The sequence below is a fragment of the Mumia sp. ZJ430 genome, from assembly GCF_011751845.1.
GTDB lineage: Bacteria > Actinomycetota > Actinomycetes > Propionibacteriales > Nocardioidaceae > Mumia.
The window spans coordinates 792,998-906,879 of record NZ_JAAHFK010000001.1 but is presented as its reverse complement, the minus strand read 5'-3'; the positions used below and the strand labels follow the sequence as shown (position 1 = coordinate 906,879).

Annotated in this window: 105 protein-coding genes and 1 tRNA gene (2 of these 106 running past the window's edge); 54 read left to right on the top strand and 52 right to left on the bottom strand. The window is 69.9% G+C overall.

Going from position 1 to position 113,882, the window contains the following annotated elements; translation table 11 throughout:
* The 3 genes from HCT63_RS04375 to HCT63_RS04365 form a co-directional block, all read right to left on the bottom strand.
* Positions 1–861, bottom strand: partial view of an MFS transporter gene (locus HCT63_RS04375; RefSeq protein ID WP_167001539.1) — the 5' portion only. 348 nt of this gene lie to the left of the window's left edge; only the first 861 of its 1,209 coding nucleotides appear in the window; it begins with the start codon at positions 859–861; its stop codon lies off the left edge, out of view.
* 115 nt (positions 862–976) lie between these two features.
* The gene (locus HCT63_RS04370) at positions 977–1,918 is read right to left on the bottom strand and encodes a hypothetical protein (RefSeq protein ID WP_167001538.1); all 942 of its coding nucleotides are present in this window, start codon (positions 1,916–1,918) and stop codon (positions 977–979) included.
* Positions 1,915–2,421, bottom strand: a complete 507-nt coding sequence (locus HCT63_RS04365) for a SigE family RNA polymerase sigma factor (RefSeq protein ID WP_167001537.1) — start codon at positions 2,419–2,421, stop codon at positions 1,915–1,917. Before HCT63_RS04365 ends, HCT63_RS04370 begins: the two co-directional genes overlap by 4 nt.
* A gap of 95 nt (positions 2,422–2,516) precedes the next feature.
* Here HCT63_RS04365 and HCT63_RS04360 point away from each other — a divergent pair, with 95 nt between their 5' ends.
* The 7 genes from HCT63_RS04360 to HCT63_RS04330 are packed head-to-tail and all read left to right on the top strand — an operon-like array spanning position 2,517 to position 7,800.
* The gene (locus HCT63_RS04360) at positions 2,517–2,834 is read left to right on the top strand and encodes a DUF202 domain-containing protein (RefSeq protein WP_167001536.1); all 318 of its coding nucleotides are present in this window, start codon (positions 2,517–2,519) and stop codon (positions 2,832–2,834) included.
* Positions 2,835–2,888: 54 nt separating this feature from the next.
* Positions 2,889–3,563, top strand: coding sequence for a uracil-DNA glycosylase (locus HCT63_RS04355; protein ID WP_208322264.1), 675 nt, complete (start codon positions 2,889–2,891; stop codon positions 3,561–3,563).
* Positions 3,564–3,594: 31 nt separating this feature from the next.
* Positions 3,595–4,761: an AI-2E family transporter gene (locus HCT63_RS04350; protein WP_243842875.1), complete on the top strand. Its 1,167-nt coding sequence runs from the start codon at positions 3,595–3,597 to the stop codon at positions 4,759–4,761.
* Positions 4,762–4,820: 59 nt separating this feature from the next.
* The gene (locus HCT63_RS04345; protein WP_167001535.1) at positions 4,821–5,858 is read left to right on the top strand and encodes an iron-containing redox enzyme family protein; all 1,038 of its coding nucleotides are present in this window, start codon (positions 4,821–4,823) and stop codon (positions 5,856–5,858) included.
* Positions 5,855–6,109: a CDGSH iron-sulfur domain-containing protein gene (locus HCT63_RS04340; protein ID WP_167001534.1), complete on the top strand. Its 255-nt coding sequence runs from the start codon at positions 5,855–5,857 to the stop codon at positions 6,107–6,109. Before HCT63_RS04345 ends, HCT63_RS04340 begins: the two co-directional genes overlap by 4 nt.
* Positions 6,106–7,284 (top strand): alcohol dehydrogenase catalytic domain-containing protein, encoded by a 1,179-nt coding sequence (locus tag HCT63_RS04335; protein WP_167001533.1) that lies wholly within the window; start codon positions 6,106–6,108, stop codon positions 7,282–7,284. The genes HCT63_RS04340 and HCT63_RS04335 overlap by 4 nt, the downstream gene beginning before the upstream one ends.
* Before the next feature lie 45 nt (positions 7,285–7,329).
* Positions 7,330–7,800, top strand: a complete 471-nt coding sequence (locus tag HCT63_RS04330) for a DUF6328 family protein (protein ID WP_167001532.1) — start codon at positions 7,330–7,332, stop codon at positions 7,798–7,800.
* Here HCT63_RS04330 and HCT63_RS04325 read toward each other — a convergent pair whose 3' ends face one another.
* The 9 genes from HCT63_RS04325 to HCT63_RS04285 all read right to left on the bottom strand — a co-directional run bounded on the left by HCT63_RS04325 (position 7,801) and on the right by HCT63_RS04285 (position 14,061).
* Positions 7,801–8,490 (bottom strand): GAF and ANTAR domain-containing protein, encoded by a 690-nt coding sequence (locus tag HCT63_RS04325; protein ID WP_167001531.1) that lies wholly within the window; start codon positions 8,488–8,490, stop codon positions 7,801–7,803.
* A gap of 125 nt (positions 8,491–8,615) precedes the next feature.
* On the bottom strand, positions 8,616–9,536 hold the full coding sequence (locus tag HCT63_RS04320) for a glycosyltransferase (protein ID WP_167001530.1): 921 nt from the start codon (positions 9,534–9,536) through the stop codon (positions 8,616–8,618).
* 85 nt (positions 9,537–9,621) lie between these two features.
* Entirely contained in the window at positions 9,622–9,894 is a 273-nt protein-coding gene (locus tag HCT63_RS04315) for a DUF4235 domain-containing protein (protein WP_167001529.1), read from the bottom strand.
* A 1-nt stretch (position 9,895) separates the two neighbouring features.
* Positions 9,896–10,090 carry a hypothetical protein gene (locus tag HCT63_RS04310; protein WP_167001528.1) on the bottom strand — a complete coding sequence of 65 codons (195 nt, stop codon included), beginning with the start codon at positions 10,088–10,090 and terminating at the stop codon, positions 9,896–9,898.
* A 35-nt stretch (positions 10,091–10,125) separates the two neighbouring features.
* Positions 10,126–11,139, bottom strand: a complete 1,014-nt coding sequence (locus HCT63_RS04305) for a DNA topoisomerase IB (protein WP_167001527.1) — start codon at positions 11,137–11,139, stop codon at positions 10,126–10,128.
* A 5-nt stretch (positions 11,140–11,144) separates the two neighbouring features.
* Entirely contained in the window at positions 11,145–11,969 is an 825-nt protein-coding gene (locus HCT63_RS04300) for a sigma-70 family RNA polymerase sigma factor (RefSeq protein ID WP_167002340.1), read from the bottom strand.
* Between the two features lie 120 nt (positions 11,970–12,089).
* Positions 12,090–12,848: an MBL fold metallo-hydrolase gene (locus tag HCT63_RS04295; protein WP_167001526.1), complete on the bottom strand. Its 759-nt coding sequence runs from the start codon at positions 12,846–12,848 to the stop codon at positions 12,090–12,092.
* Entirely contained in the window at positions 12,845–13,426 is a 582-nt protein-coding gene (locus HCT63_RS04290; RefSeq protein WP_167001525.1) for a hypothetical protein, read from the bottom strand. Before HCT63_RS04290 ends, HCT63_RS04295 begins: the two co-directional genes overlap by 4 nt.
* A gap of 92 nt (positions 13,427–13,518) precedes the next feature.
* Complete coding sequence (locus HCT63_RS04285) at positions 13,519–14,061, bottom strand: MarR family transcriptional regulator (RefSeq protein ID WP_167001524.1); 543 nt, start codon at positions 14,059–14,061, stop codon at positions 13,519–13,521.
* 57 nt (positions 14,062–14,118) lie between these two features.
* On the opposite strand from HCT63_RS04285, the gene icmF reads away from it, so the two are divergent.
* The 8 genes from icmF (at position 14,119) to HCT63_RS04245 (ending at position 23,811) form a co-directional block, all read left to right on the top strand.
* Positions 14,119–17,241: a fused isobutyryl-CoA mutase/GTPase IcmF gene (gene icmF, locus HCT63_RS04280; protein ID WP_167001523.1), complete on the top strand. Its 3,123-nt coding sequence runs from the start codon at positions 14,119–14,121 to the stop codon at positions 17,239–17,241.
* A gap of 95 nt (positions 17,242–17,336) precedes the next feature.
* Complete coding sequence (locus HCT63_RS04275; protein WP_167001522.1) at positions 17,337–17,816, top strand: hypothetical protein; 480 nt, start codon at positions 17,337–17,339, stop codon at positions 17,814–17,816.
* A gap of 16 nt (positions 17,817–17,832) precedes the next feature.
* Entirely contained in the window at positions 17,833–18,573 is a 741-nt protein-coding gene (locus tag HCT63_RS04270; protein ID WP_167002338.1) for a helical backbone metal receptor, read from the top strand.
* 25 nt (positions 18,574–18,598) lie between these two features.
* Positions 18,599–18,910, top strand: a complete 312-nt coding sequence (locus tag HCT63_RS04265) for a hypothetical protein (RefSeq protein ID WP_167001521.1) — start codon at positions 18,599–18,601, stop codon at positions 18,908–18,910.
* Between the two features lie 4 nt (positions 18,911–18,914).
* Positions 18,915–20,474 (top strand): WXG100 family type VII secretion target, encoded by a 1,560-nt coding sequence (locus HCT63_RS20200; RefSeq protein ID WP_208322263.1) that lies wholly within the window; start codon positions 18,915–18,917, stop codon positions 20,472–20,474.
* Positions 20,474–21,022, top strand: coding sequence for a hypothetical protein (locus tag HCT63_RS04255; protein WP_167001520.1), 549 nt, complete (start codon positions 20,474–20,476; stop codon positions 21,020–21,022). The genes HCT63_RS20200 and HCT63_RS04255 overlap by 1 nt, the downstream gene beginning before the upstream one ends.
* A 60-nt stretch (positions 21,023–21,082) precedes the next feature.
* Complete coding sequence (locus HCT63_RS04250; RefSeq protein ID WP_167001519.1) at positions 21,083–22,417, top strand: M20/M25/M40 family metallo-hydrolase; 1,335 nt, start codon at positions 21,083–21,085, stop codon at positions 22,415–22,417.
* Positions 22,418–22,467: 50 nt separating this feature from the next.
* Positions 22,468–23,811 carry an anaerobic C4-dicarboxylate transporter family protein gene (locus HCT63_RS04245; protein WP_167001518.1) on the top strand — a complete coding sequence of 448 codons (1,344 nt, stop codon included), beginning with the start codon at positions 22,468–22,470 and terminating at the stop codon, positions 23,809–23,811.
* Between the two features lie 41 nt (positions 23,812–23,852).
* Here the strand turns inward: HCT63_RS04245 and HCT63_RS04240 are convergent, their stop codons facing one another.
* Genes HCT63_RS04240 through HCT63_RS04225 form a run of 4 tightly spaced genes read right to left on the bottom strand, consistent with a single transcriptional unit; the run spans position 23,853 to position 25,363 of the window.
* The gene (locus HCT63_RS04240; protein WP_167001517.1) at positions 23,853–24,143 is read right to left on the bottom strand and encodes a hypothetical protein; all 291 of its coding nucleotides are present in this window, start codon (positions 24,141–24,143) and stop codon (positions 23,853–23,855) included.
* Complete coding sequence (locus HCT63_RS04235; RefSeq protein WP_167001516.1) at positions 24,118–24,276, bottom strand: hypothetical protein; 159 nt, start codon at positions 24,274–24,276, stop codon at positions 24,118–24,120. The genes HCT63_RS04240 and HCT63_RS04235 overlap by 26 nt, the downstream gene beginning before the upstream one ends.
* Positions 24,273–24,434: a hypothetical protein gene (locus tag HCT63_RS04230; RefSeq protein WP_182397137.1), complete on the bottom strand. Its 162-nt coding sequence runs from the start codon at positions 24,432–24,434 to the stop codon at positions 24,273–24,275. The genes HCT63_RS04235 and HCT63_RS04230 overlap by 4 nt, the downstream gene beginning before the upstream one ends.
* Positions 24,435–24,448: 14 nt before the next feature.
* Entirely contained in the window at positions 24,449–25,363 is a 915-nt protein-coding gene (locus HCT63_RS04225) for a hypothetical protein (protein ID WP_167001514.1), read from the bottom strand.
* 132 nt (positions 25,364–25,495) lie between these two features.
* Here HCT63_RS04225 and HCT63_RS04220 point away from each other — a divergent pair, with 132 nt between their 5' ends.
* From HCT63_RS04220 to HCT63_RS04205, 4 genes are all read left to right on the top strand, one after another.
* A complete protein-coding gene (locus HCT63_RS04220) occupies positions 25,496–25,963 on the top strand; it encodes a MarR family transcriptional regulator (protein ID WP_167001513.1) in 468 nt (155 codons plus the stop codon).
* Positions 25,960–26,313, top strand: coding sequence for a hypothetical protein (locus HCT63_RS04215; RefSeq protein ID WP_167001512.1), 354 nt, complete (start codon positions 25,960–25,962; stop codon positions 26,311–26,313). The genes HCT63_RS04220 and HCT63_RS04215 overlap by 4 nt, the downstream gene beginning before the upstream one ends.
* An 81-nt stretch (positions 26,314–26,394) precedes the next feature.
* Complete coding sequence (locus HCT63_RS04210) at positions 26,395–27,186, top strand: hypothetical protein (RefSeq protein WP_167001511.1); 792 nt, start codon at positions 26,395–26,397, stop codon at positions 27,184–27,186.
* A 39-nt stretch (positions 27,187–27,225) separates the two neighbouring features.
* Positions 27,226–28,131: an SDR family oxidoreductase gene (locus HCT63_RS04205; RefSeq protein ID WP_167001510.1), complete on the top strand. Its 906-nt coding sequence runs from the start codon at positions 27,226–27,228 to the stop codon at positions 28,129–28,131.
* Positions 28,132–28,150: 19 nt separating this feature from the next.
* Here the strand turns inward: HCT63_RS04205 and HCT63_RS04200 are convergent, their stop codons facing one another.
* Both HCT63_RS04200 and HCT63_RS04195 read right to left on the bottom strand, forming a co-directional pair.
* Positions 28,151–29,152: a P1 family peptidase gene (locus HCT63_RS04200; protein WP_167001509.1), complete on the bottom strand. Its 1,002-nt coding sequence runs from the start codon at positions 29,150–29,152 to the stop codon at positions 28,151–28,153.
* A 17-nt stretch (positions 29,153–29,169) separates the two neighbouring features.
* Positions 29,170–30,972 carry an acyl-CoA dehydrogenase gene (locus tag HCT63_RS04195; RefSeq protein ID WP_167001508.1) on the bottom strand — a complete coding sequence of 601 codons (1,803 nt, stop codon included), beginning with the start codon at positions 30,970–30,972 and terminating at the stop codon, positions 29,170–29,172.
* 159 nt (positions 30,973–31,131) lie between these two features.
* On the opposite strand from HCT63_RS04195, the gene HCT63_RS04190 reads away from it, so the two are divergent.
* Both HCT63_RS04190 and HCT63_RS04185 read left to right on the top strand, forming a co-directional pair.
* The gene (locus HCT63_RS04190; RefSeq protein WP_167001507.1) at positions 31,132–32,067 is read left to right on the top strand and encodes a CDP-glycerol glycerophosphotransferase family protein; all 936 of its coding nucleotides are present in this window, start codon (positions 31,132–31,134) and stop codon (positions 32,065–32,067) included.
* 144 nt (positions 32,068–32,211) lie between these two features.
* Positions 32,212–33,216, top strand: a complete 1,005-nt coding sequence (locus tag HCT63_RS04185; RefSeq protein ID WP_167001506.1) for a 3-oxoacyl-ACP synthase — start codon at positions 32,212–32,214, stop codon at positions 33,214–33,216.
* Between the two features lie 3 nt (positions 33,217–33,219).
* Here the strand turns inward: HCT63_RS04185 and HCT63_RS04180 are convergent, their stop codons facing one another.
* Complete coding sequence (locus tag HCT63_RS04180; RefSeq protein WP_167001505.1) at positions 33,220–33,360, bottom strand: hypothetical protein; 141 nt, start codon at positions 33,358–33,360, stop codon at positions 33,220–33,222.
* A 101-nt stretch (positions 33,361–33,461) separates the two neighbouring features.
* On the opposite strand from HCT63_RS04180, the gene HCT63_RS20195 reads away from it, so the two are divergent.
* Positions 33,462–33,947, top strand: a complete 486-nt coding sequence (locus tag HCT63_RS20195) for an alanine--tRNA ligase-related protein (RefSeq protein ID WP_208322262.1) — start codon at positions 33,462–33,464, stop codon at positions 33,945–33,947.
* Entirely contained in the window at positions 33,944–34,837 is an 894-nt protein-coding gene (gene ppk2 / locus HCT63_RS04170) for a polyphosphate kinase 2 (RefSeq protein ID WP_167001504.1), read from the top strand. The genes HCT63_RS20195 and ppk2 overlap by 4 nt, the downstream gene beginning before the upstream one ends.
* Positions 34,838–34,953: 116 nt before the next feature.
* On the opposite strand, the gene HCT63_RS04165 is transcribed toward ppk2, so the two are convergent.
* The 5 genes from HCT63_RS04165 to HCT63_RS04145 are packed head-to-tail and all read right to left on the bottom strand — an operon-like array spanning position 34,954 to position 41,658.
* The gene (locus HCT63_RS04165; protein ID WP_167001503.1) at positions 34,954–35,850 is read right to left on the bottom strand and encodes a hydroxymethylglutaryl-CoA lyase; all 897 of its coding nucleotides are present in this window, start codon (positions 35,848–35,850) and stop codon (positions 34,954–34,956) included.
* On the bottom strand, positions 35,847–36,470 hold the full coding sequence (locus tag HCT63_RS04160) for an isochorismatase family protein (protein ID WP_279587723.1): 624 nt from the start codon (positions 36,468–36,470) through the stop codon (positions 35,847–35,849). The genes HCT63_RS04165 and HCT63_RS04160 overlap by 4 nt, the downstream gene beginning before the upstream one ends.
* Positions 36,467–38,338, bottom strand: coding sequence for a hydantoinase B/oxoprolinase family protein (locus HCT63_RS04155; protein WP_167001502.1), 1,872 nt, complete (start codon positions 38,336–38,338; stop codon positions 36,467–36,469). The genes HCT63_RS04160 and HCT63_RS04155 overlap by 4 nt, the downstream gene beginning before the upstream one ends.
* A gap of 3 nt (positions 38,339–38,341) precedes the next feature.
* Positions 38,342–40,429 carry a hydantoinase/oxoprolinase family protein gene (locus tag HCT63_RS04150; protein ID WP_167001501.1) on the bottom strand — a complete coding sequence of 696 codons (2,088 nt, stop codon included), beginning with the start codon at positions 40,427–40,429 and terminating at the stop codon, positions 38,342–38,344.
* Between the two features lie 26 nt (positions 40,430–40,455).
* A complete protein-coding gene (locus HCT63_RS04145; RefSeq protein WP_208322261.1) occupies positions 40,456–41,658 on the bottom strand; it encodes a CoA transferase in 1,203 nt (400 codons plus the stop codon).
* Positions 41,659–41,826: 168 nt separating this feature from the next.
* Here HCT63_RS04145 and HCT63_RS04140 point away from each other — a divergent pair, with 168 nt between their 5' ends.
* From HCT63_RS04140 to HCT63_RS04125, 4 genes are all read left to right on the top strand, one after another.
* Complete coding sequence (locus tag HCT63_RS04140; RefSeq protein WP_167001500.1) at positions 41,827–42,495, top strand: GntR family transcriptional regulator; 669 nt, start codon at positions 41,827–41,829, stop codon at positions 42,493–42,495.
* A gap of 188 nt (positions 42,496–42,683) precedes the next feature.
* Positions 42,684–43,832, top strand: coding sequence for an acyl-CoA dehydrogenase family protein (locus tag HCT63_RS04135; protein ID WP_167001499.1), 1,149 nt, complete (start codon positions 42,684–42,686; stop codon positions 43,830–43,832).
* 48 nt (positions 43,833–43,880) lie between these two features.
* Positions 43,881–45,089 carry an acetyl-CoA C-acetyltransferase gene (locus HCT63_RS04130; protein ID WP_167001498.1) on the top strand — a complete coding sequence of 403 codons (1,209 nt, stop codon included), beginning with the start codon at positions 43,881–43,883 and terminating at the stop codon, positions 45,087–45,089.
* 2 nt (positions 45,090–45,091) lie between these two features.
* Positions 45,092–47,257 carry a 3-hydroxyacyl-CoA dehydrogenase NAD-binding domain-containing protein gene (locus HCT63_RS04125; RefSeq protein ID WP_167001497.1) on the top strand — a complete coding sequence of 722 codons (2,166 nt, stop codon included), beginning with the start codon at positions 45,092–45,094 and terminating at the stop codon, positions 47,255–47,257.
* A gap of 34 nt (positions 47,258–47,291) precedes the next feature.
* Here HCT63_RS04125 and HCT63_RS04120 read toward each other — a convergent pair whose 3' ends face one another.
* On the bottom strand, positions 47,292–47,927 hold the full coding sequence (locus HCT63_RS04120; RefSeq protein WP_167001496.1) for a TetR/AcrR family transcriptional regulator: 636 nt from the start codon (positions 47,925–47,927) through the stop codon (positions 47,292–47,294).
* A 21-nt stretch (positions 47,928–47,948) separates the two neighbouring features.
* Complete coding sequence (locus HCT63_RS04115; RefSeq protein ID WP_167001495.1) at positions 47,949–49,199, bottom strand: TetR/AcrR family transcriptional regulator; 1,251 nt, start codon at positions 49,197–49,199, stop codon at positions 47,949–47,951.
* 167 nt (positions 49,200–49,366) lie between these two features.
* Here HCT63_RS04115 and HCT63_RS04110 point away from each other — a divergent pair, with 167 nt between their 5' ends.
* From HCT63_RS04110 to HCT63_RS04085, 6 genes are all read left to right on the top strand, one after another.
* Positions 49,367–50,920, top strand: coding sequence for a long-chain-fatty-acid--CoA ligase (locus HCT63_RS04110; RefSeq protein ID WP_167001494.1), 1,554 nt, complete (start codon positions 49,367–49,369; stop codon positions 50,918–50,920).
* Complete coding sequence (locus HCT63_RS04105) at positions 50,920–52,866, top strand: GMC family oxidoreductase N-terminal domain-containing protein (RefSeq protein ID WP_167001493.1); 1,947 nt, start codon at positions 50,920–50,922, stop codon at positions 52,864–52,866. Before HCT63_RS04110 ends, HCT63_RS04105 begins: the two co-directional genes overlap by 1 nt.
* A 102-nt stretch (positions 52,867–52,968) precedes the next feature.
* On the top strand, positions 52,969–54,213 hold the full coding sequence (locus tag HCT63_RS04100; protein ID WP_167001492.1) for an ABC transporter substrate-binding protein: 1,245 nt from the start codon (positions 52,969–52,971) through the stop codon (positions 54,211–54,213).
* Between the two features lie 48 nt (positions 54,214–54,261).
* Entirely contained in the window at positions 54,262–56,211 is a 1,950-nt protein-coding gene (locus HCT63_RS04095) for an ABC transporter permease (RefSeq protein WP_167001491.1), read from the top strand.
* A complete protein-coding gene (locus HCT63_RS04090; protein WP_167001490.1) occupies positions 56,198–56,971 on the top strand; it encodes an ABC transporter ATP-binding protein in 774 nt (257 codons plus the stop codon). Before HCT63_RS04095 ends, HCT63_RS04090 begins: the two co-directional genes overlap by 14 nt.
* On the top strand, positions 56,968–57,693 hold the full coding sequence (locus HCT63_RS04085; RefSeq protein ID WP_167001489.1) for an ABC transporter ATP-binding protein: 726 nt from the start codon (positions 56,968–56,970) through the stop codon (positions 57,691–57,693). The genes HCT63_RS04090 and HCT63_RS04085 overlap by 4 nt, the downstream gene beginning before the upstream one ends.
* A gap of 371 nt (positions 57,694–58,064) precedes the next feature.
* Here HCT63_RS04085 and HCT63_RS04080 read toward each other — a convergent pair whose 3' ends face one another.
* Together HCT63_RS04080 and HCT63_RS04075 are read right to left on the bottom strand one after the other, a co-directional pair.
* Positions 58,065–58,352: a type II toxin-antitoxin system PemK/MazF family toxin gene (locus HCT63_RS04080; protein ID WP_279587722.1), complete on the bottom strand. Its 288-nt coding sequence runs from the start codon at positions 58,350–58,352 to the stop codon at positions 58,065–58,067.
* Positions 58,353–58,366: 14 nt separating this feature from the next.
* The gene (locus HCT63_RS04075; protein WP_167001487.1) at positions 58,367–58,603 is read right to left on the bottom strand and encodes a YlcI/YnfO family protein; all 237 of its coding nucleotides are present in this window, start codon (positions 58,601–58,603) and stop codon (positions 58,367–58,369) included.
* Between the two features lie 160 nt (positions 58,604–58,763).
* Between HCT63_RS04075 and ddaH the strand changes: the two genes are divergently transcribed.
* The 4 genes from ddaH to HCT63_RS04055 are packed head-to-tail and all read left to right on the top strand — an operon-like array spanning position 58,764 to position 64,825.
* Positions 58,764–59,630 carry a dimethylargininase gene (gene ddaH, locus HCT63_RS04070; RefSeq protein ID WP_243842874.1) on the top strand — a complete coding sequence of 289 codons (867 nt, stop codon included), beginning with the start codon at positions 58,764–58,766 and terminating at the stop codon, positions 59,628–59,630.
* Positions 59,627–60,673 (top strand): ornithine cyclodeaminase, encoded by a 1,047-nt coding sequence (locus HCT63_RS04065; RefSeq protein WP_167001486.1) that lies wholly within the window; start codon positions 59,627–59,629, stop codon positions 60,671–60,673. The genes ddaH and HCT63_RS04065 overlap by 4 nt, the downstream gene beginning before the upstream one ends.
* Positions 60,674–60,675: 2 nt before the next feature.
* Positions 60,676–64,113 (top strand): bifunctional proline dehydrogenase/L-glutamate gamma-semialdehyde dehydrogenase, encoded by a 3,438-nt coding sequence (locus HCT63_RS04060; RefSeq protein ID WP_243842873.1) that lies wholly within the window; start codon positions 60,676–60,678, stop codon positions 64,111–64,113.
* Between the two features lies 1 nt (position 64,114).
* Positions 64,115–64,825 carry a sortase gene (locus HCT63_RS04055; RefSeq protein WP_167001485.1) on the top strand — a complete coding sequence of 237 codons (711 nt, stop codon included), beginning with the start codon at positions 64,115–64,117 and terminating at the stop codon, positions 64,823–64,825.
* A 7-nt stretch (positions 64,826–64,832) separates the two neighbouring features.
* Here the strand turns inward: HCT63_RS04055 and HCT63_RS04050 are convergent, their stop codons facing one another.
* Positions 64,833–65,414 carry a hypothetical protein gene (locus HCT63_RS04050; RefSeq protein ID WP_167001484.1) on the bottom strand — a complete coding sequence of 194 codons (582 nt, stop codon included), beginning with the start codon at positions 65,412–65,414 and terminating at the stop codon, positions 64,833–64,835.
* A 97-nt stretch (positions 65,415–65,511) separates the two neighbouring features.
* Here HCT63_RS04050 and HCT63_RS04045 point away from each other — a divergent pair, with 97 nt between their 5' ends.
* Positions 65,512–66,516, top strand: coding sequence for a helix-turn-helix domain-containing protein (locus HCT63_RS04045; RefSeq protein ID WP_167001483.1), 1,005 nt, complete (start codon positions 65,512–65,514; stop codon positions 66,514–66,516).
* Positions 66,517–66,525: 9 nt separating this feature from the next.
* Positions 66,526–67,758 (top strand): MFS transporter, encoded by a 1,233-nt coding sequence (locus tag HCT63_RS04040; RefSeq protein WP_208322260.1) that lies wholly within the window; start codon positions 66,526–66,528, stop codon positions 67,756–67,758.
* 28 nt (positions 67,759–67,786) lie between these two features.
* On the opposite strand, the gene HCT63_RS04035 is transcribed toward HCT63_RS04040, so the two are convergent.
* Together HCT63_RS04035 and HCT63_RS04030 are read right to left on the bottom strand one after the other, a co-directional pair.
* Complete coding sequence (locus HCT63_RS04035) at positions 67,787–69,166, bottom strand: glutamate decarboxylase (RefSeq protein ID WP_167001482.1); 1,380 nt, start codon at positions 69,164–69,166, stop codon at positions 67,787–67,789.
* A 272-nt stretch (positions 69,167–69,438) separates the two neighbouring features.
* Entirely contained in the window at positions 69,439–70,764 is a 1,326-nt protein-coding gene (locus tag HCT63_RS04030) for an FAD-binding oxidoreductase (RefSeq protein WP_167001481.1), read from the bottom strand.
* Positions 70,765–70,847: 83 nt separating this feature from the next.
* Here HCT63_RS04030 and HCT63_RS04025 point away from each other — a divergent pair, with 83 nt between their 5' ends.
* Positions 70,848–71,498, top strand: coding sequence for an HD domain-containing protein (locus tag HCT63_RS04025; protein ID WP_167001480.1), 651 nt, complete (start codon positions 70,848–70,850; stop codon positions 71,496–71,498).
* Positions 71,499–71,793: 295 nt separating this feature from the next.
* Here HCT63_RS04025 and HCT63_RS20190 read toward each other — a convergent pair whose 3' ends face one another.
* The 6 genes from HCT63_RS20190 to HCT63_RS03995 form a co-directional block, all read right to left on the bottom strand.
* A complete protein-coding gene (locus HCT63_RS20190; RefSeq protein WP_208322259.1) occupies positions 71,794–72,165 on the bottom strand; it encodes an aldo/keto reductase in 372 nt (123 codons plus the stop codon).
* A gap of 89 nt (positions 72,166–72,254) precedes the next feature.
* Positions 72,255–73,238 (bottom strand): alkaline phosphatase family protein, encoded by a 984-nt coding sequence (locus tag HCT63_RS04015; protein WP_167001479.1) that lies wholly within the window; start codon positions 73,236–73,238, stop codon positions 72,255–72,257.
* 48 nt (positions 73,239–73,286) lie between these two features.
* Positions 73,287–75,164, bottom strand: a complete 1,878-nt coding sequence (locus tag HCT63_RS04010) for an ABC transporter permease (protein ID WP_167001478.1) — start codon at positions 75,162–75,164, stop codon at positions 73,287–73,289.
* Entirely contained in the window at positions 75,161–75,937 is a 777-nt protein-coding gene (locus HCT63_RS04005; RefSeq protein WP_167001477.1) for an ABC transporter ATP-binding protein, read from the bottom strand. The genes HCT63_RS04010 and HCT63_RS04005 overlap by 4 nt, the downstream gene beginning before the upstream one ends.
* 138 nt (positions 75,938–76,075) lie before the next feature.
* A complete protein-coding gene (locus tag HCT63_RS04000; protein ID WP_167001476.1) occupies positions 76,076–76,741 on the bottom strand; it encodes a response regulator transcription factor in 666 nt (221 codons plus the stop codon).
* Positions 76,738–78,018 carry a histidine kinase gene (locus HCT63_RS03995; protein ID WP_167001475.1) on the bottom strand — a complete coding sequence of 427 codons (1,281 nt, stop codon included), beginning with the start codon at positions 78,016–78,018 and terminating at the stop codon, positions 76,738–76,740. Before HCT63_RS03995 ends, HCT63_RS04000 begins: the two co-directional genes overlap by 4 nt.
* A gap of 108 nt (positions 78,019–78,126) precedes the next feature.
* Here HCT63_RS03995 and HCT63_RS03990 point away from each other — a divergent pair, with 108 nt between their 5' ends.
* Positions 78,127–78,306: a hypothetical protein gene (locus HCT63_RS03990; RefSeq protein WP_208322312.1), complete on the top strand. Its 180-nt coding sequence runs from the start codon at positions 78,127–78,129 to the stop codon at positions 78,304–78,306.
* 73 nt (positions 78,307–78,379) lie between these two features.
* Here the strand turns inward: HCT63_RS03990 and HCT63_RS03985 are convergent, their stop codons facing one another.
* Positions 78,380–79,474 carry a YbdK family carboxylate-amine ligase gene (locus tag HCT63_RS03985; protein WP_167001474.1) on the bottom strand — a complete coding sequence of 365 codons (1,095 nt, stop codon included), beginning with the start codon at positions 79,472–79,474 and terminating at the stop codon, positions 78,380–78,382.
* 382 nt (positions 79,475–79,856) lie between these two features.
* Here HCT63_RS03985 and mobF point away from each other — a divergent pair, with 382 nt between their 5' ends.
* Complete coding sequence (gene mobF, locus HCT63_RS03980) at positions 79,857–82,775, top strand: MobF family relaxase (RefSeq protein ID WP_167001473.1); 2,919 nt, start codon at positions 79,857–79,859, stop codon at positions 82,773–82,775.
* A gap of 744 nt (positions 82,776–83,519) precedes the next feature.
* On the opposite strand, the gene HCT63_RS03975 is transcribed toward mobF, so the two are convergent.
* The gene (locus HCT63_RS03975; protein WP_167001472.1) at positions 83,520–89,720 is read right to left on the bottom strand and encodes a DNRLRE domain-containing protein; all 6,201 of its coding nucleotides are present in this window, start codon (positions 89,718–89,720) and stop codon (positions 83,520–83,522) included.
* Positions 89,721–89,996: 276 nt separating this feature from the next.
* Positions 89,997–91,052 (bottom strand): hypothetical protein, encoded by a 1,056-nt coding sequence (locus HCT63_RS03970; RefSeq protein ID WP_182397135.1) that lies wholly within the window; start codon positions 91,050–91,052, stop codon positions 89,997–89,999.
* 328 nt (positions 91,053–91,380) lie between these two features.
* Between HCT63_RS03970 and HCT63_RS03965 the strand changes: the two genes are divergently transcribed.
* The 3 genes from HCT63_RS03965 to HCT63_RS03955 all read left to right on the top strand — a co-directional run bounded on the left by HCT63_RS03965 (position 91,381) and on the right by HCT63_RS03955 (position 92,959).
* Positions 91,381–91,599, top strand: coding sequence for a helix-turn-helix domain-containing protein (locus HCT63_RS03965; RefSeq protein ID WP_167001471.1), 219 nt, complete (start codon positions 91,381–91,383; stop codon positions 91,597–91,599).
* 341 nt (positions 91,600–91,940) lie between these two features.
* On the top strand, positions 91,941–92,243 hold the full coding sequence (locus HCT63_RS03960; protein ID WP_167001470.1) for an N-terminal phage integrase SAM-like domain-containing protein: 303 nt from the start codon (positions 91,941–91,943) through the stop codon (positions 92,241–92,243).
* Between the two features lie 23 nt (positions 92,244–92,266).
* Complete coding sequence (locus HCT63_RS03955; protein WP_167001469.1) at positions 92,267–92,959, top strand: site-specific integrase; 693 nt, start codon at positions 92,267–92,269, stop codon at positions 92,957–92,959.
* 98 nt (positions 92,960–93,057) lie between these two features.
* Here HCT63_RS03955 and HCT63_RS03950 read toward each other — a convergent pair.
* The 3 genes from HCT63_RS03950 to HCT63_RS03940 form a co-directional block, all read right to left on the bottom strand.
* A tRNA-Thr gene (locus HCT63_RS03950) sits at positions 93,058–93,133 on the bottom strand.
* Positions 93,134–93,165: 32 nt separating this feature from the next.
* Positions 93,166–93,795 (bottom strand): DUF4203 domain-containing protein, encoded by a 630-nt coding sequence (locus HCT63_RS03945; RefSeq protein WP_167001468.1) that lies wholly within the window; start codon positions 93,793–93,795, stop codon positions 93,166–93,168.
* A 20-nt stretch (positions 93,796–93,815) separates the two neighbouring features.
* A complete protein-coding gene (locus HCT63_RS03940; protein WP_243842872.1) occupies positions 93,816–95,324 on the bottom strand; it encodes a SulP family inorganic anion transporter in 1,509 nt (502 codons plus the stop codon).
* A gap of 353 nt (positions 95,325–95,677) precedes the next feature.
* Between HCT63_RS03940 and HCT63_RS03935 the strand changes: the two genes are divergently transcribed.
* A complete protein-coding gene (locus tag HCT63_RS03935; RefSeq protein ID WP_167001467.1) occupies positions 95,678–96,499 on the top strand; it encodes a histidine kinase in 822 nt (273 codons plus the stop codon).
* Positions 96,496–97,164 carry a response regulator transcription factor gene (locus tag HCT63_RS03930; protein ID WP_167001466.1) on the top strand — a complete coding sequence of 223 codons (669 nt, stop codon included), beginning with the start codon at positions 96,496–96,498 and terminating at the stop codon, positions 97,162–97,164. The genes HCT63_RS03935 and HCT63_RS03930 overlap by 4 nt, the downstream gene beginning before the upstream one ends.
* A gap of 19 nt (positions 97,165–97,183) precedes the next feature.
* Here HCT63_RS03930 and HCT63_RS03925 read toward each other — a convergent pair whose 3' ends face one another.
* On the bottom strand, positions 97,184–97,969 hold the full coding sequence (locus tag HCT63_RS03925; protein WP_167001465.1) for an ABC transporter permease subunit: 786 nt from the start codon (positions 97,967–97,969) through the stop codon (positions 97,184–97,186).
* Positions 97,966–98,691, bottom strand: coding sequence for an ATP-binding cassette domain-containing protein (locus HCT63_RS03920; protein WP_167001464.1), 726 nt, complete (start codon positions 98,689–98,691; stop codon positions 97,966–97,968). Before HCT63_RS03920 ends, HCT63_RS03925 begins: the two co-directional genes overlap by 4 nt.
* A gap of 147 nt (positions 98,692–98,838) precedes the next feature.
* On the opposite strand from HCT63_RS03920, the gene HCT63_RS03915 reads away from it, so the two are divergent.
* The 5 genes from HCT63_RS03915 to HCT63_RS03895 are packed head-to-tail and all read left to right on the top strand — an operon-like array spanning position 98,839 to position 103,307.
* Positions 98,839–99,249, top strand: coding sequence for a phage holin family protein (locus HCT63_RS03915; RefSeq protein ID WP_208322257.1), 411 nt, complete (start codon positions 98,839–98,841; stop codon positions 99,247–99,249).
* Positions 99,239–99,508, top strand: coding sequence for a DUF3618 domain-containing protein (locus HCT63_RS03910; RefSeq protein WP_167001462.1), 270 nt, complete (start codon positions 99,239–99,241; stop codon positions 99,506–99,508). The genes HCT63_RS03915 and HCT63_RS03910 overlap by 11 nt, the downstream gene beginning before the upstream one ends.
* A gap of 54 nt (positions 99,509–99,562) precedes the next feature.
* Positions 99,563–100,759: an amino acid deaminase/aldolase gene (locus HCT63_RS03905; RefSeq protein WP_243842871.1), complete on the top strand. Its 1,197-nt coding sequence runs from the start codon at positions 99,563–99,565 to the stop codon at positions 100,757–100,759.
* Positions 100,756–102,066 carry a D-arabinono-1,4-lactone oxidase gene (locus HCT63_RS03900; protein WP_167001461.1) on the top strand — a complete coding sequence of 437 codons (1,311 nt, stop codon included), beginning with the start codon at positions 100,756–100,758 and terminating at the stop codon, positions 102,064–102,066. The genes HCT63_RS03905 and HCT63_RS03900 overlap by 4 nt, the downstream gene beginning before the upstream one ends.
* A gap of 29 nt (positions 102,067–102,095) precedes the next feature.
* Positions 102,096–103,307 carry a DUF4032 domain-containing protein gene (locus HCT63_RS03895; protein WP_167001460.1) on the top strand — a complete coding sequence of 404 codons (1,212 nt, stop codon included), beginning with the start codon at positions 102,096–102,098 and terminating at the stop codon, positions 103,305–103,307.
* 140 nt (positions 103,308–103,447) lie between these two features.
* Here the strand turns inward: HCT63_RS03895 and HCT63_RS03890 are convergent, their stop codons facing one another.
* Positions 103,448–105,100: an FAD-binding dehydrogenase gene (locus tag HCT63_RS03890; RefSeq protein ID WP_167001459.1), complete on the bottom strand. Its 1,653-nt coding sequence runs from the start codon at positions 105,098–105,100 to the stop codon at positions 103,448–103,450.
* An 89-nt stretch (positions 105,101–105,189) separates the two neighbouring features.
* Between HCT63_RS03890 and HCT63_RS03885 the strand changes: the two genes are divergently transcribed.
* On the top strand, positions 105,190–106,374 hold the full coding sequence (locus tag HCT63_RS03885) for a helix-turn-helix domain-containing protein (RefSeq protein ID WP_167001458.1): 1,185 nt from the start codon (positions 105,190–105,192) through the stop codon (positions 106,372–106,374).
* A 28-nt stretch (positions 106,375–106,402) separates the two neighbouring features.
* Here HCT63_RS03885 and HCT63_RS03880 read toward each other — a convergent pair whose 3' ends face one another.
* From HCT63_RS03880 to HCT63_RS03870, 3 genes are all read right to left on the bottom strand, one after another.
* Positions 106,403–106,822 (bottom strand): tetratricopeptide repeat protein, encoded by a 420-nt coding sequence (locus HCT63_RS03880; protein WP_208322256.1) that lies wholly within the window; start codon positions 106,820–106,822, stop codon positions 106,403–106,405.
* Positions 106,823–106,924: 102 nt separating this feature from the next.
* Positions 106,925–107,722: an ABC transporter permease gene (locus tag HCT63_RS03875; protein WP_167001457.1), complete on the bottom strand. Its 798-nt coding sequence runs from the start codon at positions 107,720–107,722 to the stop codon at positions 106,925–106,927.
* Positions 107,719–108,642 carry an ABC transporter ATP-binding protein gene (locus HCT63_RS03870; RefSeq protein WP_167001456.1) on the bottom strand — a complete coding sequence of 308 codons (924 nt, stop codon included), beginning with the start codon at positions 108,640–108,642 and terminating at the stop codon, positions 107,719–107,721. The genes HCT63_RS03875 and HCT63_RS03870 overlap by 4 nt, the downstream gene beginning before the upstream one ends.
* 53 nt (positions 108,643–108,695) lie before the next feature.
* Between HCT63_RS03870 and HCT63_RS03865 the strand changes: the two genes are divergently transcribed.
* Complete coding sequence (locus HCT63_RS03865) at positions 108,696–109,241, top strand: hypothetical protein (protein ID WP_167001455.1); 546 nt, start codon at positions 108,696–108,698, stop codon at positions 109,239–109,241.
* A gap of 169 nt (positions 109,242–109,410) precedes the next feature.
* Here HCT63_RS03865 and HCT63_RS03860 read toward each other — a convergent pair whose 3' ends face one another.
* The 3 genes from HCT63_RS03860 to cysS all read right to left on the bottom strand — a co-directional run.
* Positions 109,411–111,951 carry a carboxylate--amine ligase/circularly permuted type 2 ATP-grasp protein gene (locus tag HCT63_RS03860; RefSeq protein ID WP_167001454.1) on the bottom strand — a complete coding sequence of 847 codons (2,541 nt, stop codon included), beginning with the start codon at positions 111,949–111,951 and terminating at the stop codon, positions 109,411–109,413.
* Between the two features lie 76 nt (positions 111,952–112,027).
* The gene (rlmB, locus tag HCT63_RS03855; RefSeq protein ID WP_167001453.1) at positions 112,028–112,972 is read right to left on the bottom strand and encodes a 23S rRNA (guanosine(2251)-2'-O)-methyltransferase RlmB; all 945 of its coding nucleotides are present in this window, start codon (positions 112,970–112,972) and stop codon (positions 112,028–112,030) included.
* Positions 112,972–113,882, bottom strand: partial view of a cysteine--tRNA ligase gene (cysS, locus tag HCT63_RS03850; RefSeq protein WP_167001452.1) — the 3' portion only. 535 nt of this gene lie beyond the right edge of the window; 911 of the gene's 1,446 nt are visible here — the last part of the coding sequence; its start codon lies beyond the right edge, outside the window; its stop codon occupies positions 112,972–112,974. Before cysS ends, rlmB begins: the two co-directional genes overlap by 1 nt.

Below are 113,882 nucleotides of genomic sequence, written 5' to 3'. Positions count from 1 at the left end.
GAGGATGCGTCGCTCGAAGCCGATCCGTGCAGGCACCCACGCCATCGACAGCCCGGCGACCACCGAGCCCACACCGAGCATCGCGTGCACGAGTCCGGAGAGCCCCGGCGTCCCCTCGGCGGTGGCGAGCGCTGTCGCGCCGGTCTGCACCGACCCGAACAGCACACCCACGAGAAGCTGGGCGACGACGATGAACGCGAAGGCCTTCGTGAAGATGCGTCCCTTGACGGCGTTCGCGACGTGGGTGAGACGGGTGAGCGTCGCCGTCGGGTGGAGCCCGAACCATCCGCCGAACACCACGAGCAGGGCGGCCGCGACTAGCAGCGACCCCGCCGGGTCGACGAGCACGGCGACCGCGCCGACGAGGGCGGGTCCGAGCACGAACGAGGCCTCGTCCGCGGCACCCTCGTACGAGAAGGCGGCGTCGACGAGCTGCGGCGACTCACGTCCCGCCCGCCCCGTGATCGGGCGCCAGCGCACCCGGGCCAACGGGCCGACCTGTGGCATCGCGGCACCGGTGAGCGCGGCGATGGCGATCAGCCACCCGTCAGCAGCACCGGCCTGGGCGAGCAGGACCAGCACCGCGAGTCCGGCGCCACCGGCGAAGGACTGGACGAGGACCACGGGCCGCTGTCCGGTCCGGTCGGCGATCGCACCTGCGATGGGAGAGACGACCGCGTTGGCGATCGCGAGCGCGCCGGCAGCCAGACCGCCCGTCGTGTAGGAACCGGTCGTGGACGAGACGAGCAGGAGCGTGCCCATCTGGCTCATGGCCAGCGGGAGTCGCCCGAGAAAGGCGACAACGACGTACGCAGGGCCGACCATCGCGAAGAGTCGGCGGTACGAGGCAAGGGGTGACACAGAGGTCCTCAGGGTAGGCGTCATTGGCGCGCCTACCCTCCACCAGAACGCGCCAGGAACCCTGTGCCCGTCCAGTGTATCCGGCGTCGCGGAACGGCCGGACGCCTTCGCGTCGCTAGCCTCCGACGCGCTCCACCCGCACGACGGTCCCGACATCGACGACAGCTCCCGGCGCCGGGGTCACCCGCAGCTTGCCGGAGCCCCTCGTACCGACGCTCGTCCGGATCTGCGCCCCGAGCCCGACGCGCTCGAGACGCGCCTCCATCTCGCGCACGCTCGGCAGCGCGGCGTACCCCTTCTTGCCTCCGCTCACGCCGAGCGTCAGCTGAGGCACGGTCACCTCGTCAGCCGGCAGCAGCCGCAACGTCCTTACCACGGCGTCGACCGCCTCGGGCGATCCCTTCACGATGAGGCGTACGTCCTCCGAGGGCACGACGATCACGTCCCGCGTCACCCCGTCGACGATGCTGCGTTCCTGCCCGTACGCGACCCCGTTGAGCGAGCTGTCTGTCAGCGTCGGATCGCCCTCGACCTGCCCGGTCGCGGCGAGCGAGTCGATGCGCAGGGTCGTGATGGTGGTCGAGCTCGGGGACGCGCACGCCTTGAAGACGCCGACCGTGAAGAAATAGGCGCTGTGGACCGGCTCGTCGCACTGAGGTGTCTCCCAGCGCCATGTCTCGGGCACCGACACCACGATCCGTCCGCGACCGACTTCGCGCAGCGCGGCCCCGGGAGCGCCGAGGATCTGCGACACGCTCGTGTCGTCACCGCGACCCGCCACGCGGGCGCTGTCTGACGGCGCCTCGGTGGTCGCGGAAGGCGCGGTGGCCTGCGGGGCGTCACGCGGCACGTCGTCGCCGAGGCCGGAAAGCCCGACCCCGGCGACGACCAGCACCGCTGCCGCGGCAAGTACCGCGGCGACGGGCGCCACCCGACGCGACACCACCCCCGTGTGTCGCGTGCGGGAAGCCGCCTCCCACCGTTCGCGGAGCTCGTCGCCCTCGGGCGCGTACGCCGCGAGGTCGTCGAGACGCCGCCGAATCTCGTCGTCATTCATGGCGTGCTCTCCTCGAACGGGTCGGTCAGGTCCTCACGCAGCCGTGCGATGCCCCGCGACAAAAGACTGCGTACGGTCGCGGGGCGACAGCCGAGCGCCTCGGCGATCGCCGCATCGTCGAGGTCGACCCAGAAGCGGAGCACGATCGCGCGCCGCTGGCGGTCGGACAGGGCGTCGAGCCCCTGCCGGAGCGCGTCGACCTCCTCGTAGGCGAGGCCGCTGGGCGCATCGGCGTGCACCGCCGGTTCGTACGGCACCTCTCGCAGCTTCTTGCGTCTCCAACGGCTGCGCTGGAGGTTGGCCATGATCGTCGCGACGTAGGCCTTCGGATCCTCGGCGGTGGAGACGCTCGGCCAGGACTTCCACACCCGGGTGCAGGTCTCCTGAGCGAGATCCAGGGCATCCTCGCGACTCCCGACGAGCAGGTAGGCCAGACGGGACAGCCACGTGGCGTGCTCGCGCACGAACGCGTCGGCGTCAGCCAGCTGCCCGGAGTCGGTCATGGTCACACATCATGGACGCAGGTGGGGGTCCTCGTGTTGCACGCGCGTTCGAGTGGCGCGTCACATCGAGCGCCCCGCCGTGCCACACTCACCGCATGAGCAACGTCCAGCTCGTCCTCGCCAACGAGCGCACCTACCTCGCGTACATCCGCACTGCTCTCGCGCTCATGGCCGCGGGCGTGGCGATCATCCAGTTCGGTGACAACCTGGGCGGAAAGGTCAGCACCCGCGCCGTCGGAGGCGTCATCCTCGGGAGCGGCATCGTGCTGGCGTACCTGGGCTACTCCCGGTGGCGCGACAACGACCGGCAGATCGCGGAGACCCAGCCGCTCCACGCGACACGAGCCCCTTTCCTGCTCGCGCTCAGTGTCGCCGCGTTCGGGATCGCGGTGCTGGCCCTCTCCCTCTTCTGACGCGGCAGGAGTGACTCGCGAGTGCGCGGAGAGCGACTCGCTACGCTGACGGGCGTGCCTGCCCCGCTGAGCCAGCTCGTCGCCCCCGACTGGGCCGAGGCCCTCGCGCCCGTCACCGACCACGTGACGGCGATGGGCGACTTCCTCCGCGCCGAGGTCGCCGCCGGCCGGACCTACCTCCCCGAGGGCGGCCACGTGCTCCGTGCGTTCACCGAGCCGTTGGACGCGGTCAAGGTGCTCGTCGTCGGCCAGGACCCCTACCCGACCCCGGGCCATGCCGTCGGCCTGTCCTTCTCGGTCGCCCCGCACGTCCGGCCCGTCCCGCGGAGCCTGAGGAACATCTTTGCCGAGATGTGCACCGACCTCGGCGTGACCGAGCCGACGTCGGGCGACCTCACACCGTGGGCGAAGCAGGGCGTCCTCCTGCTCAACCGCGTCCTCACCGTCCAGCCGGGCAAGCCCGCCAGCCATCGCGGCAAAGGCTGGGAGCCGGTCACCGAACAGGCGATCAAGGCGCTCGTCGCGCGGGACCGGCCGTTGGTCGCCCTGCTCTGGGGCCGTGACGCCCAGTCCTTGCAGCCGTGGCTCGGCGACACCCCGGTCATCGCCTCTCCTCATCCGAGCCCGCTGTCGGCATCTCGGGGGTTCTTCGGCTCCCGTCCGTTCACGCGGGTCAACGAGGCACTCGTCACCCAAGGAAGCACCCCTGTCGACTGGCGCCTCCCCTGAGAGCACTGACCGATGCCCTAGCCTCGGTCGCGTGACCCGAGAACGCTCCGCCGTCCTGGCCAGTGGCTTCAGCAAGCTCGCGCGCTGGTCCTGGCAGCTCATCGCCATCGCTGCCGGCCTGTTCGTCCTCGGCTGGATCATCGGCAAGTTCTGGATGATCGGCTACCCCGTGATGCTCGCCCTCGTGGTGACCACGCTGCTCGGTCCGCCGGCGGCATGGCTCCGCGCACGCGGCGTGCCGGCCGCGCTGGCGGCCACCATCACGGTCGTCGGGTTCCTCGCGACGCTCTCCGGCGTGGTCGCCGTCCTGGCTCCGCAGATCACCGGCCAGGCGGGCGAGATCGCGGCCGAGGCCGCACGAGGACTGCAGGTCCTCCAGGACTGGGTCCAGGACGGACCGCTCGGCGTCACCGACACCCAGCTCGAAAACGCAGTGAACGCCGTCGAGGACTGGCTCCGCAACAGCGCCGCGTCGATCAGCGCGGGCGCGATCTCGACGATCGGAGCCGCCACCGGCGTCCTCATCAACACCGTCCTCGTGCTCATGCTGACGTTCTTCTTCGTCAAGGACGGGCACAAGTTCCTCCCGTGGATTCGCCGTACCCTCGGCGGCAGCGCCGGTGTCCACGTCAGCGAGGCGAGCAGCCGTGCATGGGACACGCTCGGTGGCTTCATCCGTACGCAGGCCCTGGTGTCGTTCGTCGACGCGGTCTTCATCGGCATCGCCCTGGTGGTGCTCGACGTGCCGCTGGCGATCCCGCTGGCCGTGATCGTCTTCTTCGGTGGCTTCATCCCGATCGTCGGTGCTTTCGTCACCGGAGCGCTGGCCGTCCTGGTCACGCTCGTCACCAACGACTTCGGCGACGCGGTGATCATGCTCATCGTGATCGTCGCCGTCCAGCAGCTCGAGGGCAACGTGCTGTCGCCGTGGCTGCAGGGCAAGGCGATGAACATCCAGGCCGCCGTCGTGCTGCTCGCCATCACGGCCGGCAGCTCGATGTTCGGGATCACCGGCGCGTTCCTCGCGGTGCCCGTCGTCGCGACCGTCGCGGCGGTCTTCCGCTACGTCAACGAGCAGATCGCCATCGCGGCCGGCGATGCGCCGCCGGAGGGCGGGGTCGCTCCTCCCGGCCAACCCGTCCCCGAGCCGGACGAGGACGGCGCCACCGCAGGAAAGCAGCCGCCGGAGAAGGTGTGACGATGCGCCCAACGGGTACCTCACGCGAGGACTGACCTTCTCGTGCCCAGGAGCTGTCGATGCACCTTCCCGCCGCCCGCGGTCCCCTCAGCGAACGGCTCATCCACCTGCTGCGACGAGATCAGGACGGCGACTCGGGCCGGCTGGCGAGCGCCGCGGTGTCCGAGGTCACGGACGAGGATCCCTCGCCGCTGACGGACGCGGACCATCAGCTCAGCCTCTGGATGCTGTACGAGTTGAGCTTCCGTGGGTTCGACGACGTCGACGACCGGTGGGAGTGGGCGCCCGAGGTGGCCGGCCTGCGCGCGGTCCTCGAGGCGCCGTTCGAGCGGGCGCTGCGCGAGGCCGCCGCGGACTGGCTCACCCGAGCCGAGGCGTACGAGGGCGGAGTCGCGGAGCAGATCTTCACGCTCACCGAAGACTTCGACGAGGGGCCCGACCTCTCCCGGTTCATCCGCCGGGAAGCGACGCCCGAGCAGGTGCGTGACTTTCTGCGCGAGCGCAGCGTCTACCACCTCAAGGAGTCCGACCCCCACACGTTCGTCATCCCGCGCCTGAGCGGCCCCGCGAAGGCGCACCTCGTCGAGCTGCAGTACGACGAGTACGGCGGCGGCCGCGTCGGGCGCCTCCACCACGAGCTCTTCGCCGCGACCCTGCGCGCCTCCGGGCTGGACGACGCGTACGGCGCCTACGTCGACGACGCAGGCGCGTCGACCCTCGCCGGGTCGAACGCCATGTCGCTGTTCTGCCTGCACCGCCGGCTGCGTGGTGCTGCGATGGGACACCTCGCCGCCTTCGAGGCGACCAGCTCGATCCCCTGCCGTCGGATCGCCGCCGGGCTCCGGCGCGTCGGGTTCGGCGAGGAGGCGGCGCACTACTACGACGAGCACGTCGAGGCCGATGCCGTGCACGAGCAGCTCGCCGCTCGGGAGATCTGCGGCACGCTCGTGTCGTCCGGCGACGTCGACCCCGCGGAGGTCCTGTTCGGCGCCGTCACCTGCCTCACCCTCGACGCCCGTCAGTCGGAGGCGCTGACCGGCAGGTGGAGCGACGCTGAGGCGCGCGACGAGGCCGTACCGGCAGGAGCCGGCGCATGACGCGCCGTACCGACCGTGAAGCGCCGGTCGAGGTCGTCCTCTGTCCCGACGGGCCAGCCCTCGTACGCGGCACGGCGTCCCCTGTGGACGTCGTCGTCCCCGACGGCGCGGCGGCGAACGCCCGCCCCGTCAGCGCACTCTGTCGTTGTGGTCGTACCGGCCGCGACCCGTGGTGCGACGGCACACACAAACTCGCCGGCCGTCGCCGCCGCGCCTCGACCGATCGCGAGAACGGGAAGGACGAGACATGAGAGCAGTGACCTGGCAAGGCCGTCGCGACGTCCGCGTCGAGACCGTGCCCGACCCCCAGATCCACGAGCCGACCGACGCCGTCATCCGCGTCACCAGCTCCGGCCTGTGCGGGTCGGACCTGCACCTGTACGAGGTCCTCACCCCGTACATGACGCCGGGCGACGTACTCGGTCATGAACCGATCGGGATCGTCGAGGAGGTCGGCAGCGCGGTCGACCGCCTCGCCGTCGGCGACCGCGTGGTCGTCCCCTTCCAGATCAGCTGCGAGGCCTGCTGGATGTGCGAGCGCGGGCTGCAGAGCCAGTGCGAGACGACGCAGGTGCGCGCGACCGGCAAGGGTGCCGCCCTGTTCGGCTACAGCTCCCTCTACGGGCAGGTGCCAGGGGGCCAGGCCGAGCTGCTCCGGGTCCCGCTCGCGGACACCACCACCGTACGGGTCGAGCACGGACCGCCTGACGACCGGTACGTGTACCTCTCGGACGTGCTTCCCACCGCCTACCAGGGCCTGGAGTACGCCGCCGTCCCCGACGGAGGGACGCTGGTCGTCCTCGGCCTCGGCCCGATCGGGCAGATGGTGGCACGCCTCGCCGTGCATCGCCAGATCCGGACGGTCGGTGTCGATCTCGTCCCCGACCGACTCGCCCGCGCCGCCCAGCACGGTGCCGAGGTGCTCGACGCGACCGACGGCGGAGTGGCCGAGCGCATCCTCGAGCTGACGGCTGGTCGTGGGCCCGAGAGCGTCGTCGACGCCGTCGGGATGGAGGCGCACGGCTCGCCGGTCACCAAGGCCGCCCAGACCGTCGTGGGGCTCCTGCCCGACGTGCTGGCGAGACCGCTGATGGACCACGTCGGCATGGACCGCCTCTCCGCCCTCGTGACGGCGATCGAGATCGTCCAGCGCGGAGGGACGATCAGCCTGTCCGGCGTGTACGGCGGTGCCGCCGATCCCCTCCCCATGCTCGACCTCTTCGACAAGCAGGTGCGGCTGCACATGGGACAGGCGAACGTTCGCCGGTGGATCCCGGAGCTCCTCCCGCTCGTGGAGGACTCGGGCGACCCCCTCGGCGTCGAAAGCTTCGCAAGCCACCACCTGTCCTTGGACGAGGCTCCCGAGGCGTACGCGACGTTCCAGCGCAAGGACGACGGCATGCAGAAGGTCCTGTTCCGGCCATGAGCCGAACGGAGGGACCGCGCCCACTGCCCGCCGTACCGTTGACGCATGCCTGACCCGGCGCTGCATCCCGAAGAATCGCGGGACGCGCGGCTGACCCGCAACTGGAACGAGCTGCTCCAGGAGCTGCGCGTCGCACAGACCGGTGTCCAGATCCTGACGGCCTTCTTGCTCACGCTTCCGTTCACCTCCCGCTTCGAGGAGCTCAGCGACGCACAGGAAGGTGTCTATCTCGCCGTGCTGTCGGGCTCGGTGGCCGCGACCGCCCTGCTCGTGGCCCCGGTCGCGATGCACCGCGCCCTCTTCCGCAAGGGGCAGCGGCCCTGGCTCGTGACGGCCGCGCACCTGTGCGCGATTCTCGGGCTCGTGGCGCTGGCGCTGACGGTTTCTGGAGTGATGTGGCTCGTCTTCGACGTCGTCGTCGGCCCGCCGGGGACGTGGATCGCCTTCGTCATCACCCTCGCGCTGTTCGGAAGCCTCTGGATCGGGCTGCCGCAGCTCAATCGCCGCACACGGTGACTAGGTGATCGGCGGCAGAGTACGGGTAGAGACGAGCATCTCGGCGACGGTCCGTAGCTTGAGGTTGTGATGCTGCGAGTAGCGTCGAAGCACCTCGAAGGCCCGCGTGTCGTCCAGATCGAACCGCTCCATGAGGATCCCCTGCGCCTGGCCGATCAGCTTGCGGGCGTCGAGGGCATAGCCGAGGTTCGCCTGGTGCTCCGCCTTGGCGATCGCGAGTGCGGCGTGCCGGGCGAACATGTGCGCGAGCGCCGCGTCGTCCTCGTCGAAGAACCGGCGCTCCGTGGAGTAGAGGGACACCACGCCGATCCGCTTGTTGTCGGGAGCGAGACTCACCCCGAGAAGACTCGTGTGGCCGAGATCCGCGACCGCGCTCGCCCACCTCGGCCACCGCTTCTCCTCGCCCAGGTCACCCGAGCGCAGGGTCTGGTCCCAAGAGTCGGACAGGCACGGGCCCTCGCCGAGCTCGATCTGCAGCTCGTCCGCCTTGACGGCGACGTCACCGGTCGCCGCGACCGTCTCGAGCCTGCCACGGCCACGGATCATCGTCACGGCCGCATGGTCCATCTCGAGGATCTCGCACAAGTACTTGATGACCTGCTCGGCCGTCTCCTGCGGGGAGTCCGCCGTGTGGAGCTCTTCGACGATCTCCAGCAGCTGCTCGTGTTGTTCGAGGCGTTCGTCGTTCACGGGTTGTGCCCTCCTGATGCGCGTCGAGGGCTGTCCTCTTCTGAGACGAGCGTAGTCCCCCCTCGGGCGCGCGAATACCACGGAGTGGTAGTTCCTGCACGCCCGACGTTAAACCGTGTGCTGGCTCACGCCTGCCTTGCTCGGCGTTCGAGTCCCGGCAGTCCGCGTTCGGAGACGAGGTCGAGGATGCGGGCCTGGGTCTCGGTGTCGGAGCCGACGGTCCGGCGCCGCGCCATCGCCCGAGGCAGGCGGAGTACGGCGTCGAGGACGCCGAGGGCGCTCCCACTCCCCTGTCGCACGTGCCGCCATGCCCTCCGCAATGCCACCCGCACAGGACGACGCATCACCGCGGTCAGGACCTCGTTGCGCGCCAGCCGACGCGTCAAGGCACCGCCGGCGCACTCGCGGGATGCAGGGTCGTGGCGCGCCACGACGTCGTGCAGGTAGCAGAGCCGGCGACCGCTGTCCGCCATGTCGAGGGCCACCCGCTCCTCCTCTCCGCCGAGCTCCAGCACGGCATCGAAGCCGCCCACGTCGAGGAGAGCCGACCTACGGACGACCACGGCACCCGCCCTGAAGTCGAGGACGCTGGTCCCGGGGACGTCGGGAAAGCGCGGCAACGGCGACCGTCCCACCGCCTCGCAGAACGGGTCGAGGTGCGCGTCCACCCCGACCAGCACGCGTGCCGCGATCACCCCGATCTCAGGGTGGGTATCGAGGACGTCGGCCGCGAGGTCGAGCGAGCACGGCGCCCACCAGGAGTCGTCGGCAGCGAAGGCGACGTACGGCGTCTCTGCCGCTTGCGCTCCGATGTTGCGGGCGACCGCACCGACATCGTCGGCGAGCTCGATCACCTGCGCGTGCGGGGCGATCGTACGGACGAGATCAGCGGATCCGTCGGTCGAGGCGTTGTCGACGACGATGAGCGGGGCGGCGTGCTGCGGGACGGTCCGTGCGAGGCGTTCCCGGCCGTCGTGGGTGATGACGACGGTCGTCACGCGCTCGGTGGACTTCGATGAAGGAAAGCTCGTCGTGGGGGTCGTCATGCACTGTCGGTGCCCACGTGACGCGCTGTCATTCGGACGGGGCCGGCCGACGCCGTGCTCGCGTGCGGAGGACTGCCGGTGAGGGTCACTCGCCCGGCCACTCGCCGGTGAACCGCTCGAACCCCTTCGCGCCGGCGCGGTCGATGACGGCCTTGATGACCGCATAGATCATGCCCTGGATCGCGGCTGCTGCGAGCAGCTCTCGCCAGCCGTAGTCGGACGCGAGCGGGTTCGGTGTCTGGTCCTCGTCCGAGACGCGCTTCCACACGCGCTTGAAGATCATCCCGGCGATCAGGCCACCGGCCATGCCGGAGATGAGTCCGACGGGACGGTATGCGAGCTTGGCTGCCTTCGGCATGTCAGTTCTTCCTCTCGTCGCCCTGCTCGGGCCGATCGTGCTCGGGCTCATCCGGCTCCGGTTCGTTCGGCTGAGGGGTCTCGGGATGGACACGCGGGTCGGTGTCGGGATCCGTGACGGGATCGTCGTGCGTGGGCTCGGTCCTGCCAGGGGTCCCACCACCGGCCTGTACCTTCTCGATCACCGTCTTCGTCATGGCCGACGGGTGCCCAGGTGGCGTACGTTCATGCGTCAGCGGTCGTCGGACAGCAGCGTGAGCACCGCGCGCTCGACCGCGGCTCGCCCGTCGGGCCGGTCCGCGCGCGCACCCATCCTCTGCAGGGCGGGTGCGATCGTGACGCCGTCGTCGAACAGCTCCACGACGCGCGGGTTCACGTACGACGCGCGTGCGACGGCCGGGGTGTTCCCGAGCTCGGCAGCGACCGCGCGCATCGCGTCGGCCACAGCGCGGCTGCGGGCGCGCGGCGTGCAGGCCTCGTCCACGACGCGCGCGAGCGCCACCGAGGCGTCCACGGTGGCGTGCCACGTCCGGAAGTCCTTGGCCGTCATGTCGTCGCTGACGACATGGCGCAAGTAGTCGTTGACGTCCGCGCTGCGGATCTCGTGCCACGCGCCGGCCTCGCGGTACGCGAGCAACGACTCGCCGCCGCGCCGTCGGCGCATCGCGGCGACGGCCTCGTACGCCAACCGGTCCTCGATCACGACGCGCTGGGAGACGGCGCCCTTGCCGTCGAACGAGAACTCCATCGAGGGCGGGTCACGGTGCAGCACCACATGGTCACGCCGAAGCGTGGCGAGACCGTACCCACCATCCTCGTCGACGTACTCGACGTTGCCGACGCGGAACAACCCGCGGTCGAGAAGCCGGAAGGTCGTCGCGAGTGCCCGTACGCGCGACAGCCCTTCCGTACGCAGGTGCGCCCTCACCCGCCGCCGCGCGCGCGGGAGCTCGGCGGCGACCTCGAGAACCCGTTCGTGCTTGCGCTCCTCCATGAGGGCGCGCCAGCGCGGGTGGTAGAGGTACTGGACGCGACCTGCCGCGTCCCGGCCGGTCGCCTGCAGGTGGCCTGACGGCCAGCGGCAGATCCACACCTCTTCCCAAGCGGGCGGGATCGCGAGCGCGACGCAGCGGGCGCGGTCGTCGGCCTCCAGCACCTTCCCGTGCTCGTCGAGGTAACGAAAGCCTCGACCCGCCCGCTTGCGCGTCCACCCGGGCTCCTCGCGGGAGACCGTACGGAACCTCATGTGCGCTACGCCGCGAGGACCCCGTCGCCGAGCTCCTCGCGAAGCTGCCTCGTGATGCGGCTGAGGATCCTCGAGACCTGCATCTGGGTCACGCCCAGACGCCCGGCGATCTGCTCCTGCGTCCACCCGTTGAAGAACCGCAGTGCGAGGGCCTCACGGTCGCGCGGGCACAGATTGCGTACGAGCGGCGCCAGCGCGACCCGCTGCTCGGTGCGGTCAAAGGCATCGTCGCACTCGCCGAGGACGTCGGAGAGGGTCGACTCGCCGACCGTACCAGGCGACTCCAGCGACGAGGGCTGGTAACACCCGTCGGCGGCCATCGCCTCGCGCACCTCGGTGACATCGAGCCCGAGCCGCTCGGCGAGAATCTCGGGCGACGGCGGCTCGCCCAGCTCCTGCAGCAGCTCCTCGGTGCATGCCGAGATCTGCGCTCGTGCCTCCTGGATACGGCGCGAGGGGCGAACCATCCAGCAGCTGTCGCGGAACCACCGACGGACCTCGCCGCGGATGGTCGGGACGGCGTAGGTCAAGAAGTCGTAGCCGCGCTCGGGGTCAAACCCGTGGGCGGCCTTCGCCAGCCCGACGTAGGCGACCTGCTCGAGATCTTCGACGGCTTCGCCACGGTGGCGGTAGTGGGCGGCGACCGCCCTGGCCACGCCCATGTTGGCCTCGATCAGGCGCTCGACGATCTCGGCGCGCTGCATCTCGTCGGCGTCGACGAGAGCCTCGCACAGCTCGTCGGTGACGGTACGACGCTCAGCCCGGCTGAGGTCGTGCGTGGGATCGAGAGGTCGGACGGCGATTGTGCTCGTGCTCGTGAAACCAGACATTGCCACGCTCCATCGTTCGATGGCGAGTCGTGGCACACTGTTTGACCACTCGAAGTCGTACTACCCATTCCTAGCACGCGGCGGACGAGCCTGTCGAACCGCCGGAGGGCCTAGGAGGCCCTATGGGCGGGCGATGCTCGCCGTCGCGCGCGCCCGCTCGGCGGCCTCACGCATCGATCCCGACCACGCCGGGCCGTGGCCGGGGAACAGCGTGCCGGCGTCCACCTCGGCGATCTCCTCGAGGGAGTCCACGGTGGCGCGCCGGTCGTGCGAGAAGCCGCGCGGGATCAGCTGAGGGCCGTGCAGGCTCGAGACCGCGTGACCGGTGATGAGCGCGTCGCCGCTGACGAGCACGCCCGACCCCGGCAGGTGGAACGCGGTGTGGCCGTCGGTGTGCCCCGGCGTCGGGACGGGGACGGGAGCACCCGGCAGGTCGAGGCCGGTCTGGGGGTACGCACGTGCCTGCGGGATGCCTTCACGGTCGGTCCCGTCGAGCCGCATGATGTCGGAGAGCCAGGCGAGGGCGCCGTGACGCCACAGCAGCAGCGGGATGCGGGCGGGGCCGAGCTGCTGGAGGTAGTCGCGGTGGGCGTGCGGCACCTCGACCGGCCCCGTCCAGACGTCGATGTCGTAGGTCGGCGCGAGACGCGCGAGCGCGCCGAGGTGATCGACGTGGGCGTGGGTGAGGAGCGCGCCGCGCACGTCGCTCATCTGGTGCCCGATCTCGCGGACGGAGCGTTCGACGTCGGCAACGTTCGCCGGGTAGCCGCCGTCGATGAGCGTCAGATCGTGCCCGTCCTCGACGAGCACCCAGTTCACGTGCGCTGTCGAAACGAGGTAGGCGTCCCCGACACGCGTCATGGTGTACGGCGTCGTCATCCCTGCTCCGTTCGTTGTGCCTTCGTCCTCGACACTGGCACGTCTGCGGCGTCCGGCGTGGGCTCCTTGCGCGAACGCACCGCCTCGTATCGCGCGAGGCACCACGCCCAGCCCTCGCGCAGCCACGACGGCGACGCCGGGTCGGTGGCGCAGACACGCATGGAACCCGCCGTGCGCATCGCTGACCAGAAGCACACCGGCAGCGGGCCGAACGCGACCGCGAGGACGACGAGCACCAGCCCGATCACCGTCCCCGCCGCGGCGTCACCCATCAGCAGGACAGGGGCCAGCCACAGGGCGACCGCGACGACCCCGCAGCTCACGAGCGCGATCTCGGCCCGGGTCCACCGACCCTGCACGCGGGTGACGAGCAACGCCACGCCCGAGAGGGACACGACCCCCACCAGGAGCGGCGCCGGGTGGAAAGCCAGCGGGACCAGCAGCACCACGAACGACGTGCCCGCGACGTAGAGCGAGGAGATGAGAACGGCCAGCCCCCATGCGGGTCCGACCACGGCGCCGGCGAACGCCAGGATCTCGAGGAGCGTGAGAGGTGCGTTGGTTCGCACGGGACCCACCGACCGCCTCCGTCCCCCTGAGAATCCACTCCGGGCGGGCCGCGCCGACCACCCGTGGACGCCGAGAACCTAGTGGCTCGCGAGGCCGACCGTCAACTTGATGTCGAGGGTTCTGGACGCTCGGGAAAGTCGCCCGCGGAGGCGCGGAGACGTCGCAGCAGGTCGAAGGCCTGGTCCTGCTCCGCAGGCGACAGTCCGGTGATCGCGAACTCGATAGACGTGAGCGCCTTGGTCGCCTCACCGACGAGGGCGCGACCCTCGTCGGTGATTCGCGCGCGGGTGCGTCGCCGGTCGTCGGGATCGGGCTCACGGCGGACCAGCCCCTGTGCCTCGAGGCGGTCGATCGCGTTGGTGACGGAGGTCGGGTGGACCATCAGGCGCTCGCCGATCTTGCTGAGCGGGAGATAGCCCTCACGGCTGAACGTGAGCAGCACGAGCGCCTCGTAGCGGGCGAAGGTGATGTCGTACGGCTTCAACGCCGCGTCGAGCTCGGCGAGGAGGAGCTGCTGGACCCGCATGATCGAGGTCGCCAACCGCATCGCGGTCGCGTCGCCGAAGTGCTCGGTCCACAACGCCCCGGCACGCTCGATGGGGTCGAACGGCAGGCGAGGCTGAGTTGTTGCCTGGGCTGGCATGGCGCTCACCCTAACCGACTCTCGACAATACTTGGACGTCCGACTATTTTAGATCCTATGGATTCAGAGGATGCACTCCGCGTACGCGTCGTCACTGCCTCGAGCCTCTTCGACGGCCACGACGCCTCCATCAACATCATGCGGAGGATCCTGCAGTCGCAGGGGTGCGAGGTGATCCACCTCGGGCACAACCGCTCCGTCTCGGAGGTCGTCGACGCGGCGATCGAGGAGGACGCGCACGGTGTCGCCGTGTCCTCGTACCAGGGCGGTCACGTCGAGTACTTCGAGTACCTCGTCCAGCTGCTCGCCGAGCGCGGCGCCGGGCACGTGAAGGTCTTCGGCGGCGGCGGTGGAGTGATCGTGCCCGCCGAGATCGCCCGGCTGCGCGAGAGCGGCGTGCTCATCTACTCGCCCGAGGACGGTCAACGCCTCGGCCTGCCGGGGATGATCTCCGAGGTCGTCGAGGCCTGCCGCGCCGACCTGTGGGCACTGCACCAGCCCGACGCCGACGCCGTGCTCGCCGGTGACCGGGTCGCGCTCGCCCGCGCGATCACCGGCGCCGAGCAGGGCCGCCTCGACGGCGCGCTCGGCGAGGCCGTACGCGCGGCGGCCGACGTGTCGCCCGCCCCCGTCCTCGGCATCACCGGCACCGGCGGCTCGGGCAAGTCGTCGCTGACCGACGAGCTCGTACGACGCCTGCGCACCGACCAGCAGGACAAGCTGCGCATCGCCGTCCTCGCGGTCGACCCGACGCGCCGTCGCGGCGGCGGAGCGCTGCTCGGCGACCGGATCCGCATGAACGCCCTCGACGGCGTCCACACGTTCTTCCGCTCGCTCGCGACCCGTGGCGCCCACGAGCTTCCCGAGACGCTGAGCGACGTCCTCGCCGTCGTAAAGGCAGCCGGCTACGACCTCGTCGTGCTCGAGACCCCCGGCATCGGCCAGGGCGACGCCGCGGTCGTCCCGTACGTCGACGCGTCGCTCTACGTGATGACGCCCGAGTTCGGTGCCGCCTCGCAGCTGGAGAAGATCGACATGCTCGATCTCGCCGACGTCGTCGCGATCAACAAGTTCGAGCGCCGCGGAGCCGCCGACGCGTTGCGCGACGTCGGCCGACAGCTGGTCCGCAACCGCGAGGCGTTCGGCGCCCGGCCCGAGGACATGCCCGTGTTCGGCACGTCGGCGGCGACGTTCAACGACGACGGCGTCACCGCGCTCTACCAGGAGCTGGCGCGGCTGCTGGGCAAGCACGGTCTCGCGCTCGAAGACGGCGCGCTGGCCCGTGTGGACGTGCGGCACTCGACGCGGTTCGCGCAGGTCGTGCCGGCCGCGCGCGTGCGCTACCTGTCCGAGATCGCCGACACGGTCCGCGACTACCACGCCGCGACCGAGCAGATCGCCGGCGCCGCCCGGCAGGCGCAGTCCGCCGCCGACGTCGCCCACGCCCTCCCCGACGACGACACCGTGGCGTCATACGCTGCGAGGGTCCAGGGCCACGTCCCGGATGACGTCCGGGAGCGGATCCTCGGGTGGCCCGAGGTCGTCGCGTCGTACGCCGAGCACACCCGCGAGTCGCTGTCGGGCATCTCGGTCCCCCGCGTCGCGCTCCCCCGTACGACCGACCACGGCGACCTCGTGCGCTACTGGCGTCGCGAGAACCTCCCCGGTCACTTCCCGTACACCGCCGGTGTCTTCCCGTTCAAGCGCGAGGGCGAGGACCCCGCACGGATGTTCGCCGGGGAGGGCGACCCCTTCCGTACGAACCGGCGCTTCAAGCTGCTCTCCGCCGACGGTGAGGCCACGCGGCTGTCGACGGCGTTCGACTCGGTCACGCTGTACGGTCGCGACCCCGACGAGCGCCCCGACATCTACGGCAAGGTCGGCACCTCCGGCGTCTCGGTCGCGACCCTGGACGACATGAAGGCGCTGTACGACGGGTTCGACCTGCTCGCGCCGACGACCAGTGTCTCGATGACGATCAACGGCCCGGCGCCGACCGTGCTCGCGTTCTTCCTCAACACCGTGATCGACCAGGCGCGCGAGCGCGGGGTCTCTCCCGAGGAGGCACTGCGCACGGTCCGCGGGACGGTGCAGGCCGACATCCTCAAAGAGGACCAGGGCCAGAACACCTGCCTGTTCTCGACCGAGTTCAGCCTGCGGATGATGGCCGACGTGCAGGAGTGGTTCATCCAGAACGAGGTGCGCAACTTCTACTCGGTGTCGATCTCCGGATACCACATCGCCGAGGCCGGGGCCAACCCGCTGAGCCAGCTCGCGTTCACGCTCGCCAACGGCTTCACGTACGTCGAGTCCTACCTCGCGCGCGGCATGGACATCGACGACTTCGCCCCCAACCTGTCGTTCTTCTTCTCCAACGGCATGGACCCTGAGTACTCCGTGATCGGCCGTGTCGCCCGCCGCATCTGGGCGGTCGCCATGCGCGAGCGGTACGGCGCGAACGCGCGCTCGCAGAAGCTGAAGTATCACGTCCAGACCTCCGGCCGCTCGCTGCACGCGCAGGAGATGAGCTTCAACGACATCCGCACGACGCTCCAGGCGCTGATCGCGATCTACGACAACGCCAACAGCCTGCACACCAACGCGTACGACGAGGCCGTGACGACCCCGACCGAGGAGTCCGTACGCCGTGCGCTGGCGATCCAGATGATCATCAACAAGGAGTGGGGCCTCGCCAAGAACGAGAACCCGCAGCAGGGGTCGTACCTCATCGACGAGCTGACCGACCTCGTCGAGGCGGCCGTGCTCGCCGAGTTCGACAAGATCACCGAGCGCGGGGGCGTCCTCGGGGCGATGGAGACGGGCTACCAGCGCGGCAGGATCCAGGACGAGTCGATGCTGTACGAGCACCTCAAGCACGACGGGAGGCTCCCGATCATCGGTGTCAACACCTTCCGAAACCCGCGGGCCGAGGAGGAGCACGGGCCTGTCGAGCTGGCGCGCGCGACCGAGGACGAGAAGAGGTCCCAGCTCGCCCGGGTCCACGCGTTCCAGGAGGCGCACCGGGAGGAGGCGCAGGCGGCGCTGGCTCGGCTGAAGGCCGCGGCCGCCTCTGACGACAACGCGTTCGCGGTGCTGATGGACGCCGCGCGGGTGTGCTCGTTGGAGCAGGTGACCGAAGCGTTCTTCGAGGTCGGGGGCCAGTACCGGCGCAACGTCTGAGCGTGACCTGCTCGCATGGGCCCGAGCGAAGTGGGTACTGCCCCTGGTACGAATGGCCGCACCCCCGAGCGGCCACGCATGCGAGGAGTCTCGACATGAACGACATCCCGTGGTGGGTGTGGGTCATCATCGCCGTCGTCGTCGTGGTGGTGATCGCGCTCGCGATCATCGCTGCCACGCGCAAGGACCGGGAACGCAAGGTCGCTCGCCGGCGCGAGGAGGCGAACGCGCTCCGCGAGCAGGCCCAGGAGACGCGCCTGGAGGCCAGTCAGCGCGAGGCCGAGGCGGCGCGTGCCCGTGCAGATGCAGAGGAGGCGCGGGTGGCGGCCGAGCAGCGCGAGCGTGAGGCGCGCGAGCACCAGGAGCACGCGCAGCGCACCCGCTCCGAGGTCGACGAGCAGCTCGCGAAGGCCGACCGTCTTGACCCTGAGGGGCGCCCCGCCGGCGACCGTACCGACGACGTGCGCCGCGAGGATGTGCGCCGCGACGACGTGCGCCGCGACGACGTATCCCCTACCGACGTCGAGGACGACCCGCGTCACCGCGACCCCGACAGTGGCCGACGTCAAGACTGAGACACCGGTCGCCGGCGTGCGCGACGACCTCGGAGTCTCGGTCGTCGCCACCCGGCCGGTCCGCCGGGTGGTGTCGCTGGTGCCGTCGCTCACGGAGGCGATCGCGTCGGTTGACGCAGGTCTGCTCGTGGGTGCGACCGACTGGTGCACGCACCCGGCCGATCTCGACGTCGCTCGCGTACGCGGGACCAAGAATCCCGACATACGGGCGATCCTCGACCTCGCGCCCGATCTCGTCGTCGCCAACCAGGAGGAGAACCGCGAGCTCGACGTCCGACGGCTCCGCGAGGTCGGTCTCCCGGTCTGGGTGACCCGGATCGAGACCGTCGACGGCGCGTTCGCCTCGATGCGCCGGCTCTTCTCCGAGGCACTCGGACGCGACGTCCCCGGGTGGCTCGCAGAGGCCGAGCGCCTGTGGGCCGAGCCTGCGCAGTCCGTACGAGGCCGGGTCGCGGTCGCGATCTGGCGCGACCCGTGGATGGTCGTGGGGCGCGACACCTTCACCGGCGACCTCGTGTCGCGGGTCGGGTGGGAGCACGCGTACGCCGATGCCGACGACCGCTACCCGCACGTCGCTCTCGCCGACCTCGACCGCGCCGACCTCGACCTGGTCCTGCTCCCGGACGAGCCGTACGTGTTCACGGCCGAGGACGGTCCCGAGTCGTTCACGAAGGTGCGCACGGCACTGGTCTCCGGGCGGCTTCTCACCTGGTACGGACCCTCGCTGCTCGAGGCACGCGCACTGCTCGGCCGCTGATCCCCGCCGCTGCTACGGTCGTCGCGTGTCAGATCTGGTGGTCGACGGCGACGCGCTGCAGGAGGTCCGTACGCGTCTGCGTGGGGTCGCCGCCCTGCTCGAGCCACCCGCCAAGGGGCTGCGCGGCATCGACGCCACCGGCCACGGGACGCCCTACCTCGACCGGCAGATCGCGACCTTCGCCACCGACTGGGCGCAGGCGGTGACAGAGTTCGGGACGCTCGCCTCGTCGCTCGTGACCGCGCTCCAGGACGTGGAGCAGACCATCGACGACACCGACGCTGACCTCGCCGCCGACCTCGAACGGGCCAAAAGCTCCCGTCCCGGCGGGAACTGACGACATGGTCGCACCCACGGAGGCGTCCTATCCCGCGCTCGGCTTCGATCCGACCCCGGGCGACGCCGACGCGGTCGAGGCCACGGCGGCCACCCTCAAGCAGGCAGCCGGCAGTCTCTCGTCGGCCGCCGACCAGCTCTGGGGCGCAGCCGAGGGTGAGTGGCGCGGCACGACTGCGACCGAGTTCCGCACCCTGCTCGACACCGACCTGCGGCCACCCGTCGTCGATGCCTCCGGCGCCCTCGACGCGGCCGCGACCACGCTCAGCGGCTGGGCCGGCGACCTCGAGGAGTTCCAACGCCGCGCGCGTGGCCTCGAGAAGGAGGCCGCGCAAGCCGAGGCCGACAGCGCTGCCGCGCAGGGCACCCTCGACGGGCTGCCGCAGCCCCGCCCCTCGTGGGAGGCCCCACCGACCGAAGAGGCGGACCGCCGCGCCGAGCGCGACGACGCGCGCTCGCGCAGCGATGCGCAGAAGGCGAAGAACGGCGCCGACGGTCGGCTCGCCGACTGTCGCCGTCGGGCGAGGCTGCTCCACGATGAGTACGAGGCCGCCGCCCGCACTGCCGGCAACACGCTCAAGAAGTCACGGACCACCACGCCGCCGGCCCGGCTCGGCGACGTGGACGACGATCTCGCCGGGACACCACCGCTGCCCTACCCCTACAACCTCGCGTTCCTCACACCCGAGCAGCTCGACGAGTACGCGCGCAAGCACCCCTCGCGCGCCGCCGACGTCATCGAGTACAGGCTGCGCTCCGAAGGCCTGCTCGTCGGCCCCGAGCCCGGCGGTCTCTACCGCCGTTGGCTCGAGAACGCGGCACGCCGCGGGGTCTCGCCGAGCACGATGGTCGATGTCGCCCGGACGCACGACATTGACCCGGAGGACTTCACGGTGCTCGACGGTCTGGAGGAGGTGCGCGACGGCGACCAGTCCTACTTCCTCCTGCCGACCACGATCACCGCCGACCAGGCGCGGGCCGCGGTGCTCATGACCTACATCCTCAATGCCGGCAGCAACTACGGCCTGGAGCCGGGGGTCGCCCACGACTTCCCTCCCACGCCGTTCTCGTCCGCCGAGATCCAGCGCATCATCGACCGTCAGAAAGCCAACTCGTGGTCGTACGACGACGACGTCGAGTTCGTGAACGGCAACGGCGGCCGCTTGGCGACGACACCCAACGGGATGCTGATGGGTCTGGGCGGCAACTGGCTCCAGGACGCCTTCAGCTTTTCGGGCGGTACGGCCTGGGGGGACACGTTCATGTTCAACATCGACTCGCCCGAGGGCGATGACGCCGCCGAGCAGCTGCGCAAGATCATCGTTTCGGGCCACAGCTGGGGCGAGAACGACGACGGGCCGTTCGAGGGGCAGCTCGACCTCGACCGCCTCCTCCATCACGAGGAACGCCACTCGCAGCAGTGGGCCGAGATGGGCCACCTGCCGTTCCTCGACCGCTACCTCGGCGAGGGACTCGTCGAGTGGGTGCGGGACTGGAGCCCGCTCGAGGACAAACCTCACCCGTTCGAGGAGGACGCCGGCCTGGGCGACGGCGGCTACCACTGATGCACGGACGCCTCGCACGTCGAGCGATCGTGGCGGCCGCGCTCGCCCCGGTCCTCGGCGGACTCACCGCGTGCGACCCGGCGGGCGCCCCGCTGCCGGAGCTGCCGAAGGTCGCTGCGCTGCGAGCACCAGCGAGCGCGCTGGAGGTCCTGACCGGTCCCCCCTGCGAGGGCGTCACCCGCATCCGCCTGATGTTCACGTCCGACGACGGCGTGATCGTCCGTACGGTCGCCGAGTCGGTGCAGCCTCATACCGTGGAGCAGCTCACGGTCGGCACCGCACCAGAGGGGTTCACGGTCACCGAGCCGCTCCCCGCCGGGTTCGACTGGCGCGAGTTCGACGAGCTATCGGTCGACGTGGGTCCGGGCGAGGGCTGGGTCGGCCATGCGACAGTGCCGCTCGGCGAGGTCGCGGCGGACGGAGGCGCGCACGCCGACGACGGCGCCACGTACGTCCCGGACGCGGGGTGGCTGAGCGCCGACGAGATCACGGCGCGCGACGGCGAGGAGTTCCTCATGCTCTGCACGCCCGAGCCCGAGCGCAGCTGACTTTCACGCGCGCCTCGTGCTCGACGCGCCGACCTGGCGGTGCGGCACTAGTTTCGGCGCATGGATGATTCGACGCTGCGTCCCAAGGTCTCAGGATTGATGCCGCAGATCCGCGACGATCTCGAGGCCATGGTCGCCCTCCCATCCTGCGCATTCCCGGGCTTCCCGTCCGAGCCTGTGCATGCCATGTCCCAGTATGTCGTCGACGCGTTCGGCCGGTACGGGGTCACTGCCGAGATCACCGAGATCCCTGACGGCTATCCCGCAGTCACGGCAGAGATCCCGGCGCCCGACGGCAAGCCGACGGTGCTGCTCTATGCGCACTACGACGTGCAGCCCGCACCGAAGGAGCAGGGCTGGGACACCGAGCCGTTCACCCCGACGTGGAAGGACGGCCGGCTCTTCGGCCGCGGCGCCGCCGATGACAAGTCCGGCATCGCGATCCACCTGGCGACGCTTGCGGCGTTCGACGGCAAGCCTCCAGTCGGCGTCAAGATCGTCATCGAGGGCGAGGAGGAGACGATCAGCCACCTCGAGTCGTGGGTCGAAGCGAACCCGGACCGTGTCCAGGCCGACGTCATGGTCGTCGCCGACATGGGCAACCTGACGGTCGGCGAGCCGGTGCTCAGCATCGGGCTGCGCGGCCACGTGAAAGCGGTCGTCGAGGTCCGTACGCTCGCGCAACCGGTCCACTCCGGGCTGTTCGGCGGCGCGGCGCCCGATGCCCAGATGGCACTCATCAAGTTGCTGTCGACGCTCATCGACGACGACGGCAACTGCCTCGTGGAGGGCATCGCGTCCGGTGAATGGGAAGGCCCCGACTACTCCGAGGAGATGCTGCGCGCCAACGCCGGCGTCCTCGACGGCGTGGACCTCGTCGGCACGGGCTCGCTCGCCTCGCGGCTGTGGTCGAAGCCGTCGATCAGCGTGCTCGGCATGGACGCCACCCCGGTGGCCGAGGCGTCGAACGTGCTCCAGCCAACGGCGCGCGCGGTCGTCGCGATGCGGATCCCGCCCGGACAGAATCCGCGCGACGCGGTCGAGAAGCTGATGAACCACCTCCGCTCCGTCGCCCCGTGGCACGTCCAGATCGACGTTCACGAGGACAAGGTCAGCCCGCCGTTCTCGCAGGAGACGGACGGGAGGGCCTTCGGCCTGATGCGCGACGCGCTCGCCACCGCGTACGGCAAGCAGGTGGAGACGGTCGGCTCGGGCGGGTCGATCCCGCTGCTCGACACGCTGCGTGACGCCGCGCCCTCCGCCGACTTCGTCCTCGTCGGCGCCGAGGACGCGGCGAAGGCCAACATCCACGGCCCGAACGAATCCGTCGACCCTTCCGAGATCGAGAACATGGCACTCGCTCAGGCACTCCTCATCCAGGCGCTCGCCGAGTAGCACTTCCTTCCCCCATCCCCCGGTTTGCCGGGCTACCGAGAGGTACGCGCGTGGACACCTTCCTGCTGATCCTGCAGGCCCTTGTCGTCGTCGGCGCCATCTACATGGGCGTCAAGATCGGCGGCGTCGGTCTCGGTCTCTGGGGCGCCGTCGGCGTCCTGATCCTCGTCTTCATCTTCGGGGCGCCGCCAGGCAGCATCCCGAGTGACGCGATCATGGTGATCATCGCCGTGATCACGGCGGCGTCGGCGATGCAGGCGGCGGGCGGCATCGACTACCTGGTGTTCCTCGCGGAGAAGGTCATCCGCGCACGGCCGAAGCTCGTGAACTACCTGGCACCGCTGATCACCTTCGCGTTCTGCGCCGGAGCAGGCACCGGCAACATCATCTTCCCGTTGCTTCCGGTCATCTACGAGGTCGCGTACGAGCGCGGCATCCGCCCGGAGCGTCCGCTCGCGACGTCGGTGGCGGTCTCGGGCTTCGCGCTCGCGGCGAGCCCGGTCGCGGCGGCGATGGCCGCGTTCGTGGGCCTCACCGGGGGCCAGGACGATGCGCTCAGCCTCGGCGAGATCCTCGTCATCACGTTCCCGGCGGTCCTGCTCGGCACCATCGTCGCGGCGGTGATCCAGAGCCGCGTCGGACACGACCTGAAGGACGACCCCGAGTTCCAGCGACGTCTCGCCGCAGGCCTGATCCATCCGCCCGCCGCCGACACCGGCGAGGTCAAGGGCGCCCACGTCCCGGTCACGGCGAAGCGCGCTGCAGGTGTCTTCTTCGCCGGCGTCCTCGTGGTCGTCATCCTCGGCGCCTTCGACGAGCTGTTGCCGACGTACGAGGTGGACGGCAAGACCGAGACGCTGTCGCTGACGACGCTGCTCATCATGGTGATGCTGGTCGTCGCTCTGGCCGTGATGTACGTCGGCAAGGTCAAGCCGGGCGCGGTGCTCGACGCCCCGCTCACGAAGTCGGGCCTCACCGCGATCATCGCCCTGCTCGGCATCGCCTGGCTCGCGAACACGTTCATCGCCGGCAACGAGGAGACCGTGATCGGCGGTCTCACCGACATCGCGAAGGAAGCACCGTGGTTCCTCGCGATCGGCCTGTTCCTGGTCGCGGCCGCGACCACGAGCCAGTCCGCAGCGGTCAACACGATGATCCCGCTCGGCATCAGCCTCGGTATCGCGACGCCTACCCTCGCTGCGTACCTCCCGGCCATGGGCGGCGTCATGACCCTCCCGGCAAACGGTTCGCAGCTCGCGGCGGTCGAGATCGACCAGACGGGCTCGACCAAGATCGGCAAGTACGTCCTGAACCACTCGTTCATGCTGCCGACGCTCGTGATGGCGATCGTCTCGGTGCCGACGGCGCTGCTGATCTCGCGGCTGTTCATCTGAGACTGTCCGTCTCAGGACGTCTCAGGACGTCTCAGGACGTCTCAGCGTGAGATGTCGAGCGCGGCTCGCGCCTCCGCGAGCAGGCGCTGCGCCTCGGGGAGACCACCGTCGCGCGCCGGCGCCGTGACCGGAGCCAGCGGCGTGGCGCCCCGCAGGACAGTGCCGAGCACCGGTTGCTCGAGCGCGGACGGCCCGGGCGGTGGGGCGAGCAGAATCGTCGCCTCCAGCTTCAGCAGACGTACACCGAGCAGCCGCGCCACGACGTAAGCCCTGACGACGGCGCCGTCGGCCAGCGTCGGAGCGCCGTCATCGCGTGCGTGCGCCCGTGCCATCCGGGTCGCCGTACTGTTCGAGACGTCTGCCCGCACGCTTGGCGGCAGCGACGATCTGCTCGTAGCGCTCGTGACCGGCACGCGTCCCGAGGACGTAGCCGATGCTGAAGACGGCCAGGGTCCGCAGCCTCACGACGGACGCTGCTTGTCACGGATCGCGCTCACGGCGGCGCTGACGGCCGAAAGACCGATCAGGCCGGCCGCGGTGAGGGCACCGCCGCGCAGGGCACTTCCTCCTGGAACCTTTTCGACGGCGCGCTGCCATGGCGACTTGCGGTGGAAGAGCTTCACATGAATCACTCCGTTCAGGCTCGACTGCGAGACGAGCGGCGGATGGCGTTGACGAGCTGGGACTTGTTCTTGTTGGAGGTGTCCGAAACTCCTAGCGAAGCCGCCATGTCGAGCAGCTCTGCCTTCGTCCGACGAGACAGGTTCGTCGTGGCGGGTTCCTGCTGCTCGGCACGGACCGCCCGCGCCGCGCTCCTCGTGACGGCATCACGTGTCTCGGTGGCGCGCTGGCGAGTGGCATCGGCCTCGCCTGCCTGCTCCTCCGCCTTGGCGACGAGACGGTCGGCCTCTTCGCGCGCCTTCCGGGCCGCCTCGTCGGCAGCCTCCGTCGCCTCGTCGGCGAGCTGGCGTGCCTCGCTCATCGCGGCGTGCGCGGCGTCGATGCGCTGCTGGGCGTTGCGGGCAGCCTCGTCGGCGTCAGCCCGACGCTTCTCGACCTCCCGCTCGACGTCGCCGCGGACGTCCTCGAGACGGGCCTGCGCCTCACCGTCAGCCTCGCGGCGCTCCGCCTCGACCTGCTCGTCGGCACGTCGTCGTGCCTCCCGCACGCGCTGCTCGACATAGTCGTGCGCCTCCTTCTGCGCGGCGCGGAGGCGTTCGCGACCGTCCTTCTCGGCCGCGCTGGCCTCGTCCGCACGCTGCTTGGCCTCCTGCGCATGGGCTAGCGCGTCCCGCTCCTCCGCACGTGCCCGCTCGACCGCAGCGTGAGCGCGCGTGAGCCGTGTCTCGACCGAGTCGATCCCCGGGACCTTGTCGGCGACGACCGCAGTCGCACGGCGCACCTGGTCGACGACACCGTTCTTGGACTGCGACGCGGCATGCGTCGCGCCCTCCTGGGCGCCGTCCACGTTGACGGCCTTCGAGACGAGCCATGCGGTGTTGCGCGGAAGGTCCTTGAGCCCTCCGACAACGCGCTTGGACGCTCGCCACATCGTTCCTTGAGTGGCCATATGTCCCTACCCCCTACGTACGAGTCACTCACCCGATACCCAGCGGGAGCACCCTCATGCGGAATGAGAGGGCCCGAAACAATTAGTGCCCTAATCGTTCGTACACTGAATGTCATGGAGATCGACGACTCGCTCGCCCTCGAGCACCAGGTGTGCTTCGCGCTCGCGGTCGCCGCCCGCAGTGTCGTCGCCGCGTATCGGCCGGTCCTGGAGCCGCTGGGGTTGAGTCACCCGCAGTACCTCGTGATGCTCGCCCTGTGGGAGACCGACGGCCAGTCGCTCAAGGACCTCAGCGCCGCCCTGCACCTCGAGCCCGCCACCGCCTCCCCGCTGGTGAAGCGGCTCGAAGCCCTCGGCCTGATCGCGCGGGAGCGGTCGAGCAGCGACGAGCGCACGCTGACGATCTCGCTCACCGACGACGGGCGCGACCTGCGCGACCGCGCGCTCAAGGTGCCCATCACGATGCTCGAGCGCCTCGGCATGACGGCCAACGAGCTCGTCGAGGCGAACGCCTTCCTCCACCGACTGATCTCCGCCGCCCAGAAGGCGACCGAGCCCGTCCCCACCAGGAGCCCTGCATGACCGAGAGCACGACCCCGACGCCGCCACGTCCGACCGCGCCACGCAAGACCCGCGAGCAGCGGGAGGCCGAGCTCGCGGCGCTGCGCAAGGTCCAGCGCCGCGTGGCAGCGATCGGCTTCTTCGCGATCACCGTTCACGGAGTCCTCGGCTGCATCGGCCTGGCCTTCGTCCTCGACGGGCAGGGCCGCCACGGCGACGCGATCGCGATCACGCTCATGTCGGGTGTGATCGCGGCGATCACGTTCGTCGGCGTGCGGCTCATCCTCAAGCGCTCGCTGTGGTCCCCGATGTGGATCCCGATCGCGGCCGCACCGACCGTCGTCGCACTGGTGACGCTGCTCTCACGCTGAGGCTCTCGCGCTGGGACTCACTGCGAGCGCCGCCCGCAAATCAGCACCGACCGACGTCGCTTCGTGTGAGACTTCATCGTCGTGAGGAACCCCCTGCGTCGTCGCCGTCCGCGCTCCCCTGGCCTCGCAGCCGTCGCCGCGCTGCTCCTCACCTCCGCCTGCGGGCAGGATCTGGTCCCTGGGACGTACGAGGGCCCGCTGAGCGCGACGGGCAAGCGCGGCGCTGCCGGGCATGTGGTCGAGTGCACCGGTCCCGCGGAGGGCGGCAACAATTACCCCGGCGCGTACGACAACGGCGCCCTCTCCGACGACGCCGACGAGGCGATCCGCACCGCCTTCGACGAGGCCCTGGTCTTCGGTGCGCGCGGGGGCTACGTCCGCGTACGCGAGGACGACGGCCGCGCGTTGTACACGTTGACCCACGACGGCGGGGTGCGTCAGGCGCTGATCGTGCGCGACGGTCAGGACGGCTGGTACGTGGAGTCGTGGGCGCGCTGCGACTACTCCGAGCTGCCGGACGAGGTCGCCGAGGAGGCGGGGTACGAGATCTGGTCCGACGCAGACGGACGGGTCTCGACCCGCCGCGTCCAGTCGTACGCCGGTCCCGCGCACTGCTCCTGGGACGACATGACGTTCCTCGAGATTGACGAGGCCGAGTACGTCCGCGCGCCGGAACCCGACCCGCACGTCGCGACCCTGCTCTCCGGAGCGTACGAGGCGGCGGTCGCGCTCCCTCCTGACGCCCGCGACACAGGATTCCACCGGGGCGAGGACCACCTGTGGCTGTCCGCCGACGGCGCCTGGGCATTCGTCGGCGACGGTGAGCGCGTCGAGAGGTGGCCCCGCGCCGTCGGCAAGCTTGGTTGCATGTGACACCCGCATGGCCCGCCGCCGACCGGGTACGGGGACGGCATGACCAACATCGAGTCCGACGTCGCCCGCAACGCCGAGCTTCTCCTCAACGACTCCGGGGCCTTCCCCCGCCAGCAACAGGAGCCACCAGGCTCGACCACGGCCATGTCCCCCGTCCCCGACCACGGCGAGGAGTCGTACGTCGGGTCCGGACGACTGGCCGGCCTGCGTGCACTGATCACGGGTGGTGACTCCGGGATCGGGCGCGCGGTCGCGATCGCGTACGCCCGAGAAGGGGCGGACGTCGCCCTCTCATACCTGCCCGAGGAGCAGGACGACGCCGAGGACACGGCCTCGTGGGTCGAGCGCGAGGGACGCAAGGTCGCCCTCCTGCCCGGCGACATCACCGATCGTCACACCGCGCAGTCGCTGCCGTCGCAGGTCGTCGGCGAGCTCGGCGGCCTCGACGTGCTCGTCAACAACGCCGGCTATCAGATGGCGCGCGGCGACGGGCTGGCCTCGATCTCGCCCGAGCGGCTGGACCGCGTGATGCGGACCAACCTCTATGCGCTGTTCTGGATCACGCAGGCCGCCGTCCCCCTGATGCGGCGAGGGGCGAGCGTCGTCAACTGCACGTCGATCCAGGCGTACGACCCGTCGCCGACGCTGCTCGACTACGCCGCGACGAAGGCCGCGATCAACAACGTCACCGCCAACCTCGCGGCGATGCTCGGACCCGAGGGCATCCGGGTCAACGCCGTCGCGCCGGGTCCGATCTGGACTCCGCTCCAGCCGGCGACGCAGCCGGAGGAGAAGATCGAGGCCTTCGGCAAGGACACGCCGCTCGGACGGGCCGGGCAGCCGGCCGAGGTCGCACCCGCGTTCGTGTTCCTCGCGTCCCCGAGCGATGCCAGCTACGTCACGGGCACCGTGATCGGCGTGACCGGAGGAAAGCCGGTCTTCTGACGGCGGCGCTCCGAGTGCGTCATCGTGGGCCGAGGCGGGAGCGCACTCCGTCGACCGGCACGGCGTGCGCCACCTGACCGCCAAACCCACGCGTCGTCGTGGCCGCCAGCACCGAGTTGAGCAGGGCCTCCTCGACCGCGTCCATGGTCGCGCCGAACAGCGGATCGAGCTGGGCGTCCTCCGCCGGCCGCTCCTCGGCCACCGTGAACGCCAGGGCGTAGTCGCCGCTGCCGTGCGAGAAGCTCGCCCCGACCCGGCCCATCGCGAAGACGGCGCGGCGCGAGACCCGGTCGAGCTGACGCGCGTCGGCCGGAGCGTCGGTAGCGACGACGATCATGCACGAGTTGCCCGGCGACTCGACGCCTGCGTGGCCGAGCAGCTCCTCGGCGGGCATCGGCACGCCGTCGACGGTGAGGACGCCTCCGAAGTTCGACTGGACGAGCACCCCGACGGTCACGGCGTGCGCTCCGACATCGACGAGGCGCGACGACGTGCCGATGCCGCCCTTGTAGCCGAGCGCGGTCGTCCCCGTCCCCGCGCCGACGCACCCCTCCTCCACCGCGCCACTGTGTGCCGACACGAGCGCGTGCACGACGTGGTCGGCCGTGACGCTGCGGGCACGGATGTTCGAGAGGAACCCGTCGTTCGTCTCGCCGACGATCGGGTTGAGCGTCGTGACGTCCTCGTACCCGCTCCACGACAGGACGTGCCCGACGAGCGCGTCCGCGACCCGGAACGCCGACAGTGTGCTGGTCAGCAGGACCGGCGTCTCGATCGCGCCGAGCTCGACGACCTGTGTCGCGCCGATGAGCTTGCCGTAGCCGTTGCCCACGAACAGGCCCGCCGGCAGCGCGCGCCGACGGGGGCCCAGGGTGTCGGGGACGACGGCGGTGACCCCCGTACGGAGGTCGCCCTCTGCGATCGTCGCGTGCCCGACCCGGACGCCGGGGACGTCGGTGATCGCGTTGGCGGCGCCGCGCGGGTACGGACCGAGGGTGAGGGGGAGCTCGTCGACACGCACCCGACGACGCTATCGGGTCAGAGCGCCGTGACGTCCAGGTCGAGGGTGGTCCGGTCGCGTGCGGCGACGAGGTCGAGCTTCGGCGCGATCGTCGGCAGCTCGTACGTGAAGAAGTAGCGCGCGGCCAGCCGCTTGCCGTCGTACGGGGCACCGTCGCGCCCCGCCGCCGCGAGGAGCTGCTCAAGCCAGAGCCACGCGACGACGACGTGGCCCGCCGCCTCGAGGTACGCGGTGGCGTTGGCCAGCGCGACGGCGGGATCGCCGTCTGACCACGCGAGGCCCGTGACCTCGATGAGGCGGGCGAGCGCGGCCTCGAGCGCGGCGGCGTACGTGGCCGCCTCGCCCCCGCCCTTGCGCGCACGGACGACGGTCTCGGTGATCGTCTCGGCGAGCAGCACGAGCCCGGCGCCGCCTCCCGCGACCATCTTGCGGCCGAGCAGGTCGAGCCCCTGGATCCCCTGCGTCCCCTCGTGGATCGGGTTGAGCCGGTTGTCACGGTAGAGCCGCTCGACTGGGTAGTCGCGCGTGTAGCCGTACCCGCCGTGCACCTGGATCGCCAGGTCGTTGGCCGCGAGGCACCACTGTGACGGCCATGCCTTCGCGATCGGGGTGAGCACGTCGAGCAGTCGCGCCGCGCGCTCGCTGTCGTCGGGCTCGGGCGCGGTCGCCTGGTCGTCGACGAGGCGCGCGCAATAGAGGATGAGCGCGAGCCCGCCCTCGACGTACGACTTCTGCGCGAGCAGCATGCGCCGCACATCGGGGTGCTCGATGATCGGGACCGGCGGCGTCGACGGGTCCTTCGCATCGAGCGGACGCCCCTGGGTGCGGGTCTTGGCGTAGTCGAGCGCGTGCAGATAGCCGGTGTAGCCCAGCGCCACCGCGCCTGCGCCGACGCCGATGCGTGCCTCGTTCATCATCGTGAACATGGCCGCGAGGCCACGCCCCTCCTCGCCCACGAGGAACCCGACCGCTCCTCGCTCGCCGCCCGGCGTCGCGAATCCCTCGCCGAAGTTGAGCAGCGTGTTCGTCGTGCCGCGGAAGCCCATCTTGTGGTTGAGGCCGACGAGCGCGACGTCGTTGCGCTCCCCCGGCGCGCCGTCGGAGTCGGGGAGGAGCTTGGGCACGATGAAGAGGGACAGGCCCTTGGTCCCAGGCGGCGCGTCCGGGGTCTTGGCGAGGACGAGGTGCACGATGTTCTCGCCGAGCTCGTGGTCGCCCGCGGAGATCCACATCTTGGTGCCGGACACACGGTACGACCCGTCGTCCTGGCGTACGGCACGGGTCGTGAGGTCGGCGAGCGACGATCCGGCCTCGGGCTCGGACAGGCACATCGTCCCGTACCAGCGCCCTTCGACGACCGGCTCGGCGTAGGTCGCGATCTGCTCCGGCGTCCCGTGGGTGAGGAGCAGGTGGGCGTTGCCGGCGGCCAACGATGGGTACGCGTGCGCGCCGACGCTCGCGGCCTGGAAGAAGAGCGACGCCGCGCGCTGGACGGTGAACGGCATCGGGAACCCGCCGTGCTCGGAGGGGAAGGACATGCCCGGCAGGCCTGCCTCGTTGTACGCCGCGAGCGCCTCGGCGACCTCGGGAAGCAGCACGACCTTGCCGTCGTCGCCGATGCGCGGCTCGTCGACGTCGAGGGCTGCGGCCAGCGGCGCGAACTTCTCGGCCGCGAGGCGCTCGGACACATCGAGCACACCGTCGAACGTCGTGCGGTCGTGGTCGTCATAGCGCTCCCGACTCGTCAATGCCTCGACGTCCAGCCACTCGAAGAGCAGGAAGTCGAGGTCGCGGCGCGAGACGAGGCGAGAGGAGTCCATGAGGGGAATACTAAGCGCTTGCTTACCTCGACTGCCAGGGCGTACGTTCCACGCGCTGTGACCGAAACAACGCGCCTGGGGGTGACATGGCGGGTTCTCGCACGGCTTCCGGTTGCGATCCCTCATACTGACGCGGGTGTCCAGTGGAAAGGCCTGTCCGTGATCAACCTGATCGACACGAGCGGCACCGTCTATCACGGGGTCCAGGAGCAGATCTGGGGGACGATCTCCCGTCATCTCCCGCGCCGGTCGTGGACGTCTTCTCCTCGGGAGTACCTCCCGGGTGCGCTGAACTTCTCGCTGTTCATCAACCTCGACTCCGACGTGGTCATGTCGCACGGTGTCGCGGACAAGAACTACCTCTGGCGCAAGTCCGACGACGGCGAGCGCGCCCTGACTCGCGGCCACCGCACGGACGTACTCGTCCCCGGCCCCATGCTCCAGCGCCGAGTCACCAAGTCGAAGGTCCTCGAGATCGACGGCGATCACATCCACTCGGTGGGCTGGCCGCGCCTCGACCTGCTGCTCGCCCGCCAGGCGCAGCTGCGGACGCGACTGCGTCGCAACCGCCGCAAGCGCCTTCGGGTGCTATGGGCCCCCACGCACGACTTCGTGAAAAAGGGCGACGAGCAGGTCACGCTGTCGAGCTATCCGGCGTTCGAGGAGTACCTCGAGCCGCTGCGCAAGCACTTCGACGTCGAGGTCTCCGAGCACCCTCGCAACCGCGGCAAGGGCAACAGCAAGCGCCCCACGACGGACCTGCTCGTCGACGCCGACGTCGTCGTCTCCGACTTCGGGACGATGGTGTACGAGGCGTGGGCCCTCGGCAAGCAGGTGATCTTCCCGCACTGGATCAACGGCGAGGCACTCACCCGCGCGCACCGGCGGGCCGCGGAGAGCAAGATCTACACCCAGCGCCTGGGCCTCCATGCCGACAGCTTCGACGAGCTGGTCGACATGATCCAAGAGCGCCGCGAGCCCGACGAGCGGCTCAGGACCTTCCTCGACGACTACCTCGACCCTCGCTACCGAGGCACGAGCGGCAAGCGGATCGCCGACCTCCTCCTGCAGCTCGACCGCGAGCGCAACGGCTGAGTCCACCGCCCACGCACGTACGAGACGGACATCACACGCTCGACGCGAGGCTGGTGCCCCCTCGGTGACCCTCGGCGGCCACCACACTGTGACTCCACACGACCCCTGCGGACGGCGTGGGGGGTGACCACAGGGGGACGACTCATGACCGATCCGGGGATCACCGGCACTGGCTACGCGGTTCCGAAGCGGGTGCGCGACGACACCGACCCGGTCTACGCGGCGCTCGACCGCATGCCAGGACCAGCAGGCGTGGCGGAGGCCGACCTGTTCACCGGCGCAGGTCAGCGCCGGGTCCTCGGAGCGGACGAGGAGATCGAGAGCTTCATGGTTGACGCCTGCCAGCAGGCGCTCGACGAGGCGGGGATCGACGCGACCGACGTCGACCGGATCTACGGGTACGCGTCGGTCCCGACGTACTTCACGCCCAACTCCCTGTACGAGGTGCACGCCCGCCTCGGCATGCGCCAGGACAGCCTGGTTGTGCCGCTCAACAGCGACTTCAGCAACTTCCTCCTCGGGCTCGTGCACGGCCACGAGGCGATCGTCGCCGGTGGCTGCGCGCGTGCGCTCGTCGTCACCGGATCCAACTGGACCCGCCACGTCGACTACCGGCGCGGGCACGCGCAGGCGATCGGTGACGGCGCAGGGGCGGCGGTGCTCTCCGCGGGCGGGTCGCTGCGCCTGGTGGACCACCACACACGGACCTTCGGCTGGGCGTACACGTCGATGACCATGGCCGTACGTCCCCGTCACGCGGTCGACTGGGCAGGGATCCCGGTCGGCAAGGACGGCAACCCGGCCCCGACGTACCTCCTCGAGTCCGACGCCGGCGTCGAGGTCTACCAGACGATCATGCGCGACGGCCTCCCCGATCTGGTCGGCGAGCTGCTCGCCCGTCACGGCCTCAGCGGTGCCGACGTCTCGCTGATCACGCACCAGGGCTCGCGTGCGCTGCTCGACCACTGGGCGGGACGGCTGCGGCCCGCCGCATACCTGGAGACGCTGGAGACGTTCGGCAACCTGACCCACTCGACGTACCCGGTCAACCTCGCCCTGCACGCCGGCCAGGTCGAGACCCCGTACGTGGTCATCGCCGCGGTCGGCACGGGCTTCCACGTCACGGCGCTGCTGCTGCGCGTGACCTGACGGCTACGTCTTCGCCAGCGCCAGGAGCTTCGCCGGACCGAGGCCGTCGAGGTACGCCGAGCCGAGCGCGACGCCGATCTTCGGCAGTGCGGCCTCGTCCGGGAAGACCATGTAGAGCCGCAGGACGGCTCCACCCCTCGCCATGAGCCCAGGCTGGCACCCGCCGTCCCTGTGAGCGACGCCGAGCCGCGGAGGTGCGCCGACTCCGAGAGAGACGGATGCTGGGACGGCGGAGAGGAGCGCAGATGGCCGAGCGAGCGAGCCCGTTGGACGCCGACCACGTGCGCGCGGCGTTCTTGGAGTTCCAGCGCGAGCGCGGCCACGCGATCCTGTTCACCGGCAGCGGGATGCAGCCGCTGCTGCGCTATCTCGAGGGCGCCGACCACCCCGACGGACCACGGCTCACCGACTCCCAGCCGTGCCTGCGCAGCCAGGACCTCGAGGAGGTCGGGGACGACCGTCATACGACGTTCTTCGAGATGCTCGGCAACTGGAGCTTCGGCGGCGAGGTCGGCAACTCGTACTTCATGTCGTACCAGCGCACCGCCGCCGCCGTGATCGACAGTCCCGACGTGTTCCGCACCAGCCTGCTGTGGCCGCTCGTCGCACAGCCGGAGAAGCTGCGCGGGAGACGGTACCCGGAAGTGGCACAGCGCCGCGACCAGGTCGTCGACCTCGTCCGCGAGCAGCGCGAGCGCTCCCGTGCGGCAACGAAAAAGGAGCACCGGTGACCCAGAACTTCCGGGAGTACCTCGAACAGCTGATCCACGAGGGCTACACCGTCCGGCACGACGAGCACGGCTCCGACCCCGATCTCATCGACCCCTTGGGCAACCCGATCGAGACGTGGCGCGACGACTACCCGTACGACACACGGATGGACCGCGACCGCTACGAGCGCGAGAAGTACCGCCTCCAGGTGGAGCTGCTGAAGTTCCAGTACTGGGCGCAGGACACCGACACCAAGTACGTCATCCTCTTCGAGGGACGCGACGCCGCCGGCAAGGGCGGGACGATCAAACGGTTCACCGAGCACCTCAACCCGCGCTCGGCCCGCGTCGTCGCGCTGACGAAGCCGACCGAGACCGAGCGCGGTGAGTGGTACTTCCAGCGCTACGTCCGGCGGCTGCCGACGTACGGGGAGATCGTGCTGTTCGACCGGTCCTGGTACAACCGCGCCGGCGTCGAGCGCGTGATGGGCTTCTGCACCGACGTCGAGTACGAGCGGTTCATGCACCAGGCGCCGCTGTTCGAGGACATGCTCATCGACAGCGGGCTGAACCTCACGAAGCTGTGGTTCTCGGTGACCCAGCTCGAGCAGCGCACACGGTTCGCCGTGCGCCAGATCGACCCGGTACGACGGTGGAAGCTGTCGCCGATGGACATCGAGTCCCTTGACCGGTGGGACGCCTACACCGACGCGAAGGAGGCGATGATGCTCCACACGGACACCGACATCTCACCGTGGACGGCGATCAAGAGCAACGACAAGAAGCGGGCACGCCTCAACGCGATGCGGTTCTTCCTCAGCCAGTACGACTACGAGGGCAAAGATCCCGAGATCGTCGGGTACGCCGACCCCAAGCTCGTCCGCCGCGGCCGCGACTCGGTCGGTGACTGACGAGCGCGGCTCGCCCTCGCAGGCGCAAAGAGGGGTCCGTCCGAAAGTGGCGTACGCCGTACTAGTACGGCGTACGCCACTTTCGGACGAGCCCCTGTCTTCGACGGCGCGCGCGGCTACGCGGGGAAAGGCCCCGCGTGCAGGAGCGCACTCGGCAGGCGCCGTCCGATCTCGTCCTGCAGCCAGCCGGCCGCGTCGATGAGCGTCTCGAGGTTGAGGCCGGTCGAGACGCCCGAGCGTGCGAACGTGTAGACGAGGTCCTCGGTCGCGACGTTGCCGGTCGCGTTCGGCGCGAACGGGCAGCCTCCGACGCCGCCGATGCTGGCGTCGAGCACGTGGACTCCCGCAGCGACGCCCGCGACCGCGTTGGCGACGCCGGTGTTGCGGGTGTCGTGAAGGTGGAGCCGACGCCTCGTGCTCGCCGGTGCCCGGCGTCCGAGGAGCGCGAGGCGATCGGACACCGCCGCGGGGACGGCGACTCCGATCGTGTCGGCGAGCGCGATCTCGTCGGGTCCGGCGTCGACGACACGGGCGATCACGTCGTCGAGGCGCTCAGCGGGGACCTCGCCCTCGAACGGGCATCCGAAGGACGCGCCGATCGTGATGCTGGTCGCGAGCCCGGCGGCGCGCGCGTCGGCCACGATCTCGGCCGCGGCCTCGCACGCCTGGGCCGTGGTCGTGCCCTGGTTGCGCTGGCAGAACGTGTCCGAGGCGACCACGACGACATTGACCTCGTCGACTGCAGCGGCGAGCGCGCGCTCCAGCCCGCGCCGGTTCATCACCAGCCCGAGGTACGCGACATCGTCCGTACGAGGGACGGAGGCCATCACCGCCTCCGCGTCGGCCATCTGCGGCACGCGCCCGGGGTGGACGAAGCTCACCGCCTCGATGCGCCGTGCTCCGGCCGCGATCGCCCGCTCGATCAGCGCAACCTTGACGTCGGTTGCGAGCACGACCGACTCGTTCTGCAGCCCGTCCCGCGGAGAGACCTCGCAGATCTCGACGATCGTCACAGGTCCTCCAGATAGGCGATGGCCCGGTCCACCGAGACCACCTGGGCATACTTCGCCTGCAGGTCGTACAGGTTGGCCTCGTGCGGGCCGCTGGCACGATCGGCGACCGCGTCGCGGACCACTATCGGGATCAGACCGTGCTGCAGCGCGTCGACGGCCGTCGCACGGACGCATCCGCTCGTCGAGACACCCGCGACAAGCAGCGTGTCGACGCCGAGCGAGGCGAGCGTGGACGACAGCGACGTCCCGAAGAACGCGCTCGCGTACTGCTTGACGATCACCGGCTCGCCGGGCGCCGGGGCGACGGCATCGACGATCTCGGCACCCGGCCCGCCACCGGCGAAGCCTTGCAGCACGGGCAGCTTGCGGACGAAGACGCCCCCGTCGGCACCGCTCGTGTCGTACGCGACGCGGGTGTGCAGCACCGGGACGCGGGCCGCACGCGCTGCGCCCAGCACGCGGCTCGCCGGTCCGAGCACGGTGTCGGAGGGCAGGCACAGCGCCGAGTCCGGGTCGAAGTACGCCCGTACGAGGTCGACCATCACCAGCGCCGGGCGTCGACCCGGGGGAAGGTCGACGCCCAGCGCCGGCGGGAACGCGTCCGCGGGGAGCGGACTCACAGGGCCACCGGCGGCTTGGGGGCGGGGAGGCCGGTCTCCTCCTCGCAGCGGGCGAGAATCTCCTCCAGCGGTGGACCGGCGTCGAAGGTCGGGAGCACGTCCGGACGATCCGCGATCAGCTCCGCGCGCAGCGCGTCGGTCGCGTTGGCGTCAAGAGCGCCCGAGTCGTCGCACACCACCCCGAAGCGGCGGGCGCCCTCGGCGCTCACGAGGCCGCGGCGCACCTCGAGACCGACCAGCTCGGGATCACGGGCGAGCGGGTCGCCCCACCCACCGCCACCCCATGTGACGAAGTGCAAGAGGTCGCCACGCGCGACCGGCACGTCGTGGACCTTGCTCGGCAGGACCTCGCGGGTGCCGTCCGCGCGCTCGAGCCACTTGCGGCCACGCGCGCCGGGAGCACCGCCGTTGACGCCCCACGGGTATGTCAGCCAGCGGTCGTCGTGAATCGCGATCGTCCCGGGCTCGAGGAATCGGTACGCGACGTCGACCCCGTTGCCGCCACGGTGCAGGCCCGCACCTCCGGTGTCGGCGACGGTCTCCCACGCCTCGACCCTCAGCGGGTAGTACGACTCGAGGTACTCGCAGGGGATGTTGACGAACGACGGCCAGAGCGAGTGTCCGTCCGGACCGTCGCCGATCGGGCGGCCGGGGATGCCGCCGAAGCCGATCGAGTACAGCTGGAACCACTCGCCCTTGCGCTCGCCCTCGCTGTAGTTCCCCGAGTACATGAAGTGCGGGGACGACGAGAAGCCTGCGGCATTGAGCAGGTCGGGGTTGGTCTGGCCGAGCAGGCCGCCGAACAGGTCGAAGACGCGCCCGATGCCGTGGTTGCGGGCGTTGAGCGCCGCGGGGAACTTCGGCTTCCAGAACGAGTCCTCGGGGATCTCGACGTCGACCAGCGGATAGAAGCCGTCGTTCCAGAGGATCTGGGGGTCCGCGACCGTGATCATGTAGATCCCGAAGAACATCCGGACGAGGTTCTCGTTGATGAAGTAGTTGATCGGGCCCTGCGCCTGCGGACTGCTCCCGGTGAAGTCGAGAAGAACCTTGTCGCCGTTGCGGGTGAGACTGAGCTTGAGCTCGTACGGGCCGTAGCCGACGCCGTCGTCGCAGATGTAGTCGGTGAACGACAGCGTCTCGCCGTCCTTGAACACCATCTGCAGCAGCGCCTTCATCGCGCGGTAGTTGCGGTCGAGCAGCGCGTCGAGTGCGGAGGTGTAGGTGTCGGCGCCGAAGCGCGCGCACAGCTCCTGGACCCGACGGCCGGCGGTCCGGCATGCGGCGACGAGCCCGTTGAGGTCCGCGCGGTTCCAGTCGGGCTTGCGGACCTGGTTGAGGATGATCCGCAGCGCGTCTTCGTCGAGCACACCCTTCTTGTAGAGCTTGAAGGGCGGGATGACCACACCCTCCTCATAGATCGTGCGCGCATCGGTCGGCATCGACGCGGGAGTCTTGCCCCCGACGTCGGACATGTGCCCGAACATCGACGACCACCCGACGATGCGTCCCTCGAAGTAGATGGGCATCACGATCAGCCAGTCGTTGGCGTGGCTGATCGCGGCTCCGCACGAGTATGGGTCGGAGGTCAGGAGGACGTCGCCCTCCTCGATGGTGCCGTCGAAGTTCTCGAGGAAGTCGGGGATCGACAGCCCGAACTGGCCGACGACCATCTTGCCGTCGGGGTCACCGATCAGCGGGAACTCGTCGTGCTGCTCGCGGATGCCCGGAGACAGCGCCGTACGGAACAGCACCTCGTCCATCTCGTACCGCGCATTGCGCAGCGCGTTCTCGACGAGGTCGAGCGTGATGACGTCAACGTCCACCGCAGGCAGCGGCTCGGTCGCGGTCTGGATGATCTGTGCCATGTCTCAGCCCTCCACGCCGGCGCCGGCGCTGTCGTCGATGGGTCGGATGAGGAGGCTGCCGCTGGGGTGGACCGTCGCGGCGTGGCCGGGGAGGACGAGCGTCGTCGAGTCCATCTCGACGACGACCGCAGGTCCTACGACGACGTCGCCTGCGCGGAGCAGGTCGCGCTGGAAGAGGCCGGCGTCGGCCGGGCCTCCGTCCACCCAGATGCGTTGCGTCGCCGTGCGTGCCGCCGACGGATCGCCGTCACCGGCGGTGAGCGTGGGGGCGCTCACCGCCGGCCGGGGGCCTGTCGCGGTCGCACGGACCGTGACGATCTCGTGCTCGTTGCCGAGCAGGAACGAGAACAGCCGTTCGTGCTCGGCATCGAAGGCGGCACGCAGCGCGTCGAGGCCGCCGCCGCTCCTGTCGAAGGCGTGCAGGTCGATCTCGACCGGGATCTCGAAGCCCTGCCCGTGGTAGCGGAGGTCAGCCGCGTACGAGAGCGTGAGCGCGTCCTCGTCGAGACCGTCGCGCAGCAGGGAGGCGCGCGCGTCCTCGGCGAGCTCAGAGAGCACGTCGCGCAGGCTGTCGTCGTCGAGCGCCGAGAACGGGCGCATGAGGGTCCGGACGGCCTCGTCGCGCATGCTCGTCGTCGCGTCCCCGTACGCGCACAGCACCCCCGGCGACGGCGGGATGATGACCGGCCACGCTCCGGTGAGGCGCCCGAGGGCGTTGGCGTGCAGCGGGCCGGCACCGCCGAACGCGACGAGCGCGAAGTCGCGCGGGTCGAAGCCTTGCTGGACCGACACGAGCCGCAGGGCGCCGAGCATGTTCTCGTTGACGATGTCGACGATCCCCTCGGCGGCCCCCTCGACGCTGGCGAGGTCGGTCGCGTCGACGATCGTCTGCACGGCCGTCGTGGCGGCGTCGCGGTCGAGGGTCACCTCGCCGCCGGCGAGCGACGTCGGGAGATAGCCGAGGACGACGTTGGCATCGGTGACGGTCGGGTCGGCGCCGCCCTGTCCGTACGCGGCCGGGCCGGGTACGGCGCCCGCGGACTGCGGCCCGACCCGCAGCGCCTGGGTGAGGGCCGGCACGTGGGCGATGGAGCCGCCGCCGGCACCGACCGTACGGACGTCGACCGACGTGGCACGGACGGTGAGGTCACCGACCTTGGTCTCGCGACCGATCCGGGGCGTGCGGTCCTGGACGAGCGCGACATCGGTCGAGGTGCCGCCCATGTCGAAGGTCATGAAGTCGGTGAATCCGGCCTGCTCGGCGACCCAGGCTGCGCCCGTGACGCCGCCGGCCGGACCCGAGAGGAGCAGCGAGACGGGGTTGTCGGCGGCGGCTGCGGCCGAGGTGAGACCACCGTCGCTGCGCAGGATGTAGAGGTTGCCATCGACCCCGGCGGCCGACAGCTGGTCGCCGAGGTTGGCGGTGTAGCGGGCGACGCTCGGCTGGACGTAGGCGTTGGCGACCGTGGTCAGCGTGCGCTCGTACTCGCGCAGCTCGGGGAGGACCGACGACGACACCGAGATGGTGAGGTCGCCGAGCACCTCGGCGGCGATCTTCGCGACGCGCCGCTCGTGGTCGGGGTTGGCGTAGGAGTTGATGAGGCTGATGCTCAGCGCCTCGACTCCCTGGGCCGCGAGCGACTTCAGGGCTCGGCGTACGTCGGCCTCGTCGAGATCCTCGACGACGGAGCCGTCGCTGGCGATCCTCCCCACGACCTCGACGGTGTCCTCCAGCGCGGCGAGCGGCTCGGGCTTCGGCCAGATGATCCAGCCGGCCAGCCCCCCGGGGACGAACGACCGCGCGATCTGGAGCACCTGCCGGAAGCCGCGGGTGGTCACGAGCCCGACCCGCGCACCCTTGCCCTCGAGGATCGCGTTGGTGGCCACCGTCGTGCCGTGCATGACGTCGCCGACCTGGTCGAGACCGATGCCGGCGGTCTCACAGACCTGGCCGATGCCCTTGAGGACGCCGATGGACTGGTCGTGCGGGGTCGACGGTGTCTTCGCGCGAAAGGTCTCCCCCGAGCGTTCGTCGACGAGCAGGATGTCGGTGAACGTGCCCCCGACGTCCACACCGAGCCGGTATGTCATGTGCCCTCCTTGGGATCAGTCGGTCGTCAGACCACGCCGGCGTCGCGCAGCGTGGTCAGCCGGTCTTCGTCCATGCCGAGCAGGCCTCGGTAGACGTCGTCGTTGTGGTCGCCGAGCTCTGGACCGAGGTGGCGTACGGAGCCTGGCGTGTCCGAGAGCTTCGGCGCGACGTTCTGGACCGCGAACTCGCCGAGCGTGTCGTGCTTGAGCCGCACGATCGCCTCTCGTGCAGCGAAGTGGGGATCGTCGAGCATGTCGCGCGCCCGATAGATCCGGCCCGCAGGAACGCCGCCCTGGTTGAGGCGCTCGAGGAGGTCGTCGGCATCGATCCCGGCTGTCCACGTCGCGATGATGTCGTCGAGCTCGTCCATCGACGCGCCACGAGAGCCGTGGGTCGCGTAGCGCGCGTCGTCGGCGAGCTCGGGGCGCTCCATCACCGTGGCGAGCCGACGGAAGACCGTGTCCTGGTTGGCGGCGATGAGCACGGCGTCGCCGTCGCGCGTCGGATAGACGTTGCTGGGCGAGACGTTGGGGAGCACGGTGCCGGTGCGCTCGCGCTGGTAGCCGGCGATCTGCCACTCGGGGACCATCGACTCCATCAGCGCGAGAACCGACTCGTAGATCGCGGCGTCCACGACCTGACCACGCCCCGTCCGCTCGCGGGCGTGCAGCGCGACGAGCGTGCCGACGCAGGCGAACGTCGCGGCAAGGGAGTCGCCGAGCGAGACGCCGGTACGGGCTGGGGGCTTGTCGGGATCGCCGGTCACGTAGCGGATGCCGCCCATGGCCTCGCCGATCGACCCGTACCCCGCACGCTCGGCGTACGGGCCCGTCTGACCGAAGCCGGTCACCCGGGTCACGACGAGCCTCGGGTTGATCTCCCACAGGGCCTCAGGAGAGAGCCCCCAGCGCTCGAGCGTGCCCGGCCTGAAGTTCTCGACGAGGACGTCCGCCCGGGCGACCAGCTCGCGGACGATCTCCTGGCCGCGAGCGTCACGGAGGTTGGCGGTGACGGAGCGCTTGTTGCGCGCGACGACGGGCCACCACAGCGAGAGCCCGTGCGGCTTCTCCCGACCCCACTGCCTCATCGGGTCGCCCTTGCCGGGGTCCTCGACCTTGATGACGTCTGCACCGAAGTCTCCGAGGAGCTGTCCGCAGAAGGGGCCTGCGAGGAGCTGACCCATCTCGATCACACGGACGTCGGACAGCGGCGCGGCAAGATCCGTCACGCGAAGAACCTCCCAAGGTTCGTATACAACTCGTAGAAAATCGAGCGAGTGCGCGAGGCACTGAATGCCAGCGACACTAGGGTTGCAGCGCGACTCCGGTCAAGGATCTCGTCAGGCCAACAGAGTTGTATGCAATCTGCGAAACCTCGCTGCTATGCTCCGCGAGTCATGACGAGGAGAACAGACTCCGGTGCCAACGCCGACCGGACGTACGAGGCCATCCGCACGCAGATCCTGTCCGGACGCCGCCTGGGCGGTGAGTGGCTGCGCGAGGAAGACCTCGCCAAGGAGCTGGGGGTCAGCCGCACCCCCGTACGCGAGGCCCTGCGACGCCTCGCCGCCGACGGGCTGGTGCGACACGAGCGTCACCGCGGCGTCCAGGTGCAGAGCTGGAGCGTCGACGACGTCGAGGAGATCTTCGAGATCCGCGGCATGCTCGAGGCGTACGGCGCCCGGCGAGCGGCCACCTCGGACTCGCTCGACATCGCCGAACTGTCCGCGCTCGCCGAAGCGATGCAGCGTGCCGCCGAGGAGCACGACCTCGACGCCGTCACCGCGCTCAACAACCGCTTCCACGCGGCGATCGTCGACGCGGCGGGGCGGGCTCGCCTCGGTCCGCTGCTCGCATCGCTCGTCCACGTCCCCCTCGTCCACAACACCTTCGCGCACTACACGGCGGAGTCATTGCAGCGCAGCCTCGACCAGCACTGCGAGGTCGTCGCCGCCCTGCGTGCCGGCGACCCCGACTGGGCGGAGTCGGCGATGCGCGCGCACATCCGGCACGGCTGGGTCTCGATCCGAGACCGCCTGCCCGCCGCTCCCACCTCGGACGCCTGACCGCGTTTTCTTCCCTCCGTACGAATCACGGCCGATCCCCGTCACGGCGGGAACCTTGTGCTGCCCTCATCTCAATCTGGTTTTTCTAATCTCTTGTAAAAACCATTGCACCGCCGCTACCGTCCTTGTGACAGGTCCGCCGAGGCGGGCCACGAGGCTGTGTCCATCACGGAAAGAGAGGCGCGCCGATGACCCGCCGCACGCTGTACGACGCGGACCACGAAGCCTTCCGAGAGACCGTTGCGGCCTTCATCGAGAAGCACGTCGTCCCCCACGCCGAGCGGTGGGAGGCCGAGGGCAAGGTCGACCGCGAGCTCTTCACCGCCGCCGCGGCCGACGGCATCCTCGGGTTCGCGATCCCTGAGGAGTACGGCGGAGGCGGAGTCGACGACTTCCGCTTCAACGCCATCATGGGCGAGGAGATCGCCCGCAACCCGGTGAGCAGCGGCATGGGGTGCGTCGCCCTCCAGAACGACATCGTCTTCCCCTACTTCACCGACCTGACCAACGACGAGCAGAAGGCCCGCTGGCTGCCCGGCATCGCCCGCGGCGAGCTCGTGACGGCGATCGCGATGACCGAGCCGGGCACCGGCAGCGATCTCGCCGGCATCCGTACCCGCGCGGTGCGCGACGGCGACGAGTACGTCGTCAACGGGGCGAAGACGTTCATCTCGAACGGCCAGAACGCCGATCTCGTCGCCACGGCGGTCCGCACCTCCGACGATCGGCACGGCGGGCTGAGCCTGCTCGTGATCGAGGACGGCACGCCCGGCTTCACGCGCGGTCGCAACCTCGAGAAGATCGGTCTGCACGCGCAGGACACGAGCGAGCTGTCGTTCGAGGACGTCCGCGTGCCGGCCGCCAACTTGCTTGGGGCGGAGGGTGCAGGCTTCCTCGGACTGGTCCGCAACCTCCCGCAGGAGCGCATCTCGATCGCCGCTGGCTCGGTCGCCGCTGCCGAGGGGTCGTTCGAACGGACCCTCGCCTACGTGAAGGAGCGCCAGGCGTTCGGGAAGCCGATCGGCAGCTTCCAGAACACCCGCTTCGTGCTCGCCGAGATCGCGACCGAGCTCCAGGTGAGCCGCGCATACCTCGACGAGATGGTGCGCCGTCACGTCACCGGGGACCTGACGGCCGAGGACGCCGCCGCCGCGAAGTGGTGGTGCACCGAGCAGCACGTCCGCATCGTCAACCGCTGCCTGCAGCTGCACGGCGGCTACGGCTACATGCGCGAGTACCGGATCGCCCGCGACTACGAGGACGCCCGGATCACGACGATCTACGGCGGCACGACCGAGATCATGAAGGAGATCGTCGGCCGCGGCCTGGGCCTGTGACCTCCTCCTCATCGAGACCCACCTGACCCACAGCCGAAGGACCTCGCCATGACCGAGACCGCCTACATCTACGACACCCTCCGTACCCCGCGCGGCAAGAACCGCGGCGGCGCCCTGCACGCGACCAAGCCCGTCGACCTCGTCGTCGGGCTGCTCGACGAGCTGCCTGAGCGCAACCCAGGCCTCGACCTCGAGCGCATCGACGACGTGGTCCTCGGCGTGGTCTCGCCCGTCGGCGAGCAGGGCGGCGTGATCTCCCGCACCGCCGTGCTCGTCTCCGGTCTCCCCGAGAGCGTGCCCGGCGTCCAGCTCAACCGCTTCTGCGCCTCCGGGCTCGAGGCCGTGAACACCGCGGCGGCCAAGATCGCCTCCGGCGACGCGATGGTGATCGCCGGCGGCGTCGAGTCGATGTCGCGCGTCCCGATGGGCAGCGACGGCGGCGCGTACGCCCAGGACCCGTCGACCTCCTACGACGCCTACTTCGTCCCCCAGGGCATCGGCGCCGACCTGATCGCGACGATCCACGGCTACTCGCGCGAGGACGTCGACGCCTTCGCGCTGGAGTCGCAGCGGCGTGCCGAGCACGCTTGGACCAACGGCTACTTCAAGCGGTCGATCGTCCCGGTCCGCGACATGAACGGTGTCCTCGTGCTCGACCAGGACGAGCACCGGCGCCCCGACGCGACGGCGGAGTCGCTGGCACGGCTGCGGCCAGCGTTCGCCGGCCTCGGGGCCCAGGCGGGCTTCGACGCCGTGGCGCTTCAGAAGTACCACGCGGTCGAGCGGATCGAGCACGTCCACACCGCCGGCAACTCCTCCGGGATCGTCGACGGAGCGGCGCTCGTCCTCCTCGGCAGTCAGGCCGCGGGCGCGGCGATGGGGCTCACGCCGCGCGGTCGCGTCGTGGCGTCGGCGGCCGTCGGCAGCGAGCCGACGATCATGCTCACCGGCCCGACCCCGGCGACCCGCAAGGTGCTCGACCGCGCCGGGCTCACCGTCGACGACATCGACCTCTTCGAGCTCAACGAGGCGTTCGCCTCGGTCGTCCTCAAGTGGATCGACGACCTCCAGCTCCCCCCGGAGAAGGTGAACGTCAACGGTGGCGCGATCGCGATGGGCCACCCGCTCGGGGCGACCGGCGCGATGATCCTCGGCACCGTCCTGGACGAGCTCGAGCGGCGCGACGCCCGGTACGGCCTCGTCACCTTGTGCGTCGGCGCCGGGATGGGCGTCGCCACCATCATCGAAAGGCTCTGACCATGACCACCATCGAAGGCATCCGCTGGGACAAGGGCGCCGACGGCGTCGTCGTCCTCACGATGGACGACCCCACGCAGCGCGTGAACACGATGAACGACGTCTGGGTCTCCTCGTACGCCCGCGCGGTCGAACGCCTCGAGCAGGAGCGGGACACGATCACGGGCGTCGTCCTGACCAGTGCCAAGCTCACGTTCTTCGCCGGAGGCGATCTGCGACTGCTCCAGCAGGGCTCGCCCGAAGACGCCCCCGTACGGACCGCTCACGTCGACGCCATCAAGGCGCTGATGCGCCGTCTCGAGACGCTCGGTCGTCCCGTGGTCGCCGCGATCAACGGCACCGCCCTCGGCGGTGGGCTCGAGGTCGCCCTCGCGACGCACCACCGCATCGCCGTCGACGCCCCCGACCTGCGCCTCGGCACGCCCGAGGTGACCTTCGGGCTCATCCCCGCGGGCGGGGGCATCACGCGCACGGTCCGCATGCTTGGTCTGCAGACGGCGCTGACGGAGGTCATCCTCAGCGGTGCGCGGCTCTCCGCGGCCAAGGCGCACGAGCTCGGGCTGGTCGACGAGCTCGTGAGCAGTCCGTCGGAGCTCCTCCCCCGCGCTCGCGCCTGGATCGCGGCCAACCCCGACGCCACGCAGCCCTGGGACCGCAAGGGCTTCAAGATCCCCGGCGGCGGTCCGACGAGTCCGCCGATCGCCGCGACGCTGCCCGCGATGGCGGCTCTGCTTCGCCGCCAGCTCAAGGGCGCCCCGATGCCCGCCCCGCGTGCTGCGCTCGCCGCCGCGGTCGAGGGCGCGTACGTCGACGTCGACACCGCGACGTTGATCGAGACGCGCTATCTCGTCAGCCTCACCAGCGGCCAGGTCAGCAAGAACATGATCCACACGTTCTTCGCCAAGCAGCGTGTCGACGCCGGCGCCAGCCGGCCCGAGGGGCATCCGCCGTCCGAGGTCCGCCGGCTCGGCGTGATCGGGGCCGGGATGATGGGCGCGGGGATCGCGTACGTGGCCGCGAAGGCGGGCATCGACGTCGTCCTCGCCGACGTCAGCCTCGACGCGGCGACCCGCGGCAAGGGGTACGCCGAGAAGCTGGAGGCGAAGGCGCTCGCACGCGGGCGCACCGAGATCGCGAAGTCGGGCGCCTTGCTCGCGCGGATCACGCCGACCGGCGACGTCGCGGACCTGGCCGGCGCCGATCTCGTCGTCGAGGCCGTGTTCGAGTCGGTCCCGGTGAAGCAGGAGGTCTTCTCCCGGGTCGAGCCTGTCGTCCTTCCCGACGCGGTGCTCGGCTCCAACACCTCGACGCTCCCGATCTCGACGCTCGCCGAGGGCGTCACGAGGCCGGAGGACTTCATCGGCATCCACTTCTTCTCCCCGGTGGACAAGATGCCGCTGGTCGAGATCGTGCGCGGCGCCAAGACCTCGGACGCGACGCTCGCCAGGACGTTCGACTTCGTCCGCCAGATCCGCAAGACCCCGATCGTCGTCAACGACCAGCGAGGGTTCTTCACCTCGCGCGTGATCGGCACCTTCATCAACGAGGCGGTCGCCGCGGTCGGAGAGGGCGTCGAACCGTCGACGATCGAGCAGGCCGCGCTGCAGGCGGGCTATCCGGCAGGGCCGCTCCAGCTCCTCGATGAGCTCACGCTGACGCTGACCCACAAGATCCGCCAGGAGACGCGGGCCGCGGTCGAGGCCGAGGGCGGCACGTGGCAGCCGCACGGTGCCGACGCCGTCCTCGATCGCATGATCGGCGAGCTCGACCGGCGCGGCCGGTCGACCGGGGGCGGGTTCTACGCGTACGACGAGGACGGACGCCGGACCAGCATCTGGCCCGGGCTGCGCGAGGCGTTCGCGTCCGGCTCCGTCGAGGTGCCGTTCGTCGACCTGCAGGAGCGGATGCTGTTCGCCGAGGCGATCGACGCGGTGCGCTGCCTCGGCGACGGAGTGCTCACCTCGGTCGAGGACGCCGACGTGGGCTCGCTGCTCGGCATCGGGTTCCCGCCGTGGACGGGCGGGGTGCTCCACTACATCGCGCAGTACGAGGGAGGGACTGCCGGGTTCGTCGCTCGTGCGCGCGCGCTCGCCGCGGCGTACGGCCCACGGTTCGAGCCGCCGGCATCGCTGGTCGCGGCGGCTGAGGCTGGCACCGTCCTCGTCTGACGTGGCTCACGGCGAGGGGTCGGCCGGCACGCGGTCAGTGCCGGCCGATCCCTCCGAGCACGAGCTCCTGGGTGGCCTTCACGAGGTCGTCGAGCGTGCGATGCCCGGGGTCCCACCACTCTGCCGCCCAGTTCATCGCACCGAGGATGAGGAAGCGGGCGAGGTTCGGATCGAGGTCCGGACGCAGAGCGTCGGCGGCGATGGCAGCCTCGAAGAGGTCGCGCCACATGTGGCTGTACGCGGCCTCCTCGGCGGCGGAGCGCTCTCGGACCTCCACCGGCACCTGCCCAGCGTTGCGGACGGAGGCCGTCGTGTAGTCGCTGATCAAGAGCTCGTAGCGCAGATGCGCCTCGATCGCGGCGAGGATCTTGTCCATCGCGCCGGTGCCCTCGGGGAGCGCGGCCAGCACGTCGGAGACGTGCCCGCGGACGCGGTGGGCACCCACGTACATCACCTCGGCGATCAACGCGTCGCGAGAGCCGAAGTAGTAGTAGATCGCCGGCGCCTGGAGGCCTGCTTCGGCGGCGACGTCCTGCAGTCGCGTGCCGGCGTAACCTTTGCGGCTGAGCACCCGCGCGGCGGCATCAAGGATCCGCTCCCTGGTCCGATGGGACTTCGGGAGAGGACGGGTCGTACCCGACCGACCCCGCGCCCCCGTCTGCTCCGTCACGGGCAAGAATCTAACACAGATTCAATTTTGGCGAGGCGGCTCTCCTTCAACACCGAGGACGCCGAGGACGAGGTCGTGCACCCGCTCCTGGGTCGCGACGTCGTTCTTCCAGCGCACCCGTCGACCGAGGTCGGTCACGGTCCCGATCGCGGCGTGCACCAGGAACCGGGCCTCGACGGCCTCGACCCCCGGCCGGGCAGCGACCAGGAGGTCCGACCAGAGCACCACGTGCTCGCGCTGAAGCGCCCGGAGTCGCGCCTGCCCCGCAGCAGGGAGGCTCGCGACGTCGGAGGAGTAGACCGACATCTGCTCCTTGTGCGCGAACGAGTGGGAGACGTACGCGCGGGTCAGGCGCCAGAGCGCGAGCGAGGGCGGCGAGCCCCGTACGCCCGCTGCGGCCACGGTCGCATCGAGGTGGTCCGAGGCGAGCAGGCACGCGGCGAGCAGGACGTCGGCCTTGCTGGTGAAGTGCCGGTAGAAGCCGGACGGCGTGAGCCCCGCCTCAACCGCGATCGCCTCCACGGTCGTCTCGGCGAACCCTTCGGAGTGGAACAGCCGCACCGCCGCGTCGAGCACCTGGTCGCGCCGGGTCTCGGGCTCTCGCGGCGGGCTCACGATCGGCTCGCTCGCGCCCTGCGCTGCCGGCTCGTCAGCTCGCGCGTCGCCCGGGGGTGGCCGAAGGGCGACCCGCACGGCGGCATCCGAGATCACTGCCGTGGTCCGGCGTACGGGCGCCGATGTGTGGTGGGCCGTGAGGCTGGCGACCACGGCCAACGCGCCGGTGGCCGCAAGGTCGATGTCGCTCTCGCCCGCCTCGGGGCGCATCGCGCGCACGAGCCCGGCGACGCGGCCGACCATCTCGTCGTACAGCGCCCGGACCTCGGCCCGGTCCTCGGGCTCGAGGTAGCGACCCTCCCACTGATAGATCCGCCCGGTCCTCCGGTTGCGCAACGTCGTCCGTACGAGGGTGGCGAGGACGTCGTCCAGGTGCCGGCGAGCGGCGTCGGCGTCAGCGAGGTCGACGCCGACCGGAGCCGGGGCCCAGGCGTCGAGGAGCTCGGCCGCGAGCGAGCTCGCGCACTGGGCGAACAGCGCGTACTTGCTGGGGAAGTGGCGGTAGAGCGCCGGGCCGGAGATGCCCACGGCGAGCGCGATGTCCTCCATGCCGACGGCGTGGTAGCCGCGATCGGCGAACTCGCGCGAGGCGGCGGCGAGGATGAGCGCCTTGCGGTTGCGCGGACGCCGTGCCGGCGGCACGACCGGTGCGGCCATCGTCTCCTCCTGCCCCTCGGGTGGCAGCAAGTTAACCACGTCCCGCGGCGGGTGGGTCGCCGCTAACAAAAATGTGAGTCCCCGTTAACAAGAGGCCTTGCCAACGCCTGCTATCTGGGGCATGCTTCCGGGTCATCCGCAGCATCGCCGCACGGAAGGCCAGCGCCATGACCCACCCGCCGACCACCGCCCCCGCGTGGACGTTCCGCAACCACTGGATGGCGCAGGTCGCCGGCCACGCTGAGACCCGTCCCGAGGCGACCGCTCTGCGGCACCGCGGCGTCGACACGACCTGGCGCCAGCTCCACGAAGGCTCGCTCGCCGCGGCCGACGCGCTGGCCCGCCGCGGTGTCGAGCCCGGCGACCGCGTGCTCCTGCTGACCCTCAACCACAGCGAGTTCGTCGAGGCCGTCCTCGCGATCAACAGCCTCGGCGCGATCGCGGTCCCGGTGAACTTCCGGCTCGCCCCCGACGAGGTGCGCTACATCGTCGAGGACTCGGGAGCCACCGTGATCCTCGTCGACCAGCTCCTCGCACCCCTCGTCGGCGCGGTCGCCCAGCTCACCGACCGGCTCCAGACGCGGATCTGCTTCGGTGACGCCGACGGCTTCACCTCGTACGAGTCCCTGGTGGCCGAGGGCGATACGGCCGAGCTCGGCGACGTTCCCGAGGATGCGACGGCGCTCATCATCTACACGTCGGGGACCACCGGGCACCCCAAGGGCGCGATGCTGTCGCACCGCAACATGCAGCTCCAGGCGCTCACCTGCATCCGCGCGAACCTGATGGGTGACGAGTCCGACGTCGCGTTCCTCACCGCCCCGTTCTTCCACATCGCGGGTCTGGGGTCGATGGTCGCGAACCTGCTCCTCGGCATCCCGACCGTGATCCACCCGCTCGGGGCGTTCAACCCCGCCGAGGTCGTCGACGCGTGGGAGCGCGAGGGCGCGACGCTGGTGTTCAACGTCCCGCAGCAGTGGCAGGCGATCTGTGCGCTGCCGGACATCAAGGACCGCAAGCTCGCGCTGCGCATCATCAGCTGGGGGGCCGCCCCGGCCTCGGAGACGCTCCTGCGGACCATGGCGGAGACCTTCCCCGACGCGGTCAACGTCGCCGTGTTCGGCCAGACCGAGACCTCACCGATCACGTGCGTCCTCAGCGGCGACGACTCGATCCGCAAGCTCGGGTCGGTCGGCAAGCCGATCCCGACCATCCAGTACCGCGTCGTCGACGACGAGATGAACGACGTCCCCCGCGGCGACGTCGGCGAGATCGTCTACCGCGGGCCCACGGTCAGCCGCGGCTACTGGAACAAGCCCGAGGCCACCGAGGCGGCCTTCCACGGCGGCTGGTTCCACTCCGGCGACCTCGTGCGCCAGGACGAGGAGGGGTTCGTCTGGGTGGTGGACCGCAAGAAGGACATGATCATCACCGGCGGCGAGAACGTCTACTGCGCCGAGGTCGAGAACGCGCTCTACTCGCACCCCGACGTCGTCGAGGCGGCTGTGATCGGTCGTCCCGACGACACCTGGGGCGAGATCCCGGTCGCGGTCGTCGTGCAGCGCGAGGGTGCCGCCCTCGAGCTGGACGCGCTGAGCGCGTTCCTCGAGGACCGCCTCGCCCGCTTCAAGCTCCCCAAGCGCCTCGTCCTCGTCGACGAGCTGCCGCGCAACGCCGGCGGCAAGGTCCTCAAGACCGCGCTGCGGAGCGAGGTCGACTGATGGAGCTCACCGCCAAGCAGCGCGCAGCCCTGACCGCGATCTGCGACACCTTCGCACCCGGTGACGGAGGCGAGATCCCGTCCGCGAGTGCGCTCGGCGCCGTCGCGATCGTCGAGGGCATGGCGATGCACAACCCGCGCAAGGCGGAGTCGGAGCAGCTCGCCCGCCTCCTCGGGCTGTGGGACTCCCCCGCGTTCGGGCTCGCGCTCGGCATCGGCCCGCGACGCTTCTCGCGAGCGAGCCAGGACAAGCGTGAGCGCGCGCTGATCGCGATGTCCGACTCGCGACTGCCGCAGAAGCGCGCGCTGTTCCAGGCGCTCAAGGGCGCCGCGACACTCGGCTACTACCTCGCTCCAGGACCGACCGGCCGCTCGCCGTTGTGGGACGCGATGGGCTATCCCGGCCCTCTCGGTCACCGGACCGACGCCGCCCCTCCGCCGCTCTCGCCGACCACCCCTGACCGCGCCGTCACGCTCGAGTGCGACGTGGTCGTCGTCGGGTCCGGCGCGGGGGGCGGCGTCGCGGCCGCGGTCCTGGCAGCCGCCGGCCACGACGTGGTGGTGATCGAGAAGGGCGCCTACTACGACGACGGCGACTTCGACGGCGGCGAGCTCAACGGGCTCACCACGCTCTACGCCCCCGGACCGGTCGGCACAGCCGAGGGCCAGCTCAGCATCCTGTCGGCGCAGTGCCTCGGTGGCGGCACAGTCGTCAACTACACGACGTCGTTCCGTACGCCCGACCACGTGCGCGAGGAGTGGGCGGGCCTCGGCGTGCCCCAGTTCGCGACCGACGAGTACGCACGCTCGCTCGACGCGGTCTGGGACCGTCTCGGCGTCAACCAGAACCACAACGCCATCTCCTCGCGGGACGTCATCCTCGAGCGCGGACTGACCCGGCTGGGCTGGCACGTCGACGAGATGCCACGCAACGTCAAGGGCTGCGACAACGGGGTCGAGTGCGGCCGCTGCGGGATGGGCTGCCGGCTCGGCGCCAAGCAGTCGACGGCCAAGACGTGGCTCGTCGACGCCGAGCAGGCCGGAGCGCGGCTGCTCACCGGTGTCGACGTCCGTACGGTGACGCGCGCGGGCGACCTCGCAACAGGCGTCGAGGGCGTCACCGCCGACGGCCACCCGGTCGTCGTCCGGGCCCGCGCCGTGGTCGTTGCGGGAGGCAGCCTCCAGACTCCGGCGCTGCTGCGCCGCTCGGGCCTGACCAACCCCAACATCGGGCGCCACCTGCGGCTCCACCCGGCGACCGCGATCTGGGGCTCGTTCGAGGACGAGGTCCGTCCGTGGGAGGGCGGCATCCAGACCCGCTACTCCAACGAGCACGCCGACCTCGACGGCTCCGGCTACGGGGTCATCTACGAGACCGCGGCCACCAACCCGGCCCTCGGGGTCGCCTTCATGTCCTGGCGCGGCGCGGACACCCACCGCGACCGCATGCTGAACCTCGCCCACCTCAGCGGAGTCGGCGTGATCACCCGCGACCAGGACTCCGGCGAGGTCAAGGTCGGCAAGGACGGCGAACCCGTCGTGCACTACCGCCTGTCAGGGCGCGACGAGCAGCGACTGCGCGAGGGCGTGGCCGGTGCGGCGCGCATCGTCGAGTCCGCGGGAGCGCTCACCATGTTCTCCGGTCACCAGGCCGGCTTCACCTGGCAGCGCGGCTCCGAGTCGGTCGAGGACTTCGTCGCCCGGTGCGACGCGGCCGGGTACGGCCCCGGCCGCTGCGCGATGGCGGCCCTGCACCTCATGGGCTCGGTCCGCATGGGCGGATCGGCCGACACCAGCCCCCTGGACCCCGACGGAGCGAGCTGGGAGATCCCCAACCTCGTCGTGGCCGACGCGTCCTGCTTCCCCACCGCGTCGGGAGTCAACCCGATGATCTCGATCGAGGCCATCGCCCACATGAACGCCACCCGATTGGCGGCTCGGCTCTGACCTGCCCTGCTGCTGTGCGACCGACCCGTGGGGCCCCGATCGGGAGGGCTCCACCTTCCCGCCCTGTCACCGCGCACCTGCGCACACCTTAAGGAGGACGCCATGCGGAAGACCGCGGCATCCCTGAGAATCACGGCCGTGCTGTCGGCGGCCGTCCTCGCCCTCGGCGCCTGCGGCTCCGACGGCGGCTCCGAAGCCGACGCGGACCCCGCGGCGGACCTTGACGGCACGCCGATCAAGGTCGGCTTCTTGAACCCGTCGGGCGGACCAGTCCCGCAGCCCGGCGCCGATACGGGCGCCGAGGCAGCCGTCGACTACATCAACGGTGAGCTCGGCGGCATCAACGGCGGTCCGCTGGAGGTGATCTCCTGCGACACCGACACCACCCCCGAGAAGGCGCAGTCCTGCGCCAACACCTTCGTCGAGGAGGGTGTCGTCGCCGTGATGGACGGCTTCAACCTCTCCTCGAGCGCGACGCTCCCGACGCTGACCGCCGCCAAGATCCCCCTGGTGGGCATGATCCCGTTCGACTCGGTGGCCGGCTCGAAGGCCGAGAACCGCGTGTTCTTCGCGGCGCCGCAGGCGTCGTTCCTGGTGGGCGCGATGCAGGCGTTCAAGGAGCAGGGCAAGGACAGCGTGACCCTCGCGCTGGTGGACACGCCTTCGTCGCACCAGACCATCGACACCCTCCTCCCGGCGCTGGCCGGGGCGTTGCAGATGGACGCCAAGGGCGTGTACTTCTCCCCGACCAACCCCAACTTCACCGCGCTCGCCGCGACGATCGCCAAGGACGATCCCGCCGTCGGCGGACTCGTCGCCTCGCCGAACGAGGGTGCGTGCACCGCGCTCGTGCAGGCGCTACGCCAGCAGCAGTACGACGGCACGATCTTCACCGCCGCGTGCACCGACTACATCGAGGCAGCGCCAGCCGAGGCCGCCGGTGGCGCGCTCTACTCCTCGACGTGGCTGCCCGCCTCGCTCGACCACGCCCCCGAGGACGTGAAGTCTGACCTCGAGGCCGCGGAGAACGCGATCACCGGCGTCGAGGACGGCAGCGGCGGCTACTACGCCTACGGCGAGTTCGCGCAGTTCGTCACGTTCGCGAAGGCGCTCGACGGCGTCGAGGGCGAGATCACCGGCGAGGCGGTGCTGACGACGCTCAAGGGGCTGAAGGACTTCCCGAGCTTCCTTGGCCCGAACATCACCTGCGGCAGCGCGACGTCGCCCAACTGCACGACGGAGATGCTCCTCTTCGACGTCGAGAAGGACGGCACGATCGCGCCGGTCGGCGAGGGCTTCCGCCAGCCGCCGCTGGAGATCCTGTCGCAGATCCCCGGCGCGACCTGATCCCGTGACCGCCGCGACCCGTCCGTCCTGTCCTGCGAGGAGACCCCTGTGGACCAGCTCGTCCTGTTCGTGACGCTCGGCTTCGGCGTCGGTGCGGTGTACGCGGTGATCGCGTCGTCGCTCGTCGCCGTGCACGCCGCGACCGGAGTGCTGAACTTCGCGCAGGGATCGATCGCACTGTGGGGCGTCTGGGTCGCGGCGGAGCTCGGGACCACCGGCACGCTGGTGCTGCCCATCGGGTCCGTCTCCCTCACCGACGGGCCCGCACCGGTGCCGCTCGCGGTGACGGCAGGTGTCGTGAGCTCGGCGATCGTCGCCCTGCTCACGCACCTGCTGGTCATGCGGCCGCTGCGGGCGGCGCCGGTCCTCTCCCAGGTCGTCGCGTCGGTCGGCGTGATGCTGCTGGTGGTGAGCCTGGTGCCGCTGCGCTTCGACATCACCGGCGCCGTCGCTGCACCGATCCTTCCGAGCAGCACGGTGGAGCTGCTCGGCGCGCAAGTCGCCGTCGCGAACCTGATCGTCCTCGCGCTCGCGGTCGTTGTCGCGCTCGCGCTGGCCGCGTACTTCCGGTTCACCCGCTGGGGGACGGCGACGCGGGCGAGCGCCGAGGACGAGACGGCGCTGCGCCTGACCGGCTGGTCGCCAGACCGCCTCGCGGCCCTGGTCTGGTTCGCCACCGGCGCTGCGACAGGACTCGTCGCCGTCGTCGGCTCACCCACGATCGGCCTGGACCCCATCAGCTACACGTTCTACGTCCTCCCCGGCCTGGCAGCCGCCCTGCTGGCACGGCTCCGGTCGGTGCTGGTCGCCGCGGCCGCCGGGCTCGGGATCGGCGTCTTCCAGTCGCTGCTGATGATGATGAGCACGTACGACTTCTGGCCCACTTGGGCGCAAGCGGGGTTCGGCGACACCGTCCCCTTCCTCATCGTGATGGTCGCCCTGTTCGTCTTCGGCCGCAAGATCCCGGTGCGCGGCCGCATGCAGACCATGCGGATGCCCGCGGTGCGCCCGCCGCGGACACGGCCGGTGCTTGCGCTCGGCGCGGTCGCCGCCGCAGTTGCCGCGATCCTGCTCACCGAGGGCAGCTGGCGGTTCGGCGTCGTGACGTCGATCATCATGATGCTGATCGCGCTGTCGCTGGTGGTGCTGACCGGCTACCTCGGCCAGATCTCGCTGGCGGCGATGGCCTTCGCCGGTGCGGGCGGGTTCGTCCTCTCGCGGGTGACGACAGAGTACGGCGTCCCGTTCCCCCTCTCGCTCGTCGTCCCCGCCCTCGCGGCCACCCTGCTCGGCGTCATCGTCGGCATCCCCGCGCTGCGCATCCGCGGCGCCCACCTCGCGGTCGTGACGCTGGCGGGTGCGCTCGCCATCCAGACCTTCATCTTCGGCAATCCTGCGTTCACGCCGTTCGAGGGCAACCTCATCTCGGACCCGAAGGTGTTCGGCATCGACCTCTCCGTACGACGCGGCACCGACCTCACGACGGTGTCGTTCGCCCTCATGGTCCTCGTCGTCGTCGGGCTGCTCACCTGGGCGACCGCGCGCCTCATGCGGGGTCGCACGGGCCGCGCGTTCCTCGCGATCCGCTCCAACGAGCGCGCCGCCGCCTCCGTCGGCATCGACGTGGCCGGCACGAAGCTGCTCGGGTTCGCGATCTCCGCGTTCCTCGCCGGGATCGGCGGCTGCCTCATCGGCTACAGCCGCTCGCAACTGTCGGTGGAGTCCTTCACCGTGTTCGTCGGGCTCACCCTGCTGTGCATCGTCTATGTCTCGGGCATCACCAGCCTCGCCGGAGCGGTCGTCGCCGGGCTGCTCGCCCCGCTCGGGGTGGTCGCGACATTCCTCGACGACACGCTCGGCGTCGGCCACCTCTACAGCCTCATCGCGGCGATCGCCCTGGTCGTCACGGCGGTGCTGAACCCCGTCGGCATCACCGGCAGCGTCCGCCAGGCATCTGCCCACCTCATCCACCTGAGGAGCTCTCGTGCCCACCGCTGACGCCGTACCGGCCCGCCCGGACCCGCTGTTCGAGGTCCGCGACCTGACCGTCCGTTACGGCGGCGTCGTGGCGAACGACAGCGTCGACCTCACGATCTCCCGCGGCGAGGTCGTCGGCCTGATCGGTCCGAACGGCGCCGGCAAGACCTCGCTGGTCGACGCCGTCACCGGTTTCACCCCGTCGGTGGGCGAGGTGCTCCTCGACGGCCGCCGGCTCGACTCCCTCCCTCCGCACCGACGGCGCCGCGCCGGGCTCGCCCGTACGTGGCAGGCCGGTGAGCTGTTCGCCGACCTCACCGTCGCGGACAACATCGCCGTCGCCACGCAGCGCCGGGGGTGGCGCGGGCTGCTCGCCGACGTCCTCGGCAGGTCGGCCCGGGGCGGCACCGACCCGACGCTCGAGATGCTCGGACTCGCAGACGACACGGGCCGCCTCCCCGACCAGCTCAGCCTGGGCCGTCAACGACTCGTCGGTGTCGCGCGTGCGCTGGCCGGCGACAGCAGCGTCGTCCTCCTCGACGAGCCCGCGGCCGGTCTCGACACCGACGAGAGCGAGGCGTTCGGCGAGGTCGTGCGCACGATGGCCGCGACCGGACGCGCGGTGCTCCTCATCGACCACGACATGAACCTCGTGCTCAACGTCTGCGACCGCGTGTACGTGCTCGACTTCGGACGCGTCATCGCGTGCGGACCCCCTGACGAGATCCGCAGCGACGCCGCCGTCGTGGCGGCCTACCTGGGAGAGGAGCCGGCGGCATGAGCGCGTTGGAGCTGAAGGGCGTGACCGCGGGGTACGGGCACGCGGCTGCCGTGCGTGACCTCGACCTGTCGGTCAAGGCGGGAGAGGTCGTCGCGCTGCTCGGGCCGAACGGCGCGGGCAAGACCACGGTCCTGCTGACGGCGGTCGGTCTGCTGACCCCGACTGCCGGCGAGGTGCGGGCGTTCGGGCGTCCCCTCTCCCGGAAGGTCGAGAAGAGCGCGCGCGAAGGCGTCGTTCTCGTCCCCGACAGCCGTGCGATCTTTCACGACCTCACCGTCCGCGAGAACCTCTCGCTGGCGCGGCGGCACCGCGCCCGTGACCTCGACACCGTGCTGGACCGGCTTCCGCGGCTGGCGCCTCTGGTCAATCGCCGCGTCGGGCTGCTCTCGGGCGGTGAGCAGCAGATGCTCGCGCTGGCGAAGGCCCTCCTCGCGCGCCCGCGCGTGCTGCTCGTCGACGAGCTGAGCCTGGGGCTGGCGCCGCTCGCGGTCCAAGAGCTGCTCCCGATCGTCCGCGCGCTCGCCGACGAGTCGTGGGTCGCGGTCCTGCTCGTGGAGCAGCACGTCGACCTCGCACTGTCGGTAGCCGACCGTGCCGTCGTCCTCCACCACGGCCGGGTGGCGCTCTCCGGCAGCGCCGCCGAGCTACGTGCCGACCGCGACGCCGTGCGCAAGGCGTACTTCGGCGGTGACGAGATCGAGGCGGCAGCCGCCCTCGTGTGAGACGGTTCGCGCGGACTAGGTCATGCCATCATCGACATCGCCCGCTGACGCGCAGGCCCCGTGGGCTTAGAACCAGTCCTGCTCGGGGACGACGCCGACGATGACATCGTGCCCACCACGCGAGTACACGATGAATCCAACGTGAGACTCGCCTGAGGCCAATTCTTCAGCCAACCCCGGGCGACGTACTCCGCGTACTCCTCGCGACTCAGATCCACTGGCGAAGAGCGCCCGATTATCCGACGACTCTGATGGGAGAGAGTTTGCTAACCTCCCGCGCAGTACTGAAGTAGCTGCCAGGGGGACGCACAGGGTCCCACCTTTCACCATTCTCGAGAACCAGCCCGTCATCAAGGAATCGAGTCTTCTGGCTACCAGTCCAGGTCGAAGGCGGCGCGGACCGCGTCCGCCAGCTCGGCCTCCTGGGAGTCGAGCAGGAAGCCAAGCTGTCGGCCCACCGAGGCCACCGGGACGGTCACGATGTTGTCGCAGCTCACGACGCTGACGTGGTCCAGTCCGTTTACGGGGCCTACCTCCACCTCGGTCGACAAGCCGCGGATGGTGCTGGTGATCGGAGCGACGGTCACACGGGTGAGGTAGGGCCGCACGGCCTCGCGGGTGAGGATCAACACCGGCCGCGCCTTGTCGAGACGCGCCATGTGGATCGGACGCATCAGTCGATGTCGTCCATCGGAAGGCGGGAGGCGAACTCGGCGAGATCGTCCATGTCCGCGTCCGTTCGGGCCGCAGCGAGGATTGCCGCATCGCGCTCTGCGGTCTTGCGACGCCGCTCCCGTTCGAGTGCCCGAGCGACCACCGCTGCACGACTAGACGCCTCGCCGCGGCGTACGAGGGCATCGACGAACTCGACAAGCTCCTCGTCCAGGCGTACCGCGATCTGGGTGCTCATACCAACACGGTACCACTATGGGATGCGCTGACGACGCTCGTCATCGCGCAGATCCCGCAACAGACCGCCCGTCGCTGACCGATCTGCGCAACGGATTGCCATCGGCCGCGCAACGGGTACCGACGTACGTTCGGGACACCTGACGACACGGAGGTGGTAGATGACGATCATGACCGGGGCTGCGCTGCCGACGACGAGGCAGCAGACGGCACATCCGATGCCCCGCGAAGCGACACCACGCCGCTTCTTGATGTGCCGACCGGAGCACTTCGACGTGACCTACGCGATCAACCCGTGGATGGACCCGAGCAAGCCGGTCGACACCGCGCTCGCGGTCGCGCAGTGGGAGACGCTGCGCGCCACGTACGAGAGTCTCGGTCATAAGGTCGACCTGATCCGCCCGGTCGAGGGCCTGCCCGACATGGTGTACGCCGCGAACGGCGGCGTCGTGTACGACGGCAAGGCGGTCGCGGCGAGCTTCACCTTCGCCGAGCGCCAGCCCGAGGGGGCGGCGTACCACGCGTGGTTCGACGAGGCCGGGTTCCGGCCGACGATCCAGGCCGGGTCCACCAACGAGGGTGAGGGCGACTTCCTCGTCGTCGGACGCCTGATCCTCGCCGGCACCGGCTTCCGTACCTCGGTCGCCGCGCACCACGAGGTGCGCGAGTTCTTCGGCGCCCCGGTGATCTCGCTGGACCTGATCGACCCGCGCTACTACCACCTCGACACGGCGCTGGCCGTGCTCGACGAGCGGACGATCGCCTACTACCCGGGCGCGTTCAGCGCGGCGAGCAACGCCGTCCTGCGCCAGCTGTTCCCCGACGCGATCCTCGCGAACGACGCGGACGCGAGCGTCCTCGGGCTCAACGCGGTCTCGGACGGCCACCATGTCGTCCTCACCGACAAGGCCGTGCACCTGCACGAGTGTCTGCGGGAGCGCGGTTTCCACCCGATCGGCGTCGACCTGAGCGAGCTGCTCAAGGGCGGCGGAAGCGTGAAGTGCTGCACACTGGAGGTCCGGGCATGACGACAGTCTCCTTCGTGGACGTGGGAAGCATGAGCCGCTGGATCGGCGAAAAGGGAGCCGAGCGCATCATCGGTGAGATGGTGACGGCGCTCGAGGGCGACTTCCGCCGGTGGCCGCAGTTCGACAAGTCGCCGCGTCACGCCGTGCACACGCGCGACGGCGTGATGGAGCTGATGCCGACCAGCGACGGCGACGAGTACGGGTTCAAGTACGTCAACGGCCATCCGTCCAACCCGCTGCGTGGCTTCCAGACCGTCACCGCGTTCGGCGTCCTCGCCCAGGTGCACAACGGCTACCCGACCTTCATGGCGGAGATGACGCTGCTCACCGCCCTCCGTACGGCGGCGACGTCGGCGATGGCCGCGAAGTGGCTGGCCCGCCCCGACTCCTCGACGATGGCGATGATCGGGACCGGGTCGCAGGCGGAGTTCCAGGCGCTCGGCTTCCGCGCCGTCCTCGGCATCGACCGGCTGCGGGTCTTCGACACCGACCCCGAGGCGATGTACAAGCTCGTCCGCAACCTCGAGCCGCTCGGCTTCGAGATCACCGTCGCCACCAGCGCCGCCGACGCCGTACGCGGTGCCGACGTGATCACGACCTGCACCGCCGACAAGACCAACGCGACCGTCCTACGCGACGTCGACGTCGCTCCCGGCGTGCACGTCAACGCGATCGGCGGCGACTGCCCCGGCAAGACCGAGCTCGACCAGGCGATCCTGGGGCGGGCGTCGGTCTTCGTCGAGTACCCCGAGCAGACCCGCGTCGAGGGCGAGATCCAGGCGTTCGGACCAGAGTTTGCGGTGACCGAGCTGTGGGCGGTGATCGCGGGCGAGGCCGCGGGCCGTACGTCGCGCGAGGAGGTCACGGTGTTCGACTCGGTCGGCTTCGCGATCGAGGACTTCGTCGCGCTCCGCTTCGTCCGCGACGCCGTGCGCGGCACCTCGTACGAGGCCATGCTCGACCTGGTCGCCGAGCCCGCTGACCCGAAGGACCTGTTCGCGATGGTGACGCCGGCACCCACGCCGGCCCTGGTGGCGCACTGACGGTGCCCGACGCGACCGCAGCCCTGGCGCACGATCCCGGTCTCGAGGACGAGGTCGAGGCTCTCGTACGGCAGTGGCTCGCGGTCGCGGCGCAGGTGCCGACCGACCGTTCGGCCCAGCAGCTCGCGGACGTCCTGAAGGATCCGGCGGGCCTGCCGTTCGCCGTCGGGTTCGTCGACGGCGTCATCCGGCCGGAGGACGCTCGGGTCGCCGCACGGGCCTTCGCCGAGCACGCACACGACGTGCCGTCGTTCCTGCCGTGGCACCTGCGCGCGGCGATCCGCGTGGGAGCCGTCGCCGCGCGGGTCGCGCCGGGCCTCGTGATCCCGATGGTCCGCAGGGTCCTGCGCGGCATGGTCGGGCACCTCGTCGTCGACGCCTCCGACCGCCGGCTCGGCCAAGCGATCGCGCGCATCCGCTCGCGCGGCGTCCGGCTCAACCTCAACCTCCTCGGCGAGGCCGTGCTGGGCGAGCGCGAGGCGTCGCGGCGGCTCGACGGGACCGAGCGACTCCTCTCGCGACCCGACGTCGACTACGTGTCGATCAAGGTCTCCGCGACCGTCGCACCCCACTCGCCGTGGGCGTTCGACGAGACGGTCGACCACGTCGTCGCGCAGCTGCGTCCGCTCTATCGGCAGGCGGTGCAGGCGTCGCCGCGCACGTTCATCAACCTCGACATGGAGGAGTACCGCGACCTCGACCTCACCGTCGCGGTCTTCACGCGTCTCCTGGACGAGCCCGCGCTGCGCGACCTCGAGGCCGGCATCGTGCTGCAGGCCTACCTGCCCGACACCCTCGCGACGATGCAGCACCTCCAGGAGTGGGCCGCGCGTCGCCGCGCCGCCGGCGGTGCGGTGATCAAGGTGCGGCTGGTCAAGGGCGCGAACCTTCCGATGGAGCACGTCGAGTCGGCGCTGCGCGACTGGCCGCTCGCGACCTGGGGCTCCAAGCAGGAGACCGACACGCACTACAAGCGGATCCTCGACTACGCCCTCGACCCCGACCGCATCGCGAACGTCCGGATCGGGGTCGCCGGTCACAACCTCTTCGACGTCGCGCACGCGTGGCTGCTCGCCGGGCGGCGCGGGGTCCGCGACGGTGTCGACGTCGAGATGCTCCTCGGGATGGCGCAGGGACAGGCCGAGGCCGTACGCAGGACCGTCGGCGGGCTGCTCCTCTACACCCCGGTGGTGCGGGCGGCGGAGTTCGACACCGCGATCGCCTATCTCGTGCGGCGACTCGAGGAGGGCGCGAGCCCGGAGAACTTCATGTCGGCGGTCTTCGACCTCGGGAGCGACGAGCGGCTGTTCGCACGGGAGCGGGACCGGTTCCTCGCGTCGCTGCGGGCGGTGGACGCGACCGTGCCGGAGCCGCGTCGGCGACAGGACCGCCGTACGGATCCGGTCGACGTGCCGCCGCCGGGCTTCGCCAACACCTCGGACACCGACCCGGCCCTGGAGTGCAACCGCGCCTGGGCGCGGGACATCCTCGCGCGCGCCGCGTCGTCGGAGCTCGGCGAGGAGCTGGTGCGGGAGCACACCGTGACCTCAGCCGACGCGATCGAGGGCGTGCTCGCCTCGGCGGTCGACGCGCAGCCGGCGTGGGCCGCGCTCGGCGGAGACGGGCGGGCCGAGGTGCTGCGCCGTGCCGCGGCCGCGCTCGAACGGCATCGCGCCGACCTCGTCGAGGTGATGGCGGCCGAGTGCGGCAAGACCGTCGACCAGGCCGATCCGGAGGTCTCCGAGGCGGTCGACTTCGCCCGCTACTACGCCGAGTCCGCCAGGCTGCTCGACCGTACCGACGGCGCGACGCCCGTCCCCGTACGCCTCACCGTCGTCACGCCGCCGTGGAACTTCCCGGTCGCGATCCCCTCGGGCTCGATGCTCGCCGCGCTCGCGTCCGGCGCGTCGGTCGTCGTCAAACCCGCCCACCAGGCCCGGCGGTGCGGGTCGCTCGTCGTCGCGGCGCTGTGGGAGGCGGGCGTGCCCCGCAACGTGCTGCAGCTCGTCCACGTCGCCGAGTCCGACCTCGGGCAGCAGCTCGTCTCCGACCGCCGCGTCGACCGGCTGATCCTCACCGGCGCGTACGAGACAGCGGCGCTGTTCCGCACCTTCCGGCCGGACCTGCCGCTGCTAGCCGAGACCAGCGGCAAGAACGCGATCGTCGTCGCGCCGAGCGCGGACCTCGACCTCGCCGTGAAGGACCTCGTCGCGTCGGCGTTCGGGCACGCCGGGCAAAAGTGCTCGGCGGCCTCGCTGGCGATCCTCGTCGGCCCCGTGACGCGGTCGCGACGCTTCCGCGACCAGCTCGCCGATGCCGTACGGTCGCTCAAGGTCGGCTATCCGACCGACCCGACAAGCCAGGTCGGGCCCGTCATCGAACCCGCGCACGGCAAGCTGCTCGACGCGCTCACCTCGCTCGAGACCGGCGAGTCGTGGCTCGTCGCGCCGCGGCGGCTCGACGAGACCGGCCGCCTGTGGTCGCCCGGGGTGAAGGTCGGCGTGGCACCCGGATCGGCGACGCACCTTGTGGAGTTCTTCGGGCCGGTGCTCGGGATCATGACCGCCGGGACGCTGGACGAGGCGATCGCGCTGCAGAACGCGACGCCGTACGGGCTCACCGCCGGGCTCCACTCGCTCGACCCGGACGACATCGCGCGGTGGGTGGACGGCGTCGACGCGGGCAACCTGTACGTGAACCGCGGCATCACCGGCGCGATCGTACGACGGCAGCCGTTCGGCGGGTGGAAACGGTCGGCGGTCGGCGCCGGTACGAAGGCGGGTGGCCCGAGCTATCTCCACGGGCTGGTCGACTGGGAGCCGGCGCGGGCGACGTCGGGCGACCCGATCGCGCTCGATCAGCGGGTGTTCGTCGACGCCGCCGTCGCCGCAGGCGTGCCCGGCGACGGCCTCGCCATGCTCGAGCGGGCGCTGCGCAGCGACGCGCAGGCCTGGCGGACGCTGTTCGGCGTCGGCGCCGACGTCACGGGCATCCCGTACGAGCGCAACGTCCTGAGGCACCTGCCCGTGCCCGTCACCGTGCGGTACGACGGCGAGCGGCCGCTGGCCGAGCTCGTCCGCGTCGTCGCGGCAGGAGCGCGTGCGGGGGCGATCGTCTCGGTGAGCTCGGCCGTCGCGCTGCCTGCCCCGGTACGGGTCGCCTTCGGCGGCGCCCGGACGTCGATCGTCGTGGAGCGGGACGCCGCGTGGCTTGCACGGGCCACGGACCTTCCGGCCGGGCGCGTACGCCTCGTTGGCGGCGACGCGGCTGCGCTGATGCGGGCGACCGGTGGGCGTCCTGACCTCGCGGTGTACGGGCACCCGGTCACGGAGGCGGGGCGGGTCGAGATGCTGCCGTTCGTGCACGAGCAGGCGGTGAGCATGACCGCGCACCGCTTCGGCACCCTCGACGGACTGACGGATCACGTCCTACCGTCGTGAGATGAAGGCACGCACTGGCCTCCTGGGCGCGGCCACACTCCTAATCGTGGGATGTGGCGGTGCCCCGGTCGTCGAGCGCGCCCCCACGCCGCAGGCCGAGCGATCTGCGTCGACCACTCCGACGCGCACGCCCTCCGCGACGCGGGCGCCCTCACCAACCCCGACGCCGAGCCCCACCGCTGCTCCCGCACCTCCCACCCCGCCTCGCGACGCCCTCCTGTCCATCCCGACTCTCGGCATCCGCGACCTGCGCGTGATCGCCTACCGGGGCAAAACCGACGACGCCGCCGGCACCCGGATCCAGAACCGCGGCCACGCCGCCAGCCCGTACGGGCGCGACGGCGGTGCGGGGCCCGGCGGGATCGGCAACTACCAGGTGACCGCGCACCGCCTCTCGTCCACGCGGGCGTTCCTGGACCTGCCGGACCTCGAGCGCGGCGACCGGGTGCATGTGACCGCCGGCGGCACGCGCTGGACGTACGAGATCGTCGGCACGCGCTCGACGTCGTTCCGCTCGGCGCGTTCGCTCGCGGAGCAGCGTGCTGCCGTCCCCGGCCACCCCGGTCGTCAGCCCGAACGCGCCCACGTCACGCTCTCGACCTGCGCGACGCCGGAGGACCACGCGCAGGGCAACTTCTGGGTCGACGAGTTCGACAACCCCGAGCACCGCATCGACAAGATCGGCGTGCTCGTCCGCACCGAGCGCGGGTGAGGGGCGCTCACGCGAGCACCAGCACGAGCACCCCGATCCCCAGAACGAAGTCGAGCGTGCCGCACCACTCGGCGAACGGGCGGCTGACCACGGCGTCCTCGTGCCAGTGGATCGCGTCCCACGCAGCGTGAGCGATGAGCGCGAGGCCGACGATCACCCCGGCGAGCACCGGGCTCGCGTAAGCACCGACGAGGCCAGCGACGAGGAAGAGCGCGGTGAGCCAGGGGTAGAGCGTCTCGAAGCGAGACGGCCCCCACCTCCGCCGCACGGCGCCGACCAGCGCCAGTGCGACCGCAGCGACGGCCAGCACCGGGATGGGATCGACGTCGACGATCCGCAGGACCACGACCACGACCATCTCGGCCGCGACGACCGCCCAGATCAGACCTTGCCGGTCCAGCACCGCAGTCGCGATGTAGCCCAAGGCCGCGACGACGAGGACGAGCGCCGCCTCCGACCCGTCCGTCATGTCGGACACGATGAACGCGCCTGACCCGATGCCGAGCGCAGTCGGCCACCGCCGCAACAGCCACGGCAGGCGGTGCTGCCGCTCGGTGCGAGGTCCGCGTCCCTCGGTGTCGCTGATCATGACGTCGACGCTAAGGAGGTTTGCCCGACGCGTGAGACCTCTGCGGCCGATCGTGTCCGAGATCCTGGGATCCGTGTCTCTCGGCCTACACTGAAGCATGCCGGAACGGACCGTCGTCGTCGTCGCGTACGAGAACGCCGAGCTGCTCGACATCGCCTGCATCACCACCCCGCTGATGATGGCGAACATGATCGGAGCGCTCGAGGTCCCGTACAGCACGCGCGTCGTCTCGCCCGGCGGGCTCCCCGTCGTGTGCGGGTCGGGCCTCACCCTCGCCGCCGACGGCGCGCTCGAGCACGTTGCGACGCCGATCGACACGGTCATCGTCTCCGGCGGCACCGGTCACGAGCGCGCCGCGGAGAGCATGCTGGTCCGCGACCACGTACGCCGTCTCGCCGGCGCGGCCCGCCGTACGGCCTCGGTCTGCACAGGGGCCACGATCCTGGCCGCGGCCGACCTCCTCGACGGGCGGCGCGCGACCACACACTGGCAGTACGCGGCGCGGCTGGCTCGCCATCACCCGAATGTCACCGTCGATCCTGATCCGATCTTCATCCGCGACGGCGCGATCTCGACCGCCGCCGGCGTCACGAGCGCGCTCGACCTGACGCTGGCGTTCATCGAGGAGGACCACGGGCCGGAGCTCGCGCGTGCGACGTCGCGCTACCTCGTCACCTACCTCCAGCGGCCGGGGAGCCAGTCGCAGATGAGCATCCACACCGCAGCACCCACGACGGAGAACACCATCGTCCGCAGCGTGACCGACCACGTGACCGCCGATCTCGCCGCTCCGGCAGACACCGCCGCCCTCGCGGACGTCGCCGGTGTGAGCGTGCGTCACCTCGGCCGAGTCTTCGCCGCCGAGGTCGGAGCCACGCCAGCGCAGTACGTCCGGACCGTGCGTCTCGAAGCGGCCGCCCATCTGCTTGAGGGAACCCCCGAACCGCTCGCGACCATCGCACGCCAGTGCGGGTTCAGGTCGGCCGAGGCGATGCGCCAGGCGTTCGTGCGCCAGTACGGCACGACGCCGTCCGCGTACCGGTCGCGCGCGCGACGTCGTACCGCTGCTGACGATGATGTCGTGCGCCCAGTCATCGACTAGCGTCGTGCGGTGACCTCCCCCGACCAGACGCTGCGCCGCGCGCGGATCGCCGTGGCCGTGCTGTTCCTGACGAACGGCGCGATCTTCGCGAACGTCCTCCCCCGCTATCCCGGGATCAAGGACGACCTCGACCTGACCAACGCCTCGTACGGACTCGCGATCGCCGCGCTGCCCGTCGGAGCACTGGTCGCGGGGCTCGCGGCCGGCGTGCTCATCAGGCGCTTCCGGTCGTCGCGGGTCACGGTCGTCGGCACGATCCTCACCGGGGTCGGCGCCTTCGCCATCGGTCTCGCGCCCAACCTCGCGACGTTCGCCGCGGCGCTGTTCCTGCTCGGCGCGATGGACGCGATCACCGACGTGGCGCAGAACGCGCACGGGCTGCGGGTCCAGCGACGCTACGGGCGGTCGATCCTCAACGCGTTCCACGCGATCTGGTCCGCAGGCGCGGTGCTCGGTGGCCTCATGGGCGCGGGGGCGGTCGCGCTGGGTCTGTCACCGGCGGTCCATCTCGGCCTCTCGTCGGCGCTGTTCGCCGCGATCGCGGTCGCGGCGTTCCCGTTCCTGCTGCGCGGCCGCGATGCCGAGCCCGTGGAGCCCATCGAGACCAGCGAGCCCGACGGCACCCCACCGACGCCTCGCGCCCGACCGACCGGCCCCACCCCTCGTACGGTCCTGGTCCTCGGCGCGCTCGTCCTCCTCGGCATCGCGGACGCACTCGTGGAGGACGCGGGCAGCACGTGGGCGGCGGTCTACCTGAACGAGTCGCTCGGCGCGGCAGGGTCGATCGCCGCGTTCGGTTACGTCGCGCTGGTCGGCGCGCAGTTCGTCGGGCGGATCATCGGCGACCGGCTGGTCGACCGGTTCGGGCAGCGCGCCGTGGTCCGCGTCGGGGGCCTGATCACCGCGTCGGGCATGGGCGCCGCACTGGCCTTCCCGACGGTGCCGGGGACCATCGCCGGGTTCGCGGCCGCCGGGTTCGGCGTCGCGACCGTGATCCCCGCGGCGATGCACGGCGCCGACGAGCTCCCCGGTTTCAAGCCCGGCACGGGACTCACGCTGCTGACCTGGCTCATGCGGGTCGGATTCCTCGTCTCGCCCCCGATCGTCGGCCTCGTCGCGGACGCGACGAGCCTGCGGGTCGGCCTCCTCGTCGTCCCCCTCGCCGGCATCACGATGCTCGCGTTCGCCGGTGTGCTCGAGGGGCGGCGATCGCCGTCAGCCACACCGCCCCGAGAACGGTGAGGATGAGCTCCGCGCCGAGCCGCACCCCTCAGTGGTGGAAGGTGCGCTTCGCCACGGACCGCGGGATCGCCGCAGGAAGGCTGTCGAGATCGCTCGTGGCCGCAGCGATGTCGCGCAGCAGCTTGTCGGCGAGGTCGTAGCTCATCCCGTTGCGGACGACGATGCGCTGGACGACGAGGTCGGAAAGGTTGTCCGGCATCGGGTACGCCGGCACCTGCCAGCCGTACGTGCGCAGCCGGTCGGAGAGGTCGTACAGGTTCCAGTTGTCCGTGTGGCCCTCCGCAAGGCGCCAGGCGAAGACCGGGATGTCACTGCCGTCGTTCCACAGCGTGAACGCCCCGTGCTTCTGGATGCCGTCGGCGAGGTGCTTCGCGGTGTCCTGAGCGGCCTGCTGCACAGCGCGGTAGCCGTTGTAACCGAGCCGCAGGAAGTTGAAGTACTGGAGGAGGACCTGCGCACCCGGCCGCGAGAAGTTCAGCGCGAGCGTCGGCATGTCACCGCCCAGGTAGCTGACCGAGAAGATCAGGTCCTCAGGCAAGAAGTCGCGAGACTTCCAGACGACCCAGCCGAGACCCGGGTACACGAGCCCGTACTTGTGCCCCGAGGTGTTGATCGAGTGCACCCGCTCGACCCTGAAGTCCCACTCGATGTCCTTCTGCAGGAACGGTGCGATCATCGCGCCGGAGGCACCGTCGACGTGGATCGGGATGTCGAGGCCGGTGTCCTTCTCGATCTGGTCCAGAGCCGCCGCCACGGCGGTGACCGGCTCGTACATGCCCGTGTACGTGACGCCCATGATGACGACGACGCCGATCGTGTTCTCGTCCACGTACGACGCGAGGTCGTGCCCGTCGAGCGTCTTGTGCTCCTCAGTGATCGGCACGTAGCGGGCCTCGACGTCCCAGTAGTTGCAGAACTTCTCCCACACCACTTGAACGGCCGAACTCATCACCAGGTTGGGGGTCTCGGTCGACTTCCCCTCGGCCCTGCGTGCGTGCTGCCAACGTCGCTTGAACGCGAGACCGGCGAGCATGCACGCCTCGGACGAACCGATCGCCGACGTGCCCAGCGCCTGGTCGGGGTCGGGAGCGTTCCAGAGGTCCGCGAGGATCCGCCAGCACCGCTCCTCGACCGCCGCCGTCGCGGGGTACTCGTCCTTGTCGATCATGTTCTTGTCGTACGTCTCGGAGTAGAGACGGTCCGCGTATGGCCCCATCCACGTGCCGACGAACGTCGCGAGGTTGAGACGCGCGTTGCCGTCGAGCATTACCTCGTCATGCACGATCTGGTAGGCCGTCTCCGGGAGCATTGGCTCCTCGTGCAGGACGTTGCGGGTCTGGCCGGTCTCTTCGGCATGGCGGGCGAAGAGTGGGTCCAACCCGCCGCCCCCGAACTCCGAGTGCGCCATCGTTCCTCCAGACTCCGGGCGCCGAGCGACGACCGGTGAAGCGGGGACCCCGGGGAGGCGTTCGGTTGAAGCGGTCCTTCTCTCGGTCCTAACACAAACCTTTGGACAATGCAGAGCGGAAGCACGGTGACGACCGCGCCGGGATCAGCCGCGCTAACGGGCCAGCCGCCGACGTCCAAGCCCCACCGGAGAATCGCTACCCCACCGGAACTGCGCGGTGGGGGACGCACTTTCCGTTGGCCCCACCGCAGAGTGGATGGACGAGGCGGAGTCTAGGACGGCGCGCTCGGCGGGATGTTCGCGTTCAGGTGGAAGACGTTGTCGGGGTCGTACGTGTCCTTGAGCGCCGTGAGCCGCGCAAGCGTCGCCGGCAGGTACGCCCGTCGTACGCCGGTCGCGCCCTCGTCGCCGAGCACGTTGACGTAGACGCCGCTGGCGTACGGCTCCAGCCGTGCGGCGGCCGCGCGCGCGGCCGCCATCTGCTCCTCATCGGCCTCGGCATCCGTCCAGCGCGCCGCCGCGACGTACTCGAAGACCGTGCCTCGCTGGCTGTACGCCGTCGCGTCGTCGTCCACCTCGTCGATCGCACCGCCGTACGCCTGGAGGCTCGCGGCCACCGTCGGGTCCTGGGTCAGCAGGACCTCGATCGCGGCGTCGGGCAGGTCGCGGAGGTAGTGGCCCTTCCAGTAGCGACGCAGCGCGTGGCCCTCGAGGGTGTCATCGCGGCGCTGGAGGTCGACGTACGGCATCGCGTCCACGCGCCGCGCCACCGGTCGGCCGAGCGCCTCGAGCAGTCGTGCGTGCTCGCGGCCTTCGCCCGGGTCGCCGATCCACACGAAGCCGAGCGTCACCACGCCGCCGGCGACTGAGGCGGCGTACGTCGCTCGCCGTGGTGCGGTCGCGTTGAGGTCACGCCAACGGGCGACGGCGGACGCGGCATCGCCGACGGCGAAGTCGAGCTCGACGCTGAGCGTCTGCGTCCCCGTCTCGTGCAGACGGAGCTCGAACTCCGTGACGATGCCGAAGTTGCCCCCACCCCCGCGCAGGCCCCAGTAGAGCTCCGGGTTCTCGTCGGCCGACGCCCGTACGACGTCTCCGGTGGCGGTCACCATCTCGAACGACTCGACGTTGTCGCACGTCAGCCCGTGCTGGCGGGCGAGCCATCCCATCCCGCCGCCAAGCGTGAGACCACCGACGCCGGTGTGCGAGACGTTGCCCGCCGTCGTAGCCAGTCCGTACGGCTGGGTGGCGGCGTCGAGGGCTCCGAGCAGAGCGCCACCCTGGACCCACGCCCTGCGGCGGGTCGGCGCGACCCGTACGGCGCGCATCGGGGTCAGGTCGATCATCAGCCCGCCGTCGGGGACCCCGTGCCCGACGACGCTGTGCCCGCCGCACCGCACGCCGATCTCGAGTCCCTCGCGACGGGCCAGCAGCACGGCCGCCACCACGTCGGCGGTCTCACGGCAGCGCACGATCATCGCGGGCCGGTGGTCGACCATCGCGTTCCACACCTGACGGGCGGCGTCGTACCCGTCGTCGCCCGGGCGCAGGATCCCGGTCTCAGAGATCGCGGTCGCCTCTCGTCCTGTGCTGACCATCGCCTTGCTCCTCGCACTCGTCGGCATCTGGGAGGGCTGACCGGCGGCGACGGCGCAACTCATCGCGTGAGAGTGTCGGAGTCGTGGAAGACGACGCCCTGATCATCACCCGCAACCCGCTCCCTGACGGCATCGACGCGCGACTCGCGGCGCAGCTGTCCTTCATCGCCGAGGCCGACAAGCTCAAGACGATCCTGCGTGCGTCGCCGCTCGCTGCGGCCGATCGCCGCGAGAACGACGCCGAGCACTCCTGGCACCTCGCGCTGATGGTGGTGCTGCTCGCGGAGTACGCGGAGGAGCCGATCGACGTCGGCCACGCGGTGAAGCTGGTCGTCATCCACGACCTCGTCGAGATCTATGCCGGCGACAGCCCGGTGTTCGACGCCGCCTCTCGAGTCGATCAGCGCGAGCGGGAGGAGGCTGCAGCCGACCGGCTGTTCACCCAGCTGCCCGAGGATCAGGCGCAGGAGATCCGTGCGCTCTGGGACGAGTTCGAGGCGGGGAAGACGCCGGAGGCGAGGTTCTGCAAGGGCATCGACCGGCTGGAGCCGATGCTGCTCAACTGGTTCAACGAAGGCGGGACGTGGCGGATGCCCGGCGCGAACCTCGCCACCATCCGCGCTCGCGAGTCCGGTGTCGTCGCGGCGTCGACCACGCTCGGTGACGCAACGGGCATGCTCGTCGACGAGGGCCTGCGCCGCGGCTGGATCCGAGACGCGCCAAGCGACGCGTAGCCGGCGCCGTCGGATGGTGGAGGGGTCGCTCACCGGTGTCGAGTGACGCGATCTGGCCCATCTCTGCGTCGGTCAAGACGAAGTCGAAGACCTCGAGGTTCTCTGCAATCCGCTCCGCACGTACGGACTTGGAGACGGCGACGACCCCACGCTGAACGAGCCACCGGAGCACGACCTGGGCGACGGACTTGCTGTGCGCCCCGGCGATCGCGGAGAGGACGGGGTTGGAGAACAGATTGTTCTTGCCTTCACCGAACGGGCCCCAGTGCCTCGATCTGCACATCGCGTTCGCGCATCAGGTCCTGGTAGGAAGCGCGTGGGAAGGATAGAAGTTCGAGACACCGATCGCACGAATACTCCCCTCTCCGTAGAGCCGCTGCATGGCCCGCCACTCGCTGTAGTAGTCACCGAGCGGCTGGTGGATCACGTAGAGGTCGACGTAGTCCAGTCCGAGACGGCGCAACGAGCTCTCGAAGGCGCGCTTGGTGTCGTCCTCGACAGGTCGCCACGTGCGACCCCGTGGGCCTGATCGCTGCGCCGACAGCCTCCTCGTTTCCGTACGACGCCGCGGTGTCGAGGTGCCCGTAGCCGACTTCGAGCGCAGATTCGACGGCCTTCTGAGTTCCTCCGCGGGAATCTGGTAGACGCCGAAGCCGAGGATCGGCATCTCAGCCCCGTTGTTGAGTGTGACCGTCTGCATCGTGTGAACCCCTCTCAGAGAGTGATCATCGAATGCGCCGCAGATCGGCACCGACGTCAGCGGAAGGCGTTGAGGCGTCGTCGGACGTTGAACCGCGCACCAGGGACGCGAGGCAGGTCGAGGGCGTCGGTGACCAGGTTGGCGAGGTCGCCGTTGCGGATCGGCTGCCTGCCCGTGTATCTCGTACGGGCCGAGCCTGGGCTGCGGTAGCGCGGGCTGAGGCGATAGAGGTTCCGGCCCGCGGCGACTCCAGGGCCCCACACCATGAACGGCACCCGGTAGTTGGCCAGCCTGCGAGCGTCGCCGTGCGAGGCGCCAGAGCCACCGTGGTCGGCCGTGAGCACGACCAGGGTGTGCTTGCGCAGCGCCGGCCGGGCGCGGATCGTCGACAGGATCCGTCCGAGCAGCCGGTCGGTCCTGCGGACCGCACGCAGGTATGCGCGACTCATGAACCCGCGGGTGTGACCGGCCTGGTCCGGCCGCGACAGGTGGACGAAGGTGAACGTACGGGGTGCCCGCCGCAGCTCGGCAGTCACCCTGGTCACGAGTCGCGAGTTGTCGGTGTCGACGGTGAACCGGTCGATCGTGGCGTTCCAGGTGCGCTGATAGAGGGCGAACTTCGTCTTCGCGGCGAAGAGCGCCGTCGAACCGCCACTGTTGTGCACGACGTCGAACACGCTGGAGATGTGGCGGCCCGCCGCCCGGTGCACGGTCGTGCCCGTGTCGTCGTTGAACGTGACGCCGTGTCCGCCGCGACGAGGATCGATCCGCCTGCCGGTCAGCATGCCGGTGTGGTTCGGCAGGGTACGGGTCTGCTCGCGTGCCGTGCGGGCGTTCAGTGTGACGGCGCCCTGCCGCATCAGCCGGTGGAAGTTCGGCGTACGGGACCGGCCGAGCATGTGGATCGCCTTGGGGTTGAGGCCGTCCACCGAGATCGCGACGACGCGGTTGACGGGATCGTCCGCGGAGTCGCTGGCCGCTGTCGCGGGGGCGGCAAGCAGGCCGACAACGGTCAGCCCGACGCACGAGCCGACAGCCACCCGCCGAAGAATCACTTCGGCCCCCCGTCGCCGCCCACGATCTCGACCCTACGTCCGCGCCGAACGCTTGCCCAGCGCTGCTCGGGCGACCACCGGGACGACGGTTACAAGCGGTACGAGCAGCACAGCAGCGCTCAGGACGCCGTAGCCGACCAGGTCGAACGGCGGCACCGCCACACCGAGGAGGCCGCCGCTGACGCCTAGGACCGCCGGGATCACCGTGGCAGTCCCGATCAGCCAGGCCAGGCCTCCGATGACCAGGGCCTCGACGCTCGCCATCGCGATCAGCTGGCGTCGGGTTGCGCCGGTGCGCCACAGCAGCACCAGCTCGTCGCGTCGTCCGGCGGTGCTGAGGACCAGCGCGTTGGCGGCGGCCACCACGACGAAGACCAGCAGCAGGAGCAGCAGCAGGGCAGAGAGGTCCCGCGCTGCGGCCCCCGACTCGGTCGTCGACGCGACGTACGCCGCCTCGTCGGTCGCCGTGAGCCCGAGGCCGGCGACCGCGGCCCCCACACCCGGCTCGTCGGCGCGAAGCAGCACCGTGTCGGCACGGACGTCGACACCGTGCACCGCGGGAGTGCCCTGGCCGACGAGATAGTCCCCGAAACCCAGGCCGCGGTCATAGATCGCGACGACCTCCGCCCACGCGAAGTCGTCGCCGGCCCAGCGGATCGCGATCTTCTCGCCGATGCCCTTGCCGGTGTCGAGGCGCGCGTCTCGACTGATCGCGACGGTGTCCGGGGCGTCCAGCGCGGCCAGGTCGCCGTCGCGAACGCCAGGATCGAGCATGCCGTCGAGCTCGCCGGCCGGGAGGCCGCGTACCTGCGTCGGCTCCCATCCCAGCGGCCCGAGCCACCCGGCCTCGTCATCGGTACGCACACTCGCAGGCACCGTGGCGAGCGGGGCCGCCGCGTCGACGCCGGGCAGGGTGGCGAGTGCGGCGAGCCGGGACTCGTCGAGGTCGCTGCCGGTGACGATCAGGTCGGCGTCCAGGCCGGCCGCCAGCTGGCGCTCGCCGGCCACCGCCAAGGTGTCGTCGGTCGTGGCCTGGACGGTGCCGACCCCCAAGGCGAGGGCGAGCGGCACCACCACGGTGGTCAGCCGTCGCGAGAAGCCGCGGGTGTTGGCGAGCGCCAGGCGGGTGGCCGGTCCGCCTCGCAGGCTGGCATGGTCCAGCAGCCACGCGACGAGCACGGGGCCGGCGGCAGCCGCCGCACCGACGAGCAGGAACGCCGAGGTCGCGGCCATCGCGCTTCCGAGGGTGCCGGGCATGAACAGCGGGCTCAGCGCCATGATGAGGCCGGCTCCGGCGAGGGCGAGGGCGCTGATCCGGCGGACGCGCCCGATGCCGACCGGCTCGACGACGCTCTGCGTGACTGCTGCGGTCGGCGCGGCACGCAGCGTCGACCGCGTCGCCAACCGAGCGGCCAGCCACGCCACCGGCAGCAGGACGAGCGCGGCCGCCAGCACAGGCAGGGGTGAGAGCGCCATCTGGAAGTCCGGCCCCACCATGTCTGCCTCGACCAGGACGGGCGTCAGCAGCCGGACGGCGACGAGGCCGACGAGTGCACCCAGCGGCGCCGCCACCAGCACGACCAGGCTGATCTCGCGGGCGACCAGCCCACGGACCTGGCCGCGGGTCGCGCCGACCGCGCGCAGCAGCGCAAAGTCCCGTTGCCGTCGGCGCAGGGCGAGCGAGACGGTCGCCGAGACCACGAAGACGATCAGCATGGTCGCGGTGCCGGTGAAGGAGAGGGCCAGGAGGATCAGGAACCCGGCGCCGCCCGGTGAGCGGAGGCCGGACTCGATGAGGACTCCGGTCCCGGAGACCAGCACGGCGGCAAGGGCGACCACCAAGAACGGGCCGACCAGGCCCGGCAGGTGGGCGGTGGCACCAGAGCGGGCGAGACGCCACATCGTGCTCATCGCTCCAGCCCGAGCATACGCTCGGCGACCGAAGCCGCCGTCGGGTTCGTGAGCCGGTCGACCAGACGTCCGTCGGAGAGGAAGAGCACCTGCTCGGCGGTCGCAGCCACCAGCGGGTCGTGGGTCACCATGACCACGGTCTGCCCGAGCCGGGACGCGGTCTCGCGCAGCAGGGCCAGGACGGCCGTGCCGGTACGGCGGTCGAGTGCGCCGGTCGGCTCGTCGGCGAAGACGACGGTGGGCCGGGAGAAGAGCGCGCGCGCGATCGCGACGCGCTGGGCCTGCCCGCCGGAGAGCTCGCCGGGGCGGCGCTGCGTCATCTCGGCCAGCCCGACGGCGTCGAGCAGCTCGGCCAGCCAGCGTGGCTCGTCGGCCTTCCCGGCCAGCATCGCGGGCAGCGTGACGTTGTCGGCCACGCTGAGGTGCGGGACGAGGTTGTACGACTGGAAGATGAAGCCGATGTGGTCGCGGCGGAACCGGGTCAGTGCATCGGGCGAGAGCGTGCTGATGTCGTGCTCACCGACAGTGATCCTGCCGCTGGTCGGCGCGTCGAGTCCGGCGGCGCAGTTGAGCAGCGTCGACTTGCCCGAGCCTGAGGGGCCCATCACCGCGGTGAAGGAGCCAGGCTCCAGGGCCAGCGAGACGCCGCGCAGCGCGTGGACTGGTCCCGAGCTTCCTGCGTACTGCTTGTGCACGTCGACGAGGCTCAGCGCCGGACGGGTGGCGCCGTTCGCGTGCGGGTGAGCGGTGCGGTGGGTGGTGGGGGCGGTCATCGCCGCTCCTCGGTCATCGGAAGAGAACACACGATGACGGTACGAATCCGCGGGGGTGTGCCACGAGCCGCGCAGGAAGGAGATCTCCGGCTTGCATCCTTCGATGCAAGCGCGGCCGCCGCGCGGGCCGGGGTCCGCTCAGTCGGGGACGGCGACGACCTTGTTCTGGTACGCCCAGACCGCAGCCTGGAGTCGGGAGCGGACGCCGAGCTTCGGCATCATCCGGGCCAGGTGCGACTTCACCGTCGAGGTCTCCAGGACCAGCTGCGCGGCGATCTCGTCGTTGGACAGACCTTGCGCGAGCAAGAGCAGGATGTCGAGCTCACGGGCGGTGAGCAGCTCGGTGGCCCGACCGGCGGTGACAGGGACGATCTCTCGGCGCGTCACCACCTCGCGCAGCACCCGCTTGGTCAGTGCGTCGTCGAGGGTGCCATTGCCCCGAGCGACCGAGCGCACCGCTGCGACCAGCACCTCGGGCTCGGCGTCCTTGAGCAGGAACCCCGAGGCCCCGGCCTCCAGCGCCCCAAAGAGGTAGTCGTCGATGTCGAAGGTGGTGAGCACCAGGACGGGAATCGGATCGGTCACGCCAGGCCCGCACAGCTCCCGCGTGGCGCTGATGCCGTCCTGCCCGGGCATCCGGATGTCCATGCAGACCACGTCCGGTCGCAGGGCGCGCGCGGCCTCGACCGCTTCGCGGCCGTCGGAGGCGACAGCGACCACCTCGAGGTCCGGCTCGGCGTCGATGAGCGTCCGCAATCCGGCGCGCACCAGCGCCTGGTCGTCGGCGATCAGGACCCGGGTCATGCGTCCTCCGTGGTGGCTGTCGTGCGGTCGATGTGCTGGGTGTCCTGGTCCCGCGGGATCCGCAGCCGGACCAGCCAGCCGCCGTCCTGGGTGGGACCGATGTCGAGGCTGGCGCCGGTGAGCTCGGCGCGCTCACGCATCCCGACCAGGCCGAACCCTGACCTCCCCGGCTGCGCCGCAGGACCGCCAGGCCGGTCGTTGCGGACGGTGAGCAGCACGGCCTCGGGGTCCCGGTCGTCGACGGTCACCTCGGTGGGTGCGCCAGGCGCGTGCCGGGCAGCGTTGGCGAGGGCCTCCTGCGCCATCCGGTACGCCGCGAGCTGGCCCAGCGGACCGACTCCGTGACCGACCTGCTGGTGGTCTCCGGCCAGCACCGTCAGCCGGACGTCGCGGACGGTGCCGCTGACGTCGTCGACGAGCGCGGGAATGCCGGCCAGGGACTCCGGCCGTACCCGCTCGGGCGTGTCCGTACGACCGTCGTCCTCGCGCAGCAGGCCGACCAGGCTGCGCAGGTCACGCAGCACCGCGGTGCTCTGGGTGCGTACCTGCGCGACGGCGGCCTTGGCGGCCTCGGGGTCGGAGTCGATCTGCGTGCCGATGGCCGCGGTCATCACCGCGATCCCGGACAGGTGGTGGGCGGCGATGTCGTGCAGCTCGCGCGCCATGGCAGTCCGTTCGCGGGCGACGGCGGCCTGGACGAGCGCGCCACGCTCACGTTCCAGCGCGTCCACCCGGCTCTGCCGCGCCTGCCGGATCTCTCGCCGGGTGGCCACCGCGATCGCGACCGCCAGCGGGAGCCCCACCGTGCCGACACCCTGGAGCGCACCGAGGCCGAGCGCGAGTGCCACCGGCTCATCACTGAACGTCGCGCTGATCATCGAGCCGGCAGCCGCAAGCACCCCGGCGGCGGCGAAGGTCGGCCAGGAGCGGGAGAGCGGCTGCGCCAACCCCAGGGTGTAGGAGGCGACGAAGACGGCCAGCTGGGCCAGGCCGATCCCGTCCCCCAGGCCCCACACGGCGCACAGCAGCATCCCGAGGGAGACCAGGAGCAGGACGGTGCGCGGCGCCGTACGACGCCACAGCAGTGCCACCGCCTGCAGCACGATCGTGACCGCACCGAGGCCCCAACCGAGGGCGGACGGGACCGGCTCCACCACCCCGGCCTCCGGGGCCACGGCGGTCACGACGCAGAACGCGGCGAGAGCGACGAGCGCGAGGGTCCCCGTGACCAGTGCGACCCACCGGTCGACGACCGGGACGCTGCCACGACGAGTCACGACCGGAACGCTACCTGGGGGGCCAAGCCCCACGCAGCGGCCGGGACCGGCGGTTGATCGGGGAGGACGTACGACCAGTGGAGGCAGTTCGAGTCTTTCCCCCGGTTCATGGAGGGCATCGTCGAGAAGGCCGGCGACGTGCTGAACGTCGTCGAGCGTCGCGTCGCGGGAGACCTCAAGCGCTTCAAGGAGTTCATCGAGTCCCGTGGCGTCGAGACCGGCGCGTGGCGAGGAGAGGTGAAGCCGACCGGCGAGGTCGACCCGTTGGGTGGGACGCACCGCCACTGAGCTGTGCTGAACCCGTGACAGAGAGGCCGTCCCCCCAGCTCGTGGGGGACGGCCTCTGTCGTCCCCACACCTTTCAGCCGTCGACGTCCGCCGTGCGCGCCACGAGGTCCGCCAGCAGAGCCGGCATCCCTTCTCGCTCGCACACGGCTCGTTGGCGGACGTACTCAGGAGGCTCGACGAGGATCGCCTGCACGGCGTCGAGGGGTCCGTCCACACCGTCAGGCGCCAGCTGCTTACGTGCGTCGTCGAGCGCGCGTGCCGCGACCTCACGCATGGGTCGTCGTGACCGGCCCGCATCGACGACCGTCGCTTCGAGGCCGAAGCGGCACGCTCGAAGGTCGTTCGCGAGGACGACCTCGTCCGGGAGGTCATCAGGGTCAGGAAACTCGACGGCATGTCGGGCAAGGCCCTGCACCAGGGCAGTCAGGCCGGCGGCGCGTGCGAGCGACGACTGCGCGTCCATGACTCGTACCTCCACCGTCCCCAGTCTCGGGTGCGGACGGAGCTCCCAGCACACGTAGCTGTAGTCGGGCACCTCGTGCGCCCACATGGCGAGCCCGATCGCTGCGACGTACTCATCCCAGCTTCGGAGCACGGGCGGCATGGTCGTCCGCGGATACGACCTGAGGATGGCTGGACGGGCGCAGGCGAGTCCGGAGTCGCGGGCGTGCCAGTACGGCGATCCTGCGGCGAGCGCACGGAAGGCGGACAGCCGGTTGCGCAGTCCGCGGTAGACCTTCAGGGCGGTGGGCGGGTCCGGCACGCCGACGTGCACCTGGAAGGCCGCGGTCGGCGTACGCAGCAGGCCGGCGAACTCGTCGCCGATCCGGTCGTATCGTCGCGACGTCGAGATGTCCACGGAGCCGAAGCCGGAGCTTGGGTGGAGACCGACTGCCATCGGTCGGACGCCTTCGGTGATCAGTGATCTCCGTAGGTGTTTCAGCGACTGGCGCACTTCCTCGGCGTCCGAGCACACGGGCGTCTCGAGCTCGAGCTCGTCGACGAAGATCTCGCCCTTGAGGGTGCCGTGTGTTCCGCGGTTACTAAGGGTGGCCGTCAGCGGTGCCGCTGCCGGTCCGAGCATCTGCCCTCGCTGGTCGACGAGGAGCAGCTCGTCCTCGCCCCCGACGGTGAACTCGCCCCCTGGATGCCATTCGAGGCAAGGCACTCCTGGGCCGGAGACCTCGGTGCTGCTTGCACGCGAACCTCTCGACACCAGGCCTCCAGAAGATAGGTGCGGACTGCTGTGTCCAGGTACCCGGCGATGTGGAGGCAATGCGTCACGGGCTACCTCGATCGACACCATCGCGAGGAGCAGCACCACCATGCGGGTGGTGGCGCCGAGGGCCGACCGCCAATTCGGGGCCGGTGACAGGAGTCGAACCCGCGACATCCTCATTACAAGTTGCACGCGGCGTGTCCGGCGATGGCCGCTGAGATGCGTTTGCGCAGGTCAGCAGGGATCTGGATTCCGCCGCGGTTCCTCGACGGCCGCTGCTTCTCGGGCGTTTGGCTACTCGTTCGGCTACTCGTGGGGGTCGCGTCCAGTGATGACGCTGCACAAGCTGCACGCCGGTGACGGCTACACCTACCTGACCCGACAGGTCGCGTCTGGAGATGTCACGCGGACTGCCAGCCAGTCGCTGGCGGACTACTACCTCGCGTCCGGGAACCCGACCGGTCGGTGGATGGGAGTCGGGGCGCGCGAGCTGGCCGTCAGCGGGACGGTGCGCGAGGACCAGATGCGGTCCCTGTTCGGCGCCGGAATGCACCCCGATGCCGAACAGATCATCGCGCTCGAGGAAGCCAACGGCGCGAGTCCGGAGGCCGCGAGGACCGCCGCCCGGCTGGGACAGGCCTTTCCCGCCTTCCACACGCGCGAGTCACGGGACGATCGGATCGCGGAGCGGATCGCCCGATACGAGGCCAAGGACGGCCACGCCCCAGACGCGACGACACGGGCTCGGATCGAGACATCCGAGGCCGCGAAGGAACGTCGCGCCGTCGCCGGGTACGACCTCGTATTCACCCCGGTCAAGAGCGCCTCGATCCTGTGGGGACTCGGCGACGCCGCCACCCGCCAAGCGGCCTCCGACGCCCACCACGCCGCAGTCGAGAACGTCCTCGCCTGGTTGGAGACGGAGACCTGCTTCGCCCGCACCGGCAAGGCCGGCGTCCAGACCAAGGCCCGCGGATTCATCGCAGCCGCGTTCGACCACTTCGACTCCCGCTCCGGCGACCCCGACCTGCACACACACGTAGCGATCTCGAATAAGGTCCGCGCCCTTCACGACCTCTCCGACGGTCGAGCACACTGGCTGTCGCTCGACGCTCGCGTCCTGCACGCGGCAGGAGTCGCGGCATCTGAGCGGTACAACACCCGCTTCGAGGACGAGCTCAGCCGACGGCTTGGCGTCGCGTTCACCGAACGTCCCGACACGGTCCGCGCCGACAAGCGACCGGTACGCGAGATCGCCGGCGTGCCGTTCGATCTGATCCGGTCGTTCTCCCAACGCCGTGCCGCGATCGAGGACCGCTACCGTGAGCTCGCCGCCGACTACCGCAATACCCACAGGCACGACCCCGACACCGCCGCCCAGCTCCGACTCGCCCAGCAGGCCACCCTCGACACCCGCGGCGACAAGATCCTCGGCGAAACCCTGGCCGACAAGATCACCCGCTGGCGCACCGAAGCTCGACCGTTCCTCGGCAAGGACCCCGACCGGCGATTGGCCGAGTTGATGAACCCGAAGGCGCCGGCGCGCGCGTGGGATCCGGACGAGGTGCCGGTCGACCTGATCGCCGAGGTCGCCACCTCCGTGGTCGCTGAGCACAAGGCGACCTGGACCCGCTGGAACGTCCTCGCCGAGATCGAACGCCAGATCCGCCACCTTCGCTTCGCGACCGCTCCTCACCGCGAACGCGTCACCGTGCGCGCTCTCGAGCGCGCACTCTCCCCCGACGTCGCGGTCCCACTCTCCAACGACGCGACCACCTACGGTTCACCCCGGTACACGACCCAGCACATCCTCGACGCCGAGCAGCGACTCCTCGACACCGCACGCGCCCACACAGACCACCCGGTCATGGCCGAGCCCGATGCCGTTGCCCGAATCTGGGCCTACGAAGAGGCGCAAGGCCACCGGCTCGACCCTGGCCAGCGCCGGCTCGTCCTCGACTTCCTCACCAATCCCCACGCACTGTCGATCGGAGTCGGACCAGCGGGGTCAGGGAAGACCACCGCTATGCGCGCCCTCGCCACCATCTGGCGCGAAGCGGGACGCCGCGTTATTCCGCTCGCTCCGTCGGCGACCGCTGCGCAGGTCCTTGCAGACGAGCTCGGCACCAGGGCCGAGAACCTCCACAAGTTCCAGCACCTCACCGCCGAGCCAGTAAGTGGCGACGACTGGGCTCACCTGCGACCAGGCGACCTGGTGCTCGTCGACGAAGCCAGTCTCGCCGGCACCACACGTCTCGACTGGCTCACCCAGCACGCCCATATGGCCGGTGCCGTCGTCCGCTTACTCGGCGACCCGTACCAGCTCTCGGCGGTCGAAGCCGGCGGCGCCTTCCGACTCCTGGTCGGCGACATCGGCGGACCCGAACTCGACACGCTCCACCGCTTCCACAACCCCGACGAGGCGGCGGCGACCCTCCAGATCCGCGGAGGAGACCCGGCCGGTCTGCGCTTCTACGAGGACAACCACCGCGTCGTGACCGGCAGCGGGCCGCATCTTCTCGAGTACGCTTACAACGCCTGGGAGCGCGACACCCGACGCGGACTCAGCAGCATCATCATCGCCAGCACCGAACGGGACGCGCGCGCCCTCAACACGACCGCCCGCGCGGCGAGAATCCGAGCCGGGGAGATCGGCCGAGCCGGCGGCGTACGACTGCGCGATGGCACCACCGCCGGCGTCGGCGACATCATCACCACCCGTCGCAACAACCGTGCCCTCACCACGATCCACGGCACGTACGTGAAGAACGGCGACCGATGGACTGTCACTGAGGTCAGCGGGGACGGGCGACTGCACGTCGAACGCGGCGGCGCCTGTGTCGAACTGCCGTCCGGCTACGTTGCCGACCACGTCCAGCTCGGGTACGCCGTCACGACCCACCGCGCGCAAGGTGCCACGGCCGACACCGCGCACGTCATCGTCGACGAAACCACGACCCGGGAAGCTCTCTATGTCGGTGCCACCAGAGCTAGGACCTGCACCTACCTGTACGTCGCAGACCAGCAACTGCTCAGACTCGACACCGATCGACCACCAACTCCCGAAAGCAATCCGTTCGAAATGCTGCGCGAAGCGCTCTCACGCTCAGGCCCGCACAGATCCGCGACACAAACGCGCCGGTCGGCACGGCGCCGCGCGCGAACATCGAACCTGCAACTCCCTCAGCACCGGCGTGACGACAACGGGAACCTCGGGCCGGGGCGAGCGGGTATCGCCCGATCTTGGTGACATCCCTGTTTTGGTTTCTAAGGGGTAAAGGTTTGTCAGAGCAGGATCAGACTGTAACGCTGACCTCAGGACGACGCGTGAGGGGGCGGCAGCTGAACGCCTAGGTAGGGCGACAGCGGAGTCTCATTCGGGTTAATCTCCAGTGCGCCATTCGCGAAGATCCGTCGCGATTGGAGACTTCGCAACTCATGCCATACATCGGTTGAAACTCGCGTCGAACCGACTCTTTGACGCCCGAGAACGACCGCACATTCATCTGCTTGACTCTCTAGCGGGTCGAGCCAGATCGCGAAAACATGACACTCTTCGCCCTTCTCGAGTTGAGATTCAGCACAGGCCCGTTCGAGCCAGGGGTACTCCTCGTCCCCAAAGGAAAGCGGCAGTTCTGTAACTGGAAGGCTCCAGTATTGCGAGTCTTGACCGAGCAACTCGACATCGGACGGCTCCTTCATCCAGCGCGGCTCTCGCGCGCTCGAGCGCCAAAGCCGGAACGTGTGCCCAACCACCTCGCGCAGCGACCGAAGACCCGCTCGGCGTAGTTCTTTCGCGAGCCTCGAAGGAGGAACTCCTTTCTCCCAAAGTTCGGAATAGAGCTTCCATTCCTCCTCATCGGCACCGCCCCTGGCGCTACCGACTTCAGACCGAAAGACCTCCAAGGAGTTGTCGTCACCCTCCACACGCCGACTCCAAGCCCGTCTGTAGGCGTCGATTATGTGCTCGCTATTCCGAGCTTCGCCACTCACGTCACTGCCTCCCATGACGACGCTGGTACAGAGGAATAATGTTGAACTTGGGACGGAACTTCCAGAACTTCCAACCCCAGTTTCCGATACCGATTCTGATCCTGATGCGATGCAAGTAGTGGCCCCGCGGCGGGGTCGCGCCGTGCGCCCTCATGATATCAGTTGCAATGTCGGCCGCGATGGACATGAGGATGTCGACCACGATCTTGACCACGGTCCCCCAATTCGGGACCTTGCTCACATACTTAAGACCCTCCGAGATCAAATCGGTGAAGCGCTTAGCGTTCCTAATACGTTTCGCCCATTTTGCGGCATTCTCTGGCTTAATCTTCTTGTTAAACAGCCACTTTGTCGCCAGGCCGGGCAGGTCGGCAAGGTTGATCGGATCCGCGGGGTAAATGTAGCTATTGTCGTTGCCTCCCGAAATTGCGTCGCGCGACAGAAAACGGCCGGTCGTCGGATTATAGAGCCGCGCTCCCATCAGCATTAATCCACCAACAAGGTTGGCGGGTCGGGCCGCGCCGCCGTGCCACCCATAGGTCTGCACAGCACCCGCCTGCAGCCCTCCGAACTCATCGAACTCGCTGAACGGGCCGATGGCAACATTGCCCTCCATATCCGTGCCGGCTCTGAGAACCAAATGGCCCTGAAGATCCGCGAGATCGAATATTGCTGGCCCTTCGTCGAGCTGCTGGCCAACCAATGTCCCAAACGGCCCGGTCAGGTTGCGGCTCCACGTGACAGAGCCTTCCTCGCCCGTTGAATCTCCAGCGATGGTCGTGGACCACGCTGGCGAATCGCTCTCATCCGAGAAGTGGTTGAGCGTTCGGACCGGGGTGGCGCCGACGTGTTGCTCGATTACGGCTATGCGGTCCGCCGGGTCAAGTTCGTACGCGACGCCATTCTCCGCTAGCGGATCAGTTGACGCTTCACCTTGGGCTAGGGAGGCGACCATGTCATTGGCGAAGTACCGAACGTCGACCTCGCCTCCGGCAGGCATGTTCGACGCTTCGCCTGGAATCGTCCGCGTGCGGCCGAGCGCGTCGTACGAGTACCCGCCCGTGATCCGATCTGCTGCATCGAACGCGGACGCGATGGTTGTCGGAGCGCTTCCATCACAGCGTCCGCTGGAATCGGCTCCGCTCTTTGTGAGTGCGTCGCGGTTGGAGTCGAGGCTCAGGCTGTACTCACGTCGCTCACACATGCTCTGCTCAACCGGTCCGACTCCGGACGTGTCATCGACGCGCACCAAGCGGTCCCGCCGGTCGTACCGGAACGACCGGTCTGACCCGGGGGTCACCGACGTCCGCACACGGTCGGAGATGTCGTAGGTCTGGCTGAAGGAAACGACTTCTTCGCCGACGGTGTAGGCGAGGTTTGTCGGGTTGTCGGCGGCATCGTAGGTCCACCGGGCGGTAATCCCGTTCGGGTAGGTCATCGTCGCTGGCGCGCCCCTGGGCGTGTACTCGACGGTAAACTCGTCGGCCTGACCGTTTGGCAGGTCGACGTCGAGCCCGGTAACGAGGCCGCGATGCTCTCCGCTGCCTTCGTACGAATATGTGTATCCGCCCTTGCCGTCGTTATGCGTCGACAGACGACCGGCCCTGTCGTACGTCTTCGTGCTTGTGTTTCCGCTGCTGTCTGTACGGCTCTTCTCGCGTCCCCACGAGTCATAGGTGATCGAGATCGTCGACTCGTCGTTGGAGATCGCCGTGAGCGCACCTGTCACCGTGTCATAGGTGTAGTTCGTCCTAGCTACGGCGCGGTCTCCCGCCGGCGCGTTGTTGACAATGGTGTGCTCGGACGTGATGTGCCCAGCGTCGTCAAACGTATTGGTCGTAACCCGCTCGATCTCGTTGGACGGAGTCGTCGGACTGGGGTCGCGCGATTCTTTGATCAACGTCGGATTGAGCTGGGGGTCGTAGGCGGCGTAGAGCGTCGTAGGCACGCTCGCTCCGCTCGCGGGCTGTCCCGCGGGTCCCGTGAGGCACTCCTGTCCGGCCCACTGGGGCTTGTTGCGGCATCTGGAGTCACGAGCGCTGTCGTCGGCGGTGTAGTAGACCGTGATCGTGGAGCGGGGATCAGTTCCGGCTCCGTCGTGGCTTGCGACCCCCTGCGGCGTGCGAGTCTCAATTTCCTTGCCCTCGGTGTCGTGCCGAGTGAGCGTGGTCGACCAGTTGCTTGGCTGCGCCTTGTCACCACCGAGCCACACGCTGGTGCGTGTAGCGACTCCGAGTTCCCAGCCATTGCCGTCGCCGTTCTGGACGGGGTCATAGCGGTAGCGCGTGACCTTTTCGTCGTAGTACGCGCCGCCCCAGAGGTCGAGCACGCTTGATGTCTCCTCGACGACCAGATTGCGTGGGGTCTCTGGTTCATCGGCTGGCCGGCCAACGATCAGTTGTGTCTGCGTTGTCTCATCGTCGTAGGTGTAGGAGGTGACAGGACGTCCCTGGACAACCTCTCCCGACTCAGTCACGACCGCGCGCTGCGGGCCCAAGATCGACTCGACGCGGGTGCCGTCGGCGTTGTACCCCGTGATGGTGCTGAGATCGATCGCCTCGGTCGTGCGTTGCGCGGGATCGATGGCGAGGATCCGGGCGCGTGCCGCGGCGTCGATTGCCCAGGTGACGTTTCCGTGCTTGTCGTATCCGTAAGAGTCGACGAGCCAGTCGCCAGCACCGTAGACGGCGGTGTTGGTCGTGTGTCCCTCGACGTCGTAGTAGGTCAGTGACGCATACTTCCAGTCCCGCTCCGCGGGAGCGTTCGGGCCGAAGACTGCGGCGCCAGCGATAGGTGCGTCTGTCCCGCCTTGGTCCCAGGCTGTGATCGCCTGCGGTGTCAGGTCGGGCAGGTCCTCGCCGGAGGTCGGTACTTGGTAGACGATCTCCCAGCGTGCTTTGTCGTTGGACCCTGGCAGTGTGCGTTGGACCTGGTCGAGTCGGTCATTGTCGTCGTCGTAGCCGAGTTCCCACGTTTCCTCTCCGGCGGGCGTGACGCTAGAGAGCCTGCTCTGATCTCCCGAGCCGCTGTAGGCATAGGTCGTGGCCGCACCCTCCCCGTCGGCGTTGGTAACGCGGGGATCGGCTACTCCCGTGAGCCTGCCTTCGTCGTCGTAGCTGTACTCGGCGACAACGGTCGATTGCGGACCGGTGGTTGCGTGGACGATCTCTGCCACGCTCGTCAGCCGTGACCCGAGACCGCCGGAGATGTCGGAGTAGGTCAGATGCGTGTGGCGACATCCGACGTCCTGGCTGGTCTCGCTGCACGCCAAGGTCGCCGAGACGGGTGTAAAGATGTCGCTGACCCTGCCCTGTGGGTCGTGTCCGAAGGTGGTGGCACCCACCTCGGCAGGGCCGGTCACCGAGGTCAACTGCCACGCGCCGCCGCCAGGTGTGGCGGTCCAAACGGTGATCGTGCCGTCGTCCTCACGTAGCCGCAAGCGCCACTCCGACATGCTGGCCTCCAACGTGAGGGCGCCAGTGATGTCGCCGAATCCCTTGACGAACGTGAACGTCCCGGTCGACCCGGCCGCGATCGGCCCGGCTCCGGTTCCCCACAACGTCATCGCCCCGTCGGCGGGCTCGAGGACGAGCAGGCCGAGACCGGTCAGGTCGTCGCGAACCTCGAGTCCCGACGTGGCGCCTCCACTCCCAGACAGGTCGGCCGCCCAGCCCGGGCCGAGCACACTCGCGGCATTGGTTGCCGGGCCGCTCATCGAGCGGTAAGTGCGCCCGATTCCGGCTGCGTCGGAATCCTCGACCATCACCTCGCCCGAGTACAGCGATACTGTGCCTGGGCCCACCTCCGCGACAGGAAAGGAGTCCCCAAACGCCCCGGGAATCAGCGAGACGGTGCGTGCGGGACCGCATTTCATCCCGCTCGTTGTGGAGTCGAAGCACACCCGCACGTCAATCAGAGCCGGTGACGGCACCGCGTCCTGCCTAGCGTCCCAGATCAACTGTCCCGTCGTCTTCATGGCCCCAGCCAGCTGCAACGTGCCGTCCCAGTCACCACCATCACGCTCGGTCAGCGCATCGACGGGCGCCCACGCCGCCGAGCTTCCACTGGCACGCCACTCGAGAGTCAGCTCGTCCACGAACCCCGGACCGTGCGCCTCAATCGCGAAGGTAGATGTGGACCGTTCACCACCGACCGGCGCCACCAGGCTGGCCGCACCGACACCGAAACCGAAGGTGATCGTCTGGGACTTGTTGCCGGCGCGGTCCGCGGAGTAATACTCAATCTGCGTCGCACCCGACTCGGGGATCGCGATCGCGCCTGTGCTTCCCGTGCTTGTCTTCCACGCACCGTCGTTCAGGCGCCACGACCACGAGACCACATCCGCCGAACCCCCGAACGTACAGGTCGTGCTCGCGGCCGGCCGCGTGTCGTACCACACTCCGTTGGAGTAGCCCGGGCACGAGATCGTCGCCGTAGGCACGGCCGTGTCGACTGTGAAGGTGGTTGACGCGGAGTAGTTCTTCGAGATCAGACCTGCTGAGTCCCGAGCCCGCGCCTTCGTGGTGTACACCCCGTCGGTGTTGAGGGTGTAGGAACGAACCGAGCTTCCGTTCGACGACACCGCCGACCCCGCCAGGCCGGACCATGAGCCCGCCGGTCCCGACACGTCGAACAGACCGGTCAGCGTGCCACCATCGGGGTCAGTCACCTTAGAGGACACGTTGAATGTCTTCTTGTTCACGTACGTGACACCGCCGTAGGTGGTCGCACCCACCACCACCGGCGCCGCCGCCTTGTTCGGGTAGGAGTTGTAGGTGACGCTCATCCGCGGGCGGGTGTCAGTGTTCGTGTGCTCACTGGAGCGGTACTTGCGCCACGTCGCGTTACTTGCCTCATTGTCGGCAGCCACCCGAATGCCATTGTTTGCGGCGCCATCTGCCCACGCCTGGACAATGGCCGTAGCGTCCCATGAAGCCTGGTTCCCATCGGCGTCGCACGAGGCCGAGTAGCCGTAGGCGGGAGCGAATGTGCTCGAGCCGGTCGACGTGACCGTCGGCTGGTTGTCCCAGGTCAGGTCCCCGACCGCCCAGGTCTCGGTGATGCGGGCGATCCGGATCGCCGAGGACGTGCACGAGCCGGAGTACCAGTTCCGCATCTTGAACGTCGCCGACACGATGTCCTGACCCGATCCACCATTGTCATTGAGCATTCCGATGAACTTCACGAACGACCGCGCCTTGTGCCCGCCGGCGTCATAGGTACCCGCCCGCAATTCGGTAGAGCCACCCTGGCTCGTCGTGTAGCCGGCGTTCTGAACCCACGAGTCGCCGTTGGCGTACATCGTGTACGACGGATCGACCGTCACCGGGTACACCGTCGCAGGATCCGACAACCAGTGTGCATCCGGCGACAGCACCAACGTCTGCTTCTCACTCGCACCGCTGCCCGAGGCCTCGACCGCCGCCTCAACCGGCTCGACGTTGTTCGGCAGATCATCATTGCCCACGGCGGCGTCCCACATGAGCGGTTGCGGAGCGGTGACGACCTTCTTGCCGTCGGCCTTTACCACCAGCGAGCCGCTGTCGTTGACAGTCAGCTCTCCATCCGGGATCTGCAGCGGGATCGGAATCTCTAATGGCTCCGTCGGTGCCGCCTGCAGCACCACCGAGTGTGAGAACCCCGTCGGCAGCGCCTGCACCACCAGGTCGCCGTTCTCCAAGGCTCGCGGATAGGTAACCGTGTCACCATCGACAACCGGCTTCGGGAGCGCCGTCGGCCAACCGAAGCTCGACCTGTTGCCCTTCTCGTCAGTCACCGTCGCAAACGTCTTGTCGCCGCCAGGCGAGAACACCACATCCGCCGACGCGTACCTCGCAGTTAGTCCCGTAGCTCCTGCGATGGGCACAATGGTGGTGTCGATGTCGTGCCAGGCTCCCGCTTCGTCGACGACACGCACCGGACCCGATGCGGCCTCCTGCGTCCACGTCCCGTCAGGGTTCGCGAACAACTGCGTTGACTCGGTGCGCGCCGACAGATCCTCGACCTTCTCGTCAGCCAAACGCGCCGCCAGGGCCGCCGACACCGCGTCCGGACGATCCTGGACTCCGTCACGATCCGAGTCCGTCACCACCACGGAGGGCGATGGCTCCTCCGGTTCGGTGAGTGCGGCCGCCGAGGATGCCGGGCCCAGGGTTCCCGCGACCAGCGCGGTGGAGACCGTGATGACAATCGATGCGACCATCCGCGACGCTATACCACGAGTGACCATTTCCAACCCGACCTGTCTTGCAGTAGTCACCCCAGCGGTGACCCAGGTGGTGAAAACTAGCCACACTGCGACCGTCGTTGTCACCCCGAAATCAGCCGATGATCAAGAACCAATCAAAACTTGTCATCCGCATGACAAACTCAAGCTTCCCAAATTGGACAAATGGATTGAGCGTGGTCCAGTGGGGCTCGCCGAGGATCGATGACGCTGCCGCAGGCATGCGCTCAGTGGGAGTCAGCCAGTCACGCATCACCGCCAACGACCCCGTCGTCGTCTTGAACGTCCGCGTCTCACCATGCCGGCTCCCACGCCGCTTCGGTGACGGTGTGTGTCCGGACCCGAGTCCTTGCCGACATCGAGCCCTTCCGGGCGACGTCTTGGTCGTGAGGGTCGCGGCCGAGCGTGACCGGTGGGGGTGGTCGCGGTGGAGGTGTTGTTTGAGCGGGCAGCCTCGGCGTAGTCGGCAAGGTCGATCCGGAACGGGACGCGAAGTTCTTCAGTCGAACTCCCCGGCAGGACCTCATTATTCGCCTCCAACTCCTCTCGGCCAATGAACGCCGCGCGGTACACCTGGCAGACGTACTGGGCAAGTGTCGACTTGCCCTGACCGGGAACGCCTTCTACGAGGGTCAACGGCGGGGTCGCCTTGTCGAGAAGATGATCGGCGACGTGTTCTACGTCGCGAAGCGACATCGTTGTGCCGCGGGGAGCGCTCGTCCTATGTGCGGTCACGTCGACGAACAGATCGCTTAGCAGGTCGCTGACGAGATCGATCTGGCGGAACTTCAGGCGTTTGTCTCGCGACCAGTGCGTGGCCACGTAGGTGACGAGGATGTCCTTCTCACGCCGCTCCCCATCCTCCAGATTCATCGAGGTCAGAAGGGCGAAGAGCGCGTCGGTGCCCGCGAGCATGTCGACGTAGGCGAGTTTGATCTCCCAGGGCGCATTGTCGACCCAGGCGTCGAGGTCCGATGACCAGACGCAGGACATCTGGACCCTGTACTTCTTCGACAGCGCGGTGAGTTCCTTCTCGACTTCGTCGCGCGAACCCGAGCCAGGCGCGGCTCCGCCTTCAACGTTGGTCATCAGGATGTACCGGGTGCACCCCTCTCGGACGAGGCGTTCGATATTCGCCGCCTCCCCATTGATCTGTTGCTTTATCCACGTGGCCCTCTTCTTGCGGCGATCACCGGAGAACTTCACCTGAAGGATCGTCCGGTTCTCACCGGTGCCGGAGACCATGTCGCGGCCGCCATCTTTCTCGCCCACCGGAAAGACGGACACGTCCGCGAAACGGTCGAGCACCAGCGCGGCGCACAATTGCTGGAAGCGCTTGTCTCCGAGACGCTCATAGGCTCCGGTCGGTCGATGAGGGTCAATGACGTCAGCAGTGCTTGGTGTCGGAAGGTGATGTCCATCCGACCGTGTCGGCCGCTGACGGCACTGCCATCCCAACCCGGGCAATAGTCGATTGCGGCCTCCATCACTACGGCTTCGACAATCCGCTCCGGACAGGAGCTCCGAGGTGTACCTGAGTTCAGGGGGTTGCGTCCACCCCCGTCATCAAGAGTCGTCTTCCGAGGAGGGCGAGGGCAGTCAATCCTGGGGTGAACGTCGACGGACGGAGGACGTCATGACTTCACTCCTGCTACGGCCGATCGAAGCGGCCGAACAGCTCGGCATCGGCCGCACGAAGCTCTACGAGCTGATGAGCGCCGGCAAGCTCGGCTACGTCCAGATTGGAGCACTGCGCCGCGTCCCACTCGCGGCGCTCGAGAAGTTCATCGCAGACAATTTCGCTTCCGTGCACCAGGATTCGAGCGATGCCCCGCACGCCACCGCCGATCTGTGACCGGGCGGGGTGCTTCCGCGCGCCGCTCGTCCAGATCGTCGACCTCGCTGGCGTATCGCAAAGGCTCTGTCGTCGGCACTGCCGTGACGTCCTTGAGGCCACCGTGTTCTCGGCGCCGACGCTCCCGAGCCTGGGACGCTTGGGTGACCCCGATGCCACTGTAACGCTGCCCATCGTCCTGACTCGGTGGGACGACGCGAGCTGGGTGAGCGAGAGTGCCTAGCAGCAAGCGCCGCAGTCGTGGAGAAGGCGCCGTTTATCAGCTTGAGAACGGGCGGTGGCGTGGCGCAGTAGACCTCGGATGGGTCAACGGCAGCCGGCGACGCAGGTACGTGCGTGGCGTGACCAAGGCCGAGGTTCTCAAAGAGATGCGCAAGCTCGTGCAACAGGCTGAGGAAGGCCGGTTGAGCACCGAGCGAATCCCAACCCTGGAGCAATGGATGCAACGCTGGCTCCACGATGTCGCGTCGGCGACGGTTCGACCGACGACGCTCGCCCGGTACGAGCAGGAGATCCGACTCCACGTGGTTCCGGCCCTCGGTCGCATGAAGCTCGATGCACTCAGGCCGCATCACATCGCCGGCCTCTACCAGGACAAGCGCTCGGAACTCTCCCCAGCAGCATCCGCCGGCTGCACGCGATGATCTGACGCAGCCTGACGATCGCCATGCGCTGGGGTCTGATCCCCACCAACCCTGCCCAAATGGTGGATCCGCCGCCGATGACCCGCACCACCATTCATCCCTTCACCCGCGAGGAAGCCGAGCGATTCAGCACCGCGGCTGCTGACGACCGCCTCGCGGCACGGTGGCTCATCGGGCTTCTCCTTGGACTCCGTCAGGGAGAGGCCCTCGGAATCACCTGGGACAACATCGACATTGACTCACGGACACTCACGGTGAGCCACGCCCTCCAGCGGACCGACAACAACTTCCAGCTGGTGGCGCCTAAGACCAAACGGTCAGTCCGAGTGCTCCCGCTGCCTGTCGTCGTAGCCACTGCTCTGGAGAAGCGGCGGACGGAGCAGCAGGCGGAAGCAGAGCGCGCGGCCCAGCTCTGGAAAGGCAACGAGCGCGGTCTCGTCTTCACCACCCACGTCGGCTCACCGATTGAGCGCAGCAACGACTACCGCGCCTTCCAAGCGCTCCTGCGGCGCGCCGGTCTTCGCAAGATTCGCCTGCACGACCTGCGCCACACGACCGCCAGCCTCATGCTCGAGCAGGGCGTGCCCGCCCGGGTCGTGATGGAGCTGCTCGGTCACTCTCAGATCAGCCTGACCCTGGACACCTATACCCACGTCGACAAGCGCCTGCTGGCCGACGCTTCCGCGCTCATCGAGCGCCTGATCGGAGGCGAGTGAGATGCCGTTGGCTGCCAGTTTGGCTGCCACGGCCGAGATTTCGGCCCTCGCCGGGACCGCCCCGCAGGCAACCTGCGCCGCTTACCTGCACAAACACCTGGAGCCGGTGACAGGAGTCGAACCCGCGACATCCTCATTACAAGTGAGGCGCTCTACCAACTGAGCTACACCGGCAAAGCCTCGTACGAGCCGAGGCCGCGCCCATCTTAGCCGCCGACGCTCTGTGCGGAACGCCGCGAGGTCGCTCCGAGCTGGACGACGAGGCCGACGACGAAGAGGACGACCAGCGCCCCGTACCAGAGCCACGACGGGTCGGCGAGGCTGAAGGCGTGGTCGATCTGCTGGTCGTTGATCTCGCCGACCAGCAGCATGACGCCGGTGAGCGCCAGCGTCGCACCCGACCAGGCGCTCACGATGACGAGCAGCAGCGCCGGGAGCGAGGCGACCACGGCGATGATGACGAGCACCGCGGCGACGATGATCCCGACCGTCGTGAACACCCAGTCCTTGTCCGCGCCGAAGGCGTTCGCGAGGAAGACGCCGAGCACGTAGCCCATGGCGCCGACCCAGATCACGACGCCGAGCCAGTACCAGGCGTAGGCCAGCACACCGAGCACGAGCGCACCGACGATGGCGGCTACCCAGCCCCAGGTGGTGCCGAGCAGCTCACCACCGGCCTGGCCCTGCACGAGCTCTGCGCCCAGGAAGAAGCCGACGACCGCGCCTGCCAACGCGATCAGCGCGCGAAGCGCGGCGCCGCCCCAGAAGACGAGGACGACACCGAGCCCGAGCAGGATCAGCGCGAGAACCACATCGTTGGTGCCAGCGTCATTCATGGGCCGAGCCTATGCGACCTTCAGTGTGCGGACAGCCGACCTGTCAAGCGACCGTGTCGCTCCGCGCTCGCCCCACGGAGCCCGGTGATCTCGACACGCTTGCCCTTGCGCGCGTACTTGGCCGCGATGGCGTCGAGCGCGGCGACGGTCGAGGCGTCCCACACGTGTGCGGCCGAGAGGTCGATCCGTACGCGCTCAGGGTCGTCGGCGTACGAGAACTGCGTGTACAGGTCGTTGCTCGAGGCGAAAAAGAGCTCGCCGGTGACGCGGTAGACGGCGACAGCCCCGTCCTCCTCGTCGACGAGCGTGCGCTCGGTGGCGGCGACGTGCGCGACGCGGCGGGCGAACAGCGTCGTCGCCACCAGAACGCCGACGGCGACACCGATCGCGAGGTTGTGCGTGGCGACGGTGACGAGGACCGTCGCGACCATGACGGCGGTCTCCGACCGAGGCATCCGGCGCAGCGTCGACGGCCGGACGGAGTGCCAGTCGAACGTGCCGACGCACACCATGATCATCACCGCGACGAGTGCGGCCATCGGGATCAGTGCGACGACGTCACCGAACCCGACGACGAGGATCAGGAGGAACACTCCGGCCAGGAAGGTGGAGATCCGGGTGCGCGCACCGGAGACCTTCACGTTGATCATCGTCTGGCCGATCATGGCGCAGCCGCCCATCCCGCCGAAGAAGCCGGTGATGACGTTCGCGGCGCCCTGGCCCCACGTCTCGCGGGTCTTGTCCGAGTGCGTGTCGGTGATGTCGTCGACGAGCTTGGCGGTCAGCAGCGACTCGAGGATGCCGACGAGCGCCATCGCCAGCGCGTACGGCGCGATGATCTGCAGGGTGTCGAGGGTGAACGGCACGTCGGGGACGAACCACGCCGGGAGGCTGTCCGGGAGCGTCCCCTCGTCGCCGACGTTCGGGACGTCGAGCGCGCCGACGACGGTGAAGGCGGTCAGCGCGACGATCGCCACCAGCGGTGCCGGGATGATCTTGTTGATCCGCGGGAAGCCGACGATCATCGCGATGCCGACCGCGACCATCGGATAGACGAGCCACGGGACGTCCACGAGGTGCGGGAGCTGCGCCAAGAAGATGAGAATCGCGAGGGCGTTGACGAACCCGACCATCACCGACCGCGGGATGAAGCGCATCAGCTTCGCGACCCCCGCCAGGGCGAGGAGGATCTGGATCACGCCGCCGAGCAGCACGGTTGCGATGAGGTAGTCGTACCCGTGGTCGCGCATCACCGGGGCGATCACCAGCGCGACCGCACCGGTGGCTGCGGAGATCATCGCCGGACGGCCGCCGAGGAATGCGATCGCCACGGCCATCGTGAACGACGCGAACAGGCCGACCCGCGGGTCCACGCCCGCGATGATCGAGAACGAGATCGCCTCGGGGATGAGCGCGAGCGCGACGACGAGCCCGGCCAGGACCTCCGTACGGAGGATCTTGGGCGACCGCAGCGCGTGCACGACGCTGTGGTCGGCGTGCGAGTCGGTCGAGGGCAGGGGTGAGCTCACGACGATGCTCCGTTCGAGGGGATCCGAGAAGAAGGTGGGGCGGCGGACGGCCTGTCCGCACGCGACACCTCCCGTACTGTCGTTCGACGGTACGGGAACGTGTCCGCGAACAACTATCGTCCGACGGGTGAGTCTGCTGCGACGTCCCGGGGTCCGGCGAGCGGTGCTCGGATGCGGACTCGTCCTCTGCGTCGCGGTCGAGCACGCCGTGATGAGCGGCACCGCCCTTCCGGCGTCCCAGGGCTGGTGGGCTGCGGTCGGGGTCATCGTGGTCGCTGTTGCGCTGCTGATCCGGGCGCGACTGCCAGAGGTGGCGCTGGCACTCGCGTTCGCGCTCGTCGACGGCGGCCGTCGTGGTCGCCTCGCTCGCGGCGCTGCTGCTGCTCGACGCCCTGGTCAACGACCCCTCGTGGTCCGGCTGGCTCGGCCGCGGCGGTGCGCTGATCGGCAACACGATCCTGTTCATGGGGCTCCCCTGGCTGTGCGGGCGCTACCTGCGCCAGGTCGCGTCCCACCACGCCGCGGCCGTCGAGCACGCGCAGCTGCGGGAGCGGGCCCGGATCGCACAGGAGATGCACGACTCGCTCGGCCACGAGCTCAGCCTGATCGCGCTCCGCGCAGGGGCCCTCGAGGTCAGGTCAGGGATCCCGGACGAGGCCCGGCAAGCGGCCGCAGCACTTCGATCCGCCGCAGCGGACGCGACGGACCGGCTCGGCCAGATCGTCGGCGTGCTTCGGCCGGGCGAGGAGGAGGTCCCGCTCGAGCCTGCCGCAGCGAGCATCGCCGAGCTGGTGGAGCGCGCCAGGGACTCCGGTCTCGACGTCCGCCTCGAGGGTGCTGCCGACGCGCTCGCGCCGTTGCAGCAGGTCGCCGCCCACCGCGTGGTCCAGGAAGGGCTCACCAACGCCGCCCGGCATGCACCGGGCGCACCCGTGACCGTGCGTCTGGAGCGTGGCCGTCAGGCCGTCCACGTCTTCGTCCTCAATGGCGCCGCGCGCGAACGACCGCGCCATGGCATCACGAGCCGACTCGGGCTGGCCGGACTCGACGAGGCGGCACGCGCCGCCGGCGGCTCGCTGCGCCACGGACCGACGGGAAACGGCGGGTTCGCCCTGGTCGCAGAGCTCCCGGTGACAGACCGGGCACGTCGCAGCGCCGCCGAGGCGACCTCGTGATCCGCGTGGTCCTCGCCGACGACGAGGCGATGGTACGGGCCGGGGTGCGGGCGATCCTGGAGACGGATCCCGCGATCGAGGTGGTCGCCGAGGCAGCGGACGGCAGAAGCGCGGTCGACGCCGTGCAGCGGCACCGGCCGGACGTCGCGCTGCTCGACATCCGGATGCCGCGCATGGACGGCCTCGCCGCCGCTGCGGAGATCCGGCGCACGGTGCCCGAGGCGGGTGTCGTGATGCTGACGACCTTTTCGGACGACGCCTTCATCGCCCGCGCTCTCGGCGACGGAGCGAGCGGGTTCTTGCTGAAGTCCGGCGATCCGCGCGAGCTCCTCGCCGGCGTCCACGCGGTCGCCGACGGCGCGGCATACCTGTCCCCGACCGTGGCGCAGCGGGTGATCGCCGAGATCGGCGCCGGTGCCGGTGACCGCATGGCGCGAGCGGCCGAGGCGCGTGCCAAGGTCGCGATGCTGACGAACCGCGAGCGGGACGTGATGGCGCTGGTCGGCGCCGGGCTCTCCAACGCCGAGATCGGCCGCCGGCTCCACCTCGTCGAAGGCACCGTGAAGGCCTACCTGAGCAGTGCCTTCGGGCGCCTCGGTGTGCGCAACCGCGTGCAGGCAGCCGTCCTCGCCTACGAGGCAGGGCTCGTCGGCGAGGACGTTTAGGGCCTCCCCTGCTGGGCCGTCAGGCGTCGCGGCTGCGGAACGCGGCGTACCCTGCGGCCAGGACGACGCCCGCCCACGCGGCGAACAGCACGAGCGCGCCGCCCTCGCCGTACGGCAACTGGTCGTCGAGGCCGAAGAGGGTCGCGATCCCGATGCCGAGATATTCGGTGCCGGCGGTGCCCGGAAGCCAGAAGGACATGTCGACCATCAGGTCCACCCCGCTCATCATGAACACCAGCGGCACCAGGAAGAGCACCATGAACGCTCCGACGAGTGCGCCCGCGGTGCTGCGCAGCGCGACGGCGAGACCGATGGAGAAGGCCACGACGACCGCTAGGTAGACGCTGACCCTGCCTGCCGCGGCCGCGACCTCACCCGCGTCGAAGACTCCGTACTCACCTGCGGTCAGGTCGGCGAGGACGGCACCCAGCACCGCGAGGAGCGCCCCACCGACCAGCGCGACCACCTCGACGACGACCAGCTTCGCCACGAGCACCCGCCCACGTCGCGGATCGCACTGCAACGTCGTCCGGATGCTGCCGGAGGCATACTCCGAGGTGACGGTCAGGAGCGCCAGCGCCACCAGCGCGAACTGCGAGAACTGCAGCGCCGTGAAGACGACGTCCTCGACGTGCAGCAGCTGTTGCGCGTACGAGAGGTCAGGGTTCGGCTGGGCGGCGTCGAAGCCTGCCGGGACCGCGTAGAACGCGACCAGGAACACGGCACCGACCAAGCACCACCAGGTCGAGCGAACCGACCAGAGCTTGGTCCACTCCGACGCGATCGAAGAAGTCATGTCGCTCATGTGGCCTCCTTCCCTGCGTACTCGACACTGCTGGCGGTCAGCGCGAAGTACGCGTCCTCCAGCGACTCGTGGTCGCCGACCAGGTCGTCGAGGGAGGTGTCGGCGAGCAGGCGCCCCCGGCCCAGGACGACGAGGTGGTCGGCAGTGCGCTCCATCTCGCTCATCAGGTGGCTGGAGACGAACACCGTGCGCCCCTCGCCCGCGAGGGACCTCAGCAGTCGGCGGATCCACAGCACGCCGTCGGGGTCGAGCCCGTTGACGGGTTCGTCGAAGAGCATCACCTGCGGGTCGCCCAGGAGGACACCGGCGATCCCGAGCCGCTGAGACATGCCGAGCGAGAGGGAGCCGGCCCGGCGCCGGGCCACGGAGGTGAGCCCGACCTGGTCGAGCACCTCGTCGACGCGGCTCACCGGGATCGCGTTGCTGCGTGCCATCGACACGAGGTGCGTCCGCACCCGACGGCCGGGATGCACCGCCTTGGCATCGAGCAGCGCGCCAACCTCACGGAGCGGCCGGCGCAGCGTCGCGTACGTACGGCCGTTGACCGTCGCGAAGCCGGCGCTGGGGGTGTCGAGGCCGAGGATCATCCGCATCGTCGTCGACTTGCCGGCGCCGTTGGGGCCCAGGAAGCCGGTGACGCGGCCCGGCTCGATCTGGAGGGTGAGATCGTCGACCGCGGTGGTCGACCGATATCTCTTGGTCAGATGGCTCAACGTGATCATGAGTCGACCGTAGGAATTCGGGAACGCAGGCACAGTGCCCGAAAAGCAACCGTCACTACTGCCGATGGTCAGTAGCGACTCGTACGGTCATGCATGGTCGCGCGGCCTGAGGGCACCGGATCGACGTACCCGATCGAGGAGCTACCCATGGCAGAACCTCAGGCTCGCTCGGACGAGTCGATCGCCGACCTCGTCCGCGACCTCTCCGAACAGACCTCCCGGCTGGTCCGCGATGAGATGCGTCTCGCCCAGGCCGAGCTCAAGCAGAAGGGCGCTCGCGCAGGTGCGGGGCTCGGCGGATTCGGCGCAGCGGGTCTTCTCGCGTTGTACGGGCTCGCCGCGTTGTTCGCCGCGATCATCGCAGCGCTCGCGCTCGTCATGGACGTCTGGTTGGCGGCGCTCATCGTCGCCGTCGTCCTGTTCGTGATTGCCGCCATCCTCGCCGTCGTCGGCAAGAAGCAGCTCCAGAAGGCGACGCCGCCCGTTCCTGAGCACACTGTGGAGAACGTCAAGGCGGATATCGCCGAGGTGAAGGAGGCACGCCACCGTGAGCACTGATCCGACTGACCCTAGCGAGATCCAGCGCGACATCGAGGAGACCCGGGACAAGCTCGGCCACACCGTCGAGGAGCTGACCGACCGTCTCGACGTGAAGAAGCAGGCCCAGCAACGGATGGACGAGGCCAAGCACGAGGCGCAGCAGCGGATGGAGTACGTGAAGCAGAACGCCCGCGACAACCCCCAGCTGCCGGCGATCGTCGCGGTCGGGGTGATCGCTCTCATCGTGCTCGCGCTGTGGCGAAAGAAGCGGCACTAGAATTTTTTTCCTGGTCAGGTGTCCAAACTCACATTCCTGACGCATACTGATGCCGTGGCTATTGGACGCCTGCCCAACATGGAGCGACTCGCACGCGTGACGCGTGACCTCGAGACGCCGTACGCCGTGATCGACGGTGACACGTTCACCCGCAACGCCGACGAGCTGGTACGACGCGCTGGCGGCGTGCCCGTCCGCATCGCGTCGAAGTCGGTCCGCGTGCGCACCCTCGTCGACCGGACGCTGGCCCGTCCCGGCTTCCGCGGGGTGATGTCGTACAGCCTCGCCGAGTCCGTCTGGCTTGCCGACGAGGGGCACACCGACCTGCTGCTGGCCTACCCGACCGCGTCGCGCGCCGCGCTCCACGACCTCATCGCCAAAGAGCACCGCCTCGCCGCGATCACGGTCATGGTCGACTCGCTCGCCCAGCTCGACCTCATCGACTCGGTCGTCGGCACCGACCACCCGCCCATCCGGGTCTGCATCGACGTCGACTCCTCTCTCGAGCCGTTCCGCGGCCTGCACCTCGGCGCGCGCCGCTCCCCGGTGCACTCGCCGAAGGACGCGATCACCCTCGCCCGCGCGATCGCGGCCCGTCCGGGGTTCACGCTCGTGGGCCTGATGTTCTACGACGCGCAGGTCGCCGGGATGCCCGACAGCTCCCCCGCGGTCCGCTTCGTGAAGTCCCGCTCCGTCGCCGACATCGTCGCGCGTCGCGCACGCATCGTCGAGGCCGTCCGTGACGTGACCGCCCTCGAGCTTGTCAACGCCGGCGGCACCGGCAGCCTCGAGGTCATGCGGGACGACCCGTACGTCACCGAGCTCACGGCGGGCTCCGGGCTGTTCATGCCGACGCTCTTCGACACCTACGACGCGTTCGAGTCGCACCCGGCGGCGTTCTACGCGCTGTCTGTCGTGCGCAAGCCGGCCCCGGACATCGCCACGCTGTTCTCCGGTGGTTACTCCGCGTCGGGCGCCGCGGGCAAGAGCCGCCGGCCGACGCCGGTGTGGCCGCCGGGCCTGTCGCTGATCGGGACCGAAGGCGCGGGCGAGGTGCAGACACCTGTACGGGGCGGCGTCGCGCGGAGCCTGCGTGTCGGTGACCGCGTGTTCATGCGCCACGCCAAGGCCGGGGAGATGTGCGAGCGGTTCGACGCTGTCCACGTCGTCACCACCGAGGGTGATGACGGCGCCACCGCGTCCACCGAGACGCTGCCGACCTACCGTGGCGAAGGGAAGAACTTCGGATGAGCACCACGACCACCGCGCGATGGACCAACTGGGGCCGCTGCGCCTCCGCGACCCCGGCACGCGTCGCGCACCCCCGTACGGTCGACGAGGTCACGGATGTCGTCCGGACCGCCGCCGCGTCCGGACAGCGGGTCAAGCCCGTCGGTGCAGGGCACTCGTTCACCTCGATCGCGGTCACCGACGGCGTCCAGCTGCGGATGGACGCGCTCTCCGGCATCCAGCACGTCGACCGCGAGACCGGCCACGTCACGGTCGGCGCGGGCACGCGTCTGCGTGATCTCAACCCGGCCCTGCACGCGCTCGGGCTGGCCCTCCCCAACATGGGCGACGTCGACCCGCAGACGATGTCGGGCGCGACATCGACCGGCACCCACGGCACCGGGGCACAGCTCCAGGGCATCGCCGGCGCGATCGTCGGCCTCCAGCTCGTCACCGGCGAGGGCTCGGTCGTGACCGTGACCCCGGACGACCCGGAGCTGTTCGGCGCGGCGCGGGTCGGCCTCGGCGCCCTGGGCGTCGTCACCGCGCTCACCTTCGCGTGCGTGCCGTCGTTCCTGCTGCACGCCCGCGAGGAGCCGATGCTGCTCGGTGACGTGCTCGGCGGGCTCGACGCGATGGTCGAGGACAACGACCACTTCGAGTTCTACTGGTTCCCCCACACCGACCGCGCCCTGGTCAAGCGCAACAACCGCGTCCCCGAGGCCACGGAGCGCAAGCCGCTGTCCAGGGCACGCTTCCTCCTTGACGACGAGATCATGTCCAACGGCGTGTTCGAGATGGTGAACCGCGTCGCGACCCGCCAGCGCAGCTGGGTGCCCCGGCTCAATGGCATCTCCGGGCGTGCGCTGTCGGCGCGCGAGTACACCGACTGGTCGTACGAGGTGTTCATCTCGCCGCGCCGGGTGCGCTTTCGCGAGATGGAGTACGCGATCCCGCGCGCCGCACTGCCGGAGGTGCTGCGCGCGGTCGACGCGTGGGTCGAGACGTCGGACGAGACGGTGTCGTTCCCGGTCGAGGTGCGCTTCGCGGCGCCGGACGACATCTGGATGTCGACCGGGTACGACCGCGCCAACGCGTACGTCGCGGTGCACCAGTACCACCAGATCGACTACCGCCGCTACTTCGAGGGCGTCGAGGCGATCTTCCAGGAGCACGAGGGCCGCCCGCACTGGGGCAAGCTGCACACGCTCGACGCCGACGTCCTGCGCACGCGCTATCCGAGGTTCGACGACTTCGCCTCCGTACGCGATCGCCTCGACCCGCACCGTACGTTCGCCAACGCCTACCTCGACCGCGTCCTCGGGTAACTCCCCGCCATCGGTGCGACGCTGGGCGCATGCCCGTCCAGATCCTGTCGGCCCGGCCACGCAGCGGACTCGTCACGCTCCCCTGGTACCTGCCGTTGGAGGAGTGGCCGCACGAGCTCGACGTGTCGCTGCCGCGCGGCATCCACCGTCACGTCGTGCGGTTCATCCGGGTCGACGGCGCGGTGCTCGTCGTGAAGGAGACGAACGAGCGCTACGCGCGGCGCGAGTACGTCCTCCTGCGGCAGCTGCGGCGGCTCGAGCTCCCCGTCGTCGAACCGGTCGCCGTCGTCACCGGGCGCCGCCGACGTGACGGTACGGAGCTGCCTTCCGCCCTCGTCACCGCCCACCTGCCGCGCTCGCTGCCGTACCGGTCGCTGTTCGAGCACCCGCTGTCCGACAACACGCTCGAGGGCGTGATCGACGCGATGGTCGTGCTGCTCGTCCGGTTGCACGTGGACGGGTTCTTCTGGGGCGACTGCTCGCTCTCGAACACCCTCTTTCGCCGCAGCGCGGGCGAGTTCGCGGCGTACCTCGTCGATGCCGAGACCGGCGCCCTGCACGACGCGCTGTCCGACGGCCAACGCGGCGAAGACCTCGACCTCGTCCGTACGAACGTCTTCGGCGAGCTGCTGGACCTCCAGGCCGGCGGGCTGCTCGATCCCGGGATCGAGCCGATCCCGTTCGTCGACCGGATCGTCGAGAGGTACGACGAGCTCTGGGGCGCACTCACCGGTGTGGAGGAGTTCAGCACCGACGAGATGTGGCGGATCGAGCAGCGGATCGAGCATCTCAACGACCTCGGCTTCGACGTCGGCGAGCTCGACATCGTCACCGACCTCGACGGCGACGGGGTCCGGATCCAGCCCAAGGTCGTCGAGCCGGACCACCACGCGCGGCGCTTGCAGGGACTCACCGGCCTCGACCTCGAGGAGGCGCAGGCTCGGCGGCTCCTCAACGACCTCGATGCCTTCGCCGGGGCGCACCAGCTCCAGAACGAGGACGCGATGGTCGTGGCGCACCGCTGGCTCCAGGAGGTTTGGGAGCCGTTGACGCGCATGATCCCGCCGAAGTATCGCGACGTCGTCGAGCCGGCGGAGTTCTTCCACGACGTGCTGATGCACCGGTGGAACCTGTCGCAGGCGGCCGGGCACGAGGTCGACATCTTCGCGTCCGCGGACGACTACATCCGCACCCAGCTCCCGCAGCAGGTCACGACGCTGCGCGCCGCGAACGGCGGCTGAGGCCGCCCCGCCGGTTGAGCCCGCCGAAACCCCCGCCGGTTGAGCCCGTCGAAACCCCCGACGGTTGAGCCCGTCGAAACCCCCGACGGTTGAGCCTGTCGAAACCTGGGTTTCGACAGGTTCAACCATCGGCAGACGGCTCAGCCGAGGGCGCGGGCGACCGTCCGGCCGGCCGCACGACCGGAGAAGAGGCAGCCTCCGAGGAACGTCCCCTCGAGCGCGCGGTAGCCATGCACGCCGCCGCCACCGAACCCGGCGACCTCGCCCGCGGCGTACAGGCCCTCGAACCGCGAGCCGTCCTCGCGCAGCACCGCCGCGTCGAGGTCGGTTGCGAGCCCGCCGAGCGTCTTGCGCGTGATGACCCGCAGCCGCACCGCGATGAGCGGCCCGGCCTTAGGATCGAGGATGCGGTGCGGCGACGCCGTACGGATGAGCCTGTCGCCCCGGTACGAGCGTGCGCCGCGCAGCGCGACGACCTGCATGTCCTTGGAGAACGGGTTGTCGATCTCGCGATCGCGCGCCTCGATCTGCGTCCGCAGGGCGTCGACGTCGAGCGGTGTCTCCGGGGTGAGTGCGTTCATCCCCGCCACGAGCTCGTCGAGCGTGTCCGCGACGACGAAGTCCTCGCCGTGCTGCTTGAACGCCTCCACCGGCCCCGGCGCGCCCGGCCGCACCCGCGACAGCACCTGCTTCCAGTCGCGTCCGGTGAGGTCGGGGTTCTGCTCCGACCCCGACAGCGCGAACTCCTTCTCGATGATCTTCTGCGTGAGCACGAACCAGCTGTGGTCGTGACCGGTCGTCCGCAGGTGCTCGAGCGTGCCGAGGGTGTCGAACCCCGGCCACAGTGGCCCGGGCAGCCGGTTGCCGCGCGCGTCGAACCACAGCGACGACGGACCCGGCAGGATCCGGATGCCGTGCCCGGGCCAGATCGGGTCCCAGTTCTTGATGCCCTCGACGTAGTGCCAGCCGCGATCGGGGTTGATCATGTGCGCGCCCGAGTCGATCGCGATCTGCTGCATGCGGCCGTCCACGTACGCGGGGACGCCGGTCAGCATGTCCTCCGGCGGGCTGCCGAGACGGTCCTCGGGCCAGGTCTTGCGGACGAGGTCGTGGTTGCCGCCGATGCCGCCGGACGTCACGATCACGGCCTGCGCGGACAGGGCGAAGTCGCCGTCGACGTCGCGGTTGCTCGCGACGCCGCGCGGGGAGGCGTCGGGCGCGAGCACGGCACCGGTCACGCCGGTCACCACCCCGTCGGTCACCGTCAGGCCGTCGACGCGGTGGCGGAAGCGGAACGTGACGAGCCCCTTCGCGACGCCTTCGCGCACGCGACGCTCGAACGGCTCGACGATGCCTGGACCGGTCCCCCACGTGATATGGAAGCGCGGCACGGAGTTGCCCGGACCGACCGCGCCGTACCCGCCTCGCTCGGCCCACCCGACGATCGGGAAGATCTTGAGGCCCTGCGCGCGCAGCCACGCGCGCTTCTCGCCGGCGGCGAAGTCGACGTACGCCTCGGCCCACTTGCGAGGCCAGGCGTCCTCGGGACGGTCGAACCCGGCGTTGCCCATCCAGTCCTGCATAGCGAGGTCGTACGAGTCTTTGATGCCCATGCGCCGCTGCTCGGGGCTATCGACGAAGAACAGCCCGCCGAACGACCAGAACGCCTGGCCGCCGAGGTTGGCCTCGGACTCCTGGTCGACGAGCACGACCTTCTTGCCGGCGTCCACGAGCTCTGCGGTGGCGGCCAGCCCGGCGAGCCCGGCTCCGACGACGATCACATCAGCATCCATGCCCGACATGCTCGCGGTACGGCGCCCGTGCAGGCAATGCGTTCCGTACGGAGTGCGCATCACGATTGTCAGTCAGTGACAATGGCGAGGTGGGTACGAAGGAGCGGGTCGCCGTCCAGCGTGCGATGACACGCGACGCCGAGGCGATCACCGCGCGGGTCGTCGCGCTGGTCCTGCGCGAGATCCCCGCGTACGGAGGAGTGAGTGCGGCGCAGCGCGAGGAGATCGCCGCGATCACCGGCTGGGCCCTTCGGCGCACGGTGGAGCTGTGGGTCGACGAGTCCGTGATGACCGAGGCCGACCTGCGCCGGTTCCGCGGGATCGGCGCCGCCCGGGCAGCCGACGGCCGGCCGTTGCAGGCCATCCTGCGGGCCTACCGGATCGCCGCCGTCGAGGCCAGCGACCTCGTGGTCGAACTCGGTGCCGGCACGCTCGGCGTGGACGACCTCGCCGCGCTCAACCGCACCATGCTCATCGGCGTCGACTCGCTGTCCGAGGCGCTGTTCGCGGGTTATGCGCATGCGGCGTCCGCGCTCGACGAGGACCGCGAACGGGCGCTGTCCGGGCTCGCCGACGATCTTCTCGCCGGGCGCCAGACGTCGCGGGCCGCGCTCGCCGACCGCTCCGCACAGCTCGGCATCACCGTGCCGTCGCGGCTGGCGATCACCGTGTTCGCCGCAACACCGCCGGTCGAGCCTGTCGAGACCCCCGCCGCACCTCCGCCGGTCGAGCCTGTCGAGACTCTCACCACCCACCGCGGCGCCCACATCGTCGTCCTCGCCGCCGAAGCCGCCGCACCACCTCCAGGAGTGCGCGCGTGCGTCGTCACCGAGGTGCCCGTGCCCCGGCTCCCCCGTACCTACCGGCTCGTCGCGAGCGCGCTCGACCACGCGCCCACCAGGGCGTACCGCTCGTCGCCGCTGCTCGACTGGGGCGACGTCCTAGCCCTCGCGGTGCTGCGCGGCTCGGACGTCGGCGCAGCCGAGGAGCTGGCGCCCGCGGTGCTCGGCCCGCTGCTCAACCCGGCCCACGCGCACGTCCTCGCCGGACTCGTCGGCTACCTCGATCACGGCAGCGCGACCGCCGCCGCGGACGCGCTGGGCCTGCACCCGCAGACCGTACGGCACCGGCTGAGGCGGTTGCGCGAGCTGACCGGACGCGACCTCGACGACCCGTGGGACCGGCTCGTCCTCGACATGGCGCGCACCAGCCCAGGCCTCGTCCCCGATTCGGGCACTAGGCCACGGAATCGCGGATCGGATTCAGTGGCCTAGTGCCCAAATCGGGGACGAGAGCGCCAGCTCAGCCCTGCGGCTCCTGCGCCGGAACGAGCTGCGGACGCCGGTCCTGGTCAGGGTCGAGGACCGCTGCCATCCGGTGGAAGACCGCGCCCTCGCGGTGCCGCGACTGGCGGTCCAGCGTCAGCCCGAGCGCCACGTGAGCCCAGCCGCTCGTCGGCTCGAGCTCGATCAGACGCCGGAAGGCGTTCTCGGCCGGCTCAAGGAGGGCAGCGGCGAAGTAAGCGCGGCCCAGGAGCTCCCAGGCAGCGGCGTGGTTCGGCTCCTCCTCGACGACACCGACGAGCATCTGGATGGCGTCGCGGGGGTGCCGGTTCGCCACCATCTCCTCTGCGCGCCGGAAACGGTCGTACAGCGACATCTCGGAGATCATCGCGGCATTGAAGATCGGCTTGAGGATCAGGGGACGGAAGTCCTCGGTCATGCGGGCGCACCTCCTCGGTGGCTGGATACACCGCCCACAACGACGGCGGACCAGCGCTCATTCCCGACGGTACGACCTCCCGTCCCCAGACCCGGGGAGCGATCAGGTGATGTCGCGGCGCAGCGTCGTGAATCGCCCGATCACGGCGAGCAGCAGGCCGTACCCGAGGAAAACGAGCGCACCCGCCGGGCGACCGAGAAGGTCGGTCATCCCGAGCGACGCGTACGTGCTCGCCCCCACGAGCGCCTCCGACGCGGCGCCAGGGAGGAACTTCGCGGCGCCCTCCAGCATGTCGACGCTGCTCATGCCGAGCCGGACGATCGGCTCGACGAACTGCGTGAACGCCAGCACGACGACGATCGCCGCCACCTGGTTCGTGATGAGCGTGCCGACGCCGACGCCGACGAACGCCCAGATCGCGAGCGCCACGACTGACAGGACCACCGGCACGAGCACATCGCCGGTGTCGAGGAACGCGCCCTCACCGCGCCAGGCGAGGATCGGTGCTCCCGCCACGACACTCGAGAGCGTCCCGACGAGGCCGAACGCCAGGCCGATCAGCGCGGCTGAGACGAGCTTGGCGCTGAGGAACACGCTGCGGCGCGGATCGGCGAGCAGCGACGGGGTGATCGTCTGGTAGCGGAACTCCGCCGTCATCGACATCGCGCCGGCCAGCAGTGGGAAGACGTAGCCGAGGCCGTTGCCGAGCGTGTAGACGGTCAGCGCTGCATCGACGCCACCGATCGCCGTCGCGCCGGAGCCGTCGACCGGCTCGAGCGTGACCGAGAACGCCATGACGACGGCGAGGAACGCCATGTAGACCGCCATGACGAGCAGCAGGATCCACCACATGCGGGTCGAGACCCACTTGCGGTACTCCGAGGTCAGTGCCGCCTTCATGCCGCCACCCCCTGCGCCGCAGGGGCGTCGTCGGTCTGGCCGGTCAGTTGCAGGAAGACGTCCTCGAGCTCGACCTCCTGCTGCGTCAGCGCGTGCAGCTCGACGCCCGCCGCGAACGCCGCCGCCCCCACGTGGGCTGCGGCGACGTCGGACACCTTGAACCCTCGTACGCCGTTCTCCGAGGCCGGGGCGTACGTCCAGCCCTGGGCGTCCAGCACCGCCTTCAACGCGTCGGCGGTGGGCGAGACGACCTCCACGTGGAGCTCGGCGCGCGCGGCGAGGTCGGCGAGAGGCGAGGCGTGCACGAGCTGGCCGCGCGCGATGATCACCACGTCGTCGACGGTCTGCTGGACCTCGGAGAGCACGTGGCTCGAGACGAGGACGGTACGGCCCTGGCCGGCGAAGAAGCGCAGCAGCTCGCGCAGCCAGCGGATCCCGCCTGGATCGAGGCCGTTAGCGGGCTCGTCGAGGATGAGCACCGACGGGTCACCGAGCAGCGTCGTCGCGAGGGCGAGGCGCTGGCGCATGCCGAGCGAGAACCCGCCGACGCGCCGCTTGGCCGAGTCGGAGAGCCCGACCATGTCGAGGAGCTCACGGCACCGCTGGTCGGAGACACCGACCTGCGGAGCGAACACGCGCAGGTGGTCGAACGCGGTGCGGCCGGGGTGGAAGTTCGCGGCTTCGAGCGCGGCACCGACGACCCGCCCCGGCTGCGGGATCTCCCCGTACTCCTTCCCGCCGATCGTGGCCCGCCCCGAAGTCGGCGAGACGAGTCCGAGGAGCATCCGCAGGGTCGTCGTCTTCCCTGCCCCGTTGGGGCCGAGGAATCCGGTGACGACGCCGGGACGTACCTCGAAGCTGAGGTCGTCGACGGCCTGCACGGTGCCGAAGGTCTTGGTGAGGCTTTCAACGGAGATCATCCCGGCCCACGCTATCGAACGGGCTGCACCTGCCGGCCACTAGCCTTTCGCGCATGACTCAACAGGTCGATCCCCCCGCACCGACCCGCCATGACTCGTCTCCGACGACCGACATCGCGAAGCCGTACGAGCCCACCTATTCGCCCTACACCCCCTCCCCGAGCTCTGGCGGCTCGTCGATCGGCCGCCACTTCGGCAGCCTGCTGATCGGCCTGCTGCTGCCGCCGGTCGCGCTGGTCCTGTTCGACTGGGGGTTGGCCCGCTACTGGTACGACGTCCTGCGCTTCAGTGGCGCCGACAGCGCGCTCTGGCCGTTCGCCGTTGTCGCCGCCGGGGCCGCTCTGCTTCTCGTCGTCGCGGCCGCTGGACGCCTGTCGTGGATCGGCCCCGCCCTCGCCGGTCTGCTGTACGGGGTCGCGCCGACGCTCGCGATCGTCCTCGCCCGCGACGAGGTCCTGCGGATCGGCAGCGAGCTCCGCGACAGCCTGTACGCCCAGGCCGTCATCAACGCCCCGTTCTACGGCTTCCTGCTCTACCCGACGATCGCCGCACTGCTGCTCGGCACCGCGATCGCCTCCGCTCGCCGCCGTCGAACCTGACGCAGCCGTGCCGACTCTGGTCCTGTCGCGACCCTCGGGCGATGCGGGATGGCTCGTCCGTACGGCCTTCCTGATCACGCTCCGCACGTTCCCGTACGAACCCCGTCAGGTCTGACGGGGTTCGTACGGAGGGCTCGGGCGCCGCACGTCGCGCAGCCGAGGGGCGCCGTCAGTCCTGAAGGATCCAGGTGTCCTTCGCGCCGCCACCTTGCGAGCTGTTGACGATGAGGCTCCGCGGGCCGGCGACTCGGGTCAGCCCGACCGGGATCGCCTGGACCTGACCCGGCTCCGTGCCGGTCACGTGCACGAACACGCGGAGGTCGACGTGACGCGGCTCGAGCCGCCCGTGGTCGAGGGTCGGGTGAGAGCTCAGCGAGACCGTTTCCTGGGCGACCCAGCCCTCCTGGCTTCCGGCGATCTCCATCCGTCGCCGCGCGATCTCGCCCTCGGACGCGAGCGGACCGACGAGCACGCCGTTGCCGCCGTAGCCGTCGACCGGCTTGGTGACCAGCTCTCCGACCCGCTCCAGCACGATGCGCCGCTCGTCTTCGTCGTCGGTGCGGTAGGTCGGCACCGACTCGATCAGCGGCCGCTCGCCGAGGTAGTAGCCGATGAGCTCGGGAACCAGGCGGTACGTCGCCTTGTCGTCGGCCACGCCGTTGCCCGGGGCGTTGGCGAGCACGACGGCCCCGGCCGCCGCCACGTCGACGATCTCCTCGCCCAGCGCACGTCCGTCCTCGGTCTGCAGCGCGCCGATCTCGTCGTCCAGACGGACGTAGATCCCGTCCACCGCCCGGTCACCGTCGACGAGCCGCACCCGGCCGTCGCGTACGACCAGGTCCTCGCTCGTCGCCAGCTCGAGGCCGCTCTCCTTGGCGAGCCGCTGGTGCTCATACCAGGCGACGCTCGACGGTCCGGTCGCGAGCAGCACGAGCGCTCCTTCGTCGCCCACACCGACGCCCGCGCGCTCGACGCAGGCCCGCAGCGTCTGGCCGACCACCGGCAGGGACGCGTGCGGGTCGACGAGCCCGGCCGGTCGTGGCATGTCCGGGACCACCGCGTCGAGCATCTCGCGTGCAGCCGCGGCGTACGCCAGGCCGCTCGGGTTGCGAAGGTTGTCCTCGAGGACCCGCCACTCGCCTCGCTCGTCACGTACGAGGTCGAAGCCCATGATCGGCGCCCGCACCACCGACTTCGGCAGCCGCCGGGCGTCGTCACGCCACCCCGGGCAGGCGACGAGGTCCGACTCCGAGACGACGCCGTCAGCGATCACGCGACCTGCGCCGTAGATGTCCTGGAGGAACATCTCCAGCGCCCGGGCGCGCTGCTCGAGCCCGTCGCGCAGCATCGCCCACTCGTGCGCGTTGACGATGCGCGGGACGAGGTCGACGTCGAACCGATTGGTCTCACCGTTCAGGACGACCGTGAGACCCTCGTCGTCGGACCACGCGTCGCGCTGGTCCTGGAGCTTCTCGAGATCGTCGCGGCTCCGCTCGCGGACGTAGGAGATGACGTCGCTGTAGACGGGGCGGGGTCGCGACCCGAGTCCGATCGCCTCGTCACCGGCCCGTGCGGGATACGCCCCCAGCGCAGGAACGTCCGCCGGCAGACCGGACGGCGGACCCTGTGTCTCGGCGACGACCTGGTCCATCACGTCGTCGAGCGAGCCGCTCTCGGCGTACGCGGCACGCTGCCGGTCCGCAGAGGTCCCCTGCACGAGCGTCCTGGCGGCGAGCTCGGCCACCTCCTCGTAGTCGCCGAGCTCCTCGAGTGCCGGTCGCAGGCGTTCGATCAGCGATCGCACCACGCCGGGGGCGGGGACTCGCTCGGCATGCGTGGTCGGGTCGAGAAGGGTCCCGGAGAGGCCCGCCCGCGCGGCCTGCCAGGTGGCGGCGCGCTGGAGAGGCGCGGCGACCGGGACGTACGGCACACCACGCTCGATGTCGAGCTCGGCGGACCGCACCATCGCCCGGAAGAGCCCCGCGACGAGGATCGCGTCGTCCACGACGGGGCACGCGTCGCTCACGCGCAGCTCGAGCGTCGGCACGTGGGAGGACGGACGCACGTCGAAGTACGCCATCTTCGCGTCGGCGATCACGCCGCTCTGGACGAGACTCTCGATGAGCGCGTCGTACTCCTTCGCCGATCCGAGCGGTGGGAGCACTCCGGTGGTCGGCCAGCGCTGCCAGAGGATCGTCCGGATGCTCGCATAGCCGGTGTCCTGACCGTTCCAGTACGGCGAGCTCGCCGAGAGCGCGAGCAGGATCGGGAGGTCGCGGCCGATCCGCTGCGCGATGTCGACGGCCAGGTCGCGGTCGGAGACGCCGACGTGGATCTGCGTCCCGCAGATGAGCTGCTCGTCGACGAGGAGCCGGTACTGCTGCTGCATCCGACCGAACCGGCCGCTGGCGGTGAGCTCGAAGTCCTCGTCGTACGACGACGGCGCCGTGCCGACGGCAGCGATCCCGATGCCTTCAGGATCAGCGACCGCGATCAGCTGCTTACGCAGACTGACGAGCTCCTCGCGGAGCGCGCCGAGACCGGTGACGACGGGGGTGTTGGTCTCGATCGTCGTCCGTTGCAGCTCGGCCGAGAAGCTCTCACTTGGAAGCCGGGACAGCAGCTGTGGCGCCGACGCCGAAAGCGTGCGCCTCTCGCGGTCGATGAGATGCAGCTCTTCTTCTGCACCCAGGGTCAGCTCAGCAGTCATCCCGCCACCGTACGGGTCCGCCGAGTCGCCCAGCTCACGACCGCTGTCCGGGTTTTAAACCTCTGTCCACCGCCTTTTAGACCTGAGCGCGCCGCTGATCGATCGCGTAGAGGGCGATGCCGGTCGCGACGCCCGCGTTGAGCGACTCGAGCGACGAGGCCATCGGGATCGACACGAGCACGTCGCACGTCTCGGCGACCAGCCGCGACAGACCCTTGCCCTCGCTCCCGACGACCAGGACCAGTGGCCCGTCCGCGAGGTCGAGGTCAGGCAGCGAGATCTCGCCGTCAGCGGCCAGGCCCGCGATCATCAGGCCCTCTTCTGCGTACGCCTTGAGCTGGCGGGTCAGGTTCGTCACCCGCGCGACCGGGACTCGCGCTGCGGCGCCTGCCGAGGTCTTCCACGCCGACGCCGTCATGCCCGCCGCGCGCCGCTCGGGGATCACGACGCCGTGCGCACCGAAGCCGGACGCGCTGCGGATGATCGCACCGAGGTTGCGTGGGTCGGTGATGCTGTCGACGACGACGATCAGCGGGATCTCGTCGGCCTCACGGGCCGCCGTGAGCAGGTCGTCAGGATCGGCGTACTCGTACGGCGGCAGCTTGGCCGCGACGCCCTGGTGGACCGCACGGTCGGTGAACCGGTCGAGCTCGGCCTTCGTCGCCTCGAGGATCGACAGCCTGCGGTCGACGGCGATCGACAGGATCTCGCTGACCCGGTCGTCGCGGTCGATGCCTTCGGCGATGTAGAGCGTCGCCACCGGGACGTCGGCGCGCAGCAGCTCGAGGACCGAGTTGCGTCCTGCCGCCCACTCCGCCTCGTCGCCGCGCTTGCGCGGCGCCTGCGGACGGCGCTTCTCGGCCGCCTTCGCCATCTTGTACTTCTTGTGGTTCGGGCGCTCCGCCGCCTTGGGCGTCGGTCCCTTGCCCTCGAGCCCGCGCTTGCGGTGGCCCCCCGTACCGACGGCGGGACCCTTCCTGCTCTTGTTGATCGCGCCGCGGCGCTGGCTGTTGCCGGCCATCAGCTCTCCTGCCTCTCTGCCCCGACGGACCAGCGTGGTCCTGCGGGTGTGTCTTCGACCTCGACGCCGGCTGCCTTGAGCTGGTCACGCACCCGGTCCGCGGTCGCGAAGTCCTTGTCTGCTCGTGCCTGGGTGCGCTGCTCCAGCAGCGCATCGACGAGCGTGCCGAGCGCGGTCCGCTCGGCCGATCTGCCCTCACCGGCACTCGCCCACTGGGGCGCGTACGGATCGAGCCCCAGCACGTCAAGCATGCGCCGTACGGCCGAGAGCGTACTCACCAGGGCGTACTTCTGCTCCTCGCCGGCCGCAAGCTGCTTGTTGCCGTCGCGCACGAGCTCCTGCACCTGCGCGAGCGCCGTCGGGATCGAGAGGTCGTCGTCCATCGCCGCCGCGAAGCCCGGCGTCACCGCCCCACCGAGCGCGGCGAGGTCGGTGGTGGCACCGGTCACCTCGGTCGCGCGGCGGACGAAGCCCTCGATCCGCTGGTACGTCGTCGCGGCGTCGGTCATCGCCTCCTCGGAGTAGTCGATGACCGAGCGATAGTGCGCCGCGACCAGGTAGTAGCGCACGTCGACGGGACGGAACCGCTTGACGACCTCGCTCACCAGAAGCGAGTTGCCGACGGACTTGCTCATCTTCTCTCCGCCGATGCGGACGAGCTGGTTGTGCATCCACGACCGGGCGAACGGCATGCCCGCCGCACACGCCTGCGCGAGCTCGTTCTCGTGGTGCGGGAAGCGCAGGTCGATGCCGCCGCCGTGGATGTCGAACTCGGAGCCGAGGTACTTCGTGGCCATCGCCGAGCACTCGATGTGCCAGCCGGGGCGGCCGCGACCCCACGGGGAGGGCCACGACGCCGTCTCGGGCTCGCCCTCCTTGTGCCCCTTCCAGAGGGCGAAGTCGCGCGGGT

Excerpts from the sequence above, each read along its gene's own strand:
- HCT63_RS04075 (WP_167001487.1), bottom strand. The coding sequence starts at position 58,603 with ATGAGCACCCAGATCGCGGTACGCCTGGACGAGGAGCTTGTCGAGTTC.
- HCT63_RS04150 (WP_167001501.1), bottom strand. The coding sequence starts at position 40,429 with ATGACATACCGGCTCGGTGTGGACGTCGGGGGCACGTTCACCGACATC.
- HCT63_RS04195 (WP_167001508.1), bottom strand. The coding sequence starts at position 30,972 with ATGGACTCCTCTCGCCTCGTCTCGCGCCGCGACCTCGACTTCCTGCTC.
- HCT63_RS03870 (WP_167001456.1), bottom strand. The coding sequence starts at position 108,642 with ATGATCTCCGTTGAAAGCCTCACCAAGACCTTCGGCACCGTGCAGGCC.
- HCT63_RS03865 (WP_167001455.1), top strand. The coding sequence starts at position 108,696 with ATGACTCAACAGGTCGATCCCCCCGCACCGACCCGCCATGACTCGTCT.
- HCT63_RS04000 (WP_167001476.1), bottom strand. The coding sequence starts at position 76,741 with ATGACCCGGGTCCTGATCGCCGACGACCAGGCGCTGGTGCGCGCCGGA.
- HCT63_RS04035 (WP_167001482.1), bottom strand. The coding sequence starts at position 69,166 with ATGGCGCACTCGGAGTTCGGGGGCGGCGGGTTGGACCCACTCTTCGCC.
- HCT63_RS04240 (WP_167001517.1), bottom strand. The coding sequence starts at position 24,143 with ATGGCACGGGCGCACGCACGCGATGACGGCGCTCCGACGCTGGCCGAC.
- HCT63_RS04045 (WP_167001483.1), top strand. The coding sequence starts at position 65,512 with ATGCCGGAACGGACCGTCGTCGTCGTCGCGTACGAGAACGCCGAGCTG.
- icmF (WP_167001523.1), top strand. The coding sequence starts at position 14,119 with ATGGATTCAGAGGATGCACTCCGCGTACGCGTCGTCACTGCCTCGAGC.
- HCT63_RS04065 (WP_167001486.1), top strand. The coding sequence starts at position 59,627 with ATGACGACAGTCTCCTTCGTGGACGTGGGAAGCATGAGCCGCTGGATC.
- HCT63_RS04010 (WP_167001478.1), bottom strand. The coding sequence starts at position 75,164 with ATGAGCACGATGTGGCGTCTCGCCCGCTCTGGTGCCACCGCCCACCTG.
- HCT63_RS04330 (WP_167001532.1), top strand. The coding sequence starts at position 7,330 with ATGCCTGACCCGGCGCTGCATCCCGAAGAATCGCGGGACGCGCGGCTG.
- HCT63_RS03875 (WP_167001457.1), bottom strand. The coding sequence starts at position 107,722 with ATGAAGGCGGCACTGACCTCGGAGTACCGCAAGTGGGTCTCGACCCGC.
- HCT63_RS03895 (WP_167001460.1), top strand. The coding sequence starts at position 102,096 with ATGCCCGTCCAGATCCTGTCGGCCCGGCCACGCAGCGGACTCGTCACG.
- HCT63_RS04155 (WP_167001502.1), bottom strand. The coding sequence starts at position 38,338 with ATGGCACAGATCATCCAGACCGCGACCGAGCCGCTGCCTGCGGTGGAC.
- HCT63_RS20195 (WP_208322262.1), top strand. The coding sequence starts at position 33,462 with ATGGCCGAGCGAGCGAGCCCGTTGGACGCCGACCACGTGCGCGCGGCG.
- HCT63_RS04130 (WP_167001498.1), top strand. The coding sequence starts at position 43,881 with ATGACCGAGACCGCCTACATCTACGACACCCTCCGTACCCCGCGCGGC.
- HCT63_RS04100 (WP_167001492.1), top strand. The coding sequence starts at position 52,969 with ATGCGGAAGACCGCGGCATCCCTGAGAATCACGGCCGTGCTGTCGGCG.
- HCT63_RS03975 (WP_167001472.1), bottom strand. The coding sequence starts at position 89,720 with ATGGTCGCATCGATTGTCATCACGGTCTCCACCGCGCTGGTCGCGGGA.
- HCT63_RS03860 (WP_167001454.1), bottom strand. The coding sequence starts at position 111,951 with ATGACTGCTGAGCTGACCCTGGGTGCAGAAGAAGAGCTGCATCTCATC.
- HCT63_RS04030 (WP_167001481.1), bottom strand. The coding sequence starts at position 70,764 with ATGGTCAGCACAGGACGAGAGGCGACCGCGATCTCTGAGACCGGGATC.
- HCT63_RS04185 (WP_167001506.1), top strand. The coding sequence starts at position 32,212 with ATGACCGATCCGGGGATCACCGGCACTGGCTACGCGGTTCCGAAGCGG.
- HCT63_RS04365 (WP_167001537.1), bottom strand. The coding sequence starts at position 2,421 with ATGACCGACTCCGGGCAGCTGGCTGACGCCGACGCGTTCGTGCGCGAG.
- HCT63_RS04135 (WP_167001499.1), top strand. The coding sequence starts at position 42,684 with ATGACCCGCCGCACGCTGTACGACGCGGACCACGAAGCCTTCCGAGAG.
- HCT63_RS04320 (WP_167001530.1), bottom strand. The coding sequence starts at position 9,536 with ATGACGACCCCCACGACGAGCTTTCCTTCATCGAAGTCCACCGAGCGC.
- HCT63_RS04005 (WP_167001477.1), bottom strand. The coding sequence starts at position 75,937 with ATGACCGCCCCCACCACCCACCGCACCGCTCACCCGCACGCGAACGGC.
- HCT63_RS04225 (WP_167001514.1), bottom strand. The coding sequence starts at position 25,363 with ATGTGGCGAGCGTCCAAGCGCGTTGTCGGAGGGCTCAAGGACCTTCCG.
- HCT63_RS04360 (WP_167001536.1), top strand. The coding sequence starts at position 2,517 with ATGAGCAACGTCCAGCTCGTCCTCGCCAACGAGCGCACCTACCTCGCG.
- HCT63_RS04115 (WP_167001495.1), bottom strand. The coding sequence starts at position 49,199 with ATGGCCGCACCGGTCGTGCCGCCGGCACGGCGTCCGCGCAACCGCAAG.
- HCT63_RS04220 (WP_167001513.1), top strand. The coding sequence starts at position 25,496 with ATGGAGATCGACGACTCGCTCGCCCTCGAGCACCAGGTGTGCTTCGCG.
- HCT63_RS04285 (WP_167001524.1), bottom strand. The coding sequence starts at position 14,061 with ATGCCAGCCCAGGCAACAACTCAGCCTCGCCTGCCGTTCGACCCCATC.
- HCT63_RS04310 (WP_167001528.1), bottom strand. The coding sequence starts at position 10,090 with ATGACGAAGACGGTGATCGAGAAGGTACAGGCCGGTGGTGGGACCCCT.
- HCT63_RS20190 (WP_208322259.1), bottom strand. The coding sequence starts at position 72,165 with ATGCCGATCCTCGGCTTCGGCGTCTACCAGATTCCCGCGGAGGAACTC.
- HCT63_RS20200 (WP_208322263.1), top strand. The coding sequence starts at position 18,915 with ATGGTCGCACCCACGGAGGCGTCCTATCCCGCGCTCGGCTTCGATCCG.
- HCT63_RS03955 (WP_167001469.1), top strand. The coding sequence starts at position 92,267 with ATGCGCTGGGGTCTGATCCCCACCAACCCTGCCCAAATGGTGGATCCG.
- HCT63_RS03900 (WP_167001461.1), top strand. The coding sequence starts at position 100,756 with ATGAGCACCACGACCACCGCGCGATGGACCAACTGGGGCCGCTGCGCC.
- mobF (WP_167001473.1), top strand. The coding sequence starts at position 79,857 with ATGACGCTGCACAAGCTGCACGCCGGTGACGGCTACACCTACCTGACC.
- HCT63_RS04370 (WP_167001538.1), bottom strand. The coding sequence starts at position 1,918 with ATGAATGACGACGAGATTCGGCGGCGTCTCGACGACCTCGCGGCGTAC.
- HCT63_RS04250 (WP_167001519.1), top strand. The coding sequence starts at position 21,083 with ATGGATGATTCGACGCTGCGTCCCAAGGTCTCAGGATTGATGCCGCAG.
- HCT63_RS03890 (WP_167001459.1), bottom strand. The coding sequence starts at position 105,100 with ATGGATGCTGATGTGATCGTCGTCGGAGCCGGGCTCGCCGGGCTGGCC.
- HCT63_RS03990 (WP_208322312.1), top strand. The coding sequence starts at position 78,127 with ATGGAGGGCATCGTCGAGAAGGCCGGCGACGTGCTGAACGTCGTCGAG.
- HCT63_RS04050 (WP_167001484.1), bottom strand. The coding sequence starts at position 65,414 with ATGATCAGCGACACCGAGGGACGCGGACCTCGCACCGAGCGGCAGCAC.
- HCT63_RS04055 (WP_167001485.1), top strand. The coding sequence starts at position 64,115 with ATGAAGGCACGCACTGGCCTCCTGGGCGCGGCCACACTCCTAATCGTG.
- ddaH (WP_243842874.1), top strand. The coding sequence starts at position 58,764 with ATGACGATCATGACCGGGGCTGCGCTGCCGACGACGAGGCAGCAGACG.
- HCT63_RS03880 (WP_208322256.1), bottom strand. The coding sequence starts at position 106,822 with ATGACCGAGGACTTCCGTCCCCTGATCCTCAAGCCGATCTTCAATGCC.
- HCT63_RS04105 (WP_167001493.1), top strand. The coding sequence starts at position 50,920 with ATGGAGCTCACCGCCAAGCAGCGCGCAGCCCTGACCGCGATCTGCGAC.
- HCT63_RS03925 (WP_167001465.1), bottom strand. The coding sequence starts at position 97,969 with ATGAGCGACATGACTTCTTCGATCGCGTCGGAGTGGACCAAGCTCTGG.
- HCT63_RS04125 (WP_167001497.1), top strand. The coding sequence starts at position 45,092 with ATGACCACCATCGAAGGCATCCGCTGGGACAAGGGCGCCGACGGCGTC.
- rlmB (WP_167001453.1), bottom strand. The coding sequence starts at position 112,972 with ATGGCCGGCAACAGCCAGCGCCGCGGCGCGATCAACAAGAGCAGGAAG.
- HCT63_RS04205 (WP_167001510.1), top strand. The coding sequence starts at position 27,226 with ATGACCAACATCGAGTCCGACGTCGCCCGCAACGCCGAGCTTCTCCTC.
- HCT63_RS04080 (WP_279587722.1), bottom strand. The coding sequence starts at position 58,352 with ATGGCGCGTCTCGACAAGGCGCGGCCGGTGTTGATCCTCACCCGCGAG.
- HCT63_RS04110 (WP_167001494.1), top strand. The coding sequence starts at position 49,367 with ATGACCCACCCGCCGACCACCGCCCCCGCGTGGACGTTCCGCAACCAC.
- HCT63_RS04140 (WP_167001500.1), top strand. The coding sequence starts at position 41,827 with ATGACGAGGAGAACAGACTCCGGTGCCAACGCCGACCGGACGTACGAG.
- HCT63_RS04340 (WP_167001534.1), top strand. The coding sequence starts at position 5,855 with ATGACGCGCCGTACCGACCGTGAAGCGCCGGTCGAGGTCGTCCTCTGT.
- HCT63_RS03920 (WP_167001464.1), bottom strand. The coding sequence starts at position 98,691 with ATGATCACGTTGAGCCATCTGACCAAGAGATATCGGTCGACCACCGCG.
- HCT63_RS03965 (WP_167001471.1), top strand. The coding sequence starts at position 91,381 with ATGACTTCACTCCTGCTACGGCCGATCGAAGCGGCCGAACAGCTCGGC.
- HCT63_RS04300 (WP_167002340.1), bottom strand. The coding sequence starts at position 11,969 with ATGTCTGGTTTCACGAGCACGAGCACAATCGCCGTCCGACCTCTCGAT.
- HCT63_RS04305 (WP_167001527.1), bottom strand. The coding sequence starts at position 11,139 with ATGAGGTTCCGTACGGTCTCCCGCGAGGAGCCCGGGTGGACGCGCAAG.
- HCT63_RS03945 (WP_167001468.1), bottom strand. The coding sequence starts at position 93,795 with ATGAATGACGCTGGCACCAACGATGTGGTTCTCGCGCTGATCCTGCTC.
- HCT63_RS04275 (WP_167001522.1), top strand. The coding sequence starts at position 17,337 with ATGAACGACATCCCGTGGTGGGTGTGGGTCATCATCGCCGTCGTCGTC.
- HCT63_RS04345 (WP_167001535.1), top strand. The coding sequence starts at position 4,821 with ATGCACCTTCCCGCCGCCCGCGGTCCCCTCAGCGAACGGCTCATCCAC.
- HCT63_RS04315 (WP_167001529.1), bottom strand. The coding sequence starts at position 9,894 with ATGCCGAAGGCAGCCAAGCTCGCATACCGTCCCGTCGGACTCATCTCC.
- HCT63_RS04180 (WP_167001505.1), bottom strand. The coding sequence starts at position 33,360 with ATGGCGAGGGGTGGAGCCGTCCTGCGGCTCTACATGGTCTTCCCGGAC.
- HCT63_RS04295 (WP_167001526.1), bottom strand. The coding sequence starts at position 12,848 with ATGACGACGCCGTACACCATGACGCGTGTCGGGGACGCCTACCTCGTT.
- HCT63_RS04085 (WP_167001489.1), top strand. The coding sequence starts at position 56,968 with ATGAGCGCGTTGGAGCTGAAGGGCGTGACCGCGGGGTACGGGCACGCG.
- HCT63_RS04215 (WP_167001512.1), top strand. The coding sequence starts at position 25,960 with ATGACCGAGAGCACGACCCCGACGCCGCCACGTCCGACCGCGCCACGC.
- HCT63_RS04335 (WP_167001533.1), top strand. The coding sequence starts at position 6,106 with ATGAGAGCAGTGACCTGGCAAGGCCGTCGCGACGTCCGCGTCGAGACC.
- HCT63_RS04255 (WP_167001520.1), top strand. The coding sequence starts at position 20,474 with ATGCACGGACGCCTCGCACGTCGAGCGATCGTGGCGGCCGCGCTCGCC.
- HCT63_RS03915 (WP_208322257.1), top strand. The coding sequence starts at position 98,839 with ATGGCAGAACCTCAGGCTCGCTCGGACGAGTCGATCGCCGACCTCGTC.